Below are 115,343 nucleotides of genomic sequence, written 5' to 3' on the forward strand. Positions count from 1 at the left end.
TGAGTTAACCGCGTTGACCATTGCGCAGCAGGTCCAGCTGAACGACGGTTGTGATCGCTTACTGGTTTGTGGCGGTGGCAGTCGTAATCCGCTACTGATGGCGCGTCTGGCGGCACATTTGGCCGGCACCGAAGTCACCACCACCGATGAGGCCGGTATCAGCGGTGATGATATGGAAGCATTAGCCTTTGCCTGGCTGGCGTTCCGCACACTGAACGGTTTGCCGGGCAATTTGCCGGCGGTCACCGGCGCTACAGAAATGAGTGTATTGGGTGCGATTTATCCCGCCAATGCGCGACTTACGCATTAAGAGGTGAATATGAAGAAGATGATCATTTTGCTTGGTAGCGTCGCAGTGTTGAGCGGCTGCGGTATGTTGCATAAAGCAACGCCAACGCCACAACAGCTGCGCTATCAATGCGGCACCTTGCCGTTAACCGTCACGCAGGACAATGCCAAACAGCAAGTGAGCTTCATTCTGGATGGCAAACCGCTGACGTTGACGCAAACGGTCGCGGCATCCGGTGCCCGTTACAGCGATGGTACTTACGTTTTCTGGTCAAAAGGTAACAGTGCCTTTGTTGAACGTAACGAGAAAATCGTGATAAATGACTGTGAATTGCAAAACGCGGATGCTTCCGCGCAGTAAACGGTGAGAAAGAGAAACAACATGAGCGACAGTGACAGCTTGCAAAATATTGCCCATCTGCGTCGTGAATACACCCGCGGCGGGCTGCGACGTAAAGATTTGCCGGATAATCCTTTAGCGCTGTTTGAGCAGTGGCTACAGCAGGCGTGTGCGGCACAATTGCCCGATCCTACCGCCATGACGGTCGCGACGGTAGACAGCAACGGACAACCTTATCAGCGCATCGTGCTGCTTAAGCACTACGACGAGCAAGGCATGGTGTTTTACACCAACCTTGGCAGCCGTAAAGCGCTTCAGTTGGCCGATAATCCGCGTATTTCGCTGCATTTTCCATGGCACTTCCTTGAGCGCCAGGTGATGTTGCTGGGTGAAGTGGAAAAACTCTCGCCGCTGGAAGTGTTGAAATACTTCAGCAGCCGTCCGCGAGACAGCCAAATTGGCGCGTGGGTGTCGAAGCAATCGAGCCGTATCTCAGCGCGCGGCGTGCTGGAAGGCAAGTTCCTAGAACTTAAACAGAAATTCCAGCAAGGCGAAGTGCCGCTGCCGAGTTTTTGGGGCGGTTATCGCGTTAAATTCCATACTGTCGAGTTCTGGCAAGGCGGCGAACATCGCTTACACGATCGCTTCCTCTACCAGCGCACGGATAATGGCTGGACGATTGACCGTTTAGCCCCGTAAAACTGCGTTTTATCCCCTTTCAACGCTGGCGCAGTTGGCGTCAGCGCTTTATGCTATAGCCCTCTTTTTTTTCGTCTCCGCACGTCAGCGGAAAGCTGTGTACCAGCCTAGGTGCAGTCTGATCAATTTGGAGTCAGTGATGACCAGCAGTAACCTGATACAACAATTGCAAGAAAGGGGCTTAGTCGCCCAGGTAACGGATGAAGAAGCGTTAGCAGAGCGACTGGCGCAAGGGCCAATTGCACTCTATTGCGGCTTCGATCCGACCGCTGATAGCTTGCATTTGGGCCATCTGGTGCCGCTGCTCTGCCTGAAACGTTTTCAGGATGCCGGACACAAGCCGGTCGCGCTGGTGGGTGGTGCCACCGGTCTGATTGGCGATCCCAGCTTTAAAGCAGCAGAACGTAAACTTAACACCACGGAAACGGTCGGTGAGTGGGTCGAGAAGATTCGTGGCCAGGTCGCTCCTTTCCTCAGCTTCGATTGCGGTGCTAACAGCGCCATCGCTGCGAACAACTACGACTGGTTTGGCGGCATGAACGTGCTGACTTTCCTGCGCGATATCGGCAAGCACTTCTCGGTAAATCAGATGATCAACCGTGAAGCGGTGAAGCAACGTCTGAATCGTGAAGATCAGGGTATCTCGTACACCGAGTTCTCCTACAACCTGCTGCAAGGCTACGACTTTGCCGAGCTGAATAAGCGTCACGATGTGGTGCTGCAAATCGGTGGTTCCGATCAGTGGGGCAACATCACTTCGGGTATCGATCTGACACGTCGTCTGCATCAGCAGCAAGCGTGGGGCTTAACCGTTCCATTGATCACCAAATCGGACGGCACCAAATTCGGCAAAACCGAAGGTGGCGCGGTATGGCTGGATGCGAAGAAAACCAGCCCGTACAAGTTCTATCAATTCTGGATCAACACGGCGGATGCCGATGTCTATCGCTTCCTGAAGTTCTTCACCTTTATGAGCATTGAAGAGATCAATGCGCTGGAAGAAGAAGACAAAAACTGCGGCAAAGCGCCACGTGCACAGTATGTGTTGGCGGAACAGGTTACACGTTTAGTGCACGGCGATGCAGGTTTAACTGCCGCCAAGCGCATCACCGACAGCCTGTTCTCAGGCAGCCTGAGCGAGATGACCGAAGCAGACTTCGAGCAACTGGCTCAGGACGGTATGCCGGTGATCAATCTGAACGCCGAAGACGATCTGCAACAAGCGCTGGTGGCAGCTGAACTGGTGCCATCACGCGGTCAGGCACGCACTATGATCGGTTCTAACGCCGTATCGCTGAATGGCGAAAAACAGTCTGATGCGGAATACCGTTTTAGCGATAGCGATAAATTGTTCGGACGCTTCACCTTGTTGCGTCGTGGTAAAAAACATTACTGCCTGATTAACTGGCAGTAAGCGTTCAGGGCCGGTTTCCGGCCCTTTTTTATGGCAAGGCAGTTCAGGGCAATCAGTACAGGTTAACAATGAAAAATATTCTCGCGATTCAATCTCACGTTGTTTACGGACATGCCGGTAACAGCGCCGCCGAATTTCCGATGCGTCGTATGGGCGCAAACGTTTGGCCGCTGAATACCGTGCAATTTTCCAACCATACGCAGTACGGTCACTGGACCGGCACCGTGATGCCTGCCACGCATTTGACCGATATCGTGAAAGGTATCGCGGCCGTTGATCGTTTGAAGACCTGCGATGCGGTGTTGAGTGGCTATTTGGGTTCGGCAGAACAGGGCGAACAGATTCTAGAAATCGTGCGTCTGGTAAAAGAAGCCAACCCGAATGCATGGTTCTTCTGCGATCCGGTGATGGGCCATCCGGAGAAAGGCTGCATCGTGGCGCCGGGCGTGGCGGAGTTCCATTGCAAAATGGCGTTACCGGCCAGCGATATCATCGCGCCGAATTTGCTGGAGCTGGAAATGCTCAGCGGCCATGAGGTTGCCAACATTGAGCAAGCGGTGGTTGCCGCGCGCGATCTGATTGCCAAAGGGCCAAAAGTGGTGCTGGTGAAACATCTGGCGCGTGCCGGACGTCGCAGCGATCGTTTCGAGATGCTGCTGGTGACCGCTGATGAGTGCTGGCATATCAGCCGTCCGCTGGTGGACTTTGGGGTGCGTCAACCGGTCGGCGTGGGTGATTTAACTAGCGGTCTGCTGTTGGTTGATTTACTGCACGGTAAATCATTGCAAGATGCGCTGGAGCACATCACCGCCGCGGTATATGAAGTGATGCTGAAAACCCATGAAATGGGCGAGTACGAATTGCAGCTGGTAGCAGCGCAGGATGCGATTGCTAAGCCGACGCAGCACTTTGCTGCCGAGAAGCTTTAAATCGTCAGGTAAGGTGCGCAAGAGTGCGCACCTCATGAAAACGCGCCAATTCATTGTAGGGTCGCCATTTATGGTGACCGAAAGAAGTTTTACTGACAGGCATTACGCCATTGATGCCGACCCTACGCTACGCTGAATTACACCAAACCTTCCGCTTTCAACGCCGCTTGCACCGCCGGACGTTCCGCCACGCGAGCAAACCAGGCTTCCAGCGCATCCAAACCTGTTAGATCCAGCTTGATGGCTTTCGCCCAACGCGTCACCACAAACAGATACGCATCCGCCACGGTAAAGCGCAGCCCCAGCAACCACTGTTTGTCCTGCAAGGCGTCATTGACGATTTGGTACTTTTTCTGCAACAACGCGCGCGCGGTGGTTTTATACTCTTCCGGCGTATCCTGACGGAACAGCGGGCTAAAGCCTTTATGTAATTCGCTGCTGACAAAGCTCAACCATTCGATGGTGTGATAGCGCGTCAAACTTCCGGTTGGTGCCAGCAGATTGCGGTCAGGCTTAAGATCCGCCAGATATTGCACAATCGCTACGCCTTCAGTCAGTAGGCTGCCATCATCAAACTGCAATGCAGGCACTTGTCCTTTCGGGTTGATCTGCCAGTAATCTTCCCCTTGCTCAGTCAATTTTTTCTGCAAATCGACATTCACCTGGGTAAAGTCCAACCCACATTCAAGCGCGACAATATGCGGTGACAGCGAGCAGGCACCGGGCTTGCAATAGAGTTTCATCATAGCTTCTCCTTAAGTGTTGTAGCGATCGAAGCAGCATAAGTCTGCCCGTTATTTTTGCCAGTGACCGCGATCAGTTTTGCGGTAACCGTTCAGAATTTATTCAGTAAAGCAGGGCAGTAACGGCAGCTTTTCGAGAGCGAAGTCCCAAAACTGTCTGACCTTTGGCGTCATATTCTTCACCCGTTGGGTCACCAACTGTACCGGCAAAGCCGCGGGTTCCCATTCCGGCAGCAAACGCACTAATTTGCCCTCCTGAATATCGTTGAGCACTTGATACGACAACAAACGCCCAATGCCGTGTGCATCGCGTAATGCCTCAAGCTGTCCTTCAACATCATTAACGCGCAAGCGTGGGGTGATACGCACGCGTAAGTCTTGGGCAAAGCGCCACTCGCGGGTGTGGCGCAGACTGGCGACTAAAGCGTGCTGGGCGAGTTCTGTGGGATGCGTCGGCGATCCCGCGCGCTGCAAATACGCTGGGCTGGCAACCAGGGTTGATCGCACGTTACCGACATGCCGCGCCACCATCGACGAATCCTGCAACTCGCCAATCCGCAGCGCAATGTCTAGCCCGTTTTCAATCAAATCCTGATAGCTGTCGCTCAGCACCACTTCAATTTGTATTTCAGCATGCTGTTGCAGGAAGGCGTTGACCAACGGCATCACGTGGCGTCGGCCAAACAATACCGGCGCGGTAATACGCAGCAGGCCATACAGGCCGCTGTGGTGCGCGCTATCGATAGCGCGTTGATAATCGTGTAATACGCGCTGCGCATGCTCAAAGAGCTGCCAGCCCGCTTCGGTGGGGGCTAATTGACGCGTGGTGCGTTCAATCAAGGTGGTGGCGAGACGGCTTTCCAGCGTGTTGAGCGTGCGGGTGATCACTGGCGGTGAACGCTGTAATACCCGCGCCGCGCCAGCCAAACTGCCTTGCTGAATCACTGCGACGAACACTTGCAGCTCATCGAACCTGTCCATGCGAGTTCCCGCTTGATTAACCGTGAGCGGCTATCATGAAGTTAACTAAGGCAAAAGCGAAGAGTGGACAGCAGAAAAGGTTAAAGCAAATGTAAAAGCGGGCAGAAAAAAGCCGGGACTCGCCCGGCTTATTTTGATTACTGATTAGCGCTGGCGCGTTTCAGTTCAGGTTGCACATCATCCTGCGTCATGCGGTTCAGCAATGGCGCGGTGATCAACATCAGAATCGCAATCACACCGGTAGCAATACCGATCTGCTGGAACACCTGGCTGTAAACTGCCAGTGAAGCGTGTGGATCGGTAACGTTGTCTGGCACCGCCATCAGATTCGCCACTTTACCGGCGATCATCGCTGCGCCAGCCGTGGTCAGGAACCATGAACCCATGATGAAGCCCATCAGACGCTGAGGCACCAACTGCGCCACCATCGCCAGGCCGAGGCCAGAAATCATCAACTCACCGATACTTTGCAGTGCATAGCTGATGATCAGCCAGTTAACGGAAACGATACCCGCGTCATTAGCGAACTTCGCACCGAACGGCAGCACCAGGAACGCCGCTGAACACAGCACCATACCGATGGCAAATTTGTGCGGCATCGGCAGCTTGTCGCCTAATTTGTTGTACACCGCCGCCAACAGCGGGCTGGCCAGCATAATCCAGAATGGGTTCAATGCCTGGAACTGCTCTGGCTCAAAGGTGATACCCAGAATCGCATGCTCAACGTTGCGGATGGCAAAGAAGTTGAGTGAAGTTGGCATCTGCATATACAGCACGAAGAACACAATCGCTTCGACCATCAGCAAGAAAGCCACGATCATTTTACGACGTGCCGCGCCTTTCAACGCGAATGCTTCTTTAGCGAAGATCAGCACGATGCCGGCGGCAATCACGCCCAAGGTAATACGTGCAATGCTCTGGTGATGCAGCAACCAAGCCGCCAATGCTACCAGTACCACCACGCCAACCAGCGTCATCAGCAATTTGCCGACTTGCAGCGGAGCGAAGTCAGGTTTGGAACCGTAGTTTTTCACCAAACGTTGGCAGAACAGGAAGTTCAGCAGGGTGATCACCAAACCAACCACTGACAGCGAGAACGCCGCGCCCCAGCCATATTTCGCGGCCAGCCACGGTGTCAGCATCATTGAGAACAGTGAACCGATGTTGATCGACATGTAGAACATGGTGAATGCACCGTCGAGGCGCGAATCATCTTTCTCATAGCAAGTCGACAGTAAGGAAGACGGGTTAGCTTTGAACAAGCCGCTACCGACGGCGATGGTCGCCATGCCGATATACACCATCGAAACATCATGGCCTGAGAAGGCAATCAACGCATAGCCCAGTGCCAGCACGATCACGCCGAGCACGATGACGCGCTTGGTGCCCAGCACTTTATCGCCGAGCCAGCCGCCGATCGCCACCAAACCGTAAACCAGGGCGCTGAATGAGGTGAACAGGGTGATGGAATCCGCTTCGGACATCCCCAGTTGTTTCACCAGATAAACCGCCATGATGGCTTGCAGGCCATAGAAACCGAAACGTTCCCATAACTCGATGGAGAAGATCAGATAGAACGCTTTTGGTTGCTTAAAAGCGTTGAGGCTTGGCGCCCCGTCAGTGTGTTTGTTTGCAGTTGACACGTGTACCTCAGTTTATACATAGCCTGTTTTGTGACAGGAATTAAGTCTGCGTCGGGCTGGGTAATCCCGCGCAACATTGTTATTAGAAAGGAAAAACGGCGACTAATTTGGCTGAATTAGCGCATCAGGGCAAGAATTTTCTGCACGCTGAAATACTTGCAGTAGGTAGGGTTAATGCCGTCATACGAAGTTGTTAATCAGTGTTAAATGTTGCTGAGTGGCATTATATCAGGATAAAGATGTCAATTGGAGATCTGGAAGGTGCTTTTCCTGATATAAACTGCGAAATGGTTATTTAGCAGCATATAACACCATTGAACAGCAATTAAGCAGAAAATAGGCTGTCACATGTCCACTTATTAAGCATATTAGCTTGATTGCTGAGCACAATAAGCAGTTAAAAGCTTCCAGAACGCTAATTTGTTGATCTTGCGCACATAACTACGAATTAATTAAAACCGTAAAAGAAGTAATCGATTGCGTGGCTGACAAGTGGCGAAGATTAGCGCGATAAACCGTAAGTTTAGCCAGATAAAAGTGCGGATTTTGTCAGAATTAGTCGCGTTTAAAACAGCAAAAATAGGTCATTCAGCGCTTTAGACAGCCAGACTACTTTGCTGTAACCTCCTTTTTTCCCTGAAAGGACGTAATCATGACGCAGTCGATTCGTGTCGCCCTGATAGGCGATTATCGTGCCAATGCCGTTGCGCATCAGGCCATTCCTCCCGCCGTGCAACTTGCCGCTAAAACCTTATCCCTTACCGTCAATGCCGATTGGATCGCGACACCCGAACTCGATCAGCTCAATCTCGCCGATTATGATGCGATTTGGCTGGTGCCGGGCAGCCCGTACCTTAATGATGAGGGCGTATTCGCCGCGATTCGTTGGGCGCGCGAAAGCGGTAAACCGTTTTTAGGTTCGTGCGGTGGCTTCCAATACGCGATTGTTGAGTACGCACGCAACGTGCTGGGTTGGGAAGATGCGGGACATGCCGAAACCGATAGCGGTGGGCGCTGGGTCATCGCGCCCCTGGCCTGCTCGTTGGTTGAACAGCGGGGCACGGTGACCTTCCAGCCGCATTCGCGCATTGCGCAAGCTTACGGTGCACTGGAGAGTGATGAAGGCTATCACTGCAATTTTGGTGTTAACCCGGAATTCAGCACGGCGCTGGCCACGCAGAATTTGCAGATCACCTCATGGGATCTGGAGGGTGATGTGCGCGGCATTGAATTGAGCGATCATCCGTTTTTTGTCGCTACATTGTTCCAGTCTGAACGCGCCGCATTGCAAAACCGCTTATCACCGCTGGTGGTGGCGTGGTTGCAGGCCGCTATTGCGTAAATGGGGCGTGTGGTTTGGTGCGCAAAAATGCGCACCCTACATCAGATCTGCAAGGTTTCGTAGGGTCGCCATTTATGGTGACCTGGTTTTCAATCCCATTCGCTAAGTTTTAACAACGGCTTATGCGCGCGCCCCGATTGCTGATAACAGCGAATCGCCTCCTGCCATTGCGCTATAGGAAAAATCTCCACCTCACCACATTCACTGCTGCGCAACAGCGGCCACAGTTCGATAAACAATTGCTGCCAATCCTGATGCGCTAAATTTTCGAGTGAATGTCGCACGTGAAACCAATGCAGCGCTGGACGCACCGCCGTCACCTGCAGCGGTTTGCCGCTCAACACGCCATAGGCAACAAACTGCGCCTCTAACGGCAGCGACTGCCATAGCAGTTGGCCGATTTCGCCGCCCACCGCATCAAACACCAGATCACAGCGTTGCGCGGCGGCAGTAACCGCATCACGCTGCGTCTCCAGCAATGTATCAATGCCCAACGCCTGCAACCTTTTGGCATGCATGGGCGCACGGTGAATCGCCGTCACGGAACCTGCGCCCATCTGTCGAGCCCATTGCGCCAGTAACAGAGCACAGGCAGAGCCGCCGGCGGTGATCAGCACACGTTTGTTCTTCGGCGACCATTGTTTCAGCATCAACCATGCTGCAATGGGATTGATATAGGCGCGCGCCGCCAGCGTACTGCTGATATCTGCCGGAACGGGGATTGCCAGCAGCGGATCGCAATCGATATAACGCTGCCAGGTGCCATCGCTGCGCAGTGGCAACACGCGCTGCCCTAATAAATGAGCAAAAGCGGGCGGCGCAGTAATCACCTTGCCAACGCCTTCATAACCGGCGATCAGCGGTGGCTGAACACGATGGCGATAGGCGCCAGTAATCGGAATCAGATCGGAGGCGTTGATCGGGGCAAACTGCATGGCAACGCGCAGCTTTTCCGGCGCGCAAGGTAATAAAGAGGAAGATTCCAGCGCGAGCACGCTGAGCGGATCGCCAAACTGCCGATAAACGAGCGCAAGGTTGTCGTTTATCGGCAGCGACTCAGAGTTCGGTTTTGGCGTCGAATTCACACAAATCTTCGATCAAGCAAGAACCGCAGCGAGGCTTACGCGCCACGCAGGTATAGCGACCGTGCAGGATTAACCAATGATGACAATCGACTTTGAAAGCGGCCGGCACTACTTTCAGCAATTTCTCTTCGACTTCTTCGACATTCTTGCCCGGCGCAAAGCGGGTACGATTGCTGACGCGGAAAATGTGCGTATCCACCGCGATAGTCGGCCAGCCAAAAGCGGTATTCAGCACCACGTTAGCGGTTTTGCGTCCCACGCCCGGCAAGGCTTCTAGCGCTGCACGATCTTCCGGCACTTCGCCGCCGTGCTGTTCCAGCAGAATGCGGCAAGTCTTGATGACGTTTTCGGTCTTGCTGTTAAACAAGCCGATAGTTTTGATGTACTCCTTCACGCCATCAACGCCCAACGCCAGCACGGACGCGGGCGTGTTGGCGACCGGATAAAGCTTGGCAGTAGCTTTGTTGACGCTGACATCCGTGGCCTGTGCCGACAGCAGCACCGCAATCAGCAATTCAAACGGTGAGTTGAAATTCAGTTCGGTGGTGGGATGCGGATTTTCATCGCGCAGGCGCGTGAGAATTTGCGCGCGTTTCTCTTTATTCACAGCGCTTTCCCGGTTGCACCTTGCGGCTCAGCTTCTGGCGCAGCAGCACGATTCGCCGCGCGCTGTTTCATTTTCTGATCAATCAGATATTTCGCCGCCAGCAGCATGCCGAGACCAATGAACGCGCCCGGCGGCAGCATAGCTAACAACATTGGGGAATCGAAATGCACCACTTCGATACGCAGCGCTTTGGCCCACGGGCCGAGCAGTTGATCCGCACCGTTAAACAGCGTGCCGCTGCCAATCAGTTCGCGAATCGATCCCAAGGTCACCATGGCGCAGGTCGCGCCCATGCCGATGGCAAAACCATCCAGCGCGGAGAGGGGAATGCTGCTCTTGGAGGCCACCGCTTCAGCGCGGCCCACCACGATGCAGTTGGTCACAATCAGCGGGATGAAGATGCCCAGCGACTGGTATAAACCGTAGGCGTACGCGTTGATCAGCATCTGCACGCAACTCACCACCGAAGCGATGATCATCACGTAAATCGGAATACGGATTTCCGACGGCACCCAACGGCGCGAGGCGGAAATGGCGCTGTTGGTGATGGTCAATACCAGCGTGGTGGCCAGGCCTAAACCGAGGGCGTTGGTGGCGGTTGAGGTTACCGCCAGTAGTGGGCACAGGCCGAGCAACTGCACCAGCGCGGAGTTATTTTTCCACAGGCCGCCGACCAGCAGATTCTTCGCTTCACTCATTTGCATCTCCACATTCAGGCAGCGAAGCGAGCTTCGCTGGCAGTGTTTCAATTAGCAGCGCGGTACGTTTGGTGGCATTCACCACCGCACGCGGCGTAATGGTTGCGCCGGTGAATTGATCGAATTCACCGCCGTCTTTTTTCACGGCAAAATTCTTATCATCAGCGCCATGGATCACTTTGCCATTGAAGCTGTTGATCCAGTCAGAAATACGTAATTCGATCTTATCGCCCAGGCCAGGCGTTTCATGGTGTTCTACCACGCGTACACCCAGAACTTTGCCGTGGAAATCGGCACCGACCAACATTTGAATCGCACCAGAATAGCCGTCTGGCGCGGTGGTCTCAAGCGCGGCAGCAACCGGCTGATCGCCTTTGCGCGCCAGATAGAGATGATGTGGTTTGCCGTTGCCCAGCGCGACCGCATCGGTAACCAGATAACACTCTTGCTGGATGTGATTGTCATACAGATCGGTCGGCACCACCTGATCCAGCAGGTTTTTCTGTTGGAGCGCCGTTTGATGTTCAACCGTCGGTTTAGTGACATAGTTCACCACCGCTGTGACGCCGGTGGTGATCACCGCGAAGGCGGCGAGCGTGACGGCATTTTTACGAATAGCGTCAATCATCTTCAATCCTTGCGATGGCCGTAAACGCGCGGCTGGGTGTAGTAATCAATCAGCGGTACACAAATGTTGGCCAGCAACACCGCAAATGCCACGCCATCGGGATAGCCGCCAAAGCTGCGAATCAGCCACACCAGTAAACCAATCAACGCACCATAAATCAGGCGACCACGATTGGTGGTCGAGGCGGTGACCGGATCGGTGGCAATAAAGAACGCACCGAGCATAGTGGCACCGGAGAACAAGTGAATCATCGGGGTATTCAGCGACTCAGGCGAGAACAGCCAGCCGAGCGTGGCGCAGAACGCCAGCGAGACGAGAAAACTCACCGGGATGTGCCAGCGGATAGCATTTTTCGCCAGCAGCAGCATGCCGCCTAGCAAATAGCCGAGGTTAATCCACTGCCAGCCCAATCCCGCTAATACGCCGGTGTAAATCGGTTCCGCCAGCAGCTGATCGGCGCTGTGTCCGGCACGCAGACCGGTTTTGAAGTTATCCAGCGGCGTTGCCTGGCTGATGCCGTCCACGCTGAGTTGCAACTGTTGCATGGTTTCTCCCGCCAACGTGTGATGGGTGAAAATCATGCTGAGGGAATCCATCAGGCCGGGTTTGATCGCCTGCAAACTATCGGGCGGCAGCCAACTGGTCATCTGCACCGGGAAGGAGATCAGCAACACCACGTAGCCGACCATCGCCGGATTAAACGGATTTTGACCTAAACCACCATAAAGCTGCTTGGCAATCACGATGGCGAAAAGGGTGCCCAACACCACTAACCACCACGGTGCTAACGGCGGCAGGCTAATGCCAAGCAGCAGCGCAGTGAGCAGGGCGGAGTTATCGGATAACGTTGGCACCACCGGCGTTTTACGCAGACGCAGGATCAAGCCTTCGGTGGCCCATGCGGTGGCGATGGCCAGCAATACCTGAATCAGAAACCCGACGCCAAAGAAATACCACTGCGCGGCCATGCCGGGCAGCGCGGCCAACACCACCAACAGCATGATATTGCCGGTACTGCGGCGGTTGTGGGTAAAGGGAGAACTTGCGATACGAAAAGCCATTTATTCCTCAGTCTTCGAAGGCTGCTGCTGCGCTTTACGCGCTTTGGCACGGGCGACCGCAGCGGCAATCGCTGCTTTACGTGGGTCGGCGGAGTCAGGAGAGGCAGCGGCCTCCACGTCAGGCGATACTGTTTCAGCCTGCTGCGCCGCGGCAGCGGCTTTTTTGGCTTTAGCACGCGCAATTGCCGCTTCAACCGCGGCTTTACGCGGATCAACATCGGCTTTTGTCGCTTCTGCTTCCGGCTCGGCTGGCACTGCTTCAACCGGTTGCGCAGCGGCGGCTTTTTTGGCTTTAGCGCGCGCAATTGCCGCTTCAACGGCAGCTTTGCGCGGATCAACATCGGCTTTGGTTGCTTCTGTTTCCGGCTCGGCTGGCGCCGCTTCAACCGGCTGCGCAGCAGCGGCTTTTTTGGCTTTAGCGCGCGCAATCGCCGCCTCAACCGCCGCTTTGCGCGGATCGATTTCAGCGGTTGCCGCGTCACTTGCCACTTCTACTGGCGCCGTTGCGGAGGCTTTTTTCGCTTTGGCGCGGGCAATCGCGGCTTCCACCGCCGCTTTACGCGGATCGCCAGATTGGCGGCTTAATGCTTGAGTTTCCGCTTGTTTCTCAGCCTGTTGCGCTAACGCTTGCGCATGGCGTGCTTCACGTTCTGCGGCTTCTTGTTCCGGCGTTTTTTCTTTACGTGCTTTGGCGCGCGCGACGGCAGCATCAAGCTCACCTTGATCGCTGCGCGCAGAGCGCTGTTTCGCTTGTTCATGACGCGCTTCACGCGCCAGTTTTTCGCGTTCTAAACGCGCCTGACGGGCTTCGAAACGCGCTTTGGCTTCGGCGGTGCGTTTCGCTTCCAGATCGATGGCGCGCAGTTCCGCCTTCTCCTGGCGATAATATTGCACCAGCGGAATGTTGCTCGGACAAACATAGGCGCAGGCGCCGCACTCAATGCAGTCATCGATGTTGTGCGCACGGGCTTTGTCGTGATCGCCGCCCTGGCTGTACCAGAACAGCTGCTGCGGCAACAGTTTTGCCGGACAAGCATCTGCGCAGGCGCTGCAACGTATGCAGGATTGCTCTTCCTGATCGCTGCCCATTTCGCTCGCTGACGGCGCTAAAATGCAGTTGGAAATTTTCACCAGCGGCACGTTCAGCGACGGCAGGGTGAAGCCCATTAGCGGGCCGCCCATGATCACCATCTGGCGCGATCCCGGGGTAAATCCAGCGTGTTGCAGCAGATGGCTGATCGGCGTGCCGAGACGTCCCCAAACGTTGCGCGGCCGTGCCAGCGCTGCGCCGGTTAAGGTCACCACACGTTCGGTGATCGGTTCGCCATCGACAATTGCGCGTTTCACCGCCCACGCGGTGCCGACGTTTTGCATCAAAACGCCGATGTCGGTAGAGCGTCCACCGTGCGGCACTTCGAGGCCGGTGAGGATTTGTGTCAGCTGCTTTGCGCCACCAGACGGATATTTGGTTGGGATGACGCGGATTTGCAGCTCACGATCGCCGCCCAGCGCTTGTTTCAGTGCGGCAATCGCTTCGGGTTTATTGTCTTCAACGCCAATCAATACGCGCTCGGCCTGTAATACCCAGGCGAGGATGCGACAGCCTTCTAGGACTTCAGCCGCGCAATCTTGCATCAGGCGATCGTCGGCGGTGATATAGGGTTCACACTCGGCGGCATTAATGATCAATGTCTTAACGCCGCGCAATCCGCCGCGCAGTTTAGTGGCGGTCGGGAAACCCGCACCGCCTAAACCGGCGATTCCGGCATCGTGAATGCGTTTGACCGCATCCTCACGCGTCAACGCGCGGAAATCCGGCTGCGGGTCCAAGGTGGTCCAGCGATCTTCGCCATCGGCGCGCAGGAAAATACACAGTTCCGACAAGCCTGAAGGGTGCGCTGTCATATGCGGCGCGATATCTTCGATGGTGCCTGAGGTCGGCGCGTGCACTGGCAGCATGCGTCCGCCGCCAAAGGTCAGCGGCTGGCCGCGCAGCACTTTATCGCCGGGCGCAACGCAGATCTCACCTTCATGGCCGATGTGCTGTTTTAGCGGAATAATAAAGCGTTCAGGCAGCGGCAACTGGCTCAGCGGCGTGCCGTTGGACTGTGTTTTCATTTCCGGCGGATGAATGCCGCCCTGAAAATCCCACAGTTTCTCTTTGCGAAACAGGTTGAACAAATTAAGCATGGGTTTCTACCGGGATCACCCGTACAGGAATGGTGTCGAGATTCCACTTCCAGTTGGCCGTGGTGGTGGCAACCGGACGCATCTCAATGCAGTCGGTCGGGCAAGGGGCAACGCACAGATCGCAGCCGGTACATACGTCGCTCAGCACGGTGTGCATGGCGCGCGTGGCACCGACAATCGCATCGACCGGGCAAGCCTGAATACATTTGGTGCAACCGATGCAGTTGGCTTCATCGATCCACGCCACGGTGCGTATCGGTTCCAGCACTTCCACGCCGCCATCCAGCGGTTGCGGTTCGACGTTGAGCAGCGCCGCCAGTTTGAGCATGGTTTGCTCGCCGCCGGGCGCACACTTGTTGATGGCTTCGCCGTTATTACCCACAGCATCGGCATACGGACGGCAGCCGGGATAACCGCACTGGCCACATTGACTCTGCGGCAAAATTTCGTCGATCTGCTCAACGATGGGATCTTCTTCTACTTCGAAGCGACGCGAGGCGTAACCGAGCAGGGCGCCAAATATCAGCCCCAATACGGCAATCGCGCCAATGGCAATCCAAATCGCGGTCATTAGAATTTCACCAGCCCGGTGAAGCCCATAAATGCCAACGCCATCAAACCGGCGGTGATCAGTGCGATCGAATTACCTTTGAACGGGGCAGGCACGTTAGCCAACACCAGACGCTCACGCATGCCGGCGAACAGCACCATTACCAGTGAGAAGCCAACAGAGGCACTGAAGCCAAACATCGCCGCTTGCAAAAAGGTGTGATTGAGGTTCACGCTCAGCAACGGCACGCCCAGTACGGCGCAGTTGGTGGTGATCAGCGGCAAGAAAATACCCAGCAGGCGATACAGCGACGGGCTGGTTTTGCGTACTACCATTTCGGTGAACTGCACTACCACCGCGATCACTAAGATGTAGGCGAGGGTGCGCAGATAAACCAGATCAAGCGGCACTAAAATCAGGTGATTCACCAGCCAGGCACAAATCGCCGCCAGCGTGATCACGAAGGTGGTGGCAAGTCCCATGCCAATGGCCGTTTCCAATTTTTTTGACACGCCCATAAAGGGACAGAGGCCGAGGAATTTTACCAACACGAAGTTGTTCACCAGCACAGTGCCAACAAAGAGAAGTAGATAGTCGGTCATTATTTAACCTGGAAAGCCGAAAGGCGTCTATTATCCGGAATTGAGAGCTGCATCTCAACCTTCACGCAGTTTGTGTGGTGGTTGAGAGCACTCAGAATTAAATTGCTGACGAAACTCGCGTCATTATGGCTGGATAAACGTCTGTTTGACGCGCTGCGAGCGCTTTAAATAGGGCACAAACACCGCCGCAGCCAACAACGACAGCAACAAGGTCTGAATCGCTTTGCCATCTGCCACTGGCGTGAAGGCGAAGGTTTTCAATGCCAGCAGGATGGTCATCAGCAACCACAGAATGTAATGGCGCGGTAAGCGACGCGAACGTTTACAGAAAATCCAGCACACCCAAATGCTGTACAGCCACACCACCGACGCGGTTAGCAACGAAATTGACCATTGCGTTAACAGCATGCCGCCATGAGAGAACAGCGTGGCACGCAATTCAGTATCAAACAGTGGGCTTAAATACATCGCCACCACCAACGCGCTGGTCAGCATTGTCATGATCAGCCACGCCAGTGGCAGCAGCAGCCAGCCAGCAATACGCGGCGGGTTCACCTGTTCGGTCATGTTAAGAATCCTGTTTCAAAGCAAGAGGGCGATGCAGAGCGTATCATGTCCAAACGGGGCACGCCCGATATGGACAACGCAGAAGCGCAGATGATGAGAGGGGAAATCAATTAGATCACGTAGCGCCATACGGTTTTTGGCACACGACCCAGGTCGTATAAACGTCCGCCGGAAACCAATTCGGCACGGCGATGGTCGGCAGCGCGATACATATTGATAATCTCATTATCATCAGTCAGCGAATAATTAAGATGGTCGTAGAGTTTTTCCAGACTATCGAGATTATTCACTTTGCGGAATTTCATCAGGTAATCTAACGCAGTCATGATTGCCATTTAAAAAATAGAGTACTCGGAAGTGCCCAAGTATAGGGAGCACGAAGCCAGAGTCCATACACGGCAGTTAAAAAAACGCAAAAATCAGACAACAAGTGCTAATTCGCTCATCAACGGAGATTTTTTCCGCCTTTCATGCATGAAAATGCGCCTTTTTGGTGCGTGCTGAGGCAAATTCAGCCCCGGTTTTATTAGGTATGTGAGAAAACCTCACACGCTTATTACGCATATTGTTCGCCGCTATTTTTATTCATCTAAACGCTATTTATTGATTAACGCAGCGTGAATTTACGTTAATTATTCCCGCCAGGTAGGCAAATTAATGAATACAGCATGAAACCCCAGATCGCATTGTGTGCGAACTATCACAAATCCAATAATTGATTGCCTGCTCAAGCAGTAACCATTCTTTACGCGTCCGCTGTAATCGTTTCCAGTAGCAGTAAGCATAACCGATTCTGTTTATTACATTTATTTAACCTCAATCAACACATTATGCAGGCGATTTGTCCATAACGTGATGGACATGCATGCCTTGCAGGTTCGCGTAACTCCTTTAAATCACTCTGATTTGTGAACTATGTCGCGCTTGTTTCGTGGCTTTTACGCCAGGCTTAATTCGCGTTTTGTACCCCTACAACACACTCCCTTCAGAGGAATGAAATTATGTGGAAACGTTTACTCTTGACCGCCATGGTGAGTTCAGCACTCAGTACTTCGGTGCTGGCGGCTGATATGACGGTGGGCTTCTCACAGGTTGGCTCGGAATCTGGCTGGCGTTCAGCTGAAACCAATGTGGCGAAAAGTGAAGCGCAAAAGCGTGGCATCACCCTGAAAATCGCCGATGGTCAGCAGAAACAAGAGAACCAAATCAAAGCCGTACGCTCCTTCATTGCGCAAGGTGTTGATGCCATCTTCATCGCGCCGGTAGTGCAAACGGGTTGGGAGCCGGTGCTGGAAGAAGCCAAAGACGCCAAGATCCCGGTGTTCCTGCTCGATCGCGCCATCGTGGTGAAAGACAAATCGCTGTATATGGCGGTGGTCACGGCGGATAACGTACTGGAAGGCAAGTTGATTGGTGACTGGCTGGTGAAAACCGTCGCCGACAAGAAATGTAACGTGGTTGAACTGCAAGGTACCGTCGGCGCCAGCGTGGCGATTGACCGTAAGAAAGGCTTTGCCGAAGCCATCGCTGGACACAACAACATCAAAGTAATCCGTTCGCAGTCTGGCGACTTTACCCGCAGCAAAGGTAAAGAGGTGATGGAGAGCTTCATCAAAGCGGAAAACAACGGCAAAAACATCTGCATGGTTTACGCGCATAACGATGACATGGCGATCGGTGCGATTCAGGCGATCAAAGAAGCGGGCCTCAAGCCGGGTAAAGATATCCTGACCGGTTCCATTGACGGCGTGCCGGATATCTACAAAGCGATGCTGGCCGGTGAAGCCAACGCCAACGTGGAATTAACGCCAAACATGGCGGGTCCGGCATTTGACGCGCTGGAGAAATTCAAGAAAGACGGAACGATGCCGCCAAAAATCATCAAAACCGAATCGAAACTGTATCTGCCTGATTCCGCGCAGGCGCAGCTCGATACCAAAAAAGGCATGGGTTACTGATCCCCGCAACCGCCCTTCGGGGCGGTTTTTCATGACGTAAGGCGAGGTAGAACCTGATGAGCACCTCTGATGAAACCGCACTGCTGACCATCAGTGGCGTCAGCAAAGGCTTTCCCGGCGTAAAAGCGCTGGATAACGTCTCGTTCAGCATCCGCAAAGGCGAGATCATGGCGCTGCTGGGCGAAAACGGCGCGGGAAAATCCACCTTAATTAAAGTCCTAACCGGCGTTTACACCCGTGACGCTGGTAGCGTGACGTTGAATGGCAAGGCGATTGCGCCGCATAACACCGCCGATGCGCAGGAAATGGGCATCGGCACGGTGTATCAGGAAGTCAACCTGCTGCCGAATATGTCGGTGGCGGATAACCTGTACATCGGCCGTGAACCGCGACGTTTTGGCATGATCGACCGCAAACGCATGGTACGCGATGCTGATGCGTTAATGCGTAATTATGGCTTCGCACTGGATGTGACGCGTCCATTGGGACATTACTCGGTGGCGATGCAGCAGATCATTGCGATTTGCCGCGCAGTTGATCTCTCGGCGCAGGTACTGATCCTTGATGAACCGACCGCCAGTCTCGATGCCAATGAAGTAGAAATGCTGTTTACCCTGATGGCGCAGCTCAAAGCCAAAGGAATGAGCCTGATTTTTGTCACCCATTTTCTCGACCAGGTTTACCGCATAACCGACCGCATCACCGTACTGCGTAACGGCCAGTTTATCGCCACGCGCGATACCGCCACCTTGCCACAAATTGAACTGATCAAATTGATGTTGGGCCGCGAACTGCTGGAAACGGCATTGAAACGTCAGGGCAGCACGCTGCGCAGTAATCAGCCGGTCGTCTCGTTTGAGGATTACGGCAAGAAAGGCACCATCGAACCGTTCAGCCTGCAAGTGCGTCCCGGCGAAGTGGTGGGGTTGGCCGGATTGTTGGGATCGGGTCGCACCGAAACCGCGGAAGTGCTGTTTGGCATTCGCCGTGCCGATCGCGGTACCGCCACCATCAAAGGCAAAGTGCAGCACATCCGCACGCCCGCTAAAGCCTCGCGTTTGGGCATGGGTTTCTGCCCGGAAGATCGAAAAACCGACGGTATCATCGGCGGCGCATCGGTGCGTGAAAACATCATTCTGGCTTTACAGGCGCAGCGCGGCTGGCTGCGGCCGATTAAACGTCGTGAACAGCAGGTAATTGCCGAACGCTTTATCAAAAGTTTGGGCATTCGCACGCCACACGCTGAGCAACCGGTGGAGCTGCTTTCCGGCGGCAATCAGCAGAAAGTGTTGCTGTCGCGCTGGCTGGTGACCAAACCGCAATTCCTGATCCTCGATGAGCCGACGCGCGGCATTGACGTGGGCGCGCACGCCGAGATCATTCGCTTAATTGAAACCTTGTGCGCCGATGGATTGGCGCTATTGGTTATCTCCTCTGAACTCGAAGAGCTGGTGGGCTATGCCGATCGCGTGTTGATCATGCGCGATCTGAAACAGGTGGCCGAAATCCCGCTGGAGCAACTGTCGGTGGCATCGATTGTGAATGCCATCGCCGATGGAGGAGCACAACATGCTTGAATCCCCTATGACACACGACAAACCCGAACGACGTAAACCGAAGCTGCCGCCCGGCATGCCGCAAATTGTGGCGCTGATTTTGGTGCTGCTGGTCGATAGCCTGGTGGCGAATAACTTTTTTGCCATTCACATCCAGGATGGACGCTTGTTCGGCAGCCCGATTGATATCCTCAATCGCGCCGCACCGGTGGCGCTGTTGGCGATTGGCATGACGCTGGTGATTGCCACCGGCGGCATCGATCTTTCGGTGGGCGCGGTAATGGCGATTGCCGGTGCGACGGCGGCAACCTTGACCGTGGCGGGCCACAGCTTGCCATTCATTATTCTGGTCACGCTGGGAACCGGTTTGGCCTGCGGTTTATGGAATGGCGTGCTGGTGGCGCTGCTGAAAATCCAGCCGTTTGTCGCCACCTTGATTCTGATGGTGGCGGGGCGCGGCGTGGCACAACTGATCACCCAAGGCCAAATCGTCACCTTCAACAGCGACAGCCTGGCGTGGTTTGGTAGCGGTTCGTTGTGGCTGTTGCCGGTGCCGGTGTGGATTACCTTATTGGTGGCGCTGGCGGTATGGCTGCTGACGCGCAAAACTGCGCTAGGGCTGTTTATCGAAGCGGTCGGCATCAACCTGCGTGCGGCGCGTAATGCCGGGGTCAACGGCTGGCTGGTAGTGATGTCGACCTACGCGATCAGCGGAGTATGTGCGGCGGTAGCGGGTTTGATCGTGGCAGCGGATATTCGCGGGGCCGATGCCAACAACGCCGGTTTGTGGTTGGAGCTGGATGCGATTCTGGCGGTGGTGATTGGTGGTGCATCGCTGATGGGCGGACGCTTTAATCTGGTGCTGTCGCTGATTGGCGCGCTGATTATCCAATCGATGAACACCGGTATTCTGTTGTCCGGCTTCCAGCCAGAATTGAATCAGGTAGTCAAAGCGGTGGTGGTGATGTGCGTGCTGTTGCTGCAATCGCCGCGCTTTATCGCCATGTTGAAACGGAGACGTCCGAAATGATTAAGCGTCATTTGCCTTTGATGATCACGCTGCTGGTGTTTATCGCCGGTTATCTGTTTTGCCTGAGCCAGTTTCCCGGCTTTGCTTCCACGCGGGTGATTTGCAACATTCTCACCGACAACGCGTTCCTCGGCATTATTGCCGTCGGCATGACCTTCGTGATTTTGTCCGGCGGCATTGATTTGTCAGTCGGCGCGGTGATCGCCTTTAGCGGCGTGTTTTTGGCGCGCGCGATTGGCGATTACCATCTCGATCCGATTCTGGCTTTTGCTATCGTGCTGGCGATGGGCGCGTTGTTCGGCGCCATGATGGGTTGGCTGATCGACGCGCTGAAAATCCCGGCGTTTATCATTACACTGGCAGGGATGTTTTTCCTGCGCGGCTGTAGCTATCTGGTGTCGGAAAACTCGATTCCTATCGATCACCCGTTGTACACCACGTTGTCGAGCCTGGCATGGAAAATCCCCGGCGGCGGGCGTTTGAGCTTGCTGGCGGTGATTATGCTGGTGGTGGTGATTGGCGGCATTATCCTGGCGCACCGCACGCGTTTTGGTAATCAGGTGTATGCGATTGGCGGCAGTTTGACGTCGGCGCAATTGATGGGCGTTTCGACCCGTGCCACCACCATTAAGATTTATATGTTGTCCACGACATTGGCGACGCTGGCCGGGATTGTGTTCTCGATCTATACCTCGGCGGGTTATGCGCTGGCAGGATTAGGCGTGGAGTTGGATGCGATTGCGTCGGTAGTGATCGGCGGCACGCTGCTGTCGGGCGGCGTCGGCACGGTGTTGGGCACGCTATTCGGCGTGTTGATTCAAGGCTTGATTCAAACCTGGATCAACTTCGACGGCACGCTCAGTTCGTGGTGGACCAAAATCGCCATCGGCATTCTGTTGTTTGCGTTTATCGCGCTGCAACGTTTGCTGACTGTGATGTGGGATCGCCAGCAGAATGCGCCGGTTAAACGGATCGCGTCCTAACACAGGTTACATACCGTACGGTCGCCATTTATGGTGACCACTAATTTTATGCAAAAAGGCCGCGAATCATCGCGGCCTTTCTCATTGCTGAAATTTATTAACGCGCTAAACGGTAATACGCTTCATTCCAGCGCAGCGCATCTTTAAACGCCGGCAATTTGGTCTCTTCATCAATCACCAACACTTCAATACCGTTCAACTCGCCGTACAAATACATATCGTCTAAATCCAACGCCTGGCTGAACACCGTATGGTGCGCGCCACCGGCCAGAATCCATGCTTCTGAAGCGGTGGCCAGCGAAGGCTGAGCGCGCCACAGTGCACGCGCCACCGGCAGTTTAGGCAACGGCTTTGGCTGTTCAATCGCATCCACTACATTTACCAGTAAACGGAAGCGATCGCCCATGTCGATGACGCTGGCATTGACTGCGCGTCCGGCTGGCGTGGAGAAAATCATGCGCGCTGGATCGGCCTTCGCGCCAATGCCAAGGAACTGCACATCAATCAGCGGCTTCTCTTCTTTGGCGATTGAAGGACACACTTCCAGCATGTGTGAACCCAGCACCAAATCGTTGCCCGCTGAGAAGTGGTAGGTATAATCCTCCATAAACGAGGTGCCACCGGGACGCGTTCCCGCCTGCACTTTAAGGATGTGCAGCAGCGCAGCGGTTTTCCAGTCACCTTCACCGGCGAAGCCGTAACCCTGTCCCATCAAGCGTTGTACCGCCAAACCTGGCAATTGCGTCATGCCATGTAGCGTTTGGAAGTTGGTGGTAAACGCTTTGCAGCCTTCGGCGTCGAGGAAGCGCTTCAAACCTAGCTCAATGCGCGCGGCATCCAACACGTTCTGGCGTTTTTCACCGTTCACCGCGGCGACGTCGCTAAAGCGATACTGGCTTTCGTATTCGTCGATCAGTGCGTTGACGTCGCCATCGCTGACGCTGTTCACCACTTCGACTAAATCGCCCACGCCCCAACCATTCACCGCATAGCCAAACTGGATTTGCGCCGCGACTTTATCGCCTTCGGTGACCGCCACTTCGCGCATGTTGTCGCCGAAGCGCGCCACTTTCAGTTGCTGGCTGGCTTGTTTCGCCAACGCGGCATTGATCCAGCGACCGATACGTTGCTGGCTGGTTTTATCCTGCCAGTGACCGGTCACCACGCTGTGCTGCAAACCCATACGCGCGCCGATAAAGCCGAACTCGCGTCCGCCGTGCGCGGTTTGGTTGAGGTTCATAAAGTCCATATCCATGCTGTCCCACGGGATCTCCGCGTTGAATTGGGTATGGAATTGCAGCAACGGTTTATTCAGGATGCTCAAACCGCCAATCCACATCTTGGCGGGTGAGAAGGTGTGCAGCCAGGTAATGATGCCAACGCATTGATTATCATGATTGGCCTCGCGGCACAGCGCTAACGCTTCGTCCGGTGACTTCACCAGTGGCTTCAGTACCAGCGGCACCGGCAACGTGCCGGCCTGATTCAATCCTTCCATCACCTGGCGAGCGTGCTGCTCCACCTGACGCAACGTTTCCGCTCCGTAAAGATGCTGAGTCCCAATAACAAACCACACGTGCTGTTGCATAAACGTCTCCTTTACTTAGCGGATGCGGTGCGCGCGGCATATTGCGGTTCCGCCGCCTGGCACCAGTTTTGATAACGTTGATAAAGTTGCTGATACACCGCCACGCGCTCGGCGTTGGGTTGCAGCGTGACATCGATCGGGCTGGACATGACTTGCTGCGCCGCAGGCACATCGTCATAAACCTTGGCGGCGACCGCAGCAAAAATCGCCGCTCCCAGCGCACAACATTCGTCAGAGGCAACGATATCCAGCGGGCGGTTCATCACATCGCAGCACGCCTGCATGATGGCGGGAGATTTACGTGCGATGCCGCCGAGCGTCAGGATGCTTTGCACCGGAATTTGCTGCTGTTCGAAGCACTCCATAATCGCGCGTGCGCCAAAAGCGGTAGCGGCGATCAAACCGCCAAACAGCGCCGGCGCATCGGTTCCTAGATTGAGATCGGTGATGACGCCTTTTAAGCGCTGATTGGCATGCGGCGTGCGGCGACCGTTAAACCAGTCCAACACCACGGGAAGATGATCAAGTTGCGGATTGGCGGCCCAGGCTTCAGTGAGGTGACGAATCAGATCCTTTTGGAGCTTTTCAAGCTGAGGCTGGAGTTCTGGATGCTGCTGCGCGGCCTGTTGCAGCGGCCAGCTGAGCAAGCGGCTGAACCAGGCATAAATGTCGCCAAACGCCGATTGACCAGCCTCGCAACCAATCGCACCCGGTACCACGCTGCCGTCGACCTGGCCGCAAATACCGGCAATCGCCCGGTCGCCAACGGTTTCGCTGTCGGCGATCAGGATGTCGCAGGTCGAGGTGCCGATCACTTTAACTAGCGTGTAAGGTTGCGCACCGGCACCGACTGCGCCCATATGGCAATCAAAGGCCCCGCCAGACAGGATCACCTGTTCGGAAAGTCCCAGGCGCTGCGCCCAGGCTTTGCTTAAGGTGCCAACCGGCACATCGGCGGTCCAGGTCTCCTCGAACAGCGGAACATCAAGCTGTTCGACTAACAGCGGATCCAGCGCATGCAAGAATTCAGCGGGCGGTAAGCCGTTCCATTCCGGATGCCACAGCGATTTGTGTCCGGCGGCGCAACGTCCTCGCCGCAATTGCGCCGGCGCGGTAGTGCCGCTGAGCAGCGCGGGCACCCAATCACACAGTTCCACCCAAGACACTGCCGCTTCACGCACCGCAGCATCAGCGCGCGAAACGTGCAATATCTTGGCCCAGAACCACTCCGACGAATACACGCCGCCGATGTAGCGGGTGTAATCGTTGAAACGACCACTACGACACAGCTGATTGATCTCTTCGGCTTCTTCAATCGCGGTGTGATCTTTCCACAGCACGAACATTGCATTGGGGTTGCTGGCGAACTCCGGTCGCAGTGCCAGCACATTGCCGTCGCGATCGATCGGTGCTGGCGTGGAGCCGGTGGAGTCCACACCAATGCCCACTACGGCAGCGCGCTGCTGCGGCGTTAAGGCGTTAACTACGCTGACAATCGCTTGCTCCAGCGCATCGATATAGTCCTGCGGATGATGACGAAAGCGGTTGGCGTGCGCGTCGCAAAACTCCCCATTGGCCCAGCGCGCATAATTCACTACTGCTTTTTCCAGCTCTTTACCACTGTGGCATTCGACGGCCAGAGCACGCACCGAGTCACTGCCAAAATCCAGCCCAATTGTTATGGCGCCCGCACTCATCGGGATTCTCCTGTGTGAGTTATCTGATTCCATCCTGGAATGGGGCGGCTAAAGCAGTTAGTCATCGTCGGCTGAGAATATGCACTTTTCTGTCATCGACGTGGATGTGTGATCGGCAGCAAAAGTTAACGACTGGTTAAATTCGCTGAATATATGGACGTTTTTGTCATCGTTTTGGGATGTGATACCGCTCTACATTTTTCTGCGATTTTCCCGCTACAACTAGCCCAGCGTTTGCACAGCCCTTGTACAACCTTTGAGCTAACGCGCTGATTTTGTGAAGTGTCCGATTACGAATTTTGAATGGTAGCGTTTACACCGATTCGTTAATTACAGCTAAAAACACCATTGTGCCGGAGAGCATCATGCATAAATTCACTAAAACGCTGGCGGCGGTAGGTCTTGCTGCGGTTATGTCACAATCCGCTATCGCCGAGACCATGAAACTCGGTTTTCTCGTCAAACAACCGGAAGAACCTTGGTTCCAAACCGAGTGGAAATTCGCCGATAAAGCCGGCAAGGATTTGGGCTTTGAAGTGATCAAAATCGCCGTGCCTGATGGTGAGAAAACCCTTAACGCCATTGATAGTCTCGCCGCCAGCGGTGCCAAAGGCTTCGTCATCTGTACGCCCGATCCCAAACTGGGTTCAGCCATTGTGGCCAAAGCGCGCGGCTACGGCTTGAAAGTGATCGCCGTGGACGATCAATTTGTCACCGCCAAAGGTAAGCCAATGGACACCGTGCCGCTGGTGATGATGGCGGCGACCAAGATCGGTGAACGCCAGGGCCAGGAACTCTACAAAGAGATGCAGAAACGCGGTTGGGATGTGAAAGAAACCGGCGTGATGGCGATCACCGCTAACGAACTCGACACCGCCCGTCGTCGCACCAGCGGTTCGATGGATGCATTAAAGGCCGCAGGCTTCCCGGAGAAGCAAATCTATCAGGTGCCGACCAAATCCAACGATATTCCGGGCGCGTTTGACGCTGGTAACTCGCTGCTGGTGCAACATCCGGAAGTTAAACATTGGCTGATTCTCGGCATGAATGACAACACCGTACTCGGCGGCGTGCGCGCCACTGAAGGGCAAGGCTTTAAAGCGCCAGACGTGATTGGTATCGGCATCAACGGCGTGGATGCGGTGAGTGAACTGTCGAAAGGTTCCGCGACCGGTTTCTACGGTTCGCTGCTGCCAAGCCCGGACGTGCACGGCTATAAGAGCAGCCAGATGCTTTACAACTGGGTGACCAAAGATCAAGAGCCGCCGAAGTTCACCGAGGTGACCGATGTGGTGCTGATTACCCGCGATAACTTCAAAGCCGAGTTGGATAAGAAAGGGCTGAAGTAATCCCAATTATCCCCAGACAATACTAACAGGCAGCCAAAATGATTCGTGCTGTAGCAAGGCGGCCAGTGCACTTATCCCCGGGAGCTTACTTAAGTAAGTGACCGGGGTAAGTTCATGCAGCCAACGCAGCTACAGTGCGAAGTATGAAGGCTTAAAGGAGTCTCCATGAACACTGAACCCGCATTTCTGTCGTTTCATGGCATCAGCAAAACCTTTCCTGGCGTGAAAGCGTTGCAGGACATCTCATTCTCATGCCGCGCAGGCGAAGTGCATGCCTTAATGGGCGAAAACGGCGCCGGTAAATCGACGCTGTTGAAAATCCTCAGCGGCAGTTATCAGCCGAGCGCTGGCGAGATCCGCATTAAAGGCCACGCCAAAAGCTTCAACAATACCGTTGATGCGCTGGATGCCGGCGTGGCGATCATTTACCAGGAACTGCATTTGGTGCCGGAAATGAGCGTGGCGGAGAACATCTATCTCGGCCAACTGCCACACAAACGTGGTCTGGTGAATCGCAAATTGCTGCGCTATGAAGCCGGTTTACAGCTAAAAAATCTCGGCATGGATATCGATCCCGACATGCCGCTGAAGTACCTGTCGCTCGGTCAATGGCAAATGGTGGAGATCGCCAAAGCGCTGGCGCGCAACGCCCGCATCATCGCATTCGATGAGCCCACCAGTTCGCTGTCGGCGCGTGAAATTGAACACCTGTTCCGCGTGATTCGCCAGCTACGTGCGCAAGGTCGCACGGTGCTGTACGTCTCGCATCGAATGGAAGAAATTTTCGCCCTCAGCGATGCGATTACGGTGTTTAAAGATGGTCGCTACGTGCGCACCTTTACTGACATGAAGAACACCCATCACGACGATTTGGTGCAGGCGATGGTCGGCCGCAACCTGGGCGACATCTACGGTTACGCGCCGCGCGAACTCGGCCCGGTGCGCTTGCAGCTCGACAAGGTGGAAGCGAAGGGCGTGCGCATGCCGATTTCGTTGACGGTGCGCGCCGGAGAGATTGTCGGCCTGTTTGGCCTGGTCGGTGCCGGGCGTAGCGAACTGATGAAAGGGCTGTTTGGTGCCACTAAGTTGCGCGCAGGCACCGTGACGCTGGATGGCAAAAAGCTCAATATCCGTCAGCCTATCGATGCCATTCGCGCTGGCATCATGTTGTGCCCGGAAGACCGGAAATCCGAAGGCATCATTCCGGTGCACTCGGTGCGCGACAACATCAATATCAGCGCGCGTCGCCACAATCTCACCGCCGGATGCCTGATTAAACCGGGTTGGGAGGCGAAAAACGCCGACATCCACATTCGTTCACTCAATATCAAAACACCCGGACCGCAGCAGCTGATCATGAACCTTTCCGGTGGCAATCAGCAGAAAGCAATTCTCGGACGCTGGCTGTCGGAAGAGATGCACGTGATTTTGCTGGATGAACCCACGCGCGGCATTGATGTGGGCGCGAAGCACGAAATCTACAACCTGATTTACGCGCTGGCGAAAAAGGGCATCGCGGTGCTGTTCGCCTCCAGCGATCTGCCCGAAGTGATGGGCCTGGCCGATCGCATTTTGGTGATGCGTGAAGGCGAAATCGCTGGCGAGCTGACACATGACACGGCCACAGAGCAGCTGACGCTGAGCCTGGCGATGCCGAAAACTACTCAAGCGGCCGCCGTGGCCTGATGTAAAGGAGAGCAACAATGGCTTCATCTACCACATCCAATACGCCGCCTGTGCAGCGTAACGGGCTGCAATTAGGACGCATTTGGGACAACTTCGGCATGCTGGTGGTGTTCGCGCTGCTGTTTATCGTCTGTGCCATCTTCGTGCCGAACTTTGGTTCGATTATCAATATGAAAGGGCTTGGGCTGGCGATGTCGATGTCCGGCATGGTGGCGTGCGGCATGCTGTTCTGCTTGGCTTCCGGCGATTTCGACTTGTCGGTGGCGTCGGTTATCGCCTGCGCGGGCGTGGTCACCGCGGTGGTGATCAACATGACTGAAAGCCTGTGGATTGGCGTCGCCGCCGGTTTAGTGCTCGGCATGGTAACCGGCTTTATCAATGGCTTTGTTATCGCCCGCCTGAAAATCAACGCGTTAATCACCACGCTCGCCACCATGCAGATTGTGCGCGGACTGGCGTATATCTTCTCCGATGGTAAAGCGGTTGGCATTGAAGATGAGCGCTTCTTCACGCTGGGTTACGCCAACTGGCTCGGCGTGCCGGCGCCGATTTGGCTAACTATCGCCACCATGGTGCTGTTTGGTTTCCTGCTGAACAAAACCACGTTTGGCCGCAACACGCTGGCGATTGGCGGTAACGAAGAAGCCGCGCGGCTGGCCGGTGTGCCAGTGGTACGCACCCGCATCATCATCTTTATTTTGTCCGGTTTGGTCTCAGCGGCAGCGGGGATTATCTTGGCTTCGCGCATGACCAGCGGCCAGCCGATGACATCGTTGGGTTACGAGTTGATCGTGATTTCCGCCTGCGTGTTGGGCGGTGTGTCGCTGAAAGGTGGCATCGGCAAAATTTCGTATGTGGTCGCAGGTGTGTTGATTCTCGGTACGGTTGAGAATGCGATGAATTTATTGAATATCTCGCCATTCTCACAGTATGTGGTGCGCGGTTTGATACTGTTAGCGGCGGTGATTTTTGACCGCTACAAACAGAAAAATAAAGCCGCCTAATTATCTACCGTAAGCGGGTCCGTGCTGGCCCGCTTAACGTATTGCACGCGAAAGTGAGGGCACTATGTACCATCGCGAACCGCCAAATGAGCAGCAGAATCCGTTATTGCCCGGTTATCCGTTTAACGCCTGGCTGGTGGCGGGATTGACGCCAATTAACGCCCATGACGCGCTGGATTTCTTTGTCGATCGCCCGCACGGCATGAAAGGCTACATCCTCAATCTGACCATCAAAGGCCAGGGAAGGGTGTTTGATGGCGAATCAGCGTTTGATTGCGAACCCGGCGATCTGCTGCTGTTTCAACCGAAAACCCCGCATTATTATGGCCGCGCGCCCGATAGCCCATGCTGGTTTCATCGCTGGGTCTATTTCCGTCCGCGTGCTTACTGGACCGATTGGTTGCAGTGGCAGGATGAACGCCAGGGCGTTGGGCGTTTGCGTTTGTCCGAAACCCAGCGCGGCGAGTTTGATCGCCTGTTTGCCAGCATTGAACAAACCCACAATTCCGGTCGCCGCTTTGCCGAAGAGTTGGCGATGAATTTACTTGAGCGCCTGCTGCTGCGCGCGGTAGAGGAAGATCCGCGCAGTCATCAGCAAATTCGCGATCCGCGGGTGATCGAAGCTTGCCAATACATCACCAACCATCTTGCGGGTGAGGTGAAAATTGAAGAGGTGGCGCGCCATGTATGTTTATCGCCATCGCGCTTAGCGCATCTGTTCCGCGAGCAGATGGGCATCAATTTACTGCGCTGGCGCGAGGATCAACGGGTGATTCGCGCCAAACTATTACTGCAAACCACACAAGAACCGATCGCCTCGGTTGGCCGCGAAGTGGGCTATGACGACCAGCTCTATTTCTCACGCGTGTTCCGCAAACGCGTCGGCGTCAGCCCTAGCGACTTCCGCCGCCGCAGCCAGGATGCACAGGATGCTTTAGTCGTGCATGAAAGCTGGCAATCCGCACGGAGTGCTATTTCCTGAGTTTTCAGGTGATTCCGCCTTGTTCTTATAGACTGATTCGTCTTAAATCAGTCTGGTAACGAACAAGAGGAATGAGAATGAGCGATAAATTACGTGTCGGCCTGATTGGCTACGGTTTTGCCAGCAAAACCTTTCATGCACCCTTGATCGCCGGCACGCCGGATGTTGAGCTGGCGGCGATCTCAAGTAGCGATGCCAGCAAAGTGCATGCGGACTGGCCTTCAGTGCAGGTGGTTTCGGATCCACAAGCGCTGCTGGATGACCCGACACTGCAACTGATTGTTATTCCTACCCCGAATGACACCCATTTCCCGCTGGCTAAAGCGGCGTTGAATGCTGGTAAACATGTGGTGGTCGATAAGCCGTTTACCGTGACGTTGTCACAGGCGCGTGAGCTGGATGCGCTGGCGAAAAGCAAAGGTTTGATGCTTTCGGTGTTCCACAACCGTCGTTGGGACAGCGATTTCCTTACTCTAAAAAGCTTACTGAACGACGGTACGTTGGGTGAAGTGCGCTATTTCGAATCCCACTTTGACCGTTTCCGTCCGGAAGTCCGTCAACGCTGGCGTGAAATGAAAGGCGCGGGCAGCGGCATTTGGTTTGATCTCGGCCCGCACGTGCTGGATCAGGCTTTGCAGCTGTTTGGCACGCCAGTGGCGATCAATGTTGATATGGCTGAATTGCGTCCCGGTGCGCAAACCACCGATTACTTCCATGCGGTGTTGACCTATCCAACCCGTCGCGTGGTGTTGCACGCCAGCATGCTGGTGGCGGCAGAATCGGCGCGCTATATCGTGCACGGCACGCGTGGCAGCTACGTTAAATACGGTCTCGACCCGCAGGAAGATCGCCTGAAAGCAGGCGAACGTCCACCGCAGGAAGATTGGGGCTATGACATGCGCAACGGCACGCTAACACTGGCGGAAGGCGATGTGATGGTGGAGAAAGAGCTGCTGACGCTGCCGGGTAATTATCCGGCGTACTATGCGGCGATTCGTGATGCCATTGCTGGAACCGGCGCTAATCCAGTTGAAGCCGAAGAGGCGATTCAGGTGATGGAGTTGATCGAGTTGGGCTTGCAGTCCGCCGAGAAGCGCCAAACCATGTCACTGAAGTAATCACATAGAGGTCGCCAAAAATGGCGACCCTGCGTTAAACGGTACGCAAATGCGTACCGTTTTTTTATCCCGCCACACGCGCACGCAGCGCGGCTTTTTCTGCATCGCTCAGGAACGCGATGGTGACGCCGTTATCCTGCGCCTGACGCATCTGTTCCTGGCTCAATCCAGCAAGCGGTGCCGCCACTTCATATTCATGCGCCAATTCCACGCCCTGAACCGCCGGATCGTCAGTGTTGATGGTAGCGAGAATGCCGTGTTGCAGGAACGCTTGCAGCGGATGGCTGGCGAGTGATGAAACCGTGCTGGTCTGAATGTTAGAGGTTAGGCAAGATTCAATACCAATGCGCTGTTCAGCGAGGAAATCCATCAGCGCGCGATCTTCAATCGCCTTAACGCCATGACCAATACGTTCTGCGCCCAACTCGCGAATTGCCTGCCAGATACTTTCCGGGCCAGCGGCTTCACCGGCATGCACGGTAATGCGGAAACCGGCGTCACGCGCGCGATTGAAGTGGCTGAGGAATTCACTGCCCGGGAAACCGAGTTCATCACCGGCCAAATCGACAGCCGTGATGCCATCGCGATGGGCGAGCAATCCTTCCAGTTCACGCAAACAGGCTTCTTCACCAAAGGTTCGGCTCATAATCCCGGTCAAGCGCACGTCAACGCCGTATTGCTGAATACCGGCGCGCACGCCATCAATCACCGCTTCAACTACACCGGCAATCGGCAATTTATGTGTCATCGCCATATAGCCCGGCGAGAAGCGCAGTTCGGCATAATGGATGCCTGCGCGCGCCGCATCTTCAACGTTTTCCAGCGCAATACGACGACAGGCATCCAAATCGCCCAGTACTTTTACGCCCCAATCGAGTTTTTGCAGAAAGCTCACCAGATCCGGTTCATTGGCGGTGACTTGCACATGCGGACGCAACTCTTCGAGCGAATGAGCGGGCAGCGCGAGGTTGAACTGGCGTCCTAAATCGAGAATGGTTTGTGCGCGGATGTTGCCATCAAGGTGGCGGTGAATGTCGGTAAGGGGGAGTTTAGGATCAATCATGTCGCACTCGCTTAAGTTTCGTAAAGTGCAGAGGATTATAAAAACATCTTGCGCAACTGCGCCAGTTATTTGCGCAAACGCGAAAACGGATGCTGAATTAATCAGCATCCGTCACCGTTTAGAACGATTTCAAAGCGGCAATCAGGCGATCTAATCCATCGTCCAGTTTACTGCGTGGGCATCCGGCATTGAGGCGCAGATAGCCGCGGCTGGCGGCACCATATGTGGAACCTGGCATGATCGCCACTTTGTGCTGCTGAATCAGACACTGTTGCAGCGCCTGTTCATCAATACCCAAAGGATTGAGATCGATCCACGCCAGATAGGTTGCCGCGGGCGGCTGCCAGTTCAGCGTTGGAAATTCTGCATTTAATCGTTGCGCGATGTGCTGCATGTTAGCGCTTAGATATTGGCGTAATGCATCCAGCCAAGGCGCGCCATCACGATATGCGGCGATGGTCGCCGCCACCGCCATCACCGCAGGCGAAGATAAGCCATCCTGCTTTTTCAATGCGTGGAACCAGGCCTGGCGATCTGCTTGGTCAGGAATGATGCCCCATGCGCCGGTCAGCGCCGGGATGTTGAAGCTTTTGGATGCTGAGGTAAACAGCGCCCAATCGTTTTCAGCCACCTGGCTCCACGGCGTATGTTGAGCGTCACTCAGCACCATATCCATATGGATCTCATCGCTAATCACCTTCACACCGTGTTGTTGGCACAACGCCGCCATCTGGCGCAATTCCTGCACTTGCCACACTTTGCCGGTTGGATTGTGCGGACTGCACAGCAACATCACTTTGCAACGCGGCCGCGCCAGCAAGCTTTCTAGCTGTGCCATGTCACAAAGCCATGCATTTCCGTGACGTTGTAACGGTAACTCCAGCACCTTGCGTTGATTGCCATTAATGGTGTTGTAAAACGCATCATAGGCAGGTGTGTGGATTAGCACTTCGTCGTCAGCTTGCGTCCAGTGGCGCAACAACTGCGCCACCATATAAATCACCGACGGACCGTATACCACCGATTCAGAAGCGACTTCCGTAGCAAAGCGGTTGCGCATCCAATGCTGAATCGCCGAGATAAAATCATCATGCTGCCAACGGCTATAACCAAAAACGCCATGATCAAGCCGCTGCTGTAACGCCTCAACGATGCAAGGCGCCGTGGCGAAATCCATATCGGAAATGGTGAAGGGCAGCAAATCCGCCACGCCAAAGCGGTCGGCGACGAAATCCCACTGCGTGCACCAACTGCCGTGACGATCAACCACTTGATTGAAATCGAAATCCTGCATCATTACACCGTTGCGCTCATCAGGTGCGCCATCTCATCTTTCACCGACTGAACCTGCGGGCCCATCACCACTTGCAGGTTAGTGGCATTAACATGCACCACGCCGATTGCGCCGTTGGCTTTCAAGGCCGCGTCATCGACTTTGCTCATATCGACCACGGTTAAACGCAGACGTGTCAGGCAGTTATCCAGCGACGCGATGTTTTCGATGCCGCCTAAGGCCGCCAAAATAGCTGGCGTATCGAAGCCTGATTTGCCGATGTTGGCGCGATTTACTTGCTGGGCAACGCTATTCGTTTCGACTTCGCGACCCGGTGTTTTGATGTTGAAGTGACTGATGGCGAAACGGAAGATGGCGTAGTAACCGACGAACCATACAGCGGCGATCACCGGTACCCAGTACCATTTGGTCGACAAGCCGTGCAGCACGCCGAAGACGAAGAAGTCGATGACGTTGCCATCGGTGTTACCGATGGTGACCCCCAGCATCGCCATCACGGTGAAGCCCAAACCGGTCAGAATGGCGTGAATGAGATACAGCACAGGCGCAACAAACAGGAACAGGAATTCCAGCGGTTCCGTGGTGCCACCGACCACACAAGCCACCACGCCAGAAATCAGCAGGCCTTTAATTTTATGACGGTTTTCCGGACGCGCGCAGTGATACATCGCTAATGCGGCACCTGGCAAACCACCGAGGAAGGCCGGCATTTTACCTTGCGACAGGAAACGCGTGGCGCTCTCGGCGAAACCGTGGGTATCCGCACACGCTAACTGCGCCTGGAAGATGGTCAATGCGCCGCTGACGCTTTTGCCACACACATCCATAGTGCCGCCCGCATCGGTAAAGCGAATGATCGCCACCAGAATGTGCTGCAAACCAAATGGCAGCAGCAAACGTTCGCCGGTACCAAAGATCATTGGGCCAAACTCACCGGCGCTGTTGATTACCCAGCCAAGGCCGGTAATCGCACGCGCAAAGAAAGGCCAAATCAGCGGTACGACTAAACCGAGCACGCCCATTGCCATCGCGGTCACGATGGGTACAAAGCGCGTACCACCGAAGAATGCCAATGCATCTGGCAGACGAATGTTATGGAAGCGTTCATGCAACCAGAACACCACGATGCCGACAATCACCGCGCCGAGAATACCGGTATCGATCGACTGAATACCGAGGATGTTTTGTACGTTGTTGGCTTTCAGCACTGCGGCATCGGTGGTCGGCAGAATGCCATTGATGTTGAGCCAGAAGTTGATGCTGAGATTCAGCACCGCGTAACCGACAAAACCGGCAAACGCCGCCACACCTTTGTTTTCACGCGCCATACCCAGCGGAATGGCAATCGCGAACATCACCGGCAAGTAGCTAAAGGCAAATGAACCGATCTTCGCCAGCCAGATAAACAGGTATTGCAGGAACGGCTGATCGAGCATCGGAATCAGCGTTAACACGTCGTGGCTGCTGAGTGAGCTACCAATCCCTAGCAGAATGCCGCAGAACGACAGCAGAGCAACGGGCAACATAAAGGTTTTACCCAAACTTTGGAAAAACTCCCAAAGTGACATTTTGGGGCGGCTGGCGGACATAGGTACTCCTGGCGATAAAAGTGAAAGGGTTCAATGTGGTCAAGGATGATAAAACGTTTTATCACTACGTTTTGTGGCTATAGTCACAAAGAGTGACTAATCGCAGACTTTATTTTTGTGGAAATCAGTGTAACGTTTTATCACTTTGTTTTTGGACGTCGGTAACGGAACACTATGTCCCAGCAGAAAACCACTATTCATGATGTGGCCGTGGTCGCCGGGGTTTCGGTCTCTACCGTATCGTTGGTGCTCTCCGGAAAAGGGCGTATTTCGCCTGCCACGGCGACACGTGTCAATCAGGCGATTGAGCAACTCGGCTATGTGCGTAATCGCTCTGCTTCCATCTTGCGCGGCGGCGAAAGCGGCGTAATCGGCTTAATCGTGCGCGATCTCAGTCAACCGTTTTATGCGGCGATGACCGCTGGACTGAGCGAAGTATTAGAACAGCAAGGCAAAGTGTTGGTGTTGACGCAAAGCGGTCAACATGGTCAGCATCTTAAGCGCTGCTATGACACGCTGGTGGCGCAGGGCGCGGATGGCATTGTGCTGGGCGGCGCGGTGGCGCAGGCCGAAACGCTGGTGCCACAGGCGCGAGAACAACAGATCGCCTTGGTATGCGCTTCGCGTGCCAGCAGCCTGGATAACGTTGACTCCTTACGTCCTGACAATAGCCAGGCGGCACGCATGGCGACGGAGTATTTGATCCGTCAGGGACATCAGCGCATTGCGTGGATGGGCGGGTTGGGATCGTCATTGACGCGTGCTGAACGCATCGGCGGCTATTGCGCGACTTTGTTGCAGTACGGTTTACCGTTTCGCGCTGACTGGATTATTGAGTGTGACGATCGCCAGCAAAGCGTGGCAGCCTTAACGCTTGAGTTGCTGCGTCAGCATCCCGGCATCACCGCGATTCTGGCGCATAACGGCAGTACCGCTCTTGGCTGCTACTTTGGCGCATTGCGCTGTGGACGCACTTTTGGCGAAGGCGCGGTTGACAGTTATTACACCCAACAATTGGCGTTGGTGGGTTTCAATGATGATCCGCAACGCGAACTGCACGATCCCACCATGACGTTTGTCAGCAGTGAAGCGCGCGATGTGGGAAGGCGGGCAGCGGAGCGGATGTTACAACGGTTGGCACAGCCGGAAGGAGAGGTTCAAAGCCTAATTGTACCGCCACAATTGATTCGCGGCGAAGTGTAGAGGAGGCCCAACGGGCCTCCAATCGCAAAAGATTACTCCGGCATGCCTTCGCTGGTCGGTGCGCCCAGCATATAGCGTGACAGGAACTGCTCCAGCGTCATCTTATCGCCATTCATGGTGACCTGGCCGTTACCGTATTGCAGGCTGGTGACGATGTTGTCATCCTGCTGCTGGGTCAGACGGAACATTTGGCCCATCGCCGCCAAACCTTTCACCTGCTGATCCGCCAGTTTCTGCGCGTCATCACCCTGATAACCTTCTGCCAGACCCACATTGCGCATGGTTTCGGTCGCCATCGGCATGTTGATAGTCAGCTTGCCATCGAGGCTTTTCAGCACGCGATCCACTGCGGCGCCTAAATTCTGTGCTTCGCCGGTGACGGTGGTCGGATCGTTGAAGCCGACATTCAGGTTGAAGGTGCTTTCACCTTTGTCATTTTTCCAGCTCAGCGGTGCAATGCTCAGCGTTGGCGAGCCTTTGAGCAGCGTCGGCAAGTTATTACGCAGGATGGTTTGCACGCTGGCTTGATAACGAATCGGATCTTCCGCCACGCCCGGCTGATTCAGCAAATCCTGCATTTGCGTGTTGTAAGTATCCGAGAAGGCTTTCACCGCTTGCGCATCAAACTGGGCAAATTTCATCGCGAGCTTCGCCTGGCCAAACGGCTGTTTTTGCAGGGTGATCTTGTCGGCATTGACATCCAACTGGCCGCCAATCTTGCCATCTTTGTTATCAAACGAAGAGGTGGTTTTCAGATTCTCCAGCGATAAACCTTCCTGGCCGTTGATGCTGGCATTCAGTTTATCGAGTGAAATCGATTGATCGCCCACGCGCACGCCTTCCGGACTGAGATGCGTATCGCCGCTCAGTTTCAGGCCGTTGAGGGTAAACAGCACCGGCATCTCAACCTGATTTTTGCTGGTGACCGCAATGCTGGAGAAATCACCATCCAAGCTGACTTTATCGCCTTTATTGTCGGCGCTGATGTTCAATGTGCCGCCATTGGTCGCCAGGCGATCGCCGGTTTGCGCATTGTTGTAATCCACCGCCAGCAGGTTGAGTGCCGTCGCGGTCGCACCGTTGTAGCCCACGCGGGTATCAGCAGTCACCAGCGATTTGCCGTCGGTCAGCTCAAACAATTTCTTCACCGCATCGGTGTTTTCCAGTTCGCTGTGCACTGATGCCATGCTTGGAATCAGGATGCCGCGTTTTAACTGCGCAAACGGGAATGGGCCGTGATCAATGGTTTCGTTCAGAACGATGCTTTGACCCGGTTTTAACAGCGGATTGTCATTGGTTTGCGAACTGGCTTGCACCACCAATTTGGTCTTGCTGCTGAATACGCCACGCTGGTAATCCTGATAGCTCAACGTCAAGCGGCTGTTCGGCGCATAGGCGTTCAGCTGCGCATTGGCATTCTGCAACATCTCATCCATGTGGCTTTCCAGTTGTTTACCGGTAAACCATGAAGCACCAGTCCAAATCACGCCGAGCGCCACAATCACACCTACGGCAACCTTGGTCTTTTTCATCGCTGTGTCGTCCTTATCCTTGCGTCCGCACGCCGCTGGTCGGTGCGCGACGGGTGAAGAAAAACGCCCGCAGGCGTTTTAAATTAATAGTTTGAAAGAATAGCAGTTAATGCTGCAAGCGTCAGCCGGTTCAGTCCAGCGTATTGTAGACGCGCGCCAGCCGTCCGGTACCGGCAGCGTTGACTGGCGACTCGTTGGCGGCGATAAAGCAAGATTCACCCGGCTTCAGTACCAACTGTTGACCTGATTTCTCAATGATCGCCTGTCCTTCAATGCAGAACAGCAGGGCGGCACTGTTTTGTGTAAGCGCTTGCGGCGCCGCTGAAAGTGCATGAATCGCAAAGGCAAAATCATCAACCGGGATCGGGAAGATCAAGTTTTCGCCGTCACGCTGCGGCTGGGTGAGCAAGGTTGCCGCCGGTTTGGCGTGGAATTTCAGGTTGGCCATCAGTTCCGGAATATCGATGAACTTCGGCGTTAATCCCGCGCGCAGCACGTTGTCTGAGTTCGCCATCACTTCCAGCGCCACACCTTTTAAATAAGCGTGCGGCGTTTCGGCAAACAGGAACATCGCGTCACCCGGTTGCAGCGTAATCACGTTGAGCAGCAGCGGGGAGAACAGGCCGCTGTCATCGGGATAGTCTGCGGCGATCATTTTAATGGTCTGCCACGGCTCGCCTTGATGAGCATTCAGCGCGGACTTCAACACGCCGATAGCGCGCGATTTGGCTTCATCCTTCAGCGATAACAGGGTAGAGAACAACGTCGCCAGGTTGGCTTCATCGGCATTTTCCAGGAAGTGGGCGATTTGCGGATGCGCGCCAGCCACCGGTTCCAGCAGTGAGACGATCTCATGCAGCTCGCGGAAACCGTTCATCGCCTGGAATGGCGTTAAGGCATACACCAATTCTGGCTTGTGGTTGGCATCTTTATAGTTACGTTCAGCGGCGCTTAGCGGAATGCCTGCGGCATTTTCGCGAGCGAAGCCTTCCTCGGCTGCAGTCTTGCTCGGATGCACCTGAATCGACAGCGCTTGGTCGGCGCACAACACTTTAAAAAGAAACGGCAGTTCGCCAAAACGTTCGGCAACGGCTTTGCCTAAGATGGCGGGCTGGTCAGCATTGATCACATCGCGCAGGGAACGCGTCTCACCGTTGATCTCGACGGTTGAAGGACTTTTTGGATGTGCGCCCATCCACAGCTCAGCCATCGGTAATCTTTGTGGATTTTCAATGCCATAAAGCTCTGTCAGCGCAGTTTTGCTGCCCCAAGCGTAATTTTGCAGCGAATTGTTCAATTTTTGCATCATTTGCCCTTAGTAACCGTAAGTAATTAGGCTTATTAAAGCAGAAAGTGCCATAGAAAATACACGAACAAGTGCAATAAAGGCGATAGGCTCGCATAATGTTAAATTCTTGTATGTGACAATCTTGCTCGCTCTGTAGCGTCGCGGGAAGGCGTTCAGAGCGGAAATCTCAAAATCTGAGCTAAGGAGACGTAGTCATGGCAGCCAATCGCATTGAAAAAGACTCAATGGGACCGATCGACGTACCGGCAGATAAGTTGTGGGGCGCACAAACCCAGCGTTCGCTGGAACATTTCAAAATCTCAACCGAGAAGATGCCGGTGGCATTGGTACACGCGTTGGCGTTAACCAAACGCGCGGCGGCGCAGGTTAATCAGGATCTGGGCTTACTGCCCGCCGATCGTGCGCAAGCCATCCTCAAAGCCGCTGACGAAGTGTTGGCTGATAAGCACAGTGATGAGTTTCCGCTGGCCATCTGGCAAACCGGTTCTGGAACGCAAACCAACATGAACATGAATGAAGTGTTGGCCAACCGCGCCAGTGAAATTTTGGGCGGCGAGCGCGGCATGTCGCGTTTAGTGCATCCCAATGATGATGTAAATAAAAGCCAAAGCTCTAACGATGTGTTCCCCACCGCGATGCACGTGGCAGCGGTTATCGCGGTGCGCGAGCAACTGATTCCGCAAATTCAGGTGTTGAAAAAGACGCTGAGCGAGAAATCCGAGGCTTTCAAAGATATCGTCAAAATTGGTCGTACCCACTTGCAAGATGCCACGCCGCTGACGCTCGGCCAGGAAATCTCCGGTTGGGTGGCGATGCTGGAGCACAACCTCAAACACATTGAAAACAGCATTCCGCATGTGGCTGAGTTGGCATTGGGCGGTACGGCGGTCGGAACCGGTCTGAATACTCATCCGGAATACGCGGTACGTGTCGCCAAAGCGCTGGCCGATCTCACCAAACAGCCATTTGTTACCGCGCCGAATAAATTCGAAGCGTTGGCGACCTGCGATGCCTTGGTGCATGCGCACGGCGCGCTGAAAGGTTTAGCGGCTTCGTTGATGAAAATTGCCAACGATGTGCGCTGGCTGGCGTCCGGTCCGCGCTGCGGCATCGGCGAACTGGCGATCCCGGAAAACGAACCAGGCAGCTCGATCATGCCAGGCAAAGTCAATCCAACCCAATGCGAAGCTTTAACCATGCTGTGTTGCCAGGTGATGGGCAATGATGTGGCGGTGAATATTGGCGGTGCATCCGGCAACTTTGAACTCAACGTGTTCCGTCCGATGGTGATCCATAACTTTCTGCAATCGGTGCGTCTGCTGGCCGACGGCATGGACAGTTTCAATCATCATTGCGCAATTGGCATTGAGCCGGTGCGCGAACGTATTGACCAATTGCTCAACGAATCGCTGATGTTAGTTACCGCGCTAAATACCCACATCGGCTACGACAAAGCGGCTGAAATCGCCAAGAAAGCGCATAAAGAAGGGCTGACGCTGAAAGGCTCGGCGCTAAAATTGGGCTACCTCACCGAAGAACAGTTCGATGAATGGGTGCGCCCGCAAGATATGGTTGGCAGTATGAAGCAGTAATCGCCGCACACCATTTCAGGCCAGCGCTGCTGGCCTTTTTTATGCCAATCGATCGCTCCACAAATGCATGCGCGGAATAATCAGATGCAATGGCTCCGCCAGCGGTTTATGGCGATGCGCGACATTATCGGCATCGTAATTAAGCAATTCACCCAATATCGGCACTTGCGTGCGATCGCGACACAGCACCAGCAACGGAGAAGGGCACGCCAGTTGCACCTGCTTTTTCTCGCTGGCGCGCCACACGCGGGCAATCGGCTGCACTTTAACCGGACGCTTGATTTTCAATTTGGCGTTGGCCGGTAACGAAAGAATCGCCTCCAACTCTTGCTGCACTTTCTCCGCCCACTGTTCACGCGTCCACGGCGCTTGGGCGCGATTGGCTTTCAGACTGCGCTCCAGTTGCTCAATCACCGCATCGCGTGTCACGTTCTTTATGATGTTTTTGTTCGCCCAGCCGAAGCGCAAACTGTCTGGCGAATTGAGCAAGGTGACGCTGCGATAGGCGTTGAGCGTAATCAAGCCACGCAGATGCTGGTGGACAAACTCAAAGCGCGCTTCGCTCGGCAGACCCGAATCCACAGTAATCAACTGTTCAAGCCGCTGCTTCAACGTGTTGATCTCATTCACTTGCTGCGTAATGCGCTCATGCACAATCTCATCCGCTTCGATGCAAATCGCGCCAGGCAAACGTACCGCCGCTTTGGTGCTGAGTTTTTCTGACTGATGCTGCATAAACAGCCGGCAATAGTGCCCCAGCGCCATTTCGCGCGCGGTTTTACCCAGATGCTGAGTCACCGCGATGCGTTCTATTTCATCATGTTCATGGCCTTTCTCGATTTCTGGCAAGCTGAACACACGCGCGATCAGCAATGTCTGATCTTCTACTTGCTGACGTAACGCCGCCAATGCTCGCTCCAGCGCATTCACGCAATCGTGGAGATCGGCCACCAAATCATAACGCGCCATAAAAATCCCTCATAGTTACAACATACTTAACAGTGTACTGACTGCGGTGCCAATCTGCCAGCGATGTGCTTGAAAATTGTCTGGCAGGGAACATCGGCATTTTTCCTGCTGGATTAACGTGTTATAACAATGCTTTGCCTGCTAACGGAATATTGTTGTGACGTCGCATCCTAAGCCTCCCGCTCCCGCCATCATCACGCTCGGACTGGTGCAAATCCTTTCATGGGGCGGATCGTTCTATTTGATGGCGGTGATGGCCAATCCGATCGTGGCGGAAACCGGTTGGTCGCAGCAATGGGTGTACGGCGCACTGTCGCTCGGCATGCTGATTTCCGGATTGCTGGCACCGTTGAGCGGCCGCTTGATTTCCCGTTCCTATGGCCGCGTGTTGCTGGCGGCGAGCGGGACGGTGATGGCGCTGGGCTTGGTAATCATGGGATTAAGTCACAATCTGCCGCTGTTTCTATTTGCCTGGCTGATTATCGGCATTGGCATGGCGATGGGATTGTACGATGCGCTGTTTGCCACGCTCGGCACCTTATATGGCGGCCAGGCGCGCGGGGCGATTACCGGCATCACGCTAATTTCGGGTTTCTGCACCACGTTAGTCTGGCCGGGTACGGCGCTGCTAATTCATTGGCTGGATTGGCGTGGCGCCTGTTTTGCTATCGCCGGATTGCTGTGTTTATCGGTTTTACCGGCTTATTTATATGCGCTACCGGCACCGGAACGTCGCCTCGCCGCCAGCAAACCTGTCCCCAACAGCAATGGCAATGAAATAGCGCCCACGCTGTTCTGGTTATTGTGCAGCATTTTCACTCTCGCCTCGGTGATCATGACGGCAATATCCGTGCAGTTAATTACCTTATTGCAAGCCAGCGGCCATACGCTGGCGTCGGCGTTGGCCATCAGTGCGATTCTCGGTCCCTGCCAGGTTGGCTCGCGCATTGTCGATATCGCCTTTAAGCGCGGTCATCCAATCTGGACCACCTTCTGTTCGGTGGGATTGGTGGCGCTCGGCTTGTTGCTGCTGGCGATTTTTCCGCAATTTGCGGTGCTGAGTATGGTGTTGTACGGTGCCGGAAATGGCTTACGCGCAATAGTGCGCGGAACTTTACCGCTGGTGATGGTCAAACCAGAAGCCTACGCGATTGTGATAGGACGCATGGCACGTCCCGCGTTAATCGGCCAGGCGTTAACGCCGCTGGTTGGCGGTTACGTGTTTCAGCATCTCGGCGCCAACGCCACCTTGTGGTTACTGTGCGTGTTGGCGTTGATTAACGTGCTGCTGGTGGTGGCGCTGAAGCAGAAATTGCCGCAGCCAGAAAGGGCAGTGATAAACTAAGCAGCCTGTGCGCTTATGCCGAATCAAATGATGAATACGTGCCTTGATCACAGTGGTCGGCTTCTAAAAAGCAACAGTGTTTGTTATATTTATTGCTTATTCATTACACACATTCGCGGCATAAAAACAACGAAATAGTCCGCAACTCAGGAAATTGAAATGCTTGATTACCGCTTCCCGACAGCTTTGCAGATGGTTTTGAGCGTAGCGATGGCGGAGCAATTGGGTAAACGCTCGACCAGTGCCATTTTGGCGTACGGTCTTGAAGCGAATCCCAGTTTCATTCGGAAACTTATGGTTCCGCTCACGCGAGACGGCATTATCGTCTCAACGCTTGGTCGCACCGGCTCGATCCACTTAGGTCGCCCGGCTGCCGAGATTACGCTGCGTGACATTTATACTTCTGTGATTGAAGACAAAAAGCTCTGGGCCTCACGTCCCGATGTGGCACCGCGTTGTTTGGTCAGTGCCAACCTGTGTTGGTATTTCAAATCGATTGCTGAAGAGGCCGAAGAAGCGTCGCTGAAGGTGCTGGAAACCCGCACCGTAGCGGATGCGCTGGCTGAACTGAAGCATAACGACACCAGCAACTGCGAAGAACTGCCGGATCTCGAACTCGCCGATCTGTGCAAAAAAGGTCGATAATCTCCCCGCATCCCGTAGGGTCGCCATTCATGGTGACTTTTTTTTATCTAAATTTTCACGAAAAAAATCCGGGCACAGTGGCCCGGATGGTTCACTTCAACGCTAACCATTATGTTATGCGGTCTGCACTTCCGCTTGTGGCTGCTTGCGCGTCACCAGCTTACGCAAGGTCACATAGAACACCGGCGTCAGGAACAGCCCGAACAGCGTTACGCCAAGCATCCCGGAGAACACGGTAATCCCGGTGACGCCGCGCACTTCCGCACCTGCACCTTCGCCGAGAATCAGCGGAATGGTACCAGCGATAAAGGCGATCGAGGTCATGACGATCGGACGCAAACGTAGGCGACAGGCTTCCAGCGCCGCATCGACAATGCTGCGACCTTGCATCTCCAGTTCACGTGCAAACTCGACGATAAGAATCGCGTTCTTACACGCCAGCCCCATTAACACCACCAGACCGACCTGCACAAACACGTTGTTATCGCCGCCGGTCAGCCACACGCCAACCAGCGCAGACAACATGGTCACCGGCACAATCAGGATCACCGCCAGCGGCAGCGTCCAGCTTTCATACAGCGCCGCCAGCACCAGGAACGCCAGCAGCACCGCTACCGGGAACACAATCAGCGCGGTATTGCCCTGGGTTGATTGCTGATAACTCAGATCGGTCCATTCGATGTTCATGCCGTTTGGCAGCACCTGGCTCGACATCGCTTCCAGCTTCTGCATTGCTTGCGCCGAAGAGAGCACGCGCGGATCGGCATCACCAATCAAATCTGCCGCCGGATAGCCGTTATAGCGGATCACCGGATCGGGGCCGTAAGTGGTGGTGATATTCACCATGCTGCCAATCGGCACCATTTCGCCACGATCGTTGCGGGTACGCAGATTGCCAATGTCCTGCACGCTATCGCGGAACTCACCATCCGCCTGCGCCATTACGCGCCAGGTACGACCAAACTTATTGAAATCGTTGACATACGACGATCCCAAATAGGTTTGCAGCGTGCTGAACAGATCGGTTAACGACACGCCTTGCGCTTTGGCTTTGTCGCGGTCCACCTGCACATCCAACTGCGGTACGTTGGCTTGATAAGAGGAGATTGGGAACATCATGCCGGGCGTCTGCAATACCGCGCCGGTCATGGTGTTGATGGCGGTTTGCAGTGCTCCGTAGCCCAAACCAGCGCGATCCTGCACATACAACGAATAACCGGAACCTTGTCCCAGACCCAAAATTGGCGGAGGCATGATTGAGAAACCAAAGCCTTGCTGAATCTTGGATATCTTGGCGTTGATTTCGGCGTTAATTTCCGCCGCCGTACGCGTGCGTTCATTAAACGGCTTCAGACCGAAGAACACCGTTCCGGTATTTGGCGTGTTGGTGAACTGCAAGGCATTCAGGCCGGGGAAGGCAACAGAATAGGCCACGCCTTCGGTGTTCATGCCGATTTCGCTCATCTTACGAATCACTTCATCGGTACGCGCCAGCGAAGAACCTTCCGGCATTTTTACGCCACCAATCAGGTACAACTTATCCTGCGTGGGGATAAAGCCGCCCGGCACGGTGTGGAACATAAAGCCCGCGCCCGCCAGCAGCAGCACGTAAACCCCGAATACCGCGCCACGACGACGCAAGGTTTTGCCAACCAGCGATTCATAACCATCCGAACTGCGCTGGAAGAAGCTGTTGAACGGACGGAACAGCCAGCCGAGCAGACGATCAATAATGCGCGTCGGCATATCTTTCGCCGCGTCATGTGGCTTCAGCAGCAGCGCCGCCAGCGCCGGTGACAAGGTCAGCGAGTTAATTGCCGAAATCACTGTAGAAATGGCAATCGTCACCGCGAACTGTTTGTAGAACTGACCGGTTACCCCTGAAAGGAATGCCATCGGCACGAACACCGCACACAGCACCAAGGCGATAGCGATAATCGGCCCCGACACTTCTCGCATCGCCTGATGCGCCGCCGCGGTCGGTGACAAGCCTTGCTCAATGTTACGTTCGACGTTCTCCACCACCACGATGGCATCATCCACCACGATGCCAATCGCCAACACCAGGCCAAACAAACTCAAGGTGTTGAGCGAGAAGCCGAGCAGATAAAGGATGCTAAAGGTACCAACCACCGATACCGGTACTGCCAGCAACGGAATGATCGAGGCGCGCCAGGTTTGCAGGAACAGAATCACCACCAACACCACCAGCACAATCGCTTCAAACAGCGTTTGCACGACGGCGCGGATTGAGTCGCGCACAAACACCGTTGGATCGTACGGCGCTGCCCACTGCACATCGTCCGGGAAGCGGGTTGCCAGCTCGGCCATTTTGTCGCGCACCGCATTCGACAAATCAATCGCGTTGGCGCCCGGTGCCTGGAAGATACCGATGCCGACCGCATCTTTATTGTTGAGCTGCGAACGTAATGCATAACTGCCGGAACCCATCTCGATGCGCGCCACGTCACGCAGGCGCACCAAGGTGCCGTCGTCAGCGGTTTTCAGGATGATATTGCCGAACTGTTCTTCGCTTTCCAGGCGGCCTTGAGTATTAATCGACAGCAGGAAATCGCTCTGTTTCTTCAGCGGTTCCGCGCCGAGTTGACCGGCAGAAACCTGCACGTTCTGCTCTTGCATCGCGCTGACCACATCTGAAGCGGTCAAGCCGCGCGCCGCGACCTTGTTCGGATCGAGCCATACGCGCATGGCGTATTCACCAGCACCGAAGATCTGAATCTGCCCGACGCCCGGCAGGCGCGCCAGTTCATCTTTCACCTTCAAAGTGGCGTAGTTACGCAGATACAGCGAATCGTACTTGCCGTGCGGCGAGAACATGTGCACCACCAGCGTTAATGTCGGCGACATTTTCTGCGTGGTGAGGCCCAGTTGGCGCACTTCTTCTGGCAAACGCGCTTCGGCTTGCGCCACGCGGTTCTGTACCTGAACCTGCGCCTGATCCGGATCGGTGCCCGGACGGAACGTCACGGTGGTGACCAGCACGCCATCGGAACCGGCGACAGATTTCATGTACATCATGTTTTCTACCCCGTTGATGGCTTCTTCCAGCGGCGTCGCCACGGAATCTGCAATCACTTTGGGGTTGGCACCCGGATATTCCGCGCGTACCTGCACGCTCGGTGGCACCACGTTGGGATATTCACTGATCGGCAGCAGCGGAATGGCGATCAATCCGGTGGTAAAGATCAAAATCGACAGCACCGCCGCGAAGATCGGTCGGTCGATAAAAAAGCGGGAGAAATCCATAAAAGGCAGTCTCGAAGTTATTGAGCGGAGCGCATCGCTACCGGTTGAGCGGTCACCGGCATGCCAGGCATAAAGACTTTCTGCAAGCCGTTAACGATCACCTTGTCACCAGGTTTCAGCCCTTGCTGCACAATGCGCAGGCCGTTGGCCAAATCACCGGCCTGAATATCGCGACGCTGGGCTTTACCTTGCGCATCAACCACGTAAACGTATTTACGATCCTGATCGGTCAGCACCGCTTTATCGTCGATTAACAGCGCGGTGAAATCGGCGCTGCCCGGCAAACGTACCCGCGCAAACAAGCCCGGCGTGAATTGACGTTGCTGATTATCCAGCGAAGCACGCATGCGAATGGTGCCGGTGCTGGCGGTCAGTTGGTTATCGAGGAAATCGACGGTGCCGCGATGCGGGAAACCTTGTTCGCCCGTCAGTGCCACTTCCACCGGCAGCGAGCCACGGTTTTCGCCTTTGCGCGCCATTGCCTGATAGTGCAGGTAAGTGGCTTCATCGACGTCGAAATAGACGTACATGCGATCCTGCGACACCAAGGTAGTCAGCACGCTGGCGCTATCGCCGGCGGTCACCAGGTTGCCGGTGGTGATCATCGCGCGACTGGCGCGACCTTCAATCGGCGCGGTCACACGGGTGAAATCGAGGTTCAACTGCGCCATATCCACCGCCGCTTGCGCGGAAAGCACGTTAGCCTGCGCCTGATTGGCCGCCGAACGACGCTGTTCCCACTCTTCACGCGACACTACGTTGGTGCCGATCAGCTTATCGGTACGCGCCGATTCGCTGCGCGCCAATGAAGCCTGGCTGCGGGCGTTCGCCAGTTCGGCTTGCGCTTGCTCCAGCGTGGCGCGATAGGTGCGGTCATCGATGGTGAACAGCACCTGGCCTTTTTTCACTTCATCGCCTTCGCGATAGTTAACTTGATCGATATAGCCGGAAACACGCGGACGCAGCTGGACGCTTTGCACCGCTTCGAAACGGCCATTAAAGCTATCCCATTGGCTGACTTTCTGCTCTACCACCTGCGCGACACTCACTTCGGGCGGTGGCGGCGGGGCGTTTTGCGCCACACCGCGATCGCAACCGGCCAGCAGGCTTCCCAGCAACATCACTCCTGACAGGCTTACCGCCCGACGAACCCCATATGTTTGCAGATGCATTGTTGTTATTCCGCTTTGGTGAAAAAGAAAGGAGACGTACGAAAAATCTGCAACTTTTATGATTGCATTAAAACGCCACGAGTGTAGGCTTGCTCAAACTGCATCTGCAAGAATATCTGATACACTTTATGTGCGGTTTTGATCATTGCGTTGCACCAGGCTCAAAGCCCCTACGCGCAGTGCGGCATTTAATGCAATAATAAAACTTGCATTAAATGGCATAGTCGTTCAACCTTAAAGTGTAATTGCAACTGATACTGATACTGTTCGCAACGGCGACCGGAGAAAACGAGATGATGACCACCGCATTTATTCACGATTTGATCGACTGGATTGACAACAATATTGAAGCGCGTCTGGATCTGGACACCGTCGCAGGGCGCGCCGGTTACTCAAAATGGCACCTGCAACGGATGTTCAAAGAGCACACCGGTTTGCCACTGGGCGAGTACATTCGTGAGAAGAAGCTGAAGAAGTCAGCGGATCGCCTGACGACCAGCAACGAACCGATTCTCAATGTGGCGATTTCACTGGGCTTCGATTCGCAGCAGTCGTTTAACCGCAGCTTCAAACGCCAATACGGCGTAGCGCCGGGAGCATGGCGTCGTCACGCCGCGCCAACATCCAGCGCGATGCAGTAATCCTCCGCCAGGGCCAGCATTGCTGGCCCGCGTTATGTTCTGCTGTCAATTCCCCGCGCTAAATCTGCTACTATCGTCGTCCTGTCTTTCAGGATGTCATCATGTCAAAGAAACTCTGGTTTGCTGTCATTGTGCTGTTAGCCGCGCTGTGGTTCGGTCTGAAACCGCATTTGTCCAACAAATGGGCGACCAGCCACCCGGACATCTCGCAACTTACCGATGCCAACACCGTGGCGCGTTGGGTGCAGCAGCATCATCAATTACCCGACTTTTATCTCACCAAGAGTGAAGCGCGTCGTCAGGGCTGGAATCCCGGTCGCGGCGATTTGTGCGACGTATTGCCAGGCCGTGCGATTGGCGGCGATCGCTTTAGCAATCGTGAAAAAAGATTGCCGATCAAAGCGGGGCGTCAATGGTACGAAGCCGACGTCAATTATGATTGCGGCCACCGCGATGCCGATCGCCTGCTTTACTCTTCTGATGGGCTGATTTTCCTCACCACCGATCACTATCGCAGCTTCAAGCAGGTGCCTTAGCATGTTGATGCTCCACTTTGACTTTCAGCGCTTGCCCGATCGCCAGGCGTTTTACCGCGCGCTGGTGGATCAAAGCGCCTGTCCGCTGGATTTTGGCAACAATCTGGATGCGTTGTGGGATTGGCTAACCGGCGGCATGGCGTTGCCGGCGACGATCTATTTACGTCATAGCGAGGATACGAGCGCGGAATGTGCGCCGTTATTGGCGCTATTGGAAGAGGCGCAGCAGCAGTTGGAAGGCGAGCTGCGCCTGGTACGCGAGTAGAAAATCAGGCGTGCAGCGGCAACAGCAAAATCGCCAACATCTGACGCGCATTCGCCGGTAAATCGCCACCGCCGGTATAACCATTATTCTCGACGATCACCGAATTCAAACCCACTAACCAATCATAAATGTAATACGCGGTGTGATTGGCAGGTGCGGCTGATAAACGGGTCAAACGCTGTCCCGGCGAGAAACTGACGCTTGGCGCAGGCGGACGGGCAAAAATCGTCTGACCGCGATTAACACGACTTTCCGGGCGTTCACTTTCTGGGCGCTGCAAAAAACCTAACCAGGCGACAAAATCGCCCAACACCGTCATCGCGCGTGAAACCTGACGATCGGTACGTGCTTCATGTGCGCTGGCCTGCGCATCCGGTTCGTTAAGCGTGCTTTGCAGTTTGCTCAGCACCTTGAGGCGGAAGCTGGCGGTGATCAACTCCTCAACCAGCATCTCCATGGTCGGCTTATCCACGTTGAGCAGCGCCAGCAGGCTGCGGCTTTCAGGCAATTGGCGCAAATGTTCCAGCCACAGCGCAAACACCTGTTGCGGGAATTGCTGATCGCGCTGACCGCTGGCATTACGTGGCTCGGCAGGCGCCACCGGTTCATCTTTAAACAGATCGAATTCGAAACCGATGCCGAAATAGCTCTGCTCAGCGGCGGCGGTTTTAGCGCTGTGCTGACTCACGTTGGCGCTGCTCTGGCTCAGCCACAACTGGCGCACCGCTTCGCGTGAAGGTTGTAAACGCTCCAGCAGTTCACCGTGCAAACCGGTGCGATGTTGCAGGCATTTCAGCAGCGTATCGGAAATGGCCTGCTTACGCGCCGCCTGCTCTGGCGTGGCGCTGGATTCGGTCCACGGTTGCAAACGTTCCACCAGCTTCTGTTGCAGCGCGCCAAGTTGCAGCGCCAGACGATCGCGGCGTGCTTCCGGTTGCATCTCATCCAGCAGCCAGCTGCCCATGCGATCCACACCTGCGCGATCCAGCGCCAGCATCGAGCCCCAACTTTGTCCTGGCTGACCGATCTGACGTTGTACCGCTTCATCAACGTTAATCTGCTGCTGCTGATAACGCGCATCGTGTGGCGTGATGGCCCAAATCAGACGTGGCTTCTCACCGCTGGCAGCAACATTTTGATGGATATGCCACTCGCGCAGCGCGTTGGCGGCCATATCGGTATCCTGGCGCTGGCTGGCGGCGGTACAAATCAGCATCAGATCGATGCCCTGACGCGCGGCATATAAGCCCGGCAGCAGCGCACGTTTTTGTTCCAGCAAGCTGGCGCGCAGCGGATCGCGTTTACGCAACCGCGCCAACTCCTCTTGCTGGGCGCGATCGGCAGGCGTGCCCGGCGCAGGCAGCTCCAGCATATCGGCGTCATCGTACAGCGCCTGGCGCGGGGTGGAACTGAGCGGCAGGGTGATTTCCAGCGTTAATAGCGATAATAAACCCAGCGGCACATGCTGCGCTTTACCCACGCGATTGGCGACAATCGGGCACACTTCGATCATTTCCTGCCAATCCGCTTCATTGCCAATCAACTTTTCCGCGGGCAGTGCAGCATCATCGACCAGCAAGCTAAGCGGCGCCAATAAACGCGGTGCCTGACGCAGTTGATGGCGCAAATGCATCAGACTGCGTAGGCTTTCATTCAGCGCGGTTTGGCCCGGCCACAGCAGCGCAAACAGCTGCACGCGGTCGTCGACGCTCAGCCACGGCGCGAGCGCAACCGCCTGCGGCCAGAAATGACGATCAAGAATTTCCGCATGACGATGATGGCGACGACTCCACGCCCACAAGGTGATCAGCGCATCGCTGTCCAAACCGGGCTGTTCTTCATCCTGACGATGGCGCTGCAAACGTTGCAACGCCGCATCGATTTGTGCGCTATCCGGCTGTTCCTCGGTTTTGGCGCAGGCCAGCATCAAGCGGATCAGTTCCACTTCGTTCAGCAGCGTCATCTCCAGCGGCCAGGCGTTGGATTGGGTTTCGCGTTGATGGCTGAAGCGCGTGGCGATGGCAAAATCGAGATTGCCGGGATTGATGTTCTGGAAATAGTTCAGCGTTTTGTCGCCCAAACGGGCAATCAGTTGGCCTTGCGCATCGCCGACCATTTCGCTCAGCAGCCAGGCTTTGCCCGCTTGCGATTGCCCAAACAGCGCTAGCGTTACCGGACGCGCCAGTTGACGCGCCAGAGCATGACTTTCCACGCGCGCACGGCGCAGTTGCAAGGTTAAGGTTTCAGCTTCCAGCGCCAGACGCGGCGCGTGCGCCTGATGGGTTTCAACCCAATTCAGCGCGCCATCCAGCGTTTCCTGCATCAAACTCAGACGTTTTGCTGGCGTTACCGAAGTGGCTTTCTTGGCAGTTCTCATCGTTTACAAACGCTCCCGCTGTCGATCCAATATTGCGCATTCGCGTTGCCAGTGGCGGACAGCGTATTCAGTTTCAGGCTCAATTGCTCCAGCGGCACCCGCGTGCCGTCATCCATGCGCGCATCGCTTAACACTAAACGCTCTGGCCCCAAGTTGTCTGGCCCTGGCTGGACGGCCAACTTGATGCGCAGCACGCTTTCGCCCGCCACCTGGCGTGCCAGCGTGGGATCAACAATGCTCAGGCTATACAGCGGCGAAGCCGGCCAGCGATCGTTTTCCAACTGGCGGAAACCGAGGCAGACGTTGCCGCGAATGCGGAAGCTGCTCTTGCGATCCAGCGCGAAGCTGTGGCTGTCGAGGTCGATTTCGCTATAGCACAGATTATCGTCGCTCAACGCCGACGTCTCATCCAATACGCCGAGATAGCGAATGGTGGAGTACGGCTCGAAATCACCGGCGCGGAACCAGAAGCTGCTCAAACGCAGATCCAGCGCCAGCAAGCACAGCATTGCGCCGACCGCCGCAGTGGATTTCGGGTTATCAATGCGGCCTTGCTTGTTGAACGGATACCAATCGCTGGTGTGATAGCCTTCCAGCGACAAAATGCGGCTGCCCGGCAGCGGCTGCAAATGGCGCACCAGCGCCTGAATGCCAGGGAAGCGCGACGGGCGACCGGTCAGCAGCAACACATCGCACTGATACAGCGACACCACTTCACACATCGCACGCAGCGCCGGGATGATCGCCATACGATGTTGCAGGAATTCGCCGTGCAGCTGCGCCATGCTGACCACCAGCGGCACGTCCAGCAGATCGAAACGGCTATCGCCACCCAGCGTGCGCTGAATCTCACCGTTAACAAATGCCAGCACGCTGCTGGCCGGTTTTTGTGGCACCAGCTCGCCAAATAGCGCATTGATTTCGCTGTGGCTGTCGAGCGGGTTCCAGTTTTCATAACGTTCCAGCACCGCCTGCGCCAGCGGAATAAACAACTGCAAAGTGACTTGCTGGCGCAGCGTGGCTTGACCGTCCATGCGGCTGTCGTGACCGAACAGCTTGTTCATCAGCGGTTCAGCCAGCGTCAAACCAGCTTTCTGCAAACTTTGCTGCAAGGCAGGCAGAATCCACAGTTGAATCACATCCAGCAGAATATCGTCGCCTGCGACTTTAAAGCCTTCGCGGAACAGCAAGCGCGGGGTGATCTTAACGTTGTTGCCCTGGCCGTCATCGAGGCGATATTGGGTGATGGCTAAATCGGTGGTGCCGCCGCCGATATCAATCGAGGCGATGCGCAAGCTTTTACCCGGCAACTCATCGGCTTCACGCGGGCGATCGGGGCGCGCCATGGTGCTGAAGAAATCTTCGGCGCGACCGGCAAAGTTGACCTGCGTTTCGTTGAACAGCCACACCATTTGGCCGCAGGTGGCTTCGTCCCACTCCATCTGCACATCCGGCACCGGACGCAGGCTTTTTGCCTGGCTGGCAGCAGTAAAATCGTCTTCCGCCGGATGCCAGCCTTCGGCTTTCCACACCAGCGCGATGGCTTCCTGCATGCGGCGACGGAAAATCTCGCGTTCTGGTTTTGGCATCGCCGAAGGCAAAGTGAGGATCACATGACGCAACTGACGTGGTGCCTGGCTTTGCGGCATGCGCTGACGCTGCGCCACGCTGTTCATCTGCATCATCGCCTGCGCCAGTAGTTCGCACAGCATAAAGGTCATTAGCGAGCTACGGCTGTAGCTGGCAGAAAACACCGGCAAACGGTCGTCTTCCGCCAACGCGTGCAGCGGTTGACCTTCATCATTGATCAATAAGGTAAACGGCAATGCGGTGGCTTGCGGCTCATCGCTGCTGCCGTGCGCGTTGAAGCGCCAGCCTGGCTGATAACGCGCTTCATCCCACAGATAACGACGCGGGCTGGATAAGCCGGTGCTGCCTTCGGTACCGGCGCGCAGCAGCGCTAAACGACTGGCTTCGCGGCCCACACGCGTTAGGGAAGGCCACATAAAGGCGTTTTCACGGCCGCTTTCCAGCGAGAAGTTGGCTTTGCCAAAGCGGGTTTCAGCAAATTCCAGGCGGCTATCGAACAGTTCGTTGTAGACCTGATGCGGTTCAGACAGATCGCGCAGCTGCAATTCATAAGTCTGGCGCAAACCGCTGCTCTCTTCGGCGTGATCTTCCACCAAAATGCCGCAGGTATGCGAGTTGCCAACATCCAGAATGATATCGACGTTAACCGCCGGGGTTTGCAGCGAGGTGGCTTGGATATAGATCTCGGCGAGATCGAGCTGTTCACCGAGCAGTTCCAGCAGATTGAGATAGTGCGCCTGATATTCAAACTCGCGCAGCGCTTGATTCAGTTCTTGTTCACGGCGCGATTCTAATTCATGCACCTGCTGGCTAAAGGTTTCCCGCAGCCAGCCATCTACCCAGGTGTGATCGAGGAATTCACCCAGCTCGTAATTGTGCCAGGCCAGGGCGAAACTGACGCCGTTTTGCGCATCAGCCTTGCTTAGACCGTGCTGCTCGCCGCCATCTTGCTCGGCGACGATGCGGGTATCAAAGGCGAGGGTGATGCGATGGGTATTCCCGGCTGCGTCAGGCTGACTGAGCGGTGCCAGATGCAGGCGCGCCCAGTTATCCGGGCCGCCAATAAAGCGGCGACCGCTGGTGCAGCGCAATACCGGCAGCGGTAACCATTGATGGGCCAACAGTTTAAGAGAATCGGCCAGCGCGATATCCGATTCCGGGCGCACCACTTCGGCTGCGCCGCCATCTTCCGGATACAGCAGGAATTTGCCGCTGTTGCCATCAACGTTTAGACGCAGCAGCGGGCCATTAGCGGTTTGACGCACGAACTGACGACGCGCCTGCAATGCAGGTAAGCGCAAACCAAAATCGAGAAACTGCACACCGCTATCTTCAATCAGCGTGATTTTCTGTTTGTCATCGATGAGGGGAGCCAACATGTTTACTTACTCTCACGCTTAATCGTCAACGGGAAGACCTGATCTGCGCCGTATTGCGCAGTGCAGCTGGCAATGCCATCGCCGGCTTTACACACCAATTCCGGCATGCGGTAACGCGATTTATCGCTGCACGTCGCAGTATAGCGGCTACGCACTTCCATGCTGCCGGCGCTGGTCATCGCAGCGGTCACATCAGCCTTACAACGGATGTTGTCGCCCTGAGTAATGGTCGCGGTGCCCTTGCCGTTGCGGATTTGATAACGCAGGCTTGGCGGTTTGCCGGTTGGCAGATTGGTTTGACGCAAGGTGACGCGCCAGGTGCCGTTAATAAATTTCACCGAACCGATGCGTGCATCTTCGGCGGTCATCACGAGATCATCGGCTTTGGCCGGTTCAGTGTGCTCAGCCACGATTTCCACCGGCGCAGCAGGTGCCGGAACAGGCGCAGCGGCGACAACGGTGGCCGGTTTCTGTGGCAGCGTAACGTGCAGTTTGGCTGCGTTAGCCACGATGGCAGGCGGCGTGCTAACCGGTGCAGGCGATGCAACCACGTTTTCAGCCGCCGATTTTACCGGTTCTGGCGTGCTGTGCAGCCAAAATGCCACGCCCGCCGCCGCCACGGCGGCCACCGGCAGAAGCAGTGCTAATGGACGTAATGCGGAGGCTTTACGTGCTGGCGGCGCAACTTCCGGCGCTGGTTGCGCTTCTGGTTCAGCCACCATCACTTGCGGTTCAATCACTTCAGGTTCAGGTTCAGGTTCGATCACCGGTTCGGCAGCCGCAGGCGGCACTTCAATCAGCGGAGCAATCACCGGCGCAACCACCAATGGCGCAACGACTGGCGCAACCGGCGGTTCCGGCAGCAGCGGCGGCAATTCTTCTTGCAGCGTGTCACGCAGGCAGCTCAACGCATCGTCGCGCGAACGGGCTTGTGGATCGACAAAGCCCCAGAAGGTAATAACCGGTTTGCCATCCACCAGATAAACGTATTGCTGATCGGGGAACTGCAAGGTTTTGCTCAGTAACGCGCCGAATAAGCGCATGGCAGGATTGTCAGCGTCGCGCGCGCGCAGGCTGAGCGCTTGTAAATCCTGTTGATTCAGCGTCAGCAACTCCAGCGCCTGACGACGCTCGTGATCGCTGGCACCCAGCCAGGATTTAACTTTACCGTTGAACGGCGCGTACCAATCGATGCGGTCACCGCGCTCGTTGGCCTGCGGAATGGCAAGGCAATTGGCCAGCGTTGTTTGGCGGCGCAGGCGCAAGGTTTCACGGATTTGCAGCGCAGAGGTCCAGACGGGCTGGCCGTTTTCACCCAGTGCCAGAACCGTGTCCAGATTGCCGCTGCGCAAGAAAGTTTTTGCCACTCGTTGGGCCCTTATCGGTGGTTGTCTGAGGCAGAACAGTGTGTGTTTTTGGCGATGGTAGTGATCTTAAGCCAAATGTAGCGAAATCAAACGGCTGATAAAGGGGGAAAAACAGGGCGTTTTTCCCGCGTGCGAGGTTAAGTTGATGAAATTTTAAGCGCGTTTGCGAGGTGAGAGAATGAAATAAGTCAGCATGCCGCCGAGCAACCCCCAAAAGGCCGAGCCGACGCCGAGCAGAGAAATGCCACTGGCGGTAATTAAAAACGCCACCATCGCACTATCACGCTGTTCGGGTTCAGCCAGTGCGCGTTGCAAACTGCCGGAGAGCGTAGCAATCAGCGCTAAACCGGCCAGCGTGGCAATCAATACCTGCGGCAGCGCGCTCAACATCACGGCAATTAATCCGCCGGTAAAACCAGTCAGCAGATAGAACACGCCAGCTAGCGCCGATGCCATCCAGCGCCTGGCGGGATTGGGATCAACATCATCGCCCATGCAGATCGCGGCGGTAATGGCAGCGATACACACCGAAAATCCGCCGAACGGCGACAAAATTAAGGCGATAAAGCCGGTCCAGCCAGTTAAGGCTGAAACCGGTGGCTGATAGCCGTGTGCCTGTAACGTGGCGATGCCCGGCGCGTTTTGCGATGCCATCGTCACCAGAAAATAGGGCAGTCCGACGCCAATCAGCGCGGTGAGAGTGAACTGCGGCATGATGAACTCAGGGCGGCTGATCGCCAGCGCGTGCGGTGGGAAATGTATCGCCTGTTGTCCGAGCGCCACCAGCACACCCACGATTAGCGCCAGAATAATGGCGTAGCGCGGCAGCCAGCGGCGGCTGATCAGCCATACCAAACACATGCTGCCGCACAGCGCGAAATTGCTTTGTAACCCGCTAAAGGTGCCGATGCCAAAACGCAGTAAAATCCCGGCCAGCATCGCTGCAGCCAGCGATTGCGGGATGTAGTTCATCAGGCGGGCGAACAAACCGGTTACGCCGCACAACACAATAAGCAAATTGGTGGCGACGAAGATGCCGACCACTTCATTAAGGGTTAAACCCTGCACGCTAGTGGCGAGCAACGCCGCGCCGGGCGTCGACCAGGCGGCAAGGATTGGCATGCGCGTCCACAGCGACAAACCCAATGACGCCAATCCCATGCCGATGCCCAGCATCGATAGCCAACCACCAATTTGCTCCGGCGACGCGCCTGCGGCTTGCGCGGCCTGGAAGATTAATGCTGCCGTGCTGCTGTAACCAACCAGTACGGCAATAAAACCTGAAACCAGCATTGGGAAGGAGAAAGCACTGCGCGAGGTGGCGGTCATCATCGATTCACATCCGGTTGTGCGTTATAGCGCACATTGTGGCATGGGGACGCTATAGCGCACAAGTGTTACACTGCGCGCGAGACTTTCGGGAGAACACATGGAAAATCTGCATCAACATCTGAGTCTGGCGCTGAAACAACTGCGGCAGGCCAACGGCTGGAGCCTGACATTGGCGGCGGAACGCACTGGCGTCAGTAAAGCGATGCTGGGCCAGATCGAGCGCGGTGAATCCAGCCCCACCGTGGCGACGCTGTGGAAAATCGCCACTGGTTTTAACGTGCCGTTTTCCTATTTCGTGCAGGGCAGCGATCAGCCACCAGGCAGCATCGCCACCTTTAGTCAGCCCAATGCGCAGATGCAGGTCAAACCGTTGCTGCCTTACGATGACAAGCTACGCTTTGATCTGCTGGAAGTGACGCTGGCGGGCGGCGCGCAAAGCGATTCGTCGGCGCATGAAAGCGGGGTGATTGAGCAAGTTGTGGTGCTGGAAGGGGAATTATTGTTGGGGGTAGAAGGCACCTGGCGCCGTTTGCAGGCCGGAGAAGCCAACCAATTTGCCGCTGATACGCCGCATAGCTATCGCAATCCGCTCAGCACGCCGCTGCGTTTTCACAGTTTGATTCATTATTTGCAGCGGTGATCAATCGATCACTTACAAATTGATACGAAGGCAAACTACACAGTTTACCTTCGTATTTGTATACTCGCCGCTCATTAGTAAGGAGAAGGTGCCATGAGCGACCTGAACAGCGCGGCTGCTATTCTGCGCAGCATCAATGGCAAGCTGGCGCGCCGCCTGCGCGAATCCGCGCCTCCTGGCGATCTCACCTGGTCGCAGGTGTCAGTGCTGGGGTATCTGGTACGCGATGGTGCGATGACGGTGACGGAATTGGCAGCACAAGAAGGCGTGCGCACCCAATCGATGGGCGCAACGGTTGCCAGTTTGCAGACATTGGGCATGGTGCAAGGTGAAGCCGATCCGCTGGATGGCCGTAAAACCCGCTATCAGCCGACCGAAGCGTGCCTGCGTTTAATCGCGGCTAATCGGGCTCAACGTGACGATTGGCTGGTGCAAAGCATCGCCACCCAGTTAAATCCGCAAGAACAGCAAACGCTGCTGGCGGCACTTCCCTTACTACAACGACTTGCTGACCAATAATCCTGAGAGGACTCAACATGGCTTTAACCACACTTGATGACAACACCGCGCTGATTGTGATTGATCTGCAAAACGGCATTGTTGCGCTGCCTGTGGCACCGTTAGCGGCCAACGACGTGATTGAGCGTTCAGCGCGCCTGGCCGATGCATTCCGTGGTCAGAAGCGTCCAGTGGTGCTGGTGAACGTGGCCGGTGGCGCACCTGGCCGCAACGAGCAACCGAAACACGCTGGTGAACTGCCAGCAGATTGGGCCGATCTGGTACCCGAAATGGCGCTGCAACGCGGCGATATCGCCATCACCAAAAAGACCTGGGGCGCATTCCATGACACCGATTTGCATGCCCAGTTGCAGCAACGTGGCATCACTCAGGTGGTGATCTGCGGTATCGCTACGGCTATCGGCGTGGAATCCACCGCGCGTCAGGCCTATGAATTGGGTTACAACGTCACGTTAGCCACCGATGCGATGAGCTGCCTGAATGCGGAAACGCATAAAAACAGCGTCGAGCGCGTCTTCCCGCGCCTCGGCGAAACCGGCTCGACTGAAGACGTGCTGGCGTTGCTGAAATAACTTCCTATCCGGTGCGTGTGTGAATGTGGTCACCATAAATGGCGACCCTACTACAACTTCACATTACTCTGTAGGGTCGCCATTTATGGTGACCTTGCATTCTGTTAAGGCTATTCATTCCTGCCACGGATTCAGCAGCATCACGCCCGTCGAAGTAAAGTCACGCACGTTACGCGTCACCAAAACCAGATCATGATAGAGGGCGGTCGCCGCAATCAGGGCGTCCGTATGTGGACGTTCATCGGGAACATGCAGTTGAGCGCACAACCGCGCAACGTGTCTATCAATGGCAAGTGTACGCCATGCAAATTCAATCAGAACCTGCTCTTGATACCAGCGCTGTAAGAAATGCGCTTGTTGCGGATCTTTGCGGGCAAACTTGAGGATACCTTTTTCAATCTCCATCAACGTGAGAGCAGAAATAAACATCTCTTCAGCATCGATGGTTTTTGCCCAGGCAATCACCTGAGGATTGGCTTTAGGCGTCCCTGCCTTGCGTAGCTCTGAAATGACATGGGTATCCAGTAAATAACGCATCAGAATTCCACATCCCTGTTAATGATGGTTGCGCGTTCAGGTTCGAAATCAATCTCAACACCTTCCGGCATGGCGAGAGAATCAACAATGCTTCTGGTCGATCCTGTTAACTTCTTATACGCCTCAAACGTCAATAAAACATGTGCAGGGTTGCCACGGTCAGTAATATAAACCGGGCCTTCTTCCGCTGCTTTTTTGGCGCGCGAGACTTCCTGATTGAAGACTCTGCTGCTGATTCTGGTCACTGTCATAATGACCTCCATAATATGTAGTGATGTTGCTACATGACTATATGGCAATAAACCTGCCTGAGCAATATTTGCACAAAAAAAGCCCCGCAATTTCTTGCAGGGCTTTTTTATTTCACACGATAGCCGAGTTATTTACTGAAACGCATAACTCACTGTCAGACCCACGCTGTAATTGCGGCCTGGAGCGGGTTCGTAGTAACGACCGTTGCTTTCGTTAACGATGACCGAACCGATGTAATTGCGGTCAAATAGGTTATCGACGCGACCAAACAGATCCAGCGTCCAGTTCTGCACTAACCATTTATAACCGCTGTTAACGCCGACCACGGTGTAAGACGGCGCTTTCACATCGTTCTCATCATCTGCGGCGATATCGCTCATGTAGCGCAAATCGGTGCCCGCATACCAACCTTGCTCTGGCGCGTAGGCTAATCCGGCATAGGCCATATTGCGTGCGATGCCCGGAATACGGTTGCCATCGCAGCTGTCGTCGCCACAGGCATTGGAGCGATAGCGCGCATCCAGTAAGGTCCAGGCGGCTTTGAAGCGCCAGTTTTCACCAAACTGCTGATCCAAACCAAGCTCTAAACCGCGACGGCGAGTTTCACCGGCGTTTTTGTAGGTCGAACGACCTTCATAACTGCCATTTGAAACGATCTCGTTGCTGGTATCGGTTTGGAAAATCGCCGCGGTTAATAAGCCGTTACCGATGCGTTTCTTGCTGCCAAGTTCAACGGTTTCGCTGGTGGCCGGTTTCAGATCCAGATTCAGCCCAGACTGAGTCAAAGAGCGATAAGAGAGCTCATTCAGCGTTGGGGTTTCGAAACCGCGTCCGGCAGAAAGGTAGGCGTTCCAGCTATTGTCGATGGCGTAGTTAAGCGCTGCCGCAGGCAACCAGCGATGATAGCGACGATTGCCGCTGTCATCCGGATCGGTGGCGGTGACGTAATAATCGTTGGAATCGAAGTTCACCGTACTGAAGCGCACGCCCGCATCCAGCGACAGCTTATCGGTGAGTTGCCACGCGGTTTGCAGATACGGATCGAGGTTCCACATCAGGTTGCGTTCATTACGGCGCATATCGCCCTGAACGCCGAGATCGTTGCCGCTATAGTTTTGATAACCTTTGCGATTCTCGGTCATGGTTTCATAATCCAGACCGCCGGTGAACGTCACTGGAATGGTGAACAGCGCATCACGGTGCGTCCAGCGCGTATCAATGCCCTGATAATGGCGCGCCAGCGAAATCACTGCGCCGGCGTTGCCAACACCTTGTTGGGCGCTTTTAGGAATCGATTGATACTGCGTGGTTTCACGTTCACCGGCGTACATCATCACGCTGAGATCGTCGTTTTCACTCATCTGGCGTTGATAATGCAGACCCGCCTGGGTTTGATCGACCGTTTTGCGTGCGTTATAAAGCGTAACGTTGCTGGCGACCTGGCGCGGATTATCTTTCCATTGTTCAGCCGTCAATCCGCCCGGATCCTGCGCTTCAACATGCACGCTGTTGAACAGCAATGTCAGGGTGCTGGCATCATCAATGCGTACGCCGAGTTTGGCGTTGCCGAGATTTTTCTGCGCCGCGCTGTGATCGCGATAACCGTGCGTAGTGAAACGTGAAGCGGAAACGGTGTAATTGACGTCTCCGGCCTGCGTGCCGTCGCCGGTTGCGCCGCTGGCTTTTACGCTGTTGCGCCAGCTGCCGTAGCTGCCGAACCAACTGCTGGCTTCCAGCTTAGGCGGTTGCTGTCCGGTTTCGGTTTCGACGTTAATTACGCCGCCAGAAGAGTTGCCATACAGCGCAGAAAACGGGCCGCGCAGCACATCAATGTGATCGATAGAGCCAATATCAATATTCGAAGTTTGGCCTTGTCCATCCGGCATGGTGGCGGGAATGCCGTCCACATACAGGCGGATGCCGCGCAGACCAAAGGTGGAACGTGAACCGAAACCGCGTACGGAAAGCTGCAAATCCTGCGCGTAGTTCTGACGGTTTTGAATCTGTAAACCTGGCACGCTGCCGAGGTTTTCGGACAGGTTAACGCGCGGTGCCACATGGCGCATATCCTCGCCAGAAACCACGCTAACCGCAGCGGGCGTATCTAATTCAGAAAGGCCGGAACCCGCAGGTGCAGCACTTACCACCATGGTGTTGCTGGCAGTGCTGGCCGCCAGTGCTGAGACCGGTAACATCGCAGGCAACATCAACAGCGATGCCTGTCGCAGTAAAGCAATTTTCATTATGAAAGACCGTAAAAAGGGCGTGGAATGTACCGACTGGAACATTTATGGCGCGTATGTTAATCGTTTTTTCATTTGTTTGAAAAGCGTTAATAGTATGACGGATTATTATTATTTGCGGTGTTGAAAATGTTTTTTCAGCGCATCTCCGGCCTGGCTGCGTCAGGGAAATTCTGTCAGTCTGGCGGTTTGGTCTGAAGGCATAAAAGAGAGGGAATGATGAGTCAACAACCTGTGGTAGCGGTACTGGGATTGGGCGCAATGGGGCATGCGTTTGCCGCTAACCTGTTGAAAAAAGGCTTTACGGTGCGCGGCTGGAACCGCACGCGTGCTAAAGGTGAAGATTTATTGAGTGCGGGTATTACGCTGACTGATAGCGCAGCGCAAGCGGTTGATGGCGCAGATGTGGTGATCGCGATGTTGTCCGACGGCGATACCACGCGTCAGGCGTTGAAACAGGCCAGCAATGCGTTGAAGCAGGGCGCTACGGTGTGCCAAATGGGCACCATCGGTGTCGAAGCCACCGACCAGTTAATTGCTGAACTCAAAGACGCGCGTCCCGATGTGGTGTTTATCGATGCGCCGGTGTCCGGCACTAAAGCACCGGCTGAAAACGCTCAAATCCTGGTGATGGCGAGCGGCGATCAAAGCCAGGCACAGGCCGCCGAGCAGGTGTTTGCTGCAATCGGTAAAGGCACGCAGTGGCTGGGCGAGGCGGGTGCCAGTTCGCGCATGAAGCTGGTGGTGAACAGCTGGCTAATTGGCTTGATGCAAAGCCTGGCGGAAAGCACGCGTCTGGCAGAAGAGTTTGGTTTCAGCACCGACGATCTGTGGAAAGTGCTGGATGGCGGCCCGCTTGCTGCGCCGTACGCCAAAATGAAACTGGGCATGATCGCCAGCAATGATTTCACGCCGCAGATGCATCTGGTGTGGGCGCTGAAAGACGCCAAACTGGCGCTGGATGCCGCCGGTGACGCGAAGTTGCCCGCGCTGGAGAACATCGTTGATGTGTGGCAGCAAGCGGTGGATGCCGGATATGGCGAGCAGGATTTGGCGGCGGTTTACCAATATCTGAAACGCTAACATGAGCGCGCGGCTTAACTTCGACTTTTCGCAGCGTCCGCTGGTGCCGTACGCACATGATTACGCACATGGCGATGCGGAACCGTGGCATTACCACGATTGCGCACAGCTGATTCATACGCTGAGCGGCGTGGTGAAAGTTGAAACGCAGCACGGCAGTTGGGTTGTGCCGCCGAGTCGCGGCGTGTGGCTGCCCGCCGGAACGCGCCACGCGTTACAGATTGTGGGCGCGGTGGCGGCGCGCACGCTGTTTGTCGATCCGCTGGCGCGCGCCGATCTGCCCGCCAGTTGTCAGGTGGTGCAGATTTCGCCGCTGCTACGTGAATTGATTGTCAGTGCGTTGGCGTTGCCAGAACACTACGCTGCCGGTAGCCGCGCTGAACGCATCTACGAATTGATCCTTGATGAAATTCGCGTGATGGATGTGCTGCCGTTTGGCTTGCCGCTGCCAGAAAGTGAACGGCTGCTGAGTTTGTGCCAGCGCATTCAGCAAGCGCCGGGCGAAAACTGGACGCTGGCGCGGGCGGCCAGCGAGTTGTGTGTGGCGGAACGTACGCTGGCGCGCCATTTCAATCGTGAAACCGGTTTGCAGTTCAGCGATTGGCTGCGCCGCGCGCGTTTGAGTGTCGCGTTAGCCCGGCTGGCGCAAGGCGACAATGTCTTAACCGTGGCGCTCGATCTCGGTTACGACAGTCCGAGCGCCTTCAGCGCCATGTTCCGCCGCGTACTTGGCGTTACGCCGGCGAATTACTTTCCTGCGGCAGAAAAGCGTGTGCCGCGTTAAGCAAAGCCTGTAATGACGCGCGCGCCACATCGTTATCAATGCCGACGCCCCATGCGCGTTCTCCGCGCGCATTGATGCAGCTGATATAGGTCACCGATCGGCTGTCGCTGCGTTTACCCAGCGTATGTTCGTGATAATCCTCAATGGTGATGACTAAATCGTAGCGCTGGCGGATGGCCGCCACGGCGGCGGACAATAAGCCGTTGCCTTTGCCCTCCAGCGTCAGTTGCTGCGCACCTTGCTGCACGCGCGCTTTAAAGCGTGTTTCGCCTTTGTCATCGCTGTGACTTTCCGCTTCCAGTAAACGGCGCGACGGCTGCGCAATGCCATAATGCTGGCAAAACAGCTGCCACAGCGCATGGTGTGTCATCTCCTGGCCGTGATCGTCGGTTTGCTGCTGCACCAAACGGCTGAAGTCCTGCTGCAACGCGCGCGGCAGTTGCAAGCCGTGATTTTGCTCCAGCAACCACGCTGCGCCGCCTTTGCCCGATTGGCTATTGACGCGGATCACCGCCTCATAACTACAGCCAATATCGAGCGGATCGAGCGGCAAATATGGCATCTGCCAAATCTCTTCCTGGCGTTCAGCACGCTCCGCAAAGCCTTTGCGAATCGCGTCCTGATGCGAACCAGAAAAGGCGGTAAACACCAGTTCACCAGCATACGGATGACGCGGATGCACCGGCAGCTGATTACAGCGCGTCACCACTTCCAGCACCTGCTGAATGTCGCTGAAATCCAGCTGTGGCGCGACGCCTTGGGTGTAGAGATTGAGCGCCAGGGTAATAATATCGACGTTGCCGGTGCGCTCGCCGTTGCCGAACAAACAACCCTCGACGCGATCGGCGCCCGCCAACATTGCCAGTTCGGCGCAGGCGATGCCGGTGCCGCGATCGTTGTGTGGATGCACGCTGATCGCCACCTGCGCACGCTGGCTGAAATGACGACAGAAATATTCGATCTGATCGGCATACACGTTCGGCGTGTTGACTTCGACGGTGGCAGGCAGGTTGATGATCATCGGGCGATCCGGGCCGGGTTGCCAAATCGCCGCTACCGCTTCGCAAATCTCCAGCGCAAATTCTGGCTCGGTAAAGCAGAAGGTTTCCGGCGAGTATTCGAAGGTCCACGCGGTGTCGGTTTGCGCGGCGCAACGGGCGCGAATCTGCCGCGCACCGGCGCAAGCCAGTTCAATAATCTCGCTTTTGCTTTGACGGAATACGCGTTCGCGGAACAGCGGTGCGGTGGCGTTGTACATATGGATAATCGCCTGCGGCGCGCCACGCAATGCGTCAAAAGTGCGATCAATCAGATCGCTGCGCGCCTGCGTCAACACCTGAATCGCCACATCGCCAGGAATGTGGTTTTGCTCAATCAGCAAACGGACAAAATCGTAATCGGTTTGTGATGCGGCGGGGAATGCCACTTCAATCTCTTTAAAGCCGCAACGCACCAGCAGTTGCCAAAATTCCAGCTTGCGTGCGCTGTCCATTGGTGTCGCCAGCGCCTGGTTGCCATCACGCAGATCGGTTGAAAGCCAGCGCGGAGCTTGTGTGAGCTGGCGCGACGGCCATTGACGATCGGGTAAATCAATCACCGGAAACGCACGGTATTTGGTGGCAGGTTGGGTGAGCATGTTGATCTCCTTGTTGTCTGGCATTCAGTCTCGCCCAACGCTGCGGGCACGGCTCGCGCGTAACTGACAACCATGCGTGCAAAACTGACAACATTGCGAACGCTTTCGCTCTCCATAAATGGCGACCCTACGAATTCGCGCGCCGGCACGCTATATGCGCCAAACGGCAATCCACATGCGAAATCGGCATCGGTGATTTGCTCGCGGGCAGGTTAGGCTGCGGTTTTGCGCGATGAGATAAAACACAATGAAAAGAGCAGCTTTGACACTATTGCTGGTGGCAGCCAGCGGCGTAACAGCGGCAGAAACCGTGACGTTACGCATTGCCGATCAAAAGGGAAATATGCACGCCGAAATGCAGGCGGCGCAGCAGTTGGATAATCTTAATTATAAAATCGAATGGGCGGAATTCCCGGCGGCGGCACCGTTGGCTGAAGCGTTAAACGCGGGCGCAGTGGATGCGGGCATCATTGGCGATGCGCCGTTGCTGTTCTCGTTAGCGGCCGGTTCACAGGTGAAAGCGGTGGCGGTGAGCAAATCGGTGCCGGAAGGATTGGCGGTGCTGGTGAGCCCGGATTCGCCGATTAAAAACGTGGTGGATTTGAAGGGCAAAAACATCGCCACCGGACGCGGTTCTATCGGCCATTTTGAAGCGCTCAAAGCGCTGGAACAAGCCGGTATCAGCGACAAAGAGGTGAACTGGCGCTTCTTAACGCCTGCCGATGCGCGCATTGCATTAGCCAACGGTTCGGTGGATGCGTGGTCAACCTGGGATCCGTATACCGCGCTGGCTGAAGTGACCAACACCGGTCGCGTGCTGATCAACGGCGTTGGGTTGTCCAGCGGCAACAGTTTTCTCGCTGCTACCGATGCGGCAATCAAAGACGATGCCAAACGCGCGGCGTTGCAGGATTACGTCAACCGTTTAGCCGCCGCCGATCGCTGGGCTAACAGCCATGTCGATGAGTATTCCACCACGTTAGCGAAAATCATCGGCTTCCCAAAAGAAGCGGCAGCAAAATCTTTCTCGCGCCGTAAATCTCACTGGCAAAGCATTGATGACGCCACCATCAAACAGCAGCAGGAAACCGCCGATTTCTACCAAAAATACGGCCTGATCCAAAAGCATCTCGATGTGCAGCCAACCTTTTATCACGGCTTAAAGGTTGCACAGAACTAACCCTTTGTGCGCCCGCGTTTGGCGAAACAGGCGGGCGCGCGTAGCATAGCGCCATGTTGTTTCGCCAAAATTCTCCTATGTTGCTAAAAACTTTCGATGGTCATAACGACCTATTACTCAATCTGTGGCTGCATCATCGCGATGATCCGGCGCGGGCTTTTTTTGCTGGCATTGAAAAAGGTCACCTCGATTTTCCGCGGATGCAGCAGGGCGGTTTTGCCGGTGGTCTGTTTGCGATTTTCGTGCCGCCGCCGCGTTATGTGCAGGAGGTCGCGCCGCAGCGCGCAGCGGAAAACCTCGCACCGCTGGAGATTCTCTGGCAGCAACTCGACATCCTCAAAGCATTAGCGGCGCAATCCGCAGGCCGTGCGCGCCTGTGTTTGACTGCCGCTGATATTGCCGCTTGTCGGGCTGATAATGTGCTGGCGCTGGTGGCGCATATCGAAGGCGCCGACGGTTTTGATGCCGATGGCGAGGCGCTAGACGCCTTTTATCAGGCTGGCGTGCGCAGCATCGGGCCCTTCTGGAATTTGCCCAATCGCTTTGGCGAGGGCGTGACCGGATCATTCCCCAACTCGCCAGATAGCGGCCCCGGTTTGACTGTGGAAGGTGAAGCGTTGATCGCCGCCGCCAATCGTCATCGCATGCTGATTGACGTGTCGCACATGAACGAAAAAGCCTTCTGGGATACCGCGCGCCTCTCCGCTGCACCGTTGGTAGCAACCCATTCCAATGCGCATGCGCTGTGCCCGCAACCGCGCAATCTTACCGACGACCAATTACGCGCAATTCGTGATAGCGGCGGCGTAGTCGGTGTGAATTTTGGTAACGCTTTCTTACGGGCCGATGGCAAACGCGACACGGACACGCCGTTGATCGAAATTGGCAAACATATTGCGCACTTGATCGCGATAATGGGCCGCGATCATGTGGCAATAGGCTCAGATTTTGACGGCATTAGCGTGCCGCAAGCGCTGAAAGATGTTACCGGATTGCCGCCGCTGTATGCGTTGTTGCGATCGCTCGACTACGATCAAACAGCACTTGAGCAGCTCGCGTGGGGCAATTGGCAACGCGTGTTGCAACAGATTTGGCAGGAATAACACAATTCCCTTACCTATTCTGGGTTGATCTGTTTGCTACATTGGCGCAACATCTGCGCGCGTTATGGGTTGCGATGTGATCTCGGTCACGTTCGTAATCATCTCCAGCAGAGATTTCTCTGCGTTTGCATTAAGAGGAAGAAAATTATGTGGAAAAAACCTGCGTTTATTGACCTGCGTCTGGGCCTGGAAGTGACTCTGTACATCTCCAACCGCTAAGACTTCTGCCCGCCGCTCGTGCGGGCATTTTGTTTTCTCTCTCTGGTCAATTTCATGTTTATAAAAGTTCTCGGTTCAGCGGCTGGCGGCGGCTTCCCGCAGTGGAACTGTAACTGCGCCAACTGCGCGGGCTTGCGCAACGGCACCATTCAGGCGCAGGCACGCACGCAATCGTCGATCATTGTCAGCGATAACGGTGAAGATTGGGTGTTGTGTAACGCCTCGCCGGATATCAGCCAGCAAATTGCCCACACGCCAGAATTGATCAAAAAGGGCGTACTGCGCGGCACGGCGATTGGCAGCATTATTCTTACCGACAGCCAGATCGATCACACCACCGGTTTGTTGAGCCTGCGCGAAGGCTGCCCGCATCAGGTGTGGTGCACGCCCGAAGTGCACGCCGATCTCACCAGCGGCTTCCCGATTTTTACCATGTTGCAGCACTGGAATGGCGGATTGCAGCATCGCGCATTAACGCCACTTGAACCGTTCCGCGTTGATGTCTGCCGCAACCTGCAATTCACCGCCATCCCGATTCTTAGCAATGCGCCGCCGTATTCGCCGTATCGCGATCGGCCGTTGCCGGGCCATAACGTCGCATTGTTTATCGAGAACAGCGCCAACGGCCAAACGCTACTGTATGCGCCGGGTCTCGGCGAGCCGGATGACGTCATCATGCCGTGGCTGAAAAAGGCCGATTGCCTGTTAATTGATGGCACGGTGTGGCAGGACGACGAACTGCTGACCACCGGCGTGGGCAAAAATACCGGCAAAGCGATGGGGCACTTAGCGCTAGCCGAAGAACAAGGTTTGATGGCGTTGCTGGCATCGCTGCCGGCGAAACGCAAAATTCTGATTCACATTAACAACACCAATCCGATCCTGAATGAGCACTCGCCGCAGCGCCAGTATTTGACGCAGCAGGGCATTGAAGTGAGTTGGGATGGTATGGCGATTCACTTGCAGGAGTTGGCATCGTGACGATTACCGAAGCATTATCGCCCGCCGCGTTTGAGCAGGCGTTGCGCGACAAAGGCGCGTTTTACCACATTCATCATCCATACCATATCGCCATGCACAATGGCGAGGCGACGCGTGAGCAGATCCAGGGTTGGGTAGCCAACCGTTTCTATTATCAGACCAACATCCCGCTGAAAGACGCGGCGATCATGGCGAACTGTCCGGATGCGGCAACACGCCGTAAATGGGTACAGCGTATTCTCGATCACGACGGCAGCAACGGTCAGGAAGGCGGTATTGAAGCCTGGCTGCAACTGGGTGAAGCGGTGGGATTGGATCGCGAAGTGTTGTTGTCGGAGAAGCTGGTGCTGCCTGGCGTGCGCTTTGCTGTTGATGCGTATGTTAATTTCGCGCGTCGTGCCAATTGGCAAGAAGCCGCCTGTAGCTCGTTGACCGAGCTGTTTGCGCCGCAGATTCACCAATCGCGCCTCGACAGTTGGCCGCAGCATTATCCGTGGATCAAAGAGGAAGGTTACTTCTATTTCCGTAGTCGTCTCAGCCAGGCAAATCGCGATGTCGAGCACGGCCTGGCGCTGGCGCTGGAAGTATTCACCACCGCCGAGCAGCAGAATCGCATGTTAGAGATCCTGCAATTCAAACTGGATATTCTCTGGACCATGCTGGATGCCATGACCATGGCGTATGCACTGCAACGTCCGCCGTATCACACCGTCACCGATCAGGTGTCATGGCACAGCACGAGATTGGTATAACATCATGAAAGATAACTTGATTCCGGCGTTTCGTCGCGGTTACCGCATGCAGTGGGAAGCGGCGCAGGACAGCCATGTGGTGCTCTATCCCGAAGGCATGGCGAAACTGAATGAAACCGCCACCGCGATCCTCGAACTGGTTGACGGTAAGCAGGATGTCGCGGCAATCATCGCCGCGCTGGATGCGCGTTTCCCGGAGGCGGGCGGCGTCGGTGCTGACGTGAAAGAGTTCCTGCAATCTGCCATCGAACAAAAATGGATACAGTGTCGTGAACCCGAGTAAAACCGTAACGCCGCCGCTGTGGCTGCTGGCTGAGTTAACTTATCGCTGCCCGCTACAATGCCCGTATTGCTCCAATCCGCTGGATTTTTCTCAGCAGGAACAAGAGCTAACCACCGAACAGTGGATTGAGGTGTTCCGCCAGGCGCGCGCCATGGGCAGCGTACAACTTGGCTTTTCCGGCGGCGAGCCGCTGACGCGAAAAGATCTGCCGGAACTGATCCGCGCCGCGCGTGATTTGGGCTTTTATACCAACCTGATCACCTCCGGCATTGGCTTGACCGAGAAGAAACTCGACGCCTTTGCCGACGCCGGACTCGATCATATTCAGATCAGCTTCCAGGCCAGCGACGAAACGCTGAATGCCGCGTTGGCCGGTTCGAAGAAAGCCTTCCAGCAGAAACTGGAGATGGCGAAAGCGGTTAAAGCGCACGGCTATCCGATGGTGCTCAACTTCGTGTTGCACCGCCATAACATCGATCAGATCGATAAAATCATCGATTTGTGCATTGAACTGGAAGCCGATGATGTCGAGTTGGCAACCTGCCAATTCTACGGTTGGGCGCAGCTCAATCGTGAAGGATTGCTGCCGACGCGCGAACAAATCGCCAATGCTGAAGCGGTGGTAGCCGAATATCGCCAGCGCATGAGCGCCACCGGTAATTTGACCAATCTGCTGTTCGTCACGCCCGATTATTACGAAGAGCGGCCAAAACCGTGCATGGGCGGTTGGGGATCGATCTTCCTCAGCGTCACGCCAGACGGCACCGCATTGCCGTGCCACAGCGCGCGCCAGTTGCCGGTGCAATTCCCGTCGGTGCTGGAGCAACGTCTCGACGACATCTGGTACAACTCGTTTGGTTTCAATCGCTATCGCGGCTTTGACTGGATGCCGGAACCGTGCCGCTCCTGCGACGAAAAAGAGAAGGACTTTGGCGGCTGCCGCTGCCAGGCATTCATGCTGACCGGCAACGCGGACAACACCGATCCGGTGTGCAGCAAATCACCGCATCACGGAAAAATTCTCGAAGCGCGCCGTCAAGCCAACTGTAGCGACATCAAAATTCAGCAATTGCAGTTCCGCAATCGCAGCAATTCTGAACTGATCTTCAAGCAGCGCGTCACCTGATGACTTCACGCCAGCTTATCCTCGCCAATGGTTTGCGCTGCACGCTCTATCATCAGCCCGGCGCGCGCGATGCCGCCGCATTGATGCGCGTGGAGGCGGGCAGTTTGCATGAGCCGGATAGCTGGCCGGGTTTGGCGCACTTGCTGGAGCATTTGCTGTTTTGCGGCAGCGAACGCTTCACTGGAGATGAGCGTTTGATGCCGTGGGTGCAGCAACAGGGCGGACAGGTGAATGCCACCACGCAGTTAAGTCGCAGCGCCTATTTCTGCCAGCTGCCAGCAAGCGCGCTGTCATCAGGCGTGCAGCGTTTATGCGATATGCTGACATCACCATTACTCGAATCGAAGGCGATTCAGCAGGAAGTGGCGGTGATTGATGCTGAATATCAACTGCTGCAAAATCATGCCGACACGCTGAGTGAAGCGGCGTTGCTGGACAATCTTCAGGGCTCTTTTCAACGCTTTCGTGTCGGCAGTCGTGCTGCTTTCGGTGACAATGTCACGGAATTACATGCAGCACTGCGTGCGTTTCATCAGCGCCACTATCATGCTGATAACGTTCAGCTTTGGTTGCAAGGCCCGCAATCGCTGGATGAGTTAGAACTGATTGCGCGACAACATGGCAGCCAGATTGCGCAGGCAAAAAACGCTTCAACGACTGTGCAACTCGATCTGATATCTCAAGACAAATTACTGCAACTTTCGGGCGATGAGAGTTTGTGGTTGAGCGTGTTGATCAAAGGTGATGAACAGGTTTTGCGTGACAATGTCACCTTGCTTAGTGTGTTCTGGCAAGATGAAGCGCCGGGCAGTTTACTGGCGCAATTACGCGCTGAAGGTTTGTGCGAAAGCCTGCATGGAGAGTGGTTATGGCAGGATGCGCACGATGGTTGGTTGGCGTTGCGTTTCACTGCGCAGCACATTGCGCCGCTGCAAGCACAACGCATTGAGCAACGTTTCTGGCAGCATCTCGCGGCAATCAGTGCTACGACGCCGCAACAACAGCAACATTATGCACGTTTGGCACAATTGGATTTCGCCGCGTTAGCGCCATTAGAACAACTGCGTGGTCGCGCATTAGGCTTTGCACCCGGTATATCGGTGCCCGAGGATTTTGCGTCGTTTGCACCCGCGCTGGCTGAGCAGCCGCGGGCACGGCTGCTGACGCAACAACAAATGGATGGCGACCGTTATCAAACCCAGGGATTTACGCTGCACATAGCGGAATGGTTGCCTCTGCCGACTTTGGCTGCTGAACCCGCCGCGTTTGGCTTCTTTCCCGCTACGCACGCTATTCGCGCACCGCGCTTGCCGCCAGTGGCGCAAACCTTACCGATCATTGCAGCGGTGCAGCAGGTTGAAACGCTGCTGCTACGTCCCGCGTTCCATCACACCTTAAGTGATGATGAAGCGCGCGCGCGGCAGCGACTGCTGCGTCCGGTGCTGGCGGAACTGCGCCATGCAGGCGGTAGCGGAAATTGGCAGCAAAAGCAGGGTATGTGGCAATTGAGGTTGAACCTGCCCGAATGCGCTGACCAGGCTTTGTGGAGTGTGCAGCAAGCGATACAGGCATTGAATGCCGATGCACCAAAATCTACCGCATCCGCTGCACCGACGATTGTCATTCGTGAACTGATGGCCGCGTTGCCCAACCAATTCATTAAGCCAATGAAACGGCCGCAATGGCTGGCGGCATGGTGCGGTCGGAACTCGCTGTTAAGCCAACGCGTGGCGCATCTGCTCAGCGATTTTCAGCCAGATTTGGCGAACACTGCGACACCGGCCATTGTGCAGCGCGGCATTGTCCCGATTGCCTGCGCAGGACGCGATCAGGCGTTACTGCTGTTTATGCCTTTACCGCAAACCGACGATGCCAGCCTGGCCGCGCTGCGTGTATTGGCTTTGATGTTGGAAACACGCTTCTTCCAGCGGCTGCGGGTTGAGCAGCAGATTGGTTACGTGGTGTCAGCGCGTTATCAACGCGTCGCCGATGTGGATGGTGTATTGCTGGCGTTGCAATCACCCAACATTCCCTGGCGCACCTTACTTGGCCACTGCAAACGTTTTATGCGCGCAATGGCGGCGGAACTTGGCGTATTGCCGGAAAAGAAACTCGCCGTGTGGCAGCACACGTTACTCACCCAATCGGCCTGCCACGACAATGCCGAAGTGGCGATTGAAACGCTGCGCCAGCAGCATGGATTAGCGACGCTGCATCGTGCCGCCATCCCGGCTGTTACGTTGCCACAGCTACAGCATATTCATCAGCGTTTACTTTGTGAACGGCATCGCTGGTTAGTTTTGGTGAATCAAAGCTGAAAGGCGATGTGTTTACCATTGGGCAGCGTAACGTCGATACGCAGTTCGCCGCCTAATGCCGCAACATAACGCTTTAAGGTGGAAAGACGCGGATCATTTCCCGGATTTTCCATTTTTGCTAACGTTGGTTGCGACACGCCGATGGCGCGGGCCAATTCAGTTTGTGAGAGATTTAGTTCTTCACGTAATTGGCTAAGCGCAATCTCCTGGCGCAATTTTTCTGCTTTCTGGGCGATTCGCTGCTGGCTTTCAACGGATTGCTTTGCCAGAAGTTCTTTATAGCTAGACATGTTATCCCTCCATCTGCGCCAAATGCTTGAGATATTCCTCTTCAGCAAGGCGAATCATCGCTCGATAAAATTGTTTTTGGTTAAAGCCAGTTTTGTTTCCCGCGCATAACACAATCGCCCGGCGCACCGGATCAAATGCGAAAAAAGCTCGGATTGGGTTTCCTGCATGCTGTACGCGTAGTTCTTTCAAATTAGGGAAGTGGCAGCCTTTAAGTGTATCAACATAAGGTCGTCCAAGTTGCGGCCCCATTTCACTCAGAATCGCCATGGTAGCCAACACGTCTTCTCGCAGTGCTTCGCTCTGTGCCATGAACCATTCATCAAACACATCCGTTGTCAGAATTTCCCACATAGTGCCATCCTATAGCCTATTTGCTATGAAACAGGCTATAGCTTTTAGGCTATGAGTGCAATCAGTATGCTACTTGCTAGCAGTGATTTTTACCGATGAGTATTATTACTGATTGATATTTTTGAATATATTTGACAGTCACCAGCAAAACTCTTCACTGTTTACTAACCAGTTAATTGGCGACACTCAATGGATTATCCCGTTCTAAAAGGAACATTGAGTGAAAAACGTTACCCGCTTTGCGCTGCCACTGTTGGCGGCTGCCACCCTTTACGCCCCGGTTTCTCAGGCTGCGGCGATGCATTATCAACTGGACCCCGCGCATACCTCCGTCATCGTGACCTGGACGCACTTTGGTTTCTCCCATCCCACCGCCGATATCCCAAACAGCAAAGGTACGCTGGTGTTTGATAAGGATCACCCTGAACAATCGCGCGTTGACGTCACGCTGCCAGTTTCACAGATTGATACCCATGTTCCGGCGTTAACCAAAGAATTTTTGGGCGCTGAGTATTTCAATACCACGAAGTATCCTTCTGCGGTGTTCCATAGCACCAAAGTGGTGGCGAAGGGCGACAACAAGTTTGATGTGGAAGGTAATCTGACGCTGAAAGGCATTACTAAGCCGATCACCTTGCACGCCACGCTGAATCAGCAGGGCGAACATCCGATGGTGAAAAAGCAGGCCATTGGTTTTGATGCCACCGGCGTGATTAAGCGTTCGGATTTCAAACTGGATAAGTATGTGCCAGCGGTAAGCGATGAGGTGACGCTGACCCTTTCCACCGAAGCTTATGCCAAATAAATTCTCCCTATAATTCCAGGTGCGCGTAAATGCGCACCCTACGAAAATCACATTTGGTGTCGTAGGGTCGCCATTATTGGCGACCTTTCAACCATTCCTCATATTCCCTGGCACTAACTCTGAAATACTTCATCCCACCTTTAATCTTTAAACTCTCACCCAAACTTCGCCACGTACCGATAAAAATGCGCGGGAAATCACAAAATAGATCGAAAGAAAATCAGCGCGAATGGCTTAATTAACGGTAACTCATTTCATAGCGTGAAATAAATATAACTTAATGATTAAATTGGTTATTGTCTGTTTTTGCTCAAAAATGTCATGTGATATATATCACAAAAAAAAGCCTCATTACGTCGCTGTCAATGATCCCACTCGCTAAATTCATGGCAAAAGTGTGACATCCGTTGCAAATAACAAAGTGGTTAATCGGAAGAATGATTGTCAGACGCACAGCATGAAGGGTGATGACAATGAGAATTGGCATGGTGATCAGCGGTGGTGATGTCACCGGGATTAATAACTTTGTGTATCAAATATCGCGCTTAACCCAAGCGGAGATGGTGTTATTTAACGGTGGCATTCCCGGCTTGCTGGAAAATCATCACCAGGAAATATCTCAACGCGATCTGGTGGATTACGCCATTACTTCGATTCCGGTGATGCAATCAGGACGAACCAATCGAAAATTAATTCGTCCTGAATACGAAGTCATTGCCAAAAATTTAAAATCGCTGCGTATCGATGTGTTAATTATGGCCGGTGGCGATGGCTCATTACAATTCCTGCATACGTTGAGCGAATTTGGTGTTAACTGTTTCGGCGTCGGCATGACCATCGATAACGATGTCTTTGGCAGTGATTACAGCATCGGCTTTTCTACCGCCTGCGAACAGGTATTAAAAGAAGTGTCGAAATTACGTAATACCGGGCGCGCATTAACGGGCCGCGTATTTATGGTGGAATTGCTGGGCGGTTACTGCGGTGAATTAACACTGCAATCGGCGATCAAATCCAATGCAGACTTCGCGCTGATTCCTGAATGCCAGATTGCACCGCAAGAGCTGGCAGAGCGCATCACCCAACGTCTGGCGCAGCAGAACAGCGTGATTATTTTGTGCTCGGAAGGCTACACGCGCGAATACTCGCCGGGCTTTCAGGGCGCGATTGACACCTTAATTAAACAAATTGAACCGCTGATTGGCGTACGTATTCGTAAAACAATTATCGGTTATGGCCTGCGTAATGGTGATCCCACTTGTGAAGAGATTTATCAGGGCACCATTATGGCCAGTGAAGTCGCGCGTTGTATTCAGTCGGGAATGCGCAATAAAGCGGTGATTATTAATGGCAGTAATCGACCGATTCCGATTGATTTAATAAGCATGAAAAAACGCCTGGTTGATATCGAAGGGCATCATTACAAACTCGCTAAACAACTGCATATTCTGTGAGGAAATAACCATGCTGAAAATATTATGTGTGTGTGGATGTGGTCTGGGATCAAGCTTTGCAATTGAGATGAGCGCCAAATCCGTATTAAAGAAACTCGAAATTGAGGCGGATATTGATCACACCACTATTTCTGAAGCCAACGCCTTTAAATCCGACATGATTTTAACCCAGAAAGCGTTTGCTGATGTGTTAAATGCCGATGCCAGCCCGGAACAGATCAAGCGGGTGATTATTCTCAATAAGCTGACTGATAAAGCCGAAATTGAGGAGAAGATCGTGGCGTTTATGAAAGAACGTAACTTAAAGGTTGCCAACCATGAATAGTGTGATCGACTTCCTGGTAAAAGACTTATTGGGGCAGGCATCAATCTTGATCGCCTTTATTGCCTTGATTGGTCTGTTACTGCAAAAAAAATCAGCGGGAAAGGTGGTGGAAGGCACCTTTAAAACCCTGCTCGGTTTCTTAATTATGATGGCGGGTATCAACATTATTGTCGGTACGCTGACCTTCCTGAACACCATTTTTACCCACGGTTTTGGCATGCAGGGTTATATCACCGACGTTGCCGCCATTGCCGGATTAGCGAACCGCGAGCTGGGTTCAGAAGTGGCCTTGACGTTGTTGGTGATCTTTATCGTCAACATCATCATCGCGCGTCTGACACCGTTCAAATACATCTTCCTTACCGGTCAGGCGCTGTTGTGGATGGCGACGATTGGTGCGGTGATTGGCTATAAAGCGGGGCTAACAGGCTTACCTCTGATCCTTACCGGCGGCATCTTCGGCGGCATTATGGCGGTAGTGATGCCGGCGCTGGCACAACCGGTGGTGCGCCGTATTACCGATTCCGACGACGTGGCGCTTGGGCACTTCTGCACCATCGGCTATCTGCTGACGGCCGCGGTGGCGAAAGTAGTGGGTCGCGGCTCGCGCTCCACCGAAGACCTCAAACTGCCGGATAACTTCAAATTCCTGCAAGACACCTACTTGTCGATGGCGGTAGTGATGGTGCCGATGTACCTGATTCCCGCGGTCGCGGCGGGTCCTGAGTTTATCGGTCAGTACAGCAACGGCATGAACTACCTGATGTATGCGTTTATGCAGTCGATTCAGTTCGTGTGTGGTGTGTTCGTGTTGTATAGCGGCGTGCGTTTGCTGCTCAACGAACTGGTGCCGGCATTCCGTGGTATTGCGATGCGTTTGGTGCCAGACGCTAAACCGGCGCTGGATTGCCCGGTAATGTTCCCGTATGCACCGAATGCGGTCATTGTTGGCTTCCTCGCCACTACGCTCGGTTCGGTTGTCGGCATGCTGGTATTCCCGATGTTCGGGCTGGCGATGATTCTGCCGGGTCTGCTGACCAACTTCTTCGCCGGTGGTACCGCAGGCGTGTTCGGTAATGCGCTGGGTGGTCGTCGCGGTGCGATGATTGGCGGCTTCGTGCACGGTCTGTTCATCACCTTCCTGCCAGCCATTCTGGTGCCGATGCTGGAAAGCTATGGCTTCACCGGCGTGACCTTCAGTGATTCTGACGTGATTAGTACCGGTTTGATTCTCGGCCATGCATTCCAAAATAACTGGCTGTTCGTTGCCTTGTTTATTGCCTTTATTACCCTGATCGCCTGGTTTGTTAACGGAAAATCCACTAAGCCTAAATCCCATGAGGAAAAGCTCCATGAAACTTTATAATTTTACCGATCTGTTACAGGTGGCTAAAGAACGTGAATTTAAAGCGCTCGGTTCCTTTAATTTGCACTGTCTGGAAATGTTGCCGGCCTTTTTTAAAGCGGCAGAGAAAACCAACAGTCCATTAATGATTCAAATCTCTACCGGTACGGCGAAATATCTCGGACATAAATTATTAGTGGATGCGATTCGTTCACTGTCGGAAAGCCGTAATGTGCCAACCTGTTTGCATCTCGATCATTGTTCCGATTTAGCCGCGATTCAAACCGCGCTGGATGCCGGATTCAGTTCTATTATGTATGACGGCTCGCATTTGCCGATTGAAGAGAACATTGCCAACACGCGTCGCGTGATTGATATGGCGCGTCCGCTGGATGTGTCTGTGGAAGCCGAGCTCGGCGCGATTGGCGGCTCAGAAGATGGCAAAGAAGTGGAAATGAGCGATGCGGCGTTTACCACGGTTGATGAAGCCAAACGCTTTGTCGATGAAACCGGCGTCGATATGCTAGCCATCTCCATTGGCACCGTGCACGGCTTGTATACTGGCAAAGCGCACATTCAACACCAGCGCCTGGCCGATATCACCGAAGCCACAAACACGCCGTTGGTGTTACACGGCGGCACGGGTGTCAGCGACGAAGATATGCGCCTTGCGGTACGCAGCGGTATCGACAAAGTGAATGTCGGCACCGAAATGAATGTGCAGTGGGTCGCGAACTGCAAACAGACCTTTGAGAAGGGCAAAGTCAACGATAGCGTGCGTAATTTCCTCGTACCTGCGAACGATGCCGTGACCAATGTGCTGGTAGAAAAGATTCAACTGTTCCGCTAATTTCGACTCACTCATGACGTAATAACCTGAGGTGCCCTGGCGCCATTCGGGGCAGGAGACGCTATGTTTGGATTCTTGAAAAAGGGCTCGGAAAATAAGAGCCAGGATTCACAAGAAATAGATCTTCAGGCTGAAACCATCAGCGGGAAAATAAGCGAACTGGAACAACAGTTGGCGAATAATCCGCAGGCCAAGGATACGCAAAAGGAATTAATGCTGGAATATAACCGTGCATTAAATATCTTTGCTAAAAGCCAACGTTATCGTCAGGAAATTGATCCGCTGTTCGTTAAAATTGACGAACTGCGCAACACCATTCGCAAATCATTTTAGGAGGCAGTATGAGTATTAAAAGACTGCTGCAGGAGGCAAGTGCGATTCAGGTGGGGATCCGCGCCACGGATTGGCGCGAGGTGATCGCGATGGCGGCACAACCCTTGGTCAGCGGCGGCTACATCAAAGCCAGCTATCCGGAAGCGGTGATTGCCAACACCCTTGAACACGGCGCGTATTACGTGTTCGAGGAAGGCATCGCCATTCCGCATGCGCGCCCGGAAACCGGCGTGCTAAAGGATTGCTTCAGCATGATTGTGCTGGATGAGCCGATTTCATTCGACGGCAGCGATAAAGCCGACATTGTGATTATGTTCGGTGCGCGCGACAGCAACGCCCACATTGAAGAGGGCATCCGCGCGATTGTGACGCTGCTGGAAGACGAAGAGACGCTGGTGCGACTGCGCAAAGCCAGCACGGCCGCGGAGGTGATAGAAATCCTATGACAACCGACATGGCAGAAAAGGTGGTGGTGCTGGTCAATGGCATCCCGGCTTCCGGCAAAAGTACCTTAACCCGTGCGCTGGCGGAGCAGTTTGGTTTTCCGGTGCTGACACTGGATAGCCTGAAAGAGCCGTTTATGGCCAGCTTCGCGCCGGTGGATCGTTTGCGTAATCGGCAACTGGGTTGCGCGGCCTATCAGGCGATCTGGAAAGTGGTGGCGCAGGCGCCGAGCCGCTGCGTGTATGTGATTGATGCCTGGTTTGGCTTCCAGCCGAAGGAGGTGTTGCAGCAAGGATTGCAGCAGGCGGGCGTCACGCGGGTGCTGGAGTTGTGGCTGGCGATTACCCCGGATGAAGCGGTGGCCCGTTATCAGTCGCGTTTGAGTGATCGCATGCCCGGTCATCCCGGCGCGGAGTATCTGCCGGAGCTGCGCAAGTTGGCAGAAACCGCGCAGCCCATGGCGTTGGGACCGGTATTACAACTGGATGCGCGCGATCCGGACGAAGCCGCCGCGTTTGCCTGGCTGCAACGCCAGCTGCGGCTGCCGATCACCGCTCAACCGGCTTTATCGGCATCGGGCTGAAAAAAGGCCGTCAGCAGGGCGCTGAATTGCTGCTGGTGCTGAGCATCGTCAGCCAGCTGACGGCAGATTTCACCCAATGCTTGATAAAGCCGATCGGTCGCCAGTTCACCTTGATTCAGCGTGGCAATCTCATCCATCTCCGCCGCCCAGCGCCAGGCTTTTGGCAGCATATCCGGGGCGGCTTTTTCCATTCTCTGCATTAACGCCGCCTGGCTCTCCTGCATCTCTTCACGCAGTGCATCTGCCGCACCGACGCGGCTGGCGTTGATCAACATCGCGCTGGTTAACAAGGTGATGCCTTTATTAATCCCGGCATACGCCATTTTCAACGCCGATGCCGCGCCATTCTCTGCCTGCATTGCACGCACGCGCAGGCCATATTTTTCTAACTCTGCCAACTGCACAGCATGGGATCCGGCAAACCAGAAGCGTGGCCCTTGTGGATTCTGCGCGCCCGGCGGAAGGCCAATGATCGCCGCATCGGCAAACGGCGTACCGGTGGCTTCAATCACCTGTGCGACCTGTTGTAGCGTTTCCGGGCTGATGGCATTGCAATCGACAAACAGCGGTTTACGCGCGGCGGCTTGCAGATGCGGCACCATCTGCTGCGCCCAACTCAGCGCCGATTCCGGCGGCAGAATCGACAGGATGATCTCGGCGTCACACAATTCCGCGGCGCTGGCATCCTCGATATGAGCAGCAAGTGCGCGTTGTTGCGACGCGCTGGAACGCGTTTTTAACGGGCAAATCACACGCGCACCGTGTTGCGTCAACACAGCGGCAACCGCAGCGCCCATCGCGCCAGGTGCGGCGATAGCAAGGGTTTTCATGGCGACATCTCCAGGTAGGTAAAGATTGAGTGTGGGTAATTCCAACAGATTGTGGGTCAACAGATTGGTTACAAAGCATGTTTCGACAATGCAGGTTGCGCTGCGTCTACCAGGCTTTTGTGACAACGATCCCCAAGGAGAGCTTCATGAACATCGATCTACACGGAAAAACCGCATTGGTCACCGCATCTACCGGCGGTATTGGCTTTGCCATCGCGCAAGGGCTGGCGGCCAGCGGCGCGGAAGTGGTGCTGAATGGGCGTAGCGAAGCCTCGGTGAGCCGCGCGCGTGAAAAGCTCAACGGTTTGGTGGCAGGCGCGAAGATTCACACTTTCATCGCCGATCTCGGCAGTGCGCAAGGCGTGCAACAGCTGTTAGGCGGTTTGCCGCCGATCGATATTCTGGTGAATAACGCCGGGATTTATGGCCCGCAGGATTTCTTCGCCGTCGATGACGCAACCTGGGAAGCCTATTGGCAAACCAATGTGATGTCGGGCGTACGTTTGTCGCGCGCGCTGCTACCGGAGATGATGAAAAAGGGCTGGGGCCGGGTGGTGTTTATCTCGTCCGAGTCGGCGTTGAACATTCCCGCCGACATGCTGCATTACGGCGTGAGCAAAACCGCCCAGCTTTCATTGGCGCGCGGCCTGGCGAAAGTGGCGGCGGGCAGCGGCGTGACAGTGAATAGTGTGTTGCCGGGTCCAACGCTTTCCGATGGTTTTGCCGCGATGATGGAAGACGAAGTGCAGCGCACCGGCAAATCGCTGGAAGTGTTAGCCAAAGAGTTTGTGATGAGCCATCGCCCGAGCTCAGTTATCCAGCGCGCTGCTACGGTGGAAGAGGTGGCGAATATGGTGGTGTACGTGTGCTCGAAACAGGCATCGGCTACGTCGGGCGCGGCACTGCGCGTCGATGGCGGCGTGGTGGATGATATTGTTTAATGACGTGCGGTGTTTAACCAGGTCGCCATGAATGGCGACCCTACGAAAAACGCGCTAATCCGTTGTAGGGTCGCCATTTATGGTGACCGGAAGACGTTGAACTGAGCAGCTTGGGGCTTTTTGCCCACCGTCTCAAACTCAGCCTGTAAGTAAATGCTTATCCGTTGCGCACAATCCTCATAAAGACAAAAGTTTACACAGCAACGCTTGGTGTTTCTGCTGTGGATGCTTAAAATGCCCGCACTTTTCTCTGAGGCTGCGGCATGACGATTTCGCTATCACGCGCAAAATGGATTCTGGCACTGGTTTGTCTGGTGCTGGCGTTTTGTCTCGTCCAACGCAGCTTTAATTTGCCTGCCGCGCCGTTCACCTCGGCCCATGCTGCTGCGCAAGCGCACAGCAATGATGATGCCAACGGCAGCGAAAAACCTTGTGCACTCAGCGCCAAATCGCTGAACGCCGCCGCTCCGATGCTCGATACCGCCTTGCCGTTCCTGCTGCTGTTGCTGGCGCTGATCGCCACGCTCAGCCAACCCACGACTTCGTTCGGCTATCGCCGTGAACCGCTGTTTCCGCCGCTACGACGGCGGCATCTGACCTTCTGCGTCTTCCGGGAATAACACTACGCGCTCCATCGCGTACACCTTGTTATTCACCGGAGAATCAAAAAATGAAGATTTTTATCAGAAGCGTGCTGCTTCTGCTGGCGAGCCTCGCGGTCACCGCGCAAGCGGCAGACAGCGGCTGGCTGCGAAATGCACAAAACAGTCATGCTGAAGTGCGTTTGCGCAGTACCAGTCACAATCAGGATCAACAGCTGTTGCTGGATATCCGCCTGCAACCGGGTTGGAAAACCTACTGGCGCACGCCGGGCGAAGGCGGCGTAGCGCCGGAAATCCGCTGGCAAACGCCGGATGTTAACGCGCAATGGTTTTGGCCTGCGCCGCAGCGTTTTGACGTCAGCGGTTTAACCACCCAGGGCTACAAAGGCGATATCACGCTGCCGATCACGCTGAAGAATCTGTCCAGCACCACGCTGGCGGGCACTTTGACGCTATCAACCTGTAGCGACGTCTGCATCCTTACTGATTTCCCATTTAGTCTCGATCTCACGCAACCCGCAGATGCAGCATTTGCCCGTGATTTTGCCGAAGCGATGGGCAAAATTCCGGCAGAAAGCGGTTTGACCGATCAACTCGACGCCAGCTTCGTGAAGGGTGAACTGCAAATCCGTGCGCAGCGTCAGGGCGGCTGGCAGCAGCCAGAGCTGTTCTTTGATTACCCGGCGGGCAGCATGTTGGCCGCGCCACAAATCAAGGTGGATGGCGATACGCTAACGGCACGCGTGGCAGTCACCGACGAATGGGGCGAAGCCGCACCGGATCTGCGTGATAAAAGCTTATCACTGGTAGTCAGCGACGGCGGCATTGCGCAACAAAGTAGCGTGACGATTGGCGCGGAGCCTCTGGTTTCAGGTACAGCGACGCAGACGTTGTGGTCGGTGCTGCTGCTGGCGCTGCTCGGCGGTTTGATCCTTAATCTGATGCCATGCGTATTGCCGGTTTTGGCGATCAAGTTGAGCAGTCTGGTGCAGCAGCAAGGGCAAACGCAGCGTCAAACCCGCATGCAATTCCTCGCCTCCAGCGCCGGTATCATTTTCTCCTTCCTGCTACTTGCGTTGCTGATGAGCGCGCTGCGCCTGAGTGGTCAGGCATTGGGTTGGGGCATTCAGTTCCAAAGCAGCGGCTTCCTGCTGGCGATGGTGCTGGTGATGTTCCTGTTCAGCGCCAGCTTGTTTGACCTGCTGCATTTCCGTCTGCCCTCGGGCCTGAATACCAAACTGGCGACGCAAGGCGGTGACGGCTTATTGGGTCACTTCGGCCAGGGCGCATTTGCCACCTTGCTGGCAACGCCGTGCAGTGCGCCTTTCCTTGGCACCGCCGTCGCCTATGCGCTGACCGCGCCGTTGCCGCAACTTTGGCTGTTGTTTGTCGCGCTGGGTGTTGGCATGAGTTTGCCGTGGTTGTTGGTCGCCGCGTTGCCGGGAATGGCACGTTGCTTGCCGCGCCCGGGCCGTTGGATGGTGCATCTGCGCACCGTACTCGGCCTGTTTATGCTGCTGGCGACTTTCTGGCTGGTGACCTTGCTGGTGCCGCATTGGGGCGATACTTTCGCGCTGGTGCTGGCAGCGCTGCTGTTATTGGTGCTGCTTATCTGGCTGGTAAAACGCCGTGCATTACAACAGGCAGGCGTGGTGTTTATCACGTTGACGCTGGCTGGCGCGCTGTTCCTGATGACGCGCATCGCCCCTGAAGAGGATACGTTGCATTGGCAGCCGCTGACCGAAGCGGCGATTAATCAGGCGCTGGAGCAAGACAAGCGCGTGTTTGTCGATGTCACCGCCGATTGGTGCATTACCTGCAAAGTGAACAAATCGCGCGTACTCAATCAACCCGACGTGCGTGCCGCATTGCAAGCCGATGATGTGGTGTTGCTGCGCGGTGACTGGACGCAGCCCGATCCAGCAATCGGTGAATTCCTGCGCCGTCGCGATCGCGTCGCCATTCCGTTTAACCAAATTTATGGCCCGGCGCTGCCGCAAGGCCAAATTTTGTCACCGCTGCTGAGTCGTGAAGCGGTGATCTCCACTCTCTCTGAGGCGAAAAAATAATGAAGAAATCCCTGTTACTGCCATTGATGTTCCTTGCTATGCCTGCACTGGCGGCTGCGCCGTTTACGCCTGAGCAAGAAGCACGCATCAAAGAACTGATTCGCGAAACGCTGGTACAGAATCCGGCGATTCTGGCCGAAGCGGCTGATGCCTTTGATAAAGAAGCGGCGCGTCAGCAGCAAAACGTGGTGGCGCAGATGGTCGAGAAAAACCGTGACGCGCTGTATAACGATGCCGGATCACCGCGCATTGGTGCAGAAAAACCGGCGCTGACGCTGGTCTATTTCACTGACTACAACTGCGTGTTCTGTAAGAAGTTTGAAGCCGATATCGAAAAGCTGATTAAAGCCTATCCGCAAGTCGCGGTGGTGATTAAGCCGCTGCCGTATCGTGCAGAAACCTCGCTGACTTCTGCGCGCCTGGCGTTGACGGTGTGGGAACAGCAGCCGAAAAACTTCCTCAAACTGCATGAGCGTTTGATGGCGAAGAAGGGCAATCACGACGAAGCCAGCATAGCCGCGGCGTTGGACAAAACCGATATCACGCTGAAAGAGCCGAGCAAAGCCAGCCTCGACACCATCAACAGCAACCTGACGCTGGCGCAACAGCTTGGCGTGCAAGGTACGCCAGCTACGTTGGTCGGCGATCAGATGATCAGCGGCGCAGTGCCGTATGAGCAGCTCGAAGCCGCGGTGAAAGGCGCGTTGCAGGCCAAGAAATGAGCCGAGCCAAGCGCTGGCTGCGCGAAGCTTTATGGCTGGTGCTGATGGTTGGCGCTGTGCTGTGGGGCATGGATTGGCTACGATCGCCGCAGCTGCCGGCCGATTTTGCCCAACAGCCGCTGACTTCGCTGCAAGGCGACGTTAATCTGGCGGAGATGAGCAAGGATCGTCCGCTGCTTATTTACGTTTGGGCTTCGTGGTGCGGCGTGTGCAAGCTCACTACGCCCAGTGTCGCGGCGATCAGTCAGGACGGCGGCAACGTGGTTAGCGTCGCGCTGCGATCAGGCGATGATGCGCGTGTAGCCACCTGGCTGGAGAAAAAAGGGCTGCAAGGTGTGGCGATCAACGATGAAAGCGGCGCGATTGGCCAGCGCTGGGACATCAGCGCCACGCCAACCTTTATCGTGCTGCATCAAGGTAAAGTGATCAGCACCAGCAGCGGCTGGACCAGTGGTTGGGGACTCAAATTACGCCTGTGGTGGGCGAGTCTTTAACCCGCAATGCACGGGCGGCAGCCGAGCTGTCGCCCAATTGCATGATGAATGTGTGACTGAACTCACAGACTATAAGCACGCTCAAGGCTGCATTCTGACGTTCTTTGATTAAAATGAAACGGTGTTTCAATTTAATCTGAGGATGGATCATGAAAATCGCGTTGATGATGGAAAATAGCCAAGCTGCAAAAAATGCGACAGTGCTGAAAGAGTTGCAGTCTGTTGCCCAACCGCTAGGACATCAGATATTTAACGTCGGTATGAGCGACGAACAGGATCACCATCTCACCTATATTCATCTCGGAATCATGGCTAATGTGCTGCTAAACAGTAAGGCGGTAGACTTTGTGGTTGCCGGTTGCGGTACCGGACAAGGTGCACTGCTTTCGCTGAACCTGCATCCGGGCGTGACTTGTGGTTACTGCATTGATCCGGCAGACGCTTATCTGTTTGCGCAAATTAATAACGGCAATGCGTTATCGTTGCCGTTCGCCAAAGGCTTTGGTTGGGGCGCGGAACTTAATCTGCGCTTTATCTTCGAAAAAGCGTTCACCGGCGAGAAAGGATTGGGTTATCCCCCTGAGCGCAAAGAACCGCAGGTACGCAATGCGGGCTTGCTGAGTGAGGTGAAGGCCGCGCTGCTCAAGGAAAATCATCTTGATGCGTTACGTGTCATTGACCCTGAATTGCTGAAAACCGCCCTGAGCGGCCCACGCTTGCAGCATTGCCTGTTCGAGCATGGACAGAACCAAGAGATCGTGCGCTTTGTGCGTGAATTAACGCAGTAAACTGCACTCAATTCATTAGGCCAGGGGAAACCTGGCTTTTTTATTCTTTACACACCTCGTTTCTGATTACTCCAACGTTCATGTCGGAAGAAATGTCGGAGAAAAGAAGCAATCCTCCCGCATGTAAAAAAATGTGTCCTCAGGGCTTTTCATTTCCCGTCTGCCAGGTAATAGTGACGCCGCGAAATTTTAATAATAATCATTATCATTTGTACGGGTAGATAAAATGAAAAAATGGCTGTTAGCTCTGGGGTTGCTGGCGGTGGCGGGTCACGCTAGCGCAAAAATTATTACTGACGTGGCCGGCAGGCAGGTCGACGTTAAACAAGAATCCAAACGTATTATTCTGGGCGAAGGCCGTCAGATGTATCTGCTGGCGGCTTTTGATACCGCCGCGCCATTCCAGCGTGTGGTGGGATGGCGTGATGATTTCCACAAAGCGGATTACGACGGCTACATGGCGTATGAAAAAAAATATCCGCAAATCAAAAAGCTGCCTACATTTGGCGGCGCGAAGGACGGCACCTTTAACGTTGAGCAAGCGTTGACGCTCAAACCCGATCTAGTGCTGATGAACCTCGAATCGAAAGCCGCCACCGATGAAGGCAAGCTGATTGAGAAGTTACAGGCGGTTGGCGTGCCAGTGGTGTTTATCGATTTTCGTGAAAAACCGATGGAACACGCCGAGCAAAGCATCCGCATCATGGGCGAACTGGTCAATAATCCGCAGCGCGCCGAAGAGATTGTAGCGTTTCGTCGTGCGCAGATTGAAAAGGTGACCGATCGCCTGAAAAACTTCAACGGCACGCGCCCAAAAGTGATGATTGACCGGGCAGGCGGTTATACCGACGAATGCTGCATGTCGTTTGGTAACGAGAACTTTGGTCAAATGGTGGAAATTGCGGGTGGCAGCAATATCGCTAAAGATCTGATTCCCGGTACTTTCGGTACGTTGAATCCAGAACAAATCATTGCTAGCCGTCCCGATGTAGTGGTGGTGACCGGCGCGAACTGGAAAAACTACAACACCGTCGGTAAATGGGTTGGTGTGGGTCCTGGTGCAGATACCGAGGAAGCCACCGCACGCCTGAAATTGCTGATGATGCGTGACGCGTTCAAAACCTTGCCGGTGGCGCACAACGGCAATGCGCACGCCATTTGGCATCAATTCTATGACAGCCCTTATCAGTTCGTCGCTATTCAGGCATTGGCGAAATGGCTGCATCCTGAATTGTTCGCCGATCTCGATCCCGACGCGACCTTCCGCGAGTTCCACCAGAAGTTTCTGCCGTTGCCGTATCAGCCTGGATATTGGGTCACGCTGCCGGCGGATAAGTCATAAATTTGCGTTAATCCAGCAAGAAACCAGCATTACTGTTTATCTTTACTAATATTTTACAGGTGGTTGCATCCGCGTTCGTCTAAGCGAAACGGGTGCGCCACCCCATAAATAGCCGGTTAAAGGGAGAATGTAATGTTGCATACCTCGGGAAAATCGCTGTTCGGCGTGACGCTATACGCGCTGCTGGAACCGCTGCCGCTGGGCTTTTTCTTCGCCGCCTGGCTGTTCGATATCATCTATCTGCAAACTGCTGTCATCATGTGGACCAAATCCGCCAGTTGGTTGATTGCAATGGGGTTGGTGCTGGCTATCCTGCCGCGTTTAATTAGCCTGGTTTATTTATTTCGTGGCGCGCGGCCCAATGAAAAAACACACTTTTGGCTGTCGCTGCTGGCAATCGTGCTGGCGGTGGTGAATGCCTTTATTCATAGCCGCGATGCTTACGCCGTTGTGCCATTGGGCGTGACGCTCTCCACGCTGGTGGTGTTGTTGCTATTGATTGCCAACGTGCAGTGGGTGCTGCGCGATCGTCGTGTACAAGGAGGTCGCGTATGAAACGTCAACTGAGTGTGATTGCGCTGGCATTACTGATCAGCGCCTGTGATGACGGCGCGTTGATTGATCCGCAAAAACAAATCGGGCCGAATCCTGAACTGCCGCAGGCGCAGAATTTCTTTATGCCGCCGATGCAGGTGCCAAAAGGCGTGCCATGGAAAGTCGGTGAAATGCCGAAAGTGGCGGATGGATTGAAGATTGAAAAGATCGCCGACAATTTGCAACACCCACGTCAGGTGTTAGTGCTGCCGAACAATGATGTGCTGGTAGCGGAGTCGAACGGTACGCCTAAACCGACCACGGCGCCTAAGCAATTGATTATGGGCATCGTGCAGAAGGCTTCAGGCAAGGGCGGTGATGGCGGCAATCGCATCACACTGTTGCGTAACGTTAACGGCAAATGGGAACAGCATCGTTTTATCGACAATCTCACCGCGCCGTTCGGTATGCAGTTGGTGGGCAATACCTTGTATGTGGCGAATGCCGATAGCCTGGTGAAATTCCCCTATCAAACCGGAGAAACTAAGATCACTACGCCACCCGTCGAAGTCACTGAACTGCCGGGCGGACCGATTAACCATCACTGGACCAAGTCGCTGCTCGCCAGCCCTGATGGCAGCAAACTGTATGTCGGCGTCGGTTCCAACAGTAACGTGTCGGAAAACGGTATCGGTGAAGAGTATCGACGTGCCGCGGTATTGGAAGTAGATGCAGCGAGCGGGGCCAGCCGCATTTATGCCAGCGGTTTGCGCAATCCCACCGGATTGCAGTGGGAGCCACAAAGCGGCAAGTTGTGGGCGGTGGTCAATGAACGCGACGAAATTGGCTCGGATTTGGTACCCGATTATATGACTTCGGTGCAGGACAAAGGCTTCTATGGTTGGCCTTACAGCTATTACGGTCAGCATGTGGATGAGCGCGCACAACCGCAACGGCCGGATTTGGTGGAGAAAGCCATCAAACCGGATTACGCGCTGAGCTCGCACGTCGCGCCGCTTGGGCTGTTGTTCTATGGTGCAGATAACATGCCGCAATATCGCGGCGGGGCATTTATCAGTGAACACGGCAGTTGGAACCGCACGCCGCTTAATGGCTATCAGGTAGTGTGGGTGAAGTTCGAAAACGGTAAACCGGTCGGGCAACCGCAGCCGGTGGTGACGGGATTCCTGACGGACGATCAGAAGCAGGTACGCGGTTTGCCGGTCGGTTTAGCAACCGATCAGCAGGGTGGCGTGTTAATTGCTGACGATGCGGGCAATGCCATTTGGCGCATCAGTTCCGCCAATTAATACATTGCAGGCAATAAAAAAGGATTTGGCATCAACGCCAAATCCTTTTTTTATGTTCGCTAACTGGCTGGTAACCGCGCTGCGAACGGGGTGCTCAGCACTCCTCACAAAACAGATGATAAAATGTGGCGGGATTTATTTCAAGTTTCGCTAAAATACTGTATGGTTATACAGGTGTTGAGTGACGGGCGAAGCCTCATTGTTTTCTGATGACTCCCAGGGGCGCGGATTGTCAAATCCCGGCAGGTTTCAGGTGGTGCTGGCCTGTGGCTTCCACAATGAGAGCCGCTCAGCACTCCTCACAGATGTGCTTAAGCGGTCGGCGGGTGGAGTCAAAGCCTCGGCAGCTGAACGGCGCGCTCCTGTTAAAGGAGAAGGAAAGTGATGGAACTTGTTCGATTGTTGCTGGACTTAGTCCGGGTGATCTTGCAAATCATCGTTGCCCTTTTGCAACTGACTGGTCAGGCGCACTGATCAGAACTTGAAACAAGGCGGAGCTCACCCCTCCGCCTTTTTTCGCTGTTTGCGAAACATATGCAGGCCTGAAAGACGCTACTATCCTCCTCAATGATGAAATACGAGGAAGTGAAACATGGCGAGCAAAACAATCAAGTTGGGACCGGTCACCGCGCCGCAGACGTTCTCGGACGTCGAGCCGGTTTTTCTCACGGATGACACGCAGTTGGCGCGTAAAAATCAACTGTTGGAACGCATGAAACAGCACGGTTTCGACACGCTGGTAATTTATGCCGATAAAGAACACGGCAGCAATTTTGAATATCTCACCGGTTTCATCCCGCGCTTCGAAGAAGGGTTGTTGCTGCTGGACAAATCCGGTCACTGCATGCTGGTGCTGGGTAATGAAAACCTCAAAATGGCGCGCTTTTCGCGTATCCCCGCCACGCTGCTGCACTCGCCTTACTTCTCGCTGCCCAATCAACCGATGGATAACGAAGCGCCACTTGAGAGCCTGTTTGCTGCGGCGGGTTTGGATCGTAGCGGCAAAATTGGTCTGGTCGGCTGGAAGATGTTTACGCCTGCGAATGGCAACGGCACAAGCCTGTTTGACCTGCCATATTTCATCGTGGAAGCGATTAAACAGGCTGTGAAAAAAGATGCAATTGTAGAAAATGCCATCCCTCTGTTTATTGGCGATCACGGTGTCCGCACCACCTGCAATGCCAATGAAATTGCGCATTACGAATACGGTGCTAATCTCGCCTCGAATTGCATGCTAAACGCGCTGGATGCGATTGAAGAGGGCGTGCGTGAAATTGAATTGGGCGCATTACTTGCCGCAGAAGGACAATCCAATACGGTGGTCACCATTGCCGCCACCGGCAGCCGTTTCGAATATGCCAATTTGTATCCGACGCACAAAAAAGTGCAGCGCGGCGATCCGTTGTCATTAACCACTGCCTATAAAGGTGGATTATCGAGCCGCAGCGGTTTTGTGATTGCCGACGAAAGCGAGTTGCCCGATACACAAAGAAATTATCTGCATCGCATTGCCAAACCCTATTTCAGTGCAGTGGTAGCGTGGCTGGAAAATATTCACATTGGTATGCGCGGCGGTGCACTTTATGATTTGATAGAGCAGGTTTTGCCGCAGAAAGATTACGGTTGGCATCTTAATCCTGGGCATTTAGTGGCAGACGAGGAGTGGATGTCGTCACCGATTTACCATCATTCCGTTGAACAGCTAAAAAGCGGCATGATGCTGCAAATCGATATTATCCCATCCGTTGCGGGTTATAACGGTGCCAGCGCAGAAGAGTGTGTGGTGCTGGCGGATGCGGCGTTACGAGCGGCTATCGAGCATCAATATCCGGCGTTATGGCAGCGGATTGAAACGCGCCGGGCATATTTGCGCGACGAAATTGGCATTCAGTTGAGTGATGACGTCTTACCGTTATCCAACAGCGTGGCGTATTTACGCCCGTTCTTTTTGGCGAAAGAATTAGCCTTGAGCGTGGATCGTTAATGCTATAAAAATCGGTCACCGTAAATGGCGACCGCTACGAAGCGGAAGGTGCGCATAAATGCGCACCTTGAAATGGTAAGATCAGCCTTTGTATTTAATCGCGTCAATCAACATCTCAAATGCCATGGTGTGCTGTTTACGGCTGGGATAATAAAGATAATAACCGCTAAACGGTTGCGTCCAGTCATCGAGTACCGATTGTAATCTTCCGTCCGCAATATGCTGGTTAACGGTGTCTTCGGGTACATGCGCTATTCCCATACCAGAAAGTACCGCATCAATTCGCGCAACCAAATTACTAAAAATCATCTGGCCTTCAACTTTTACCCGAATATCTTTGCCATCTTTGCTGAATTCCCAACTGTATAATCCACCCAGCGTCGGCAAGCGCATGTTTATACAATTATGATTTTGTAATTCATAAGGGGTTTGCGGAATACCGTGCCGCTGTAAATATTCCGGTGTGGCGACAGTAAGCATTTTCCAGTCTGGGCCAATTCTCACCGCCACCATATCTTTTTCGATGCTTTCACCTAATCTCACGCCCGCATCAAAACGACCGCTAACAATATCCGTTAAGGCATTGTCGACAGACAACTCCACATTAATATCGGGATAAGCACGTAAAAAAGGTTTCAGCAGCGGCCATAACGTCGAAGATAACGCGTGTTCACCGGCGGTAATGCGAATATTGCCAGACGGTTTACCCTGGCTGTCAGTGAGTTGCAGCAAGGCTTTTTCAATATCAGCCATCAGCGGCGCGACGCTTTGAATCAGGTTTTCACCGGCTTCAGTGGGGGCCACGCTGCGAGTGGTGCGGGTTAATAAGCGGGTATTTAAGCGCTCTTCAAGGCCGCGAATCGAGTGACTCAAAGCCGATTGTGAAACGCCCAATTTGGCTGCCGCACGGGTAAAACTGCACTCGCGCGCCACCATCACCAGATAAATCAGGTCGTTGAAGTTTTCTCGCAGCATCTGGCTTTTATCCTGTTACGCTTTTCAGCGTCTAATCAACCGCTAGTTATTAGAGCTGTTGGTAGCATAAAGCGGCCAGGATTCAAACAAATATCCATCAAAATCAATATCGTCAACGTCAGAAAACTCCAGCAGGCGCTGTTTAACGTTTTCCAGATGCTGCCACATCGCCTGCTTGGCGGCGCGCGCATCTTTCTTGATTAAGGTGGCGAGGATTTTCTTGTGATCGTCGAGCCATTCTTTGCGGTAATCGGTGTTGACCAGATGGCGATGCAATTGGCTCCACATCACGTTGTCTTCACGCCACTGCCAGGATTGTTTAAACAGTTCAACCAGCATGCTGTTGTGTGTGGCTTCGGCAATCGCCAGGTGAAAGTTACGATCGCCGTTTTCACTTTGGTTGACCTCACCCGAAGCCAGCTCTTTCTCTTCCAGCTCTAGCGCCTGGCGCATTTTCATGATGTCTTCGCGCGTGGCTTGCAGGGCGGCAAACTCTGCGATGTTGCTCTCCAGCAGCTGACGCGCCTGCAGCATTTCAAACGGGCCCGCATCGTTGCCCGGTTTTTGTATTTGAGCCGGAGGTTGCGGGCTGTCGTGCACCACATAGATGCCCGCACCACGTCGCACCTCAATTAAACCTTCCAGTTCCAGCATGATCAGCGCTTCGCGCACCAGCGTGCGCGTCACGTCCAGCAGCGCCGCTAACTCACGTTCCGGCGGCAGTCGTTCACCCACGGCATACTGTTTCTGGGTGATCATGTTGCGGAGCATTTCCCCGACTTCCTGATAAGGGCGCTGTGCTGAAGTTTGATTTTTCATCGTGCTCTTTATGCGGGTTAACAGGTTAACAAAGCGTTAGGGGCAGTACCCCTAACGCTGACACGTAATATAGCACAGACATTTCTGAGTTCTGTGTTCACAACGGGTTAAGCGCAAAGTAGCGCTCAGCGTTGTTAAAGCAGATATCACGCAGCATGCTGCCGAGCATTTGCTCATCATGTGGCACAATGCCGTCCTGCACCCATTGCGCCAGCAGATTGCACAAAATACGGCGGAAATATTCGTGCCGCGTGTAGGACAGGAAGCTGCGTGAATCGGTCAACATGCCGACAAACTGGCTCAGCAGACCGATTTGCGACAGCTGTTCCAACTGGCGCAGCATGCCGTCGCGCTGATCGTTGAACCACCAACCCGAACCGAACTGCACTTTGCCAGCAATGCCTGCACCCTGGAAGTTGCCTGCCATGGTCGCCAGCACTTCGTTGTCGCGTGGGTTCAGGCAATAAAGGATGGTTTTTGGCAGTTGATTGTTGAGGTCCATCGCATCAAGCAAACGCGCTAACGGCCAGGCAATATTGTTATCGCCAATTGAATCAAAGCCGCTGTCTGGACCCAGCTGGCGGAACATGCGCGTGCTGTTGTTGCGAATCGCACCAATATGCAGCTGCATCGCCCAACCGCGACGGGCATATTCGCCGCCCAGCCACACCAATACGGCGCTGCTGAATTGCGCAATTTCCAACTCTTCCAGCGGTGCGTTACTGAGACGTTTCGCCAGAATGGCATCGAGCACGTTGTCATCGGGTATCGGCGCAAAACGCAGGGTTTCGATGCCGTGATCGGAAGCGCGGCAGCCCTGCGCAGAGAAATGATCAAGACGGCGCAACAGCGCCTGACGCAGGGCATCGAAGCTGTCGATAGTGACATCGGCGGCAGCTTCTAACTTGCCAAGATAGTCGACAAAACCGTCGAGTTCGATTTTGAACACTTTATCCGGGCGCCAGCTTGGCGCGACATCAATATCAAAGCTGCTGTCATCGGCAATTTGGCGGTGATAGCGCAGTGAATCAATCGGATCGTCAGTGGTGCCGACCATGCGTACATTCATCTGACGCATAATGCCGCGTGCAGAAAATTCCGGTGTCGCCAGTTTTTCGGCGCAACGGTGCCAGATATCTTCTGCGGTATCCGGTCCAAACAGCGTATCGGTGATGCCAAACGGGCGGCGCAATTCAAGGTGCGTCCAGTGATAGAGTGGGTTGCCCAGCGTCTTCGGCACGGTATTCGCCCAAGCCAAATACTTGTCGTAATCGCTGGTGCGGTTACCGGTGATCAGCGATTCATCCACACCCGCCGCACGCAGCGCACGCCATTTGTAGTGATCGCCTTCCAGCCAAATCTGGCCGAGGTTGGCAAATTGACGATCTTCCGCGATCTCCTGCGGATTAAGGTGGCAGTGATAATCGTAGATCGGCATGTCTGCGGCGAAGTCGTGGTACAAACGACGCGCGATATCGCTTTGCAGCAGGAAATCTTCATCCATAAAACGCATTAGTTTGATTCCTGTGTGAGAGATTCAACAGCGGCACGCGCGCCAGCCTGGCACAGCAGGGCGTAAGCGCGCTGAACGGTGGCGACAAACGCCGCATTAGCCGGCAAATCATCAGCAAAAATGGCCTTGATGTTGATCAGCGCCAGAACTCGCGCTTCACCTGCGGGATATTGCTGATTAATCGCTTCCAGTGTGGCAGCTAATGGGTCAACCACCTCATAACGTTGGCCTTGTTCATCTTCGCCCAGCACATAGCGCATCCAACCTGCGATGCCCAACGCCAAATGGCGGTAATCGCTACCCGCGCGCAGATGCTGACGCACGGAATCGAGCATGCGCTGCGGCAGTTTTTGGCTGCCATCCATGGCGATTTGTCCGGTGCGATGACGCAGCGACGGATTACTAAAGCGTTCGATAAGCTGATCGGCATAACGCTGCAAATCAATATCATCTGGCATCGACAAAGTAGGCGCTTGCTCAGCCATCATCAATCTCTGCGCCGCCTGACGATAAGCCGGATGCTGCATGGTGTCAGCGATCGTCGCGAAACCGCCGAGATAGCCGAGATAGGCAAGGAAAGAGTGGCTGCCATTCAGCATGCGCAACTTCATCATTTCGAACGGCGCAACGTCAGTGACAAACTGCGCACCGACGCGATCCCAATCCGGGCGGCCATTGACAAAGTTGTCTTCAATCACCCATTGGCGGAACGGTTCGCAGGCCACGCCACACGGATCTTCCACGCCTAACAGTTCAGCAATCTCTTGCTCGGTTTCAGGCGTGACCGCCGGAACGATGCGGTCAACCATGGTGGACGGGAACGTTACGTTAGCGTCAATCCACGCCGCTAATGCGGGATCGCGCAGGTGCGCTAAACCCAATACTGCTGCGCGTGCCACATGTCCGTTGTCACGCAGGTTATCGCACGACAGCACGGTAAACGGCGGCAAACCTTGCTCGCGGCGCATGCGCAGCGCTTCGACGATGTAACCCAGCGCTGATTTTGGCGTGGTCGGATGCGCGAGATCGTGTTGAATCAAGGTATTTTCGCTATCCATTTCACCGCTCGCGCCGGTGGTGCAATAGCCTTTCTCGGTGATGGTCAGGGAAACAATCGCGGTTTCAGGACGCGTAAGTGCGTTGAGAATGCTGGCGCTGCCTTCTAATCCCGGATGCAGCGCTTCTTTCACCACGCCGATGATTTTGACTTCGCTGCTTTCGGCACCTTTCTCAGTGACGCTATACAGCAAGTTTTGCTGGCGCAGCTTTTCAACCAACGCTAGCCCGCTGGCGGACATCAGGTTGACCTCGCAGATGCCCCAATCGCAGTCGCTGACTTCCAGTAAATGATGCAAGTACAGCGCTTGATGCGCGCGATGAAACGCGCCGCAGCCAAGATGCACCATGCGCGGAACCAGGCGGTCTTGCTGCCATGCGGGCAGGGCAACCTTAAGTTTGGCGGTATTTTCCATGAATGCTCCGCTTAGAAATAGGCGCGATGGATCGCCAGTTCGACGCCGCGAATTTCAGCCAAACCTTTCAGACGACCAATCGCCGAATAGCCCGGATTGGTTTTCTTCTTCAGGTCATCCAGCATTTGGTGGCCGTGATCGGGACGCATCGGGATCAGATCTTCTTGCCCGGCGGCTTTACGGCGATGTTCCTCTTCAGCAATCGCTTTAATCACCGCAAACATATCGACGTCGCCGCCTAAATGCGCGGCTTCATGGAAGGTACGTGGATTCTCTTCACGCTTGGTGGAACGCAGATGTGCAAAGTAGATGCGCGGTCCAAAGCGTTTGACCATGCCCGCCAAATCATTCTCTGCCAGCACGCCATAAGAACCGGTGCACATGGTAAAGCCGTTGGCTGGGCTGCTAACGGTATCGATCATCCACTGCAAATCTTCGGCATTCGAAACAATGCGCGGCAAGCCGAGAATCGGGCGCGGCGGATCGTCGGGATGCACCGCCATGCGTACGCCAACTTCTTCTGCCACCGCAATAATGGCGCGCAGGAAGGTGGCGAAGTTTTCACGCAGTTGTGCTTTGCCAATGCCTTCATAACGCGCCAACTGCGCGCGGAATTGATCCAGCGTGTAACCTTCTTCCGCACCCGGCAAACCGGCGATGATATTGCGCATCAGGCGCGTGCGGCTCTCTTCGCTCATTTGGGCGAAGCGCTCGGCGGCTTGGGCAATCTCTTCCGCGGTATAATCTTGCTCGGCACCCGGACGTTGCAGAATGTGCAGTTCGAACACCGCGAATTCAATCTGATCAAAACGCAGCGCTTTCGAACCATCTGGCAGCAGATATTCGAGGTCGGTACGTGTCCAGTCGAGGATCGGCATGAAGTTGTAGCACACGGTCTTGATGCCGCACTGCGCCAGGTTGCGCAGCGATTGCTGATAATTGGCGATCCAATGCTGGCAACGGCCACTGCCGGTTTTGATCTCTTCATGAATCGGCACGCTTTCGACCACTGCCCACTCAAGTCCTGCGGCTTCAACCAGCGCCTTACGCTGCATGATCTCTTCCACCGTCCACACTTCGCCGTTGGGAATGTGATGCAGAGCCGTGACGATGCCCGTCGCGCCAGCCTGGCGCGCATCAGTAAGAGAGACAGGATCGTTCGGGCCATACCAGCGCCAGGTCTGCTTCATGTTATTACCTCATCAATGGTCTTTGAGTGGTCAGTAATTGGTTGACCTATTTTATCCCTTAACGCGATCTCCTTAAAGGTAACCGCGCTTTCACCCGCTAAAATTCAACTCTTTGCTGCCTGATGTCAACCTGACAAATGATTTTGGTTAACCAGATCACAGATGCAGCACCTGGTTGGCGACCACTTTTCGCAACTGTGTTTCACTCCTGGCGGATGGTTAGAGATGACTCAGTGAAGTCACTCCTCAGCAAGACATGACAAATCCTGTGCGGTGAGCGGTATTACCAGGGTATTTACGCGAACCAGCCTCAGTTAACTGCGGGACTTGTTAACTCATGATGTCAATAAAGAATGGAGAACCAGATGAACCGCAGTTTAAATCCAGGGATTACCGCCGCCGGCGCCAAACGCACTTTCCGCCATATGCGCTGGTGGGTGCTGGTGCTGTTCTTAGCCGGCGTTACGGTCAATTACATCACGCGTAACTCATTGGGCCTGCTGGCCCCAGAATTGAAAGACAGCCTTAACATCTCCACCGAACAATATTCCTACATCGTTGGCGCATTCCAGCTGGCCTATACCTTCTTCCAACCGATCTGTGGCTGGTTGATTGATGTTATCGGCCTCAAAGTCGGCTTCCTGATCTGCGCCGCCATCTGGGCGGTGGCCTGTTTATTCCATGCTGGCGCGGGCAGTTGGGTGCATCTGGCCATCTTGCGTTTCGTGATGGGCGGCGCAGAAGCGGCGGCCACACCAGCGAATGCTAAAGTGATTGGCGAATGGTTCCCGAAAAAAGAGCGTCCGATTGCTGCCGGTTGGGCTGGCGTGGGCTTCTCCATTGGCGCGATGTTGGCACCGCCAATCATCTATTTCGCCCATGCCGCATTTGGTGGCTGGCAGGGCGCCTTCCTGTTCACTGGCGCTCTGGCGTTGGGTTGGGTGGTGTTGTGGTGGTTGCTGTACCGCGATCCTGATCAGCATCCTAATTTGTCGAAAGATGAACTGGCGTTCATTCGTCAGGACAACGAACCGCCAGCGGTGAAAAAGCCTTTCTTCACTGCACTTAAAAGCGTATCGAAGAACAAGCGTTTCTACGGCATCGCTATTCCGGCCTTTATGGCTGAACCGGCGTGGGGTGTGCTGAGTTTCTGGGTGCCGCTGTATCTGGCAAAAGAGCTCGGTATGGACCTGAAACAGATCGTGATGTTCGCCTGGTTACCATTCCTCGCCGCCGATCTCGGCAGCGCGGCCAGCGGCTATCTGACGCGTCTGTACACCAAAATTTTCGGTTTCACTCAGGTTAACTCGGTGGTTGCGAGCTCAGTAACCGGTGCCTTTTTGATGCTGTCGCTGGCTGCGGTGGCGGTGACCAAAGATCCGTATGTCGCGATTGCCCTGATCTCGATTGGTGGCTTCGGACACCAGATCATCTCCTGCATGTTGAGCGCACTGGTGGTGGAGAAATTTGATAAAGGCCAAATGGCGACCGTGAACGGTATGCGCGGTTCATTTGCCTGGATCTCCAGCTTCCTGTTCTCGCTGCTGATTGGCGTTACCGCCGATACCATTGGATTCAATCCTCTGTTTATCGCCATGGGCTTCTTCGACCTGATTGGTGCGATCTTCCTGATTGCTTTTATTGCTGAACGTCGCGCACAGCGCGCCTGAAAAGAGTAGATAACGATGAAAACATTAAAAAATTGGTCATTAGCTGGTTCTGATGCGCACCATGTCGCGCTCACCGTCGATGGGAAACACACGCTGAACCTGTACGTGCTTGAATCCGGCATGTTTCGTGTGGCGATTAAACGTCAAGGCGCTTATAGCCTCGACAGAACCTGGAGCATCGCGCCTGAAAGTGATGTGCCGTGGGAAGGACGTCAACGTGACAGCCTGGCTGGCTTCTCGCTGCCTAATTTCACGCTGGAAGAAGAGGGCGACACGCTGGTGGTCGCCACGGACAAACTGCGTGTCATCGTCCATCAGCCGCTGGCACTCGAATGGCAATATTGCGACAGCGCAGGCGTATGGCAACTGCTGACCTGCGACCGTCCGACCAGCGCCTACCAGATTAACGCGCACGGCGATGGTGTGGCGCACTATCAACGTCGCATGAACGATGATCGTTATTACGGTCTTGGCGAGAAAAGCGGTGATTTGCAGCGTAACGGCCAGCGCTATGAGATGCGCAACCTCGATGCGATGGGCTACAACGCGTCATCAACCGATCCACTGTACAAGCATGTGCCGTTCACCATTACGCGCCGCGATGATGTCAGCTTTGGTCTTTATTACGACAACCTCAGCAGCAGCTGGTTTGATCTCGGGAATGAGCTGGATAACTACCATAAACCGTATCGCCGTTGGCAGGCCGAAAGTGGTGATATCGATTACTATCTGTTCGTCGGTGAAAAGGTGCTGGATGTCACCAAAGCCTTTGTGCGTCTGACCGGCAAAACCCTGTTTGGGCCAAAATGGAGCCTCGGTTACAGCGGCTCAACCATGCACTACACCGATGCACCGGATGCGCAAAATCAGCTGATGAACTTTATTCGTCTGTGTGAAGAGCATGAGATTCCGTGCGACTCATTCCAGCTGTCATCCGGCTATACCTCAATCAACGACAAGCGCTACGTGTTCAACTGGAACTACGACAAAGTGCCGCAGCCAGAAGCGATGAGTCAGGCGTTCCACGATGCCGGTTTGCGTCTGGCGGCCAACATCAAACCTTGTCTGTTGCAGGATCACCCACGCTACGAAGAAGTGGCGACACAAGGGCTGTTCATCCGCGATTCGGAGCAGGATGCGCCAGAGCGCTCGGTATTCTGGGATGATGAAGGCTCGCACCTTGATTTTACCCATCCTAAAGCGGTGGCATGGTGGCAGGAAAACGTCACCAAACAGCTGCTGGAAAAGGGCATTGATTCTACCTGGAACGACAACAACGAATACGAAGTGTGGGATGGCGAAGCGCGTTGTCATGGCTTTGGTACGCCAATCGCGATCAAGCACATTCGTCCAGTGATGCCGTTGTTGATGATGCGTGCCTCGATGGAAGCGCAGCAGCAATTTGCACCGGAAAAGCGTCCGTTTCTGATTTCACGTTCAGGCTGCGCGGGCATGCAACGTTATGTGCAAACCTGGAGCGGCGATAACCGCACCAACTGGACGACGCTGCGTTACAACATCCGCATGGGATTGGGCATGAGCCTGTCCGGTTTGTATAACGTCGGCCATGACGTAGGCGGCTTCTCAGGCGACAAACCTGATGCAGAACTGTTTGTGCGTTGGGTACAGAATGGCGTGATGCATCCGCGTTTTACTATTCACTCGTGGAATGACGATCACACCGTCAATGAGCCGTGGATGTATCCATCAGCGACACCAGCCATCCGTGCCGCCATTGAACTGCGTTATCGTCTGATGCCATATCTCTACACGCTGCTGTGGCAGGCGCATGCTGATGATGAACCGATGCTGCGTCCGACTTTCCTCGATCATGAGCACGATGCGCAGACGTTTGCCGAGTGCGACGAATTCTTGCTGGGACGCGATTTGCTGGTGGCGAGCGTGGTGGAACCAGGTCAGCGCGAGCGCAGCTTGTGGTTGCCAGACAATGAAACTGGCTGGTACGACTTTGCCACGCAGCAATGGTACAGCGGTGGTCAGTGGATCACGCTGGATGCGCCACTCGAAACGCAGCCAATGCTGGTGCGTGCCGGTGCAGGTTTACCCCTCAGCGATCGCTTGCGCCATGTCGATGCGAAGGCTGACGATCGTCGCAGCTTGCAGCTATTCCCCGTCAAAGGCAAAGGCATCACCAGCGGCTTGCTGTTTGAAGATGATGGCGAATCCTGGGGCTATCAGCAGGGCAATGCGCTGTGGCTGAAATGGGAAATGCGCAGCGATGCGCAGGCGATTCATCTTAACTTCACGCGTGAAGGTAATTTCCAGCCTGCATGGCAGACGTTAAATATCACCTTGCCGGTCGGAGAACAGCGCCAGCTGTTTATTGATGGCGTTCAGGTAGATAAAGCGAACGCCGAAGCGGTGCTAGCGCGTATCGCCAAAGGTTAATAATGCGTATTCGGTGCGCATAAAAGCGCACCGATTTCCGTAAGGTCGTCATTTATGGTGACCGATTTGCAGCATACACGCTAATCAATCAACTGCTTCGCCTTCGCCAGCAGAAATGCCGTCACCGACGTTGCATCAGTGACTTTTCCCGCCAAAATCAGCGCTAAAAACTCTGCGCTTTTAATCTTGTGCGCCGTCAATCCCACTTCTTCCGCATCGAGATTTTGCCCTTGATACGTCAGATCGCTTGCCAGATAAATGTGATAACCCTGCGATGAATAGCCTTGCGCCAATTTCTGATAGCCGACATAGCTCAATTTCCCGGCCACCAAACCGGTTTCTTCACGCAGTTCGCCAGCTGCAAGATCTTCCGGAGAAGCATCTGGCGACAATTCCCAGCTTCCCTGCGGCAGCTCAATGGTGCGCTCACCAATCGGATAGCGGAATTGCTCAACCACGTAAATCGAGTCATCTTCAACCGGAACGATCACCACAAAATCATCTTTCTCAACCACGGAATAGATGCCTTCACTGCCATCGGCACGTTGAATTTTATCTTCCTTCAGCGTCATCCATCGGTTGCGATAGATCTCTGTAGAATTCAGCGTATGGATTTCAGTTGTCACGTTAGGCCTCCAATCTGTTGAAAAATGGCGGAAAGACAATCCGCCTGAATGATATTAGTGTGCAAAAGCCCAGGTTAGTTTCCCGTCGCTGTCGGTGAGCTTAGCCAGTTTCTTCTGATTAACCTTGTCGCGCGCGCCCAACCGTTGCGCCGTCAAGGTGCCGCTATCACTATGGGCGATCACCGTATCCTTCGGCACGCTGGTCATCTTCTCAGCGATAGCGGCCACGGCTTTGGCGTAACCGTGGCGATCGCCGAGATTGAAGTTGCTCACCGGCAGTTGGGTTTCCAGCCATTTCCCCCAGTAAAACTCAAGGAACGGCGGCGGATTCTGCTCTTTATCGAAGCCGATATCGCGCACGAAGTAGACCAGCGAACGGTACTCCTCGTTATGCATATATTGACGGCCCAACTCTTTCGGCAGCGCATCCGGCTTAATTTTGCCCGATGGCGTATCCAGCCATACCAAATTGGCGGCCTCCATCTTCTGCCAGAATGCGGGCATGGTTTTTAACGAGCGGAAATCATCCGTAATGCGCACCTGAACCGGCACCGTTAAGCCGGCAACGTCGACAAAATTGCTGAACGTATGGTGACCGTCAGTGAGGTAAAGCTGATTATCCGGCGCGATCACCGCGGTTTTCATCGGCCCAGGTTCGCTGCCAACTGGCGCTTTGCAACTGAAGCTGCTGGGTTGGGTGATTTTCGACTGCGCGCTAAAATCTTTTACGCCTTTCTGACCCATGCTTTCGCAATAATCATCAAACAGTTTCTTGGGTTCGGCCTGATAACGATGCAATTTGTAATCTAGCTGACGATAACCCAGCGTCGCTTGAGTGGGATGCAACTCACTCAAGGGCACTTGCACAATCGCGCCAGCGTGAATATCGACGGGCAGCGCAGCGAACGCCGATCCGCCCGATAAAAGTAGGGTTAACAACGACAAGCTGGTTCTCATTCCATTTCCTCACATGCCTGTAATAGCGGTGAACCATAGCATTTCTGTCATCTTGGCGCTGTAGTGTTGTGGCTGGCGGTTGCCCAGCGGCAACCTGTTATCCAGACCTCTGACCACTTTTGGAGCATCCACTATGTCACTCGCTGCTGTGCAACCGGCAAAACTGCAACAAACCGTTATCGATCCCAGCGTACGCATGCGCGAAACGCACATTGGGCAGCAATGTGAAATTCTGGCGGAAAGCTATATCGAATACAGCGAGTTGGGTGATTTCTCTTACTTGGGGGAACACTGCTGTGTGGCAGATACACAAATTGGCCGCTTTACCGCCATTGCCAACAACGTGCGCATTGGCGCACCGAATCATCCGATGGATCGCGCCTCGCAGCACCGTTTCACCTACTGCCCAGAATATTATAATCCTCAGGCCGAGCGCGATGCGGGTTTCTTTGCCGATCGCCGCGCTGAACGGGTGATCATTGGCAATGATGTATGGATTGGTCATGGCGTGATCGTACTGCCGGGCGTCACCGTCGGTGATGGCGCGGTGCTGGCGGCGGGTGCGGTTGTCACCAAAGATGTTGCGCCGTACACCATCGTTGGCGGTGTTCCGGCGAAAATGATTCGCCCACGTTTTGATGCGCAGATTGCCGCGCAGTTGCAAGCCATCGCCTGGTGGAACTGGCCGCTGGACAAGCTAATGGCGAATCTGGCTGATTTCCAGTCGGAAGATCTGACGGCATTTTGTCAGCGCCACGCGGTTTAATTCCCCAAGGCGCGCAGTTTGTTGTTCTCCTTAATCTCAAGTAAACTCAAAATACCCTGTTTTTGAGATTGCTTGAGATGAAACTGCGCCGTCCTCCTGCTCAACTTGTTGATTCACTGAATATCCGTGAGATCAATTCACTGCTCGCCAGCTATGCCGAGTGGGACGAACGCTATCTGCATTATGATGAGCTTTATCGTCGGGTGCGTGACGCGGATACGCGGGATAAACTGTGGAGCGCGTTGAAATTTAAACGTCGCAGCACGGCCCATCACTTTGTTGTTGCTGACCAAACTGTCACCTGCAACTTCACCACAAAAATCACTGCGGCGATGTCAATGGTGGACCGCATGACCTTCGCCCGTAACGGCGAACCGACGGATGAAGACGCTGCTTCGTACCTGATGTCGCAACTGATCATGGAAGAAGCGATTTCATCCAGTCAGTTGGAAGGTGCGGCTACCACATCACGCGTTGCGATGGAGTTGTTAGCGGTTGGACGCGCACCGCGCACCGAAGATGAAAGCATGATCATGGGTAACTGGCGGTTGATGCAGCACATTGCCACCATGGGCGATGCGCCGCTGACACGCGCGGATATTCTGGAAATTCATCATATCGCCTGTGCGGGTATCAATGATGAAAAATACCGTCCCGGCGCTGTTCGCGATAACAACGAGGTCTTTGTTGCCGGGCGGGATGGCGAAATCATTCATCGTCCACCAGACCATCAAAAGCTCAATAGCCTGCTTGATGCGTTATGCGCCGAAGTGGTCTGGCTGGAACAGCAGGGAACTCATCCGTTGCTGGTGGCTTGTGTAATGCACTTCGCTATTGGCTACATTCATCCTTTCAATGATGGCAACGGACGTACTGCGCGTGGATTGTTTTACCATCATTTGATTCGCCACGGTTACAGCGCTTTCCGTTACATCTCTATCAGCAAATTATTGAAAGCGGCGGCGATCAAGTACGGCATCTCGTATCTCTATACAGAAACCGATGAGATGGATCTGACCTATTTTGTCCAATTTCAATGTGAAATCGTGATGCGTGCAGTGCAGGCGTTTAGCGAGCAGATTGCTACGCTGCATCAGGAGCGTGCGCGGCTGGTAAAATGGGTAGAAGAGCAAGGGGAACTGGGCAAAGGTGAACTCGACATTATGGCGATTGCGCTCAATGCGCCGGGAACCTTGCTGAGTTCTGCGGGCATCAAATCGCGTTTGGGGATTGCCGATAACACCGCGCGTACGCGCTTAAAAAGTCTTGCGGATAAAGGGTTATTGCGTCCGTTGAAAGAGGGTAAGGGTACGGTGTATCAGGCCCCCGTTTCACTGCGTAAGCTGCAAGAGTGGTTAAAGAAACGCAAAAGCGACTAACTGATCGCAAGCAATCTCAAAATGCCCTGTTTTGCGATTGCTTGCGATGAAACTTACACCAAACCCGGCGGGGTGATGAGGGGGGACAACACTGCCTGCTGCGGCAATCCGACATGCAGCAGCACCTGCTCACGATAATGATCGTCGTTATCGCGTTGATTTTCACTCAGCAACACGCCAACTTCATTGACGTTTTTGCCCGCCACCTGAACTTTGTCACGCGCTGAACTGCGCATCCATTCGTACTCAATATCAATGTGACCAGTATCGATGCAGCGAATACCGTGCTGGCTAAGATCGTAAGCCAACACCGTGGCGGTTGGACCCAGCGACATCAGCACCATATCGTAGTCGCGTGCGTGCGCCAGCACCGAGCTGTAGAGATCGTTATAAACTGAGAACGCATTGCGATTAAGCGTGGTGATGCGTTTAATCTCACGTGCACCGGCCAATAAGTCGTTACCGATGCCAAGACGCGTACCACTGCCCTCAACAATTAATAGCTTTTTATCGTGGAACAGTTGTTTGAATTTATTAAAAATACGCTGCGCTTGTTGTTTGTCTTTATAATCATGATAGGGCCGGGTGACTGAGGTATTTCCGTAAAAATAGCCGCGTTTTAATAGCGGCTCATAATGGCGGAAATAAAAGGCCTTATGAAAGAACCAAAATAGGGCCGAACCAAATCGCATATTCTGCGTGCCGCGAAACGCGTCGGGCAAACACAACAAACAACGATTACTCTCCTGGCTACCGCGACGTAATATCTCTTTCAAGCGAATGGAGAGACGTTCATCGAATGATTGGAAACCAATGTTTTTAAACAACGTCATCTCCAGTTCCCCATCGCCGTAGCGGCTCAGCGAGAGTTGGGGATTATCGAGCAATAGTTCAATGGTTTTTTCCGGCGACATCACCTGATATTGACGTGCATGCGCATTAGCGATCGGGAATTTGACCGCTGCGTGTGTCAACTTAAAAGGAAAACGTAATTTACGATATAAGAAATCTGCATTCAGCATAATAACCTTCTATTTATAATTGGTGGTTCCCAAAGTAGTGATGTGACTTATATCACAGTTAGAAACGGTTATTAGCGTGAGGGAAATCCCAAAAATAAGCAGGCGAAATAATACAAAGCCAATAAATAAGCGCTGATAAATTGTAATGACAATCTTATACAATGTTAAACGCTTAATAAACGCCTCTGCGATATGGATTGCCAGGAATAGTCGCAGAGGCAGAAACATAATTAATTAAATTATTTCACCTTATTATTATGGAAACGATTTGCCGGTTTCGCTAAGCCCAAACGATCGCGCAGCGTACCCGCTTCATATTCGCGACGGAACACGCCCGCCTGCTGTAAACGCGGCACCACCTGCTCGAGGAAACGATCTTCATTTTCGTCGATGTAGGTCGGCAAAATCACAAACCCATCGCAGGCTTGATGCTGATACCAATCAATCATCTGTTGCGCGATGGTATCGGCGGTGCCGGTCGGCGCTGGAAATGACAGGCTCTCGGCATAGCGTTTCGCCATTTCCCCCAACGTCAGATTCTGCTCAATGGCGCTGGCAATTACATACTGGAAACGACCTTTGCTGCCGGTGATTTTTTCACGCAAATCCGGTACCGGACCATCAATCGGATACTGCGACAGATCGATATTCATGCTGGCAGAGACAAAACTCAGCCCCGATTCCACCGTAATCAGCGATTTTAAGTACTCGGCACGTTCATCGGCATCACGCTGCGTGGTGCCGACGATCGGTACCATGCCGGGCAGAATTCGCAGTTCATGCGGCTGGCGCTGATAGTGCTGCGCGCGTTGCTTCAGCGTTTGATAAAACTGCTGCGCGCGTTCACGATTTGGCTGTACCACAAACAGCATCTCAGCGTGTTGCGCCGCCAAATCAACAAACGCCTCTGAGACGCCCGCCTGAATCACCAGCGGATGGCCCTGCGGCGGACGCGGCAGATTGAGCGGCCCCTGCACATCAAAGGATTCCCCTTGATGATCGAGCCGATGAAAACGCGCAGGATCGGCAAAGCGCGCCTGCGCTTTATCCAGAATCAGTGCGTCCTCTTCAAAGCTATCCCACAGCGCTTTCATCACATCAATGAATTCAGCGGCGCGTCGATAACGTGCTTCATGGCTGAAATGTTCGCTGCGACCAAAATTACGCGCTTCGGCGTGACTTAGTGATGTCACCACATTCCACGCCGCGCGACCGCCGCTGATGTGGTCGATATTCGCCAACTGACGCGCGGTGGTGTAGGGCACCGAATAGGAGGATGACACCGTACCGCCGAGGCCAATGTGATCGGTGACCGCCGCCAGCGCCGCTAACAGCGTCAAGGGTTCGGACCAACCAACCTGACGATGCTGCACGGTTTGCGCCAGATGGCCGCCATACACATCATCAATGGCGAGCTTATCGGCCACGAACACCATATCCAGTTTGGCCGCTTCGGCACGCTGCGCGATTTTGCGGTACAGCGGCCAGTTGCTGCCGCCGGTCGCGGCAGAATCAGGATGACGCCAGCCGCCTTGATGAATACCGGAATCGAGATAAAGCGCCAGATTCATCATGGTTTTGCCCCAAAGAAGGACGCATCCACCAGCTTATCCGCCTGCAAACCCGGTTTAATCAACCCGCTGCGGGTGAAGGTATCAATCGCCAACTGCTGACGTTTTTCCACCGTGGCGTAATCTTCCACCGGCGCATTGTTCTCGCGCTGCACTTTGCTGAGCGCCACCGCATCCGGCAGGCGCAGCAGCTGCGCCAACTCGCTGGCATATTCCTGTGGATGCGCCACGCCCCAAGCCCGCGCACGTATCAGACGCTGGCGAAAATCGCTGAGCTGCGCGCGTTTGGCGGCGATGGCGCTGTCGGTCGCCACCAGATAGTTCGATACCGGCGAGTCTTTGCCATCAATGGCGATGCGATCGCCAGATTGTGCCACTGCGTAGGAAACATAGGGTTCCCATGTTGCCACCGCATCCACTGCGCCATTATCCAGCGCCAGGGTGGCTTCCGACGGCGTGGTGAACACAAAGGTCACGCTGTCATCTGGCAAACCGGCCTCATGCAGCGCGTTCAATACCATGTTCTGGCCAGATGAACCTTTAACTGTGGCCACTTTTTTGCCTTTGAGGTCAGCGATGGTATGCAGCGCGCTGTCTTTTTTCACCACGATGGCATTGCCAAGATATTGCGAAGCCTGAATGGCGCGGATCTGCGCGCCCGCTGCCACAGCAAATGACAATGGCCCATCGCCGACTAATCCGGCATCAAGATGTTGTGAATTGAGCGATTCGAGCAACGGCGCGGCGTTAGGGAATTCGTACCATTTGATCTCATAAGGCACGTTTTTCAATTCGCCAGCGGCAGACATTACTGCGCGGGCGTTGCCTTTTTGATCGCCGACGATCAATTCGCTGTTGGCAGCGTGGGCGGTTAAGGAGAGCAAGAATAATGAGCTGGCTAATAAAGTGATTTTCATAACGTTTCCCGGTGAAAAAGAAAACAGCGTAAGTTTTCTGCTACAGCGGGCGTAGTAACAAATCCACGCAAGGTTATGCGCACAACGCAAAAGCCCTTAAGACGGGCTAAATTGCGATCCGTCGTTATCAAAAAATGCGAATTATCCTTACTAATGATTAATTCTGTCACTCAAATGTGAAATGTGATTTCAATCACACAATGAGCGAAGCGGATGGTTGCTGGCATTAGCCGAACTACATTCATTAGCGGAGCTAACGACACACATAGCAACGGGTTTTTACTAAACGATAACGTAAGTTAAAATTTTGTTGATTCTATGTGGTGTTATTTTGAGGGTTTTATTGATGAGAAACGTTGAGGGATTAGCATGGTTAACAAATTAACCAGCATTGTGCTCGCGATCGTGGCGATTGCCTTGCTGTACATGGGCGGCAAGCTACTGATGCTGGGCGGCAGCGCCTTCTATGCACTGATGGCGGTAGGCTTACTGATTACCGCGATTTTACTGTTCAGAAATCAACGCAGCGCGCTGGCACTGTACGCCATTCTGATGTGGATTACGCTGGCCTGGATTATCTGGGAAGTGGGCTTTGATAAATGGCAGTGGATCCCGCGCGGTGATTTGTTTGGCGTGATCGGTCTATGGTTGGCGATGCCGTGGGTGGTGAAACCGCTGTATCGCGGCGAGCGCAAATTCCACGGTTTCCTTGGCGGTACGGTGATCATCATGATCGTGGTGGTGATTGGTCTGTGCTTCTACGATCCGCTGCCGCAAGCCGGCACCATCAGCAACGCGCGTGAGCAAAACAGCGAGCAGGGCGCAAGTAATGATTGGACGGCTTACGGCGGTTCATCCGATGGCCTGCGTTTCTCCGCGTTGAATCAGATCAGCAAAGACAACGTGAAAAACCTCGAAGTCGCATGGACCTATCACACTGGCGATCTGCGTCAGGATGCGGATGCCAGCGAATACACCTTCGAAGCGACGCCGCTGAAAGCCAACGGCATGCTGTATTTCTGTACGCCGCATAACGAGGTGCATGCGCTCGATCCGGAAACCGGCGCGGTGAAGTGGAAGTTCACGCCAAGCAAAGATCGTTCTTACCTGCAACAGCACCAAACCTGTCGTGGCGTGAGCTATTACGAAGAAACTCCGGCGGCGGCGCAAGACAATGCGGCTAATCCGGCCATCTGCCGTAAGCGTATTTTCAACGCGACCACCGATGCACTGCTGATTGCGCTGGATGCCGATACCGGCAAGCCATGTGCTGATTTCGGTCAGAACGGCATCGTGAATCTGCACGCCAACATGGGCGAAGTGCGTCCACATGCGCTGATGCAAACCGCAGCACCGCTGGTGGCGGGCAAGCTGGTAATTGTTGGCGGTTCCGTAATGGATAACGGCTTCAACAGCGGCAACCCATCGGGCGTGATCCGTGCATATGACGTGCAAAGTGGTCGTCTGGTGTGGAACTTTGATCCCGCACATCCGGAAAACACTGCACCGATTGCTGATGGCCAAAACTATCCGCAAGACACGCCAGTGGCGTGGGGTACGCTGAGTGCCGACCTGAAAAATGGCATCGTTTATGTGCCGTTTGGCAACGCCTCGCCGGATGAAGTGGGTATCGAACGCGATGCTAACAGCAACACCGAGAAGTTCCGTGATGCGCTGGTGGCGTTGGATCTGCAAACCGGTACCTTTAAATGGCGCTATCAGAGTTCTAACCACGATCTGTGGGATCGCGATAACCCGTCACAGCCTTCGCTGGTCGACATCGATTATCAGGGCCAGAAGCAGCCGGTGGTGATTCTGCCGACTAAAACCGGCAACCTGTTTGTACTGAACCGTCTTACCGGTCAGCCGGTGTATCCGGTGAACCAGGTGAAGGTTTCTACTGACGGTATTGAAGGTGAGAAGTATGCGGCGACGCAGCCGGTTTCCAGCCTCAACTTCATCCCGGAAGCACTGACCGAGAAATCCATGTGGGGCATCACGCCGTTTGACCAGATGTCATGCCGCATGGATTTCCGTAGCCTGCGTTATGACGGCAACCCGTGGACGCCAGCAACTGAAGGCGGTTCACTGATCTTCCCAGGCAACATTGGCGTGTTCAACTGGGGTTCTGTCGCCGTCGATCCACAGCGTCAAATGTTGATCGCCGCGCCAGTGCGTCTGGCTTACAAGTACAACCTGATCAAACGTGATGCGCAGACCGCCACCGAGCGTATGTTCACCAAAGATGGTCAGCCGTACTGGAATGAAAACTTCCACGGTGATTATGCGATTCACATCCAGCAGTTGGCATCGGGCTTGGGCATTCCATGCATCGCGCCACCGTGGGGCCGCATGGTGGGTGTTGATCTCAAGACCGGTAAAACCGAATGGCTGCGTCGCGTGGGCGTCACCAAAAACCTGAAAACCAGCTTCCTGCCTGGCCGCTTCCCAATCGGTTTCCCGATGGGCATGGTGGCGCACGGTGGGCCGTTGCTGACGGCGGGTGATTTGGTGTTCCACGGTGCAACCGCGGATAACTTCTTCCGCGCTTACGACAGCACCACCGGTGAACTGCTGTGGCAGACCGAGCTAAGCGCCGGTGCACAAGCTACGCCGTCGACCTTTATGGGCAAAGACGGTAAGCAGTACGTGGTGATTGCCGCAGGCGGTCACGGTTCGCTCGGCACCCAAGCGGGTGACAGCGTAGTGGCGTTCCGTTTGAAGTAATTGCTGTTCAATAGAATGAAAGGCGCCCGCGTGGCGCCTTTTTTATATTTCAGCCACCATAAATGGCTCTCAACCCCGTAGGGTCGCCATTTATGGTGACCGCCTTTAAAAATCCCGCGATTAATCTGCCGGTTACGCTATATTCAAACCTCCTCAAGGATGCCAAACACAAGGAACCTCATGACCATCGCCTGCCTGCACACCGCTGCCAGTAACATCGCCATCTTCGACCAAGCCGCACAATCACTCGGTATTCAGCCCACCCAGCTGAGCCACATCGTGATGCCGCATCTGCTGGCGGAAGCGGAATCCACCGGTGGCATGACCGCATTACAGCAGCACAACCTCGAACAATTTCTGCACAGCCTCACGCCGTGGTTCGATGCCATCGTGATTACCTGTTCCACACTGGGCCCGGTGGCGGATGGTTTCACCGCGCAGGGCAACCCTTGTGCGGTGTATCGCAGTGATCGCTTGCTGGCGGACGAAGTGCATCGGCTGCCGGGCAAAGCATTGGTGTTGTGCGCAGCAGAATCGACGTTGGCCGCCACACGCGCGCTGTTTTGTCCGCCAGGCGTGCCGGTTGAGCACCATCCTGACGTGCAATTGATTCCCGGCGCGTGGGCGGCATTTAAAGCGGGTAAGCATGACGACTATCACCGTCTGATTGCGCAAGCGGTTGAACAGGGCAATCAGCAGGGCGCGACAACCGTCGCGTTGGCGCAAGTTTCAATGACTGCCGCGGCGTCACATTGCGCCACACCACCCTTAACCAGCCCACATTTAGCGTTGCGTCATTGCCTACGCTAAAGCCATTATGGCCGGTGAATATTCGGGCCAGAAAATCCTATCAATTCGCCTAAAATAGTATTTCCCGCGCTTCAAGTTGTCACGAAAATGTCATTTAAGACTTTAAGAACAATCCGAGTAAATAAATGAATTATAGTGGTAAGCCAAACTGCTTAATTGCCGCTGGCGTGCACTCCGACGCCGACAAAATGATTTTAATTGAAATAATTTTTGAGGCGAATAATGGAAACGATACAGGATAGCGTGGGGTTGCGCGGGGCTAATCGACCGCAAGATGTCAGACTGGTGCAACAATTATTAAGTAAAAATGGTTTCCCACAATTACGTGTGGATGGCATCTGCGGAAATAACACCACTAAAGCAATTATCACCTATCAAAAACACTTTTATCAGCATCCGGATGGTTTAGTCTCGCCGGGCAAAAAAACGCTATCACAACTCACTTCAAATCAACGCAGCGCGTTGCCACGCGCCGATGGTGCGACCGGCAATAATCCTAACGGTGCACGCAAAAATCCGATGACCATGTATCCGAGTTATCAGGTACTTAAGCTGATGATGGATTACGAAGAGCTGCATACTTTACCCTATGACGATCACACCAAAGCCACCATCAGTAATTGGACAGTAGGTGCCACTATTGGTTATGGACATTGGATCAGCCGCGAAAGTGAATTTGCCCAATATAAAGATGGCATTTCAGAGCAAGCAGCAGAAACGCTGTTCTCGCAAGATTTAAAAACCTTTGTTGATGCGGTGCGTAATTTTGTTAAAGTCGCACTCACGCAAAATGAGTTTGATGCATTAGTGATGCTGGCGTTTAATATCGGTACCAAAGATTCAAAGCATCATAAGGGATTATATTATTCGACCGCGCTTAAAGTGATTAACGGCGAATCAGCAGAGAATTTGGATCGGGCGTGGATGCAGTTTGTTTATTCACGTGGCACGCGAATGAAGGGATTAGTGAATCGCAGGAAGAGCGAGCTGAATGTTTATCACAAAGGAATTTATATTAGATTATGAAAAAATTACTCGCTTTATCGCTGGCCTGCATTTCATTGCAGGCGTTTGCCCAAACGCCTGCTAAGCCAAAGCCTTTCTTCGACAGCAAAAGTTTTCAGGTATTTCTGGATACCCGTAGCTGTGTTGAAGGGGATGTGGAGTGTGATGGCATTGTTTATCACTCGATCAACAAAAAGAATCATCACGAACTGACGTTAAAAGGTTCGACGCTCAACATCGGCCCATCGCACGATTTCCGTGGCTACATTTTCCGCAATGGCGATTACAGCTATGTGCTGTCTCCGGCGCAGGGCGCGGGCAATTACGATAACCACGTCTGGACGCTGCAAGTTTCCCAGCACCAGCCGCAAGGCGACGTGGTGCTGTTCAGTGAAAACGGCAACGTCAGCGAATAACGCGGCTTCAGGAAGACGGCACATTCACCAGCCAGGTGCCGCTTCCTGCCTCGATATGCAAGCTATGCTGCCACGCAACGCCATCCTGGCGCGTCACTTGCAATTGATAATCTCCCGGTAACAAACTCAGCATTTTCATGCCGTCTTTTTCTTCAGCGGCGTGCGGTTTGCCGTTGATATCAATTTGCGTCAACGCGGTGTCAGGGCTGGCGCGCAGGTAGATTTGGGCTGGTACTGCCGCGACAGCAGGTGACGGTATCACGTTATTTTGCGGTTTTGAAACTTGAGCCGGTTTCGGCGTTTTAGCGATCAACTTGGGCGGTGCAGGCTTCAATCCTTGCACCACCAGCACCGCGACCAGCACGGCCGCCGCCGCAGCACCGATCACCAGCCAGGGCCGACGCGATCGCTTAGGAATCACCGGCTCAGCTTGCTCCACTTCTTCAATTAACGCGGGCAGTTGCACCACGATGGGCGCGGGCGGTTCATCCTGCGCCAGCAACGCATGATCATTTTGCGCCAGCAACTCGCGCAGCGCGGTAACCGAGGCGGGTCGCTGGTCAGGTTCGCACGCCAACATGCTATCAATGGTACGTAACAAACCCGCCGAATAGCCGGGCAGATCGCGCTCTGCCAGCGGCTGATAATGGTCATGCAGCGAACGCACCACGCTGACCGGCGGCGGTTCA

The 115,343-nt window shown here is 54.5% G+C and carries 106 protein-coding genes (2 of these 106 running past the window's edge); 61 read left to right on the top strand and 45 right to left on the bottom strand.

Annotated elements, in window-relative coordinates; all coding sequences use genetic code 11:
- From anmK to pdxY, 5 genes are all read left to right on the top strand, one after another.
- Positions 1-310, top strand: partial view of an anhydro-N-acetylmuramic acid kinase gene (anmK, locus tag ACPUC7_RS13485; protein WP_494923287.1) — the final stretch only. 812 nt of this gene lie to the left of the window's left edge; the window shows 310 of its 1,122 coding nt (coding positions 813-1,122); the start codon falls outside the window, past its left edge; its stop codon occupies positions 308-310.
- A 9-nt stretch (positions 311-319) separates the two neighbouring features.
- On the top strand, positions 320-649 hold the full coding sequence (locus tag ACPUC7_RS13490) for an MliC family protein (RefSeq protein WP_494923288.1): 330 nt from the start codon (positions 320-322) through the stop codon (positions 647-649).
- Positions 650-670: 21 nt separating this feature from the next.
- Positions 671-1,327 carry a pyridoxamine 5'-phosphate oxidase gene (gene pdxH / locus ACPUC7_RS13495; RefSeq protein WP_494923289.1) on the top strand — a complete coding sequence of 219 codons (657 nt, stop codon included), beginning with the start codon at positions 671-673 and terminating at the stop codon, positions 1,325-1,327.
- A 139-nt stretch (positions 1,328-1,466) separates the two neighbouring features.
- The gene (gene tyrS, locus ACPUC7_RS13500; RefSeq protein WP_494923290.1) at positions 1,467-2,741 is read left to right on the top strand and encodes a tyrosine--tRNA ligase; all 1,275 of its coding nucleotides are present in this window, start codon (positions 1,467-1,469) and stop codon (positions 2,739-2,741) included.
- A gap of 68 nt (positions 2,742-2,809) precedes the next feature.
- Complete coding sequence (pdxY, locus tag ACPUC7_RS13505) at positions 2,810-3,670, top strand: pyridoxal kinase PdxY (RefSeq protein ID WP_494923291.1); 861 nt, start codon at positions 2,810-2,812, stop codon at positions 3,668-3,670.
- Positions 3,671-3,807: 137 nt separating this feature from the next.
- Here pdxY and gstA read toward each other — a convergent pair whose 3' ends face one another.
- The 3 genes from gstA to dtpA form a co-directional block, all read right to left on the bottom strand.
- Positions 3,808-4,413: a glutathione transferase GstA gene (gene gstA / locus ACPUC7_RS13510; protein WP_494923421.1), complete on the bottom strand. Its 606-nt coding sequence runs from the start codon at positions 4,411-4,413 to the stop codon at positions 3,808-3,810.
- A 99-nt stretch (positions 4,414-4,512) separates the two neighbouring features.
- On the bottom strand, positions 4,513-5,394 hold the full coding sequence (locus ACPUC7_RS13515; RefSeq protein ID WP_494923292.1) for a LysR family transcriptional regulator: 882 nt from the start codon (positions 5,392-5,394) through the stop codon (positions 4,513-4,515).
- A gap of 137 nt (positions 5,395-5,531) precedes the next feature.
- The gene (dtpA, locus tag ACPUC7_RS13520) at positions 5,532-7,037 is read right to left on the bottom strand and encodes a dipeptide/tripeptide permease DtpA (RefSeq protein WP_343553599.1); all 1,506 of its coding nucleotides are present in this window, start codon (positions 7,035-7,037) and stop codon (positions 5,532-5,534) included.
- 652 nt (positions 7,038-7,689) lie between these two features.
- Here dtpA and ACPUC7_RS13525 point away from each other — a divergent pair.
- Positions 7,690-8,379: a CTP synthase C-terminal region-related (seleno)protein gene (locus ACPUC7_RS13525; RefSeq protein ID WP_494923293.1), complete on the top strand. Its 690-nt coding sequence runs from the start codon at positions 7,690-7,692 to the stop codon at positions 8,377-8,379.
- 89 nt (positions 8,380-8,468) lie between these two features.
- On the opposite strand, the gene ACPUC7_RS13530 is transcribed toward ACPUC7_RS13525, so the two are convergent.
- From ACPUC7_RS13530 to ydgT, 10 genes are all read right to left on the bottom strand, one after another.
- Positions 8,469-9,464, bottom strand: a complete 996-nt coding sequence (locus ACPUC7_RS13530; protein ID WP_494923294.1) for a zinc-dependent alcohol dehydrogenase family protein — start codon at positions 9,462-9,464, stop codon at positions 8,469-8,471.
- Positions 9,436-10,071: an endonuclease III gene (gene nth / locus ACPUC7_RS13535; protein ID WP_494923295.1), complete on the bottom strand. Its 636-nt coding sequence runs from the start codon at positions 10,069-10,071 to the stop codon at positions 9,436-9,438. The genes ACPUC7_RS13530 and nth overlap by 29 nt, the downstream gene beginning before the upstream one ends.
- Entirely contained in the window at positions 10,068-10,769 is a 702-nt protein-coding gene (locus tag ACPUC7_RS13540; protein ID WP_343553595.1) for an electron transport complex subunit E, read from the bottom strand. Before ACPUC7_RS13540 ends, nth begins: the two co-directional genes overlap by 4 nt.
- Positions 10,762-11,397, bottom strand: a complete 636-nt coding sequence (gene rsxG, locus ACPUC7_RS13545) for an electron transport complex subunit RsxG (RefSeq protein ID WP_494923296.1) — start codon at positions 11,395-11,397, stop codon at positions 10,762-10,764. Before rsxG ends, ACPUC7_RS13540 begins: the two co-directional genes overlap by 8 nt.
- 2 nt (positions 11,398-11,399) lie before the next feature.
- Positions 11,400-12,458 (bottom strand): electron transport complex subunit RsxD, encoded by a 1,059-nt coding sequence (gene rsxD / locus ACPUC7_RS13550; protein ID WP_494923297.1) that lies wholly within the window; start codon positions 12,456-12,458, stop codon positions 11,400-11,402.
- On the bottom strand, positions 12,459-14,648 hold the full coding sequence (gene rsxC / locus ACPUC7_RS13555) for an electron transport complex subunit RsxC (RefSeq protein WP_494923298.1): 2,190 nt from the start codon (positions 14,646-14,648) through the stop codon (positions 12,459-12,461).
- The gene (rsxB, locus tag ACPUC7_RS13560; RefSeq protein ID WP_494923299.1) at positions 14,641-15,219 is read right to left on the bottom strand and encodes an electron transport complex subunit RsxB; all 579 of its coding nucleotides are present in this window, start codon (positions 15,217-15,219) and stop codon (positions 14,641-14,643) included. The genes rsxC and rsxB overlap by 8 nt, the downstream gene beginning before the upstream one ends.
- The gene (rsxA, locus tag ACPUC7_RS13565; protein WP_494923300.1) at positions 15,219-15,800 is read right to left on the bottom strand and encodes an electron transport complex subunit RsxA; all 582 of its coding nucleotides are present in this window, start codon (positions 15,798-15,800) and stop codon (positions 15,219-15,221) included. Before rsxA ends, rsxB begins: the two co-directional genes overlap by 1 nt.
- A gap of 123 nt (positions 15,801-15,923) precedes the next feature.
- Positions 15,924-16,367 carry a DUF2569 domain-containing protein gene (locus tag ACPUC7_RS13570; RefSeq protein WP_343553589.1) on the bottom strand — a complete coding sequence of 148 codons (444 nt, stop codon included), beginning with the start codon at positions 16,365-16,367 and terminating at the stop codon, positions 15,924-15,926.
- A gap of 110 nt (positions 16,368-16,477) precedes the next feature.
- Positions 16,478-16,693, bottom strand: coding sequence for a transcription modulator YdgT (gene ydgT / locus ACPUC7_RS13575; RefSeq protein WP_036622212.1), 216 nt, complete (start codon positions 16,691-16,693; stop codon positions 16,478-16,480).
- 675 nt (positions 16,694-17,368) lie between these two features.
- On the opposite strand from ydgT, the gene ytfQ reads away from it, so the two are divergent.
- The 4 genes from ytfQ to yjfF are packed head-to-tail and all read left to right on the top strand — an operon-like array spanning position 17,369 to position 21,894.
- A complete protein-coding gene (ytfQ, locus tag ACPUC7_RS13580; protein ID WP_100699935.1) occupies positions 17,369-18,325 on the top strand; it encodes a galactofuranose ABC transporter, galactofuranose-binding protein YtfQ in 957 nt (318 codons plus the stop codon).
- Between the two features lie 56 nt (positions 18,326-18,381).
- Positions 18,382-19,902, top strand: coding sequence for a sugar ABC transporter ATP-binding protein (locus ACPUC7_RS13585; RefSeq protein WP_494923301.1), 1,521 nt, complete (start codon positions 18,382-18,384; stop codon positions 19,900-19,902).
- A complete protein-coding gene (ytfT, locus tag ACPUC7_RS13590) occupies positions 19,895-20,911 on the top strand; it encodes a galactofuranose ABC transporter, ATP-binding protein YtfT (protein ID WP_494923302.1) in 1,017 nt (338 codons plus the stop codon). The genes ACPUC7_RS13585 and ytfT overlap by 8 nt, the downstream gene beginning before the upstream one ends.
- Positions 20,908-21,894 carry a galactofuranose ABC transporter, permease protein YjfF gene (gene yjfF / locus ACPUC7_RS13595; RefSeq protein WP_343553586.1) on the top strand — a complete coding sequence of 329 codons (987 nt, stop codon included), beginning with the start codon at positions 20,908-20,910 and terminating at the stop codon, positions 21,892-21,894. The genes ytfT and yjfF overlap by 4 nt, the downstream gene beginning before the upstream one ends.
- 97 nt (positions 21,895-21,991) lie before the next feature.
- On the opposite strand, the gene araA is transcribed toward yjfF, so the two are convergent.
- Positions 21,992-23,482 carry an L-arabinose isomerase gene (gene araA / locus ACPUC7_RS13600; protein WP_494923303.1) on the bottom strand — a complete coding sequence of 497 codons (1,491 nt, stop codon included), beginning with the start codon at positions 23,480-23,482 and terminating at the stop codon, positions 21,992-21,994.
- Positions 23,483-23,493: 11 nt separating this feature from the next.
- Positions 23,494-25,179, bottom strand: a complete 1,686-nt coding sequence (locus ACPUC7_RS13605; protein WP_494923304.1) for a ribulokinase — start codon at positions 25,177-25,179, stop codon at positions 23,494-23,496.
- Positions 25,180-25,544: 365 nt separating this feature from the next.
- Here ACPUC7_RS13605 and ACPUC7_RS13610 point away from each other — a divergent pair, with 365 nt between their 5' ends.
- The 5 genes from ACPUC7_RS13610 (at position 25,545) to ACPUC7_RS13630 (ending at position 31,318) form a co-directional block, all read left to right on the top strand.
- Complete coding sequence (locus tag ACPUC7_RS13610) at positions 25,545-26,528, top strand: arabinose ABC transporter substrate-binding protein (RefSeq protein ID WP_061720153.1); 984 nt, start codon at positions 25,545-25,547, stop codon at positions 26,526-26,528.
- 165 nt (positions 26,529-26,693) lie between these two features.
- Complete coding sequence (araG, locus tag ACPUC7_RS13615) at positions 26,694-28,214, top strand: L-arabinose ABC transporter ATP-binding protein AraG (protein WP_494923305.1); 1,521 nt, start codon at positions 26,694-26,696, stop codon at positions 28,212-28,214.
- Positions 28,215-28,231: 17 nt separating this feature from the next.
- Positions 28,232-29,218, top strand: coding sequence for an L-arabinose ABC transporter permease AraH (araH, locus tag ACPUC7_RS13620; protein ID WP_343553582.1), 987 nt, complete (start codon positions 28,232-28,234; stop codon positions 29,216-29,218).
- Positions 29,219-29,282: 64 nt separating this feature from the next.
- Complete coding sequence (gene araC / locus ACPUC7_RS13625) at positions 29,283-30,200, top strand: arabinose operon transcriptional regulator AraC (RefSeq protein ID WP_494923306.1); 918 nt, start codon at positions 29,283-29,285, stop codon at positions 30,198-30,200.
- A 77-nt stretch (positions 30,201-30,277) separates the two neighbouring features.
- Positions 30,278-31,318 carry an oxidoreductase gene (locus ACPUC7_RS13630; protein ID WP_343553580.1) on the top strand — a complete coding sequence of 347 codons (1,041 nt, stop codon included), beginning with the start codon at positions 30,278-30,280 and terminating at the stop codon, positions 31,316-31,318.
- Between the two features lie 64 nt (positions 31,319-31,382).
- Here ACPUC7_RS13630 and add read toward each other — a convergent pair whose 3' ends face one another.
- From add to malX, 3 genes are all read right to left on the bottom strand, one after another.
- Positions 31,383-32,381 carry an adenosine deaminase gene (gene add / locus ACPUC7_RS13635; protein WP_494923307.1) on the bottom strand — a complete coding sequence of 333 codons (999 nt, stop codon included), beginning with the start codon at positions 32,379-32,381 and terminating at the stop codon, positions 31,383-31,385.
- A gap of 118 nt (positions 32,382-32,499) precedes the next feature.
- Entirely contained in the window at positions 32,500-33,678 is a 1,179-nt protein-coding gene (locus ACPUC7_RS13640) for a MalY/PatB family protein (RefSeq protein ID WP_494923308.1), read from the bottom strand.
- Positions 33,678-35,264, bottom strand: coding sequence for a maltose/glucose-specific PTS transporter subunit IIBC (gene malX, locus ACPUC7_RS13645; RefSeq protein WP_343553577.1), 1,587 nt, complete (start codon positions 35,262-35,264; stop codon positions 33,678-33,680). The genes ACPUC7_RS13640 and malX overlap by 1 nt, the downstream gene beginning before the upstream one ends.
- Positions 35,265-35,438: 174 nt before the next feature.
- Between malX and malI the strand changes: the two genes are divergently transcribed.
- Complete coding sequence (gene malI / locus ACPUC7_RS13650; protein ID WP_494923309.1) at positions 35,439-36,467, top strand: Mal regulon transcriptional regulator MalI; 1,029 nt, start codon at positions 35,439-35,441, stop codon at positions 36,465-36,467.
- A gap of 32 nt (positions 36,468-36,499) precedes the next feature.
- Here the strand turns inward: malI and ACPUC7_RS13655 are convergent, their stop codons facing one another.
- The gene (locus tag ACPUC7_RS13655) at positions 36,500-37,999 is read right to left on the bottom strand and encodes a YdgA family protein (protein ID WP_494923310.1); all 1,500 of its coding nucleotides are present in this window, start codon (positions 37,997-37,999) and stop codon (positions 36,500-36,502) included.
- A gap of 130 nt (positions 38,000-38,129) precedes the next feature.
- A complete protein-coding gene (manA, locus tag ACPUC7_RS13660; RefSeq protein ID WP_494923422.1) occupies positions 38,130-39,305 on the bottom strand; it encodes a mannose-6-phosphate isomerase in 1,176 nt (391 codons plus the stop codon).
- A gap of 197 nt (positions 39,306-39,502) precedes the next feature.
- On the opposite strand from manA, the gene fumC reads away from it, so the two are divergent.
- Complete coding sequence (gene fumC / locus ACPUC7_RS13665) at positions 39,503-40,900, top strand: class II fumarate hydratase (protein WP_494923311.1); 1,398 nt, start codon at positions 39,503-39,505, stop codon at positions 40,898-40,900.
- 39 nt (positions 40,901-40,939) lie between these two features.
- Here the strand turns inward: fumC and tus are convergent, their stop codons facing one another.
- Positions 40,940-41,869, bottom strand: a complete 930-nt coding sequence (tus, locus tag ACPUC7_RS13670; protein WP_494923312.1) for a DNA replication terminus site-binding protein — start codon at positions 41,867-41,869, stop codon at positions 40,940-40,942.
- Positions 41,870-42,026: 157 nt separating this feature from the next.
- Here tus and ACPUC7_RS13675 point away from each other — a divergent pair, with 157 nt between their 5' ends.
- A complete protein-coding gene (locus tag ACPUC7_RS13675) occupies positions 42,027-43,214 on the top strand; it encodes an MFS transporter (RefSeq protein ID WP_494923313.1) in 1,188 nt (395 codons plus the stop codon).
- A 159-nt stretch (positions 43,215-43,373) separates the two neighbouring features.
- The gene (locus ACPUC7_RS13680; RefSeq protein WP_008110154.1) at positions 43,374-43,859 is read left to right on the top strand and encodes an RrF2 family transcriptional regulator; all 486 of its coding nucleotides are present in this window, start codon (positions 43,374-43,376) and stop codon (positions 43,857-43,859) included.
- Between the two features lie 114 nt (positions 43,860-43,973).
- Here the strand turns inward: ACPUC7_RS13680 and oqxB are convergent, their stop codons facing one another.
- Positions 43,974-47,126, bottom strand: coding sequence for a multidrug efflux RND transporter permease subunit OqxB (gene oqxB / locus ACPUC7_RS13685; RefSeq protein ID WP_494923314.1), 3,153 nt, complete (start codon positions 47,124-47,126; stop codon positions 43,974-43,976).
- Positions 47,127-47,143: 17 nt separating this feature from the next.
- Positions 47,144-48,298: an efflux RND transporter periplasmic adaptor subunit gene (locus ACPUC7_RS13690; RefSeq protein WP_494923315.1), complete on the bottom strand. Its 1,155-nt coding sequence runs from the start codon at positions 48,296-48,298 to the stop codon at positions 47,144-47,146.
- 293 nt (positions 48,299-48,591) lie between these two features.
- On the opposite strand from ACPUC7_RS13690, the gene ACPUC7_RS13695 reads away from it, so the two are divergent.
- The 3 genes from ACPUC7_RS13695 (at position 48,592) to ACPUC7_RS13705 (ending at position 49,740) form a co-directional block, all read left to right on the top strand.
- The gene (locus ACPUC7_RS13695) at positions 48,592-48,939 is read left to right on the top strand and encodes a helix-turn-helix domain-containing protein (protein ID WP_343554825.1); all 348 of its coding nucleotides are present in this window, start codon (positions 48,592-48,594) and stop codon (positions 48,937-48,939) included.
- A gap of 101 nt (positions 48,940-49,040) precedes the next feature.
- Complete coding sequence (locus ACPUC7_RS13700) at positions 49,041-49,475, top strand: ribonuclease domain-containing protein (RefSeq protein WP_343554824.1); 435 nt, start codon at positions 49,041-49,043, stop codon at positions 49,473-49,475.
- Between the two features lies 1 nt (position 49,476).
- On the top strand, positions 49,477-49,740 hold the full coding sequence (locus tag ACPUC7_RS13705; RefSeq protein WP_494923317.1) for a barstar family protein: 264 nt from the start codon (positions 49,477-49,479) through the stop codon (positions 49,738-49,740).
- 4 nt (positions 49,741-49,744) lie between these two features.
- On the opposite strand, the gene ACPUC7_RS13710 is transcribed toward ACPUC7_RS13705, so the two are convergent.
- The 4 genes from ACPUC7_RS13710 to ACPUC7_RS13725 form a co-directional block, all read right to left on the bottom strand.
- On the bottom strand, positions 49,745-52,117 hold the full coding sequence (locus tag ACPUC7_RS13710; protein WP_494923318.1) for a virulence factor SrfC family protein: 2,373 nt from the start codon (positions 52,115-52,117) through the stop codon (positions 49,745-49,747).
- On the bottom strand, positions 52,114-55,086 hold the full coding sequence (locus ACPUC7_RS13715) for a virulence factor SrfB (protein WP_494923319.1): 2,973 nt from the start codon (positions 55,084-55,086) through the stop codon (positions 52,114-52,116). The genes ACPUC7_RS13710 and ACPUC7_RS13715 overlap by 4 nt, the downstream gene beginning before the upstream one ends.
- A 2-nt stretch (positions 55,087-55,088) precedes the next feature.
- Positions 55,089-56,453 carry an SrfA family protein gene (locus ACPUC7_RS13720; RefSeq protein ID WP_494923320.1) on the bottom strand — a complete coding sequence of 455 codons (1,365 nt, stop codon included), beginning with the start codon at positions 56,451-56,453 and terminating at the stop codon, positions 55,089-55,091.
- Between the two features lie 153 nt (positions 56,454-56,606).
- Positions 56,607-57,785 carry a benzoate/H(+) symporter BenE family transporter gene (locus ACPUC7_RS13725; RefSeq protein ID WP_494923321.1) on the bottom strand — a complete coding sequence of 393 codons (1,179 nt, stop codon included), beginning with the start codon at positions 57,783-57,785 and terminating at the stop codon, positions 56,607-56,609.
- Between the two features lie 97 nt (positions 57,786-57,882).
- On the opposite strand from ACPUC7_RS13725, the gene ACPUC7_RS13730 reads away from it, so the two are divergent.
- The 3 genes from ACPUC7_RS13730 (at position 57,883) to ACPUC7_RS13740 (ending at position 59,516) form a co-directional block, all read left to right on the top strand.
- Positions 57,883-58,425 (top strand): helix-turn-helix domain-containing protein, encoded by a 543-nt coding sequence (locus ACPUC7_RS13730; RefSeq protein WP_494923322.1) that lies wholly within the window; start codon positions 57,883-57,885, stop codon positions 58,423-58,425.
- Between the two features lie 93 nt (positions 58,426-58,518).
- Positions 58,519-58,944, top strand: coding sequence for a MarR family winged helix-turn-helix transcriptional regulator (locus ACPUC7_RS13735; protein ID WP_494923323.1), 426 nt, complete (start codon positions 58,519-58,521; stop codon positions 58,942-58,944).
- A 17-nt stretch (positions 58,945-58,961) separates the two neighbouring features.
- Complete coding sequence (locus ACPUC7_RS13740) at positions 58,962-59,516, top strand: isochorismatase family protein (RefSeq protein ID WP_494923324.1); 555 nt, start codon at positions 58,962-58,964, stop codon at positions 59,514-59,516.
- A 114-nt stretch (positions 59,517-59,630) separates the two neighbouring features.
- Here the strand turns inward: ACPUC7_RS13740 and ACPUC7_RS13745 are convergent, their stop codons facing one another.
- The 3 genes from ACPUC7_RS13745 to pqqU all read right to left on the bottom strand — a co-directional run bounded on the left by ACPUC7_RS13745 (position 59,631) and on the right by pqqU (position 62,548).
- On the bottom strand, positions 59,631-60,053 hold the full coding sequence (locus ACPUC7_RS13745; RefSeq protein WP_494923325.1) for a type II toxin-antitoxin system VapC family toxin: 423 nt from the start codon (positions 60,051-60,053) through the stop codon (positions 59,631-59,633).
- Complete coding sequence (locus tag ACPUC7_RS13750; RefSeq protein WP_494923326.1) at positions 60,053-60,304, bottom strand: type II toxin-antitoxin system Phd/YefM family antitoxin; 252 nt, start codon at positions 60,302-60,304, stop codon at positions 60,053-60,055. The genes ACPUC7_RS13745 and ACPUC7_RS13750 overlap by 1 nt, the downstream gene beginning before the upstream one ends.
- Positions 60,305-60,436: 132 nt before the next feature.
- A complete protein-coding gene (gene pqqU, locus ACPUC7_RS13755) occupies positions 60,437-62,548 on the bottom strand; it encodes a TonB-dependent receptor PqqU (protein ID WP_494923327.1) in 2,112 nt (703 codons plus the stop codon).
- A 219-nt stretch (positions 62,549-62,767) separates the two neighbouring features.
- On the opposite strand from pqqU, the gene ACPUC7_RS13760 reads away from it, so the two are divergent.
- Together ACPUC7_RS13760 and ACPUC7_RS13765 are read left to right on the top strand one after the other, a co-directional pair.
- On the top strand, positions 62,768-63,631 hold the full coding sequence (locus tag ACPUC7_RS13760; RefSeq protein ID WP_343554407.1) for an NAD(P)-dependent oxidoreductase: 864 nt from the start codon (positions 62,768-62,770) through the stop codon (positions 63,629-63,631).
- Between the two features lies 1 nt (position 63,632).
- Entirely contained in the window at positions 63,633-64,415 is a 783-nt protein-coding gene (locus ACPUC7_RS13765; protein WP_343554406.1) for an AraC family transcriptional regulator, read from the top strand.
- On the opposite strand, the gene leuA is transcribed toward ACPUC7_RS13765, so the two are convergent.
- Positions 64,366-66,051: a 2-isopropylmalate synthase gene (gene leuA, locus ACPUC7_RS13770; RefSeq protein ID WP_494923328.1), complete on the bottom strand. Its 1,686-nt coding sequence runs from the start codon at positions 66,049-66,051 to the stop codon at positions 64,366-64,368. The two genes, ACPUC7_RS13765 and leuA, sit on opposite strands and share 50 nt — an antisense overlap.
- Before the next feature lie 247 nt (positions 66,052-66,298).
- Here leuA and ACPUC7_RS13775 point away from each other — a divergent pair, with 247 nt between their 5' ends.
- The 8 genes from ACPUC7_RS13775 to pqqF all read left to right on the top strand — a co-directional run bounded on the left by ACPUC7_RS13775 (position 66,299) and on the right by pqqF (position 74,013).
- Positions 66,299-67,231 carry an ABC transporter substrate-binding protein gene (locus ACPUC7_RS13775; protein ID WP_494923329.1) on the top strand — a complete coding sequence of 311 codons (933 nt, stop codon included), beginning with the start codon at positions 66,299-66,301 and terminating at the stop codon, positions 67,229-67,231.
- Between the two features lie 77 nt (positions 67,232-67,308).
- Positions 67,309-68,334, top strand: a complete 1,026-nt coding sequence (locus tag ACPUC7_RS13780; protein ID WP_494923330.1) for a dipeptidase — start codon at positions 67,309-67,311, stop codon at positions 68,332-68,334.
- 147 nt (positions 68,335-68,481) lie between these two features.
- Entirely contained in the window at positions 68,482-68,553 is a 72-nt protein-coding gene (gene pqqA, locus ACPUC7_RS13785; RefSeq protein WP_002905689.1) for a pyrroloquinoline quinone precursor peptide PqqA, read from the top strand.
- Between the two features lie 54 nt (positions 68,554-68,607).
- Entirely contained in the window at positions 68,608-69,534 is a 927-nt protein-coding gene (gene pqqB, locus ACPUC7_RS13790; protein ID WP_494923331.1) for a pyrroloquinoline quinone biosynthesis protein PqqB, read from the top strand.
- Positions 69,531-70,286, top strand: coding sequence for a pyrroloquinoline-quinone synthase PqqC (gene pqqC, locus ACPUC7_RS13795; RefSeq protein WP_343554399.1), 756 nt, complete (start codon positions 69,531-69,533; stop codon positions 70,284-70,286). Before pqqB ends, pqqC begins: the two co-directional genes overlap by 4 nt.
- 4 nt (positions 70,287-70,290) lie before the next feature.
- Entirely contained in the window at positions 70,291-70,569 is a 279-nt protein-coding gene (pqqD, locus tag ACPUC7_RS13800; protein ID WP_494923332.1) for a pyrroloquinoline quinone biosynthesis peptide chaperone PqqD, read from the top strand.
- Positions 70,556-71,695 (top strand): pyrroloquinoline quinone biosynthesis protein PqqE, encoded by a 1,140-nt coding sequence (gene pqqE, locus ACPUC7_RS13805; protein ID WP_494923333.1) that lies wholly within the window; start codon positions 70,556-70,558, stop codon positions 71,693-71,695. Before pqqD ends, pqqE begins: the two co-directional genes overlap by 14 nt.
- Positions 71,695-74,013, top strand: a complete 2,319-nt coding sequence (gene pqqF / locus ACPUC7_RS13810) for a pyrroloquinoline quinone biosynthesis protein PqqF (RefSeq protein WP_494923334.1) — start codon at positions 71,695-71,697, stop codon at positions 74,011-74,013. Before pqqE ends, pqqF begins: the two co-directional genes overlap by 1 nt.
- On the opposite strand, the gene ACPUC7_RS13815 is transcribed toward pqqF, so the two are convergent.
- Entirely contained in the window at positions 74,004-74,303 is a 300-nt protein-coding gene (locus ACPUC7_RS13815) for a helix-turn-helix domain-containing protein (protein WP_494923335.1), read from the bottom strand. The two genes, pqqF and ACPUC7_RS13815, sit on opposite strands and share 10 nt — an antisense overlap.
- A 1-nt stretch (position 74,304) precedes the next feature.
- Positions 74,305-74,655: a type II toxin-antitoxin system RelE/ParE family toxin gene (locus ACPUC7_RS13820; protein WP_494923336.1), complete on the bottom strand. Its 351-nt coding sequence runs from the start codon at positions 74,653-74,655 to the stop codon at positions 74,305-74,307.
- Between the two features lie 220 nt (positions 74,656-74,875).
- On the opposite strand from ACPUC7_RS13820, the gene ACPUC7_RS13825 reads away from it, so the two are divergent.
- From ACPUC7_RS13825 to ACPUC7_RS13860, 8 genes are all read left to right on the top strand, one after another.
- Positions 74,876-75,460: a YceI family protein gene (locus ACPUC7_RS13825; protein ID WP_494923337.1), complete on the top strand. Its 585-nt coding sequence runs from the start codon at positions 74,876-74,878 to the stop codon at positions 75,458-75,460.
- Between the two features lie 473 nt (positions 75,461-75,933).
- Positions 75,934-76,914 carry a 6-phosphofructokinase gene (locus ACPUC7_RS13830; RefSeq protein ID WP_494923423.1) on the top strand — a complete coding sequence of 327 codons (981 nt, stop codon included), beginning with the start codon at positions 75,934-75,936 and terminating at the stop codon, positions 76,912-76,914.
- Positions 76,915-76,924: 10 nt separating this feature from the next.
- Positions 76,925-77,239: a PTS sugar transporter subunit IIB gene (locus ACPUC7_RS13835; protein ID WP_034827292.1), complete on the top strand. Its 315-nt coding sequence runs from the start codon at positions 76,925-76,927 to the stop codon at positions 77,237-77,239.
- Positions 77,232-78,605, top strand: coding sequence for a PTS sugar transporter subunit IIC (locus tag ACPUC7_RS13840; RefSeq protein WP_343552810.1), 1,374 nt, complete (start codon positions 77,232-77,234; stop codon positions 78,603-78,605). Before ACPUC7_RS13835 ends, ACPUC7_RS13840 begins: the two co-directional genes overlap by 8 nt.
- Positions 78,592-79,434, top strand: coding sequence for a class II fructose-bisphosphate aldolase (locus ACPUC7_RS13845; protein WP_494923338.1), 843 nt, complete (start codon positions 78,592-78,594; stop codon positions 79,432-79,434). The genes ACPUC7_RS13840 and ACPUC7_RS13845 overlap by 14 nt, the downstream gene beginning before the upstream one ends.
- A 63-nt stretch (positions 79,435-79,497) precedes the next feature.
- The gene (locus tag ACPUC7_RS13850) at positions 79,498-79,767 is read left to right on the top strand and encodes a hypothetical protein (RefSeq protein ID WP_343552808.1); all 270 of its coding nucleotides are present in this window, start codon (positions 79,498-79,500) and stop codon (positions 79,765-79,767) included.
- An 8-nt stretch (positions 79,768-79,775) separates the two neighbouring features.
- Entirely contained in the window at positions 79,776-80,213 is a 438-nt protein-coding gene (locus tag ACPUC7_RS13855) for a PTS sugar transporter subunit IIA (protein WP_494923339.1), read from the top strand.
- Entirely contained in the window at positions 80,210-80,794 is a 585-nt protein-coding gene (locus tag ACPUC7_RS13860) for a P-loop nucleotide/nucleoside kinase family protein (protein ID WP_343552806.1), read from the top strand. The genes ACPUC7_RS13855 and ACPUC7_RS13860 overlap by 4 nt, the downstream gene beginning before the upstream one ends.
- On the opposite strand, the gene ACPUC7_RS13865 is transcribed toward ACPUC7_RS13860, so the two are convergent.
- Complete coding sequence (locus ACPUC7_RS13865; RefSeq protein WP_494923340.1) at positions 80,767-81,624, bottom strand: NAD(P)-dependent oxidoreductase; 858 nt, start codon at positions 81,622-81,624, stop codon at positions 80,767-80,769. The two genes, ACPUC7_RS13860 and ACPUC7_RS13865, sit on opposite strands and share 28 nt — an antisense overlap.
- A 146-nt stretch (positions 81,625-81,770) precedes the next feature.
- Here ACPUC7_RS13865 and ACPUC7_RS13870 point away from each other — a divergent pair, with 146 nt between their 5' ends.
- From ACPUC7_RS13870 to ACPUC7_RS13915, 10 genes are all read left to right on the top strand, one after another.
- On the top strand, positions 81,771-82,565 hold the full coding sequence (locus tag ACPUC7_RS13870; protein ID WP_494923341.1) for an SDR family NAD(P)-dependent oxidoreductase: 795 nt from the start codon (positions 81,771-81,773) through the stop codon (positions 82,563-82,565).
- Positions 82,566-82,828: 263 nt separating this feature from the next.
- Positions 82,829-83,185 (top strand): hypothetical protein, encoded by a 357-nt coding sequence (locus ACPUC7_RS13875; RefSeq protein ID WP_494923342.1) that lies wholly within the window; start codon positions 82,829-82,831, stop codon positions 83,183-83,185.
- 50 nt (positions 83,186-83,235) lie between these two features.
- A complete protein-coding gene (locus ACPUC7_RS13880) occupies positions 83,236-85,236 on the top strand; it encodes a protein-disulfide reductase DsbD family protein (protein WP_494923343.1) in 2,001 nt (666 codons plus the stop codon).
- On the top strand, positions 85,236-85,958 hold the full coding sequence (locus ACPUC7_RS13885) for a DsbA family protein (protein WP_494923344.1): 723 nt from the start codon (positions 85,236-85,238) through the stop codon (positions 85,956-85,958). Before ACPUC7_RS13880 ends, ACPUC7_RS13885 begins: the two co-directional genes overlap by 1 nt.
- Positions 85,955-86,452, top strand: coding sequence for a protein disulfide oxidoreductase (locus tag ACPUC7_RS13890; RefSeq protein ID WP_494923345.1), 498 nt, complete (start codon positions 85,955-85,957; stop codon positions 86,450-86,452). Before ACPUC7_RS13885 ends, ACPUC7_RS13890 begins: the two co-directional genes overlap by 4 nt.
- A 149-nt stretch (positions 86,453-86,601) precedes the next feature.
- Complete coding sequence (locus ACPUC7_RS13895; RefSeq protein ID WP_494923346.1) at positions 86,602-87,240, top strand: RpiB/LacA/LacB family sugar-phosphate isomerase; 639 nt, start codon at positions 86,602-86,604, stop codon at positions 87,238-87,240.
- Between the two features lie 226 nt (positions 87,241-87,466).
- Positions 87,467-88,582, top strand: coding sequence for an ABC transporter substrate-binding protein (locus ACPUC7_RS13900; RefSeq protein WP_494923347.1), 1,116 nt, complete (start codon positions 87,467-87,469; stop codon positions 88,580-88,582).
- A 132-nt stretch (positions 88,583-88,714) separates the two neighbouring features.
- Positions 88,715-89,137: a DUF2231 domain-containing protein gene (locus ACPUC7_RS13905; protein ID WP_494923348.1), complete on the top strand. Its 423-nt coding sequence runs from the start codon at positions 88,715-88,717 to the stop codon at positions 89,135-89,137.
- A complete protein-coding gene (locus tag ACPUC7_RS13910) occupies positions 89,134-90,426 on the top strand; it encodes a PQQ-dependent sugar dehydrogenase (protein ID WP_494923349.1) in 1,293 nt (430 codons plus the stop codon). The genes ACPUC7_RS13905 and ACPUC7_RS13910 overlap by 4 nt, the downstream gene beginning before the upstream one ends.
- Before the next feature lie 592 nt (positions 90,427-91,018).
- Entirely contained in the window at positions 91,019-92,410 is a 1,392-nt protein-coding gene (locus ACPUC7_RS13915; RefSeq protein ID WP_494923350.1) for a M24 family metallopeptidase, read from the top strand.
- Between the two features lie 81 nt (positions 92,411-92,491).
- On the opposite strand, the gene ACPUC7_RS13920 is transcribed toward ACPUC7_RS13915, so the two are convergent.
- From ACPUC7_RS13920 to uxuA, 5 genes are all read right to left on the bottom strand, one after another.
- Positions 92,492-93,385: a LysR family transcriptional regulator gene (locus tag ACPUC7_RS13920; protein ID WP_494923351.1), complete on the bottom strand. Its 894-nt coding sequence runs from the start codon at positions 93,383-93,385 to the stop codon at positions 92,492-92,494.
- 42 nt (positions 93,386-93,427) lie between these two features.
- The gene (uxuR, locus tag ACPUC7_RS13925) at positions 93,428-94,204 is read right to left on the bottom strand and encodes a Uxu operon transcriptional regulator (protein ID WP_494923352.1); all 777 of its coding nucleotides are present in this window, start codon (positions 94,202-94,204) and stop codon (positions 93,428-93,430) included.
- A gap of 97 nt (positions 94,205-94,301) precedes the next feature.
- Positions 94,302-95,717 carry a glucuronate isomerase gene (uxaC, locus tag ACPUC7_RS13930; protein ID WP_494923353.1) on the bottom strand — a complete coding sequence of 472 codons (1,416 nt, stop codon included), beginning with the start codon at positions 95,715-95,717 and terminating at the stop codon, positions 94,302-94,304.
- On the bottom strand, positions 95,717-97,189 hold the full coding sequence (locus ACPUC7_RS13935) for a fructuronate reductase (protein WP_494923354.1): 1,473 nt from the start codon (positions 97,187-97,189) through the stop codon (positions 95,717-95,719). The genes uxaC and ACPUC7_RS13935 overlap by 1 nt, the downstream gene beginning before the upstream one ends.
- Positions 97,190-97,200: 11 nt before the next feature.
- A complete protein-coding gene (gene uxuA, locus ACPUC7_RS13940; protein WP_494923355.1) occupies positions 97,201-98,379 on the bottom strand; it encodes a mannonate dehydratase in 1,179 nt (392 codons plus the stop codon).
- A gap of 365 nt (positions 98,380-98,744) precedes the next feature.
- Between uxuA and ACPUC7_RS13945 the strand changes: the two genes are divergently transcribed.
- Both ACPUC7_RS13945 and ACPUC7_RS13950 read left to right on the top strand, forming a co-directional pair.
- A complete protein-coding gene (locus ACPUC7_RS13945; protein ID WP_494923356.1) occupies positions 98,745-100,049 on the top strand; it encodes an MFS transporter in 1,305 nt (434 codons plus the stop codon).
- 15 nt (positions 100,050-100,064) lie between these two features.
- Positions 100,065-102,458, top strand: a complete 2,394-nt coding sequence (locus ACPUC7_RS13950) for a glycoside hydrolase family 31 protein (RefSeq protein ID WP_494923357.1) — start codon at positions 100,065-100,067, stop codon at positions 102,456-102,458.
- An 80-nt stretch (positions 102,459-102,538) separates the two neighbouring features.
- Here ACPUC7_RS13950 and ACPUC7_RS13955 read toward each other — a convergent pair whose 3' ends face one another.
- Together ACPUC7_RS13955 and ACPUC7_RS13960 are read right to left on the bottom strand one after the other, a co-directional pair.
- Entirely contained in the window at positions 102,539-103,084 is a 546-nt protein-coding gene (locus tag ACPUC7_RS13955) for an NUDIX domain-containing protein (RefSeq protein ID WP_494923358.1), read from the bottom strand.
- Positions 103,085-103,138: 54 nt separating this feature from the next.
- The gene (locus ACPUC7_RS13960; RefSeq protein WP_494923359.1) at positions 103,139-104,041 is read right to left on the bottom strand and encodes a ParB/Srx family N-terminal domain-containing protein; all 903 of its coding nucleotides are present in this window, start codon (positions 104,039-104,041) and stop codon (positions 103,139-103,141) included.
- 133 nt (positions 104,042-104,174) lie between these two features.
- Between ACPUC7_RS13960 and ACPUC7_RS13965 the strand changes: the two genes are divergently transcribed.
- Positions 104,175-104,807 carry a DapH/DapD/GlmU-related protein gene (locus ACPUC7_RS13965; RefSeq protein WP_494923360.1) on the top strand — a complete coding sequence of 211 codons (633 nt, stop codon included), beginning with the start codon at positions 104,175-104,177 and terminating at the stop codon, positions 104,805-104,807.
- Positions 104,808-104,884: 77 nt separating this feature from the next.
- Positions 104,885-106,186: a Fic family protein gene (locus ACPUC7_RS13970; protein WP_494923361.1), complete on the top strand. Its 1,302-nt coding sequence runs from the start codon at positions 104,885-104,887 to the stop codon at positions 106,184-106,186.
- 53 nt (positions 106,187-106,239) lie between these two features.
- Here ACPUC7_RS13970 and ACPUC7_RS13975 read toward each other — a convergent pair whose 3' ends face one another.
- From ACPUC7_RS13975 to ACPUC7_RS13985, 3 genes are all read right to left on the bottom strand, one after another.
- The gene (locus tag ACPUC7_RS13975; RefSeq protein ID WP_494923362.1) at positions 106,240-107,208 is read right to left on the bottom strand and encodes a GT-D fold domain-containing glycosyltransferase; all 969 of its coding nucleotides are present in this window, start codon (positions 107,206-107,208) and stop codon (positions 106,240-106,242) included.
- Between the two features lie 239 nt (positions 107,209-107,447).
- On the bottom strand, positions 107,448-108,782 hold the full coding sequence (locus ACPUC7_RS13980) for an NtaA/DmoA family FMN-dependent monooxygenase (RefSeq protein WP_494923363.1): 1,335 nt from the start codon (positions 108,780-108,782) through the stop codon (positions 107,448-107,450).
- Complete coding sequence (locus tag ACPUC7_RS13985) at positions 108,779-109,696, bottom strand: ABC transporter substrate-binding protein (RefSeq protein ID WP_494923364.1); 918 nt, start codon at positions 109,694-109,696, stop codon at positions 108,779-108,781. The genes ACPUC7_RS13980 and ACPUC7_RS13985 overlap by 4 nt, the downstream gene beginning before the upstream one ends.
- Before the next feature lie 369 nt (positions 109,697-110,065).
- Here ACPUC7_RS13985 and ACPUC7_RS13990 point away from each other — a divergent pair, with 369 nt between their 5' ends.
- The 4 genes from ACPUC7_RS13990 (at position 110,066) to ACPUC7_RS14005 (ending at position 114,654) form a co-directional block, all read left to right on the top strand.
- Positions 110,066-112,423 (top strand): membrane-bound PQQ-dependent dehydrogenase, glucose/quinate/shikimate family, encoded by a 2,358-nt coding sequence (locus tag ACPUC7_RS13990; protein ID WP_494923365.1) that lies wholly within the window; start codon positions 110,066-110,068, stop codon positions 112,421-112,423.
- A 180-nt stretch (positions 112,424-112,603) separates the two neighbouring features.
- Complete coding sequence (locus ACPUC7_RS13995; protein WP_494923366.1) at positions 112,604-113,233, top strand: glutamate racemase; 630 nt, start codon at positions 112,604-112,606, stop codon at positions 113,231-113,233.
- A 222-nt stretch (positions 113,234-113,455) separates the two neighbouring features.
- Positions 113,456-114,259 carry a glycoside hydrolase family protein gene (locus ACPUC7_RS14000; protein ID WP_494923367.1) on the top strand — a complete coding sequence of 268 codons (804 nt, stop codon included), beginning with the start codon at positions 113,456-113,458 and terminating at the stop codon, positions 114,257-114,259.
- Positions 114,256-114,654, top strand: a complete 399-nt coding sequence (locus ACPUC7_RS14005; protein ID WP_494923368.1) for a hypothetical protein — start codon at positions 114,256-114,258, stop codon at positions 114,652-114,654. The genes ACPUC7_RS14000 and ACPUC7_RS14005 overlap by 4 nt, the downstream gene beginning before the upstream one ends.
- A 7-nt stretch (positions 114,655-114,661) precedes the next feature.
- Here the strand turns inward: ACPUC7_RS14005 and ACPUC7_RS14010 are convergent, their stop codons facing one another.
- Positions 114,662-115,343, bottom strand: partial view of a serine/threonine protein kinase gene (locus tag ACPUC7_RS14010; RefSeq protein WP_494923369.1) — the 3' end only. 713 nt of this gene lie beyond the right edge of the window; the window shows 682 of its 1,395 coding nt (coding positions 714-1,395); its start codon lies off the right edge, out of view; the stop codon is at positions 114,662-114,664.

The organism is Pantoea sp. CFCC18179, assembly GCF_059412405.1.

Coding starts and splice junctions, on each gene's coding strand:
- ACPUC7_RS13990 (WP_494923365.1), top strand. CDS start 110,066: ATGGTTAACAAATTAACCAGCATTGTGCTCGCGATCGTGGCGATTGCC.
- ACPUC7_RS13830 (WP_494923423.1), top strand. CDS start 75,934: ATGAGAATTGGCATGGTGATCAGCGGTGGTGATGTCACCGGGATTAAT.
- tus (WP_494923312.1), bottom strand. CDS start 41,869: ATGGCGCGTTATGATTTGGTGGCCGATCTCCACGATTGCGTGAATGCG.
- ACPUC7_RS13710 (WP_494923318.1), bottom strand. CDS start 52,117: ATGAGAACTGCCAAGAAAGCCACTTCGGTAACGCCAGCAAAACGTCTG.
- ACPUC7_RS13945 (WP_494923356.1), top strand. CDS start 98,745: ATGAACCGCAGTTTAAATCCAGGGATTACCGCCGCCGGCGCCAAACGC.
- ACPUC7_RS13725 (WP_494923321.1), bottom strand. CDS start 57,785: ATGATGACCGCCACCTCGCGCAGTGCTTTCTCCTTCCCAATGCTGGTT.
- ydgT (WP_036622212.1), bottom strand. CDS start 16,693: ATGACTGCGTTAGATTACCTGATGAAATTCCGCAAAGTGAATAATCTC.
- uxuR (WP_494923352.1), bottom strand. CDS start 94,204: ATGAAAAATCAAACTTCAGCACAGCGCCCTTATCAGGAAGTCGGGGAA.
- ACPUC7_RS13525 (WP_494923293.1), top strand. CDS start 7,690: ATGACGCAGTCGATTCGTGTCGCCCTGATAGGCGATTATCGTGCCAAT.
- rsxD (WP_494923297.1), bottom strand. CDS start 12,458: ATGGCTTTTCGTATCGCAAGTTCTCCCTTTACCCACAACCGCCGCAGT.
- malX (WP_343553577.1), bottom strand. CDS start 35,264: ATGTCCGCCAGCCGCCCCAAAATGTCACTTTGGGAGTTTTTCCAAAGT.
- ACPUC7_RS13905 (WP_494923348.1), top strand. CDS start 88,715: ATGTTGCATACCTCGGGAAAATCGCTGTTCGGCGTGACGCTATACGCG.
- ACPUC7_RS13995 (WP_494923366.1), top strand. CDS start 112,604: ATGACCATCGCCTGCCTGCACACCGCTGCCAGTAACATCGCCATCTTC.
- pdxY (WP_494923291.1), top strand. CDS start 2,810: ATGAAAAATATTCTCGCGATTCAATCTCACGTTGTTTACGGACATGCC.
- ACPUC7_RS13915 (WP_494923350.1), top strand. CDS start 91,019: ATGGCGAGCAAAACAATCAAGTTGGGACCGGTCACCGCGCCGCAGACG.
- ACPUC7_RS13695 (WP_343554825.1), top strand. CDS start 48,592: ATGATGACCACCGCATTTATTCACGATTTGATCGACTGGATTGACAAC.
- ACPUC7_RS13515 (WP_494923292.1), bottom strand. CDS start 5,394: ATGGACAGGTTCGATGAGCTGCAAGTGTTCGTCGCAGTGATTCAGCAA.
- ytfT (WP_494923302.1), top strand. CDS start 19,895: ATGCTTGAATCCCCTATGACACACGACAAACCCGAACGACGTAAACCG.
- ACPUC7_RS13765 (WP_343554406.1), top strand. CDS start 63,633: ATGAGCGCGCGGCTTAACTTCGACTTTTCGCAGCGTCCGCTGGTGCCG.
- add (WP_494923307.1), bottom strand. CDS start 32,381: ATGATTGATCCTAAACTCCCCCTTACCGACATTCACCGCCACCTTGAT.
- ACPUC7_RS13730 (WP_494923322.1), top strand. CDS start 57,883: ATGGAAAATCTGCATCAACATCTGAGTCTGGCGCTGAAACAACTGCGG.
- pqqB (WP_494923331.1), top strand. CDS start 68,608: ATGTTTATAAAAGTTCTCGGTTCAGCGGCTGGCGGCGGCTTCCCGCAG.
- ACPUC7_RS13835 (WP_034827292.1), top strand. CDS start 76,925: ATGCTGAAAATATTATGTGTGTGTGGATGTGGTCTGGGATCAAGCTTT.
- ACPUC7_RS13745 (WP_494923325.1), bottom strand. CDS start 60,053: ATGCGTTATTTACTGGATACCCATGTCATTTCAGAGCTACGCAAGGCA.
- ACPUC7_RS13895 (WP_494923346.1), top strand. CDS start 86,602: ATGAAAATCGCGTTGATGATGGAAAATAGCCAAGCTGCAAAAAATGCG.
- pdxH (WP_494923289.1), top strand. CDS start 671: ATGAGCGACAGTGACAGCTTGCAAAATATTGCCCATCTGCGTCGTGAA.
- ACPUC7_RS13540 (WP_343553595.1), bottom strand. CDS start 10,769: ATGAGTGAAGCGAAGAATCTGCTGGTCGGCGGCCTGTGGAAAAATAAC.
- araC (WP_494923306.1), top strand. CDS start 29,283: ATGTACCATCGCGAACCGCCAAATGAGCAGCAGAATCCGTTATTGCCC.
- ACPUC7_RS13750 (WP_494923326.1), bottom strand. CDS start 60,304: ATGACAGTGACCAGAATCAGCAGCAGAGTCTTCAATCAGGAAGTCTCG.
- ACPUC7_RS13630 (WP_343553580.1), top strand. CDS start 30,278: ATGAGCGATAAATTACGTGTCGGCCTGATTGGCTACGGTTTTGCCAGC.
- ACPUC7_RS13700 (WP_343554824.1), top strand. CDS start 49,041: ATGTCAAAGAAACTCTGGTTTGCTGTCATTGTGCTGTTAGCCGCGCTG.
- ACPUC7_RS13965 (WP_494923360.1), top strand. CDS start 104,175: ATGTCACTCGCTGCTGTGCAACCGGCAAAACTGCAACAAACCGTTATC.
- pqqF (WP_494923334.1), top strand. CDS start 71,695: ATGACTTCACGCCAGCTTATCCTCGCCAATGGTTTGCGCTGCACGCTC.
- ACPUC7_RS14005 (WP_494923368.1), top strand. CDS start 114,256: ATGAAAAAATTACTCGCTTTATCGCTGGCCTGCATTTCATTGCAGGCG.
- ACPUC7_RS13860 (WP_343552806.1), top strand. CDS start 80,210: ATGACAACCGACATGGCAGAAAAGGTGGTGGTGCTGGTCAATGGCATC.
- ACPUC7_RS13815 (WP_494923335.1), bottom strand. CDS start 74,303: ATGTCTAGCTATAAAGAACTTCTGGCAAAGCAATCCGTTGAAAGCCAG.
- ACPUC7_RS13870 (WP_494923341.1), top strand. CDS start 81,771: ATGAACATCGATCTACACGGAAAAACCGCATTGGTCACCGCATCTACC.
- ytfQ (WP_100699935.1), top strand. CDS start 17,369: ATGTGGAAACGTTTACTCTTGACCGCCATGGTGAGTTCAGCACTCAGT.
- pqqD (WP_494923332.1), top strand. CDS start 70,291: ATGAAAGATAACTTGATTCCGGCGTTTCGTCGCGGTTACCGCATGCAG.
- ACPUC7_RS13490 (WP_494923288.1), top strand. CDS start 320: ATGAAGAAGATGATCATTTTGCTTGGTAGCGTCGCAGTGTTGAGCGGC.
- ACPUC7_RS13890 (WP_494923345.1), top strand. CDS start 85,955: ATGAGCCGAGCCAAGCGCTGGCTGCGCGAAGCTTTATGGCTGGTGCTG.
- oqxB (WP_494923314.1), bottom strand. CDS start 47,126: ATGGATTTCTCCCGCTTTTTTATCGACCGACCGATCTTCGCGGCGGTG.
- leuA (WP_494923328.1), bottom strand. CDS start 66,051: ATGCTCACCCAACCTGCCACCAAATACCGTGCGTTTCCGGTGATTGAT.
- araG (WP_494923305.1), top strand. CDS start 26,694: ATGAACACTGAACCCGCATTTCTGTCGTTTCATGGCATCAGCAAAACC.
- uxaC (WP_494923353.1), bottom strand. CDS start 95,717: ATGCGTTTTATGGATGAAGATTTCCTGCTGCAAAGCGATATCGCGCGT.
- ACPUC7_RS13570 (WP_343553589.1), bottom strand. CDS start 16,367: ATGACCGAACAGGTGAACCCGCCGCGTATTGCTGGCTGGCTGCTGCTG.
- ACPUC7_RS13885 (WP_494923344.1), top strand. CDS start 85,236: ATGAAGAAATCCCTGTTACTGCCATTGATGTTCCTTGCTATGCCTGCA.
- yjfF (WP_343553586.1), top strand. CDS start 20,908: ATGATTAAGCGTCATTTGCCTTTGATGATCACGCTGCTGGTGTTTATC.
- ACPUC7_RS13970 (WP_494923361.1), top strand. CDS start 104,885: ATGAAACTGCGCCGTCCTCCTGCTCAACTTGTTGATTCACTGAATATC.
- ACPUC7_RS13775 (WP_494923329.1), top strand. CDS start 66,299: ATGAAAAGAGCAGCTTTGACACTATTGCTGGTGGCAGCCAGCGGCGTA.
- rsxA (WP_494923300.1), bottom strand. CDS start 15,800: ATGACCGACTATCTACTTCTCTTTGTTGGCACTGTGCTGGTGAACAAC.
- ACPUC7_RS13840 (WP_343552810.1), top strand. CDS start 77,232: ATGAATAGTGTGATCGACTTCCTGGTAAAAGACTTATTGGGGCAGGCA.
- ACPUC7_RS13780 (WP_494923330.1), top strand. CDS start 67,309: ATGTTGCTAAAAACTTTCGATGGTCATAACGACCTATTACTCAATCTG.
- ACPUC7_RS13640 (WP_494923308.1), bottom strand. CDS start 33,678: ATGATGCAGGATTTCGATTTCAATCAAGTGGTTGATCGTCACGGCAGT.
- ACPUC7_RS14000 (WP_494923367.1), top strand. CDS start 113,456: ATGGAAACGATACAGGATAGCGTGGGGTTGCGCGGGGCTAATCGACCG.
- ACPUC7_RS13865 (WP_494923340.1), bottom strand. CDS start 81,624: ATGAAAACCCTTGCTATCGCCGCACCTGGCGCGATGGGCGCTGCGGTT.
- rsxB (WP_494923299.1), bottom strand. CDS start 15,219: ATGACCGCGATTTGGATTGCCATTGGCGCGATTGCCGTATTGGGGCTG.
- ACPUC7_RS13960 (WP_494923359.1), bottom strand. CDS start 104,041: ATGAGAACCAGCTTGTCGTTGTTAACCCTACTTTTATCGGGCGGATCG.
- ACPUC7_RS13975 (WP_494923362.1), bottom strand. CDS start 107,208: ATGCTGAATGCAGATTTCTTATATCGTAAATTACGTTTTCCTTTTAAG.
- ACPUC7_RS13935 (WP_494923354.1), bottom strand. CDS start 97,189: ATGGAAAATACCGCCAAACTTAAGGTTGCCCTGCCCGCATGGCAGCAA.
- ACPUC7_RS13610 (WP_061720153.1), top strand. CDS start 25,545: ATGCATAAATTCACTAAAACGCTGGCGGCGGTAGGTCTTGCTGCGGTT.
- ACPUC7_RS13705 (WP_494923317.1), top strand. CDS start 49,477: ATGTTGATGCTCCACTTTGACTTTCAGCGCTTGCCCGATCGCCAGGCG.
- ACPUC7_RS13875 (WP_494923342.1), top strand. CDS start 82,829: ATGACGATTTCGCTATCACGCGCAAAATGGATTCTGGCACTGGTTTGT.
- ACPUC7_RS13850 (WP_343552808.1), top strand. CDS start 79,498: ATGTTTGGATTCTTGAAAAAGGGCTCGGAAAATAAGAGCCAGGATTCA.
- araH (WP_343553582.1), top strand. CDS start 28,232: ATGGCTTCATCTACCACATCCAATACGCCGCCTGTGCAGCGTAACGGG.
- ACPUC7_RS13715 (WP_494923319.1), bottom strand. CDS start 55,086: ATGTTGGCTCCCCTCATCGATGACAAACAGAAAATCACGCTGATTGAA.
- ACPUC7_RS13910 (WP_494923349.1), top strand. CDS start 89,134: ATGAAACGTCAACTGAGTGTGATTGCGCTGGCATTACTGATCAGCGCC.
- rsxC (WP_494923298.1), bottom strand. CDS start 14,648: ATGCTTAATTTGTTCAACCTGTTTCGCAAAGAGAAACTGTGGGATTTT.
- ACPUC7_RS13920 (WP_494923351.1), bottom strand. CDS start 93,385: ATGCTGCGAGAAAACTTCAACGACCTGATTTATCTGGTGATGGTGGCG.
- gstA (WP_494923421.1), bottom strand. CDS start 4,413: ATGAAACTCTATTGCAAGCCCGGTGCCTGCTCGCTGTCACCGCATATT.
- pqqU (WP_494923327.1), bottom strand. CDS start 62,548: ATGAAAATTGCTTTACTGCGACAGGCATCGCTGTTGATGTTGCCTGCG.
- malI (WP_494923309.1), top strand. CDS start 35,439: ATGTCCCAGCAGAAAACCACTATTCATGATGTGGCCGTGGTCGCCGGG.
- ACPUC7_RS13605 (WP_494923304.1), bottom strand. CDS start 25,179: ATGAGTGCGGGCGCCATAACAATTGGGCTGGATTTTGGCAGTGACTCG.
- ACPUC7_RS13690 (WP_494923315.1), bottom strand. CDS start 48,298: ATGCATCTGCAAACATATGGGGTTCGTCGGGCGGTAAGCCTGTCAGGA.
- ACPUC7_RS13845 (WP_494923338.1), top strand. CDS start 78,592: ATGAAACTTTATAATTTTACCGATCTGTTACAGGTGGCTAAAGAACGT.
- ACPUC7_RS13585 (WP_494923301.1), top strand. CDS start 18,382: ATGAGCACCTCTGATGAAACCGCACTGCTGACCATCAGTGGCGTCAGC.
- ACPUC7_RS13735 (WP_494923323.1), top strand. CDS start 58,519: ATGAGCGACCTGAACAGCGCGGCTGCTATTCTGCGCAGCATCAATGGC.
- rsxG (WP_494923296.1), bottom strand. CDS start 11,397: ATGATTGACGCTATTCGTAAAAATGCCGTCACGCTCGCCGCCTTCGCG.
- araA (WP_494923303.1), bottom strand. CDS start 23,482: ATGCAACAGCACGTGTGGTTTGTTATTGGGACTCAGCATCTTTACGGA.
- ACPUC7_RS13980 (WP_494923363.1), bottom strand. CDS start 108,782: ATGATGAATCTGGCGCTTTATCTCGATTCCGGTATTCATCAAGGCGGC.
- ACPUC7_RS13855 (WP_494923339.1), top strand. CDS start 79,776: ATGAGTATTAAAAGACTGCTGCAGGAGGCAAGTGCGATTCAGGTGGGG.
- ACPUC7_RS13820 (WP_494923336.1), bottom strand. CDS start 74,655: ATGTGGGAAATTCTGACAACGGATGTGTTTGATGAATGGTTCATGGCA.
- ACPUC7_RS13880 (WP_494923343.1), top strand. CDS start 83,236: ATGAAGATTTTTATCAGAAGCGTGCTGCTTCTGCTGGCGAGCCTCGCG.
- uxuA (WP_494923355.1), bottom strand. CDS start 98,379: ATGAAGCAGACCTGGCGCTGGTATGGCCCGAACGATCCTGTCTCTCTT.
- manA (WP_494923422.1), bottom strand. CDS start 39,305: ATGCAAAAATTGAACAATTCGCTGCAAAATTACGCTTGGGGCAGCAAA.
- ACPUC7_RS13760 (WP_343554407.1), top strand. CDS start 62,768: ATGAGTCAACAACCTGTGGTAGCGGTACTGGGATTGGGCGCAATGGGG.
- ACPUC7_RS13985 (WP_494923364.1), bottom strand. CDS start 109,696: ATGAAAATCACTTTATTAGCCAGCTCATTATTCTTGCTCTCCTTAACC.
- ACPUC7_RS13740 (WP_494923324.1), top strand. CDS start 58,962: ATGGCTTTAACCACACTTGATGACAACACCGCGCTGATTGTGATTGAT.
- tyrS (WP_494923290.1), top strand. CDS start 1,467: ATGACCAGCAGTAACCTGATACAACAATTGCAAGAAAGGGGCTTAGTC.
- fumC (WP_494923311.1), top strand. CDS start 39,503: ATGGCAGCCAATCGCATTGAAAAAGACTCAATGGGACCGATCGACGTA.
- ACPUC7_RS13950 (WP_494923357.1), top strand. CDS start 100,065: ATGAAAACATTAAAAAATTGGTCATTAGCTGGTTCTGATGCGCACCAT.
- ACPUC7_RS13655 (WP_494923310.1), bottom strand. CDS start 37,999: ATGAAAAAGACCAAGGTTGCCGTAGGTGTGATTGTGGCGCTCGGCGTG.
- ACPUC7_RS13680 (WP_008110154.1), top strand. CDS start 43,374: ATGCTTGATTACCGCTTCCCGACAGCTTTGCAGATGGTTTTGAGCGTA.
- ACPUC7_RS13900 (WP_494923347.1), top strand. CDS start 87,467: ATGAAAAAATGGCTGTTAGCTCTGGGGTTGCTGGCGGTGGCGGGTCAC.